The 113,348-nt window shown below is 71.4% G+C and carries 103 protein-coding genes, 5 tRNA genes, 4 pseudogenes and 1 riboswitch (1 of these 113 running past the window's edge); of the genes and pseudogenes, 36 read left to right on the plus strand and 76 right to left on the minus strand.

What is annotated here, in order from left to right; all coding sequences use genetic code 11:
* The 10 genes from ACFWTC_RS08505 to ACFWTC_RS08550 all read left to right on the plus strand — a co-directional run.
* On the plus strand, positions 1–499 hold the 3' portion of the coding sequence (locus ACFWTC_RS08505; RefSeq protein WP_267717555.1) for an Lrp/AsnC family transcriptional regulator. 5 nt of this gene lie to the left of the window's left edge; 499 of the gene's 504 nt are visible here — the last part of the coding sequence; its start codon lies beyond the left edge, outside the window; the stop codon is at positions 497–499.
* A complete protein-coding gene (locus ACFWTC_RS08510) occupies positions 484–1,863 on the plus strand; it encodes an aspartate aminotransferase family protein (RefSeq protein WP_267717557.1) in 1,380 nt (459 codons plus the stop codon). The genes ACFWTC_RS08505 and ACFWTC_RS08510 overlap by 16 nt, the downstream gene beginning before the upstream one ends.
* Before the next feature lie 202 nt (positions 1,864–2,065).
* On the plus strand, positions 2,066–2,857 hold the full coding sequence (locus ACFWTC_RS08515) for an ABC transporter ATP-binding protein (protein WP_384027306.1): 792 nt from the start codon (positions 2,066–2,068) through the stop codon (positions 2,855–2,857).
* Positions 2,839–3,912, plus strand: a complete 1,074-nt coding sequence (locus ACFWTC_RS08520; protein WP_383919298.1) for a hypothetical protein — start codon at positions 2,839–2,841, stop codon at positions 3,910–3,912. Before ACFWTC_RS08515 ends, ACFWTC_RS08520 begins: the two co-directional genes overlap by 19 nt.
* Positions 3,913–3,938: 26 nt before the next feature.
* The gene (locus ACFWTC_RS08525; RefSeq protein ID WP_383919301.1) at positions 3,939–5,030 is read left to right on the plus strand and encodes an LOG family protein; all 1,092 of its coding nucleotides are present in this window, start codon (positions 3,939–3,941) and stop codon (positions 5,028–5,030) included.
* Between the two features lie 81 nt (positions 5,031–5,111).
* Positions 5,112–6,017, plus strand: coding sequence for a hypothetical protein (locus ACFWTC_RS08530; protein WP_383919305.1), 906 nt, complete (start codon positions 5,112–5,114; stop codon positions 6,015–6,017).
* 98 nt (positions 6,018–6,115) lie between these two features.
* Positions 6,116–6,721 carry a hypothetical protein gene (locus tag ACFWTC_RS08535; protein ID WP_384027308.1) on the plus strand — a complete coding sequence of 202 codons (606 nt, stop codon included), beginning with the start codon at positions 6,116–6,118 and terminating at the stop codon, positions 6,719–6,721.
* A 79-nt stretch (positions 6,722–6,800) separates the two neighbouring features.
* Positions 6,801–7,040 carry a ferredoxin gene (locus ACFWTC_RS08540; RefSeq protein ID WP_384027310.1) on the plus strand — a complete coding sequence of 80 codons (240 nt, stop codon included), beginning with the start codon at positions 6,801–6,803 and terminating at the stop codon, positions 7,038–7,040.
* Positions 7,037–8,431 carry an NAD(P)/FAD-dependent oxidoreductase gene (locus ACFWTC_RS08545; protein WP_383919314.1) on the plus strand — a complete coding sequence of 465 codons (1,395 nt, stop codon included), beginning with the start codon at positions 7,037–7,039 and terminating at the stop codon, positions 8,429–8,431. The genes ACFWTC_RS08540 and ACFWTC_RS08545 overlap by 4 nt, the downstream gene beginning before the upstream one ends.
* A gap of 40 nt (positions 8,432–8,471) precedes the next feature.
* On the plus strand, positions 8,472–9,716 hold the full coding sequence (locus tag ACFWTC_RS08550) for a cytochrome P450 (protein WP_383919317.1): 1,245 nt from the start codon (positions 8,472–8,474) through the stop codon (positions 9,714–9,716).
* 39 nt (positions 9,717–9,755) lie between these two features.
* Here the strand turns inward: ACFWTC_RS08550 and ACFWTC_RS08555 are convergent, their stop codons facing one another.
* The 9 genes from ACFWTC_RS08555 to rpsB all read right to left on the minus strand — a co-directional run bounded on the left by ACFWTC_RS08555 (position 9,756) and on the right by rpsB (position 19,594).
* Entirely contained in the window at positions 9,756–10,778 is a 1,023-nt protein-coding gene (locus ACFWTC_RS08555; RefSeq protein WP_383931576.1) for an ABC transporter ATP-binding protein, read from the minus strand.
* Complete coding sequence (locus tag ACFWTC_RS08560) at positions 10,778–12,394, minus strand: ABC transporter permease (RefSeq protein WP_383931579.1); 1,617 nt, start codon at positions 12,392–12,394, stop codon at positions 10,778–10,780. Before ACFWTC_RS08560 ends, ACFWTC_RS08555 begins: the two co-directional genes overlap by 1 nt.
* A gap of 95 nt (positions 12,395–12,489) precedes the next feature.
* Positions 12,490–13,587 (minus strand): thiamine ABC transporter substrate binding subunit, encoded by a 1,098-nt coding sequence (locus tag ACFWTC_RS08565; protein WP_383931582.1) that lies wholly within the window; start codon positions 13,585–13,587, stop codon positions 12,490–12,492.
* Between the two features lie 84 nt (positions 13,588–13,671).
* Positions 13,672–13,780: riboswitch (TPP riboswitch) on the minus strand.
* A 59-nt stretch (positions 13,781–13,839) separates the two neighbouring features.
* A complete protein-coding gene (rlmN, locus tag ACFWTC_RS08570; protein ID WP_384027312.1) occupies positions 13,840–14,952 on the minus strand; it encodes a 23S rRNA (adenine(2503)-C(2))-methyltransferase RlmN in 1,113 nt (370 codons plus the stop codon).
* A gap of 75 nt (positions 14,953–15,027) precedes the next feature.
* The gene (locus ACFWTC_RS08575) at positions 15,028–16,098 is read right to left on the minus strand and encodes a phosphatidate cytidylyltransferase (protein ID WP_383931588.1); all 1,071 of its coding nucleotides are present in this window, start codon (positions 16,096–16,098) and stop codon (positions 15,028–15,030) included.
* Positions 16,098–16,655, minus strand: coding sequence for a ribosome recycling factor (gene frr, locus ACFWTC_RS08580; RefSeq protein ID WP_383800871.1), 558 nt, complete (start codon positions 16,653–16,655; stop codon positions 16,098–16,100). The genes ACFWTC_RS08575 and frr overlap by 1 nt, the downstream gene beginning before the upstream one ends.
* Positions 16,656–16,735: 80 nt before the next feature.
* Positions 16,736–17,515 (minus strand): UMP kinase, encoded by a 780-nt coding sequence (pyrH, locus tag ACFWTC_RS08585; protein WP_383931591.1) that lies wholly within the window; start codon positions 17,513–17,515, stop codon positions 16,736–16,738.
* 162 nt (positions 17,516–17,677) lie between these two features.
* Positions 17,678–18,514 (minus strand): translation elongation factor Ts, encoded by an 837-nt coding sequence (gene tsf, locus ACFWTC_RS08590; RefSeq protein ID WP_384027314.1) that lies wholly within the window; start codon positions 18,512–18,514, stop codon positions 17,678–17,680.
* A 135-nt stretch (positions 18,515–18,649) separates the two neighbouring features.
* Positions 18,650–19,594: a 30S ribosomal protein S2 gene (rpsB, locus tag ACFWTC_RS08595; protein WP_384027316.1), complete on the minus strand. Its 945-nt coding sequence runs from the start codon at positions 19,592–19,594 to the stop codon at positions 18,650–18,652.
* A 250-nt stretch (positions 19,595–19,844) separates the two neighbouring features.
* On the opposite strand from rpsB, the gene ACFWTC_RS08600 reads away from it, so the two are divergent.
* Positions 19,845–20,318: a M23 family metallopeptidase gene (locus ACFWTC_RS08600; protein ID WP_383931599.1), complete on the plus strand. Its 474-nt coding sequence runs from the start codon at positions 19,845–19,847 to the stop codon at positions 20,316–20,318.
* A 16-nt stretch (positions 20,319–20,334) separates the two neighbouring features.
* On the opposite strand, the gene ACFWTC_RS08605 is transcribed toward ACFWTC_RS08600, so the two are convergent.
* The 3 genes and pseudogenes from ACFWTC_RS08605 to ACFWTC_RS08615 all read right to left on the minus strand — a co-directional run.
* Entirely contained in the window at positions 20,335–20,892 is a 558-nt protein-coding gene (locus tag ACFWTC_RS08605; RefSeq protein ID WP_383931629.1) for a TetR/AcrR family transcriptional regulator, read from the minus strand.
* A 52-nt stretch (positions 20,893–20,944) separates the two neighbouring features.
* Positions 20,945–21,781, minus strand: coding sequence for an RNA polymerase sigma factor WhiG (gene whiG, locus ACFWTC_RS08610; protein ID WP_383931601.1), 837 nt, complete (start codon positions 21,779–21,781; stop codon positions 20,945–20,947).
* A 209-nt stretch (positions 21,782–21,990) separates the two neighbouring features.
* Positions 21,991–22,479: pseudogene (locus ACFWTC_RS08615) on the minus strand (DNA-processing protein DprA); the annotation flags it as partial.
* Between the two features lie 123 nt (positions 22,480–22,602).
* Here ACFWTC_RS08615 and ACFWTC_RS08620 point away from each other — a divergent pair.
* The 4 genes from ACFWTC_RS08620 to ACFWTC_RS08635 all read left to right on the plus strand — a co-directional run bounded on the left by ACFWTC_RS08620 (position 22,603) and on the right by ACFWTC_RS08635 (position 27,015).
* Positions 22,603–23,775: a tyrosine-type recombinase/integrase gene (locus ACFWTC_RS08620; RefSeq protein ID WP_384027318.1), complete on the plus strand. Its 1,173-nt coding sequence runs from the start codon at positions 22,603–22,605 to the stop codon at positions 23,773–23,775.
* Positions 23,772–26,249 (plus strand): tyrosine-type recombinase/integrase, encoded by a 2,478-nt coding sequence (locus tag ACFWTC_RS08625; protein ID WP_384027319.1) that lies wholly within the window; start codon positions 23,772–23,774, stop codon positions 26,247–26,249. The genes ACFWTC_RS08620 and ACFWTC_RS08625 overlap by 4 nt, the downstream gene beginning before the upstream one ends.
* Positions 26,246–26,773: a DUF6262 family protein gene (locus ACFWTC_RS08630; protein ID WP_384027321.1), complete on the plus strand. Its 528-nt coding sequence runs from the start codon at positions 26,246–26,248 to the stop codon at positions 26,771–26,773. Before ACFWTC_RS08625 ends, ACFWTC_RS08630 begins: the two co-directional genes overlap by 4 nt.
* Before the next feature lie 62 nt (positions 26,774–26,835).
* Positions 26,836–27,015, plus strand: coding sequence for a hypothetical protein (locus ACFWTC_RS08635; protein ID WP_384027323.1), 180 nt, complete (start codon positions 26,836–26,838; stop codon positions 27,013–27,015).
* Between the two features lie 148 nt (positions 27,016–27,163).
* Here ACFWTC_RS08635 and ACFWTC_RS08640 read toward each other — a convergent pair whose 3' ends face one another.
* The 17 genes and pseudogenes from ACFWTC_RS08640 to proS all read right to left on the minus strand — a co-directional run bounded on the left by ACFWTC_RS08640 (position 27,164) and on the right by proS (position 41,318).
* Complete coding sequence (locus ACFWTC_RS08640; protein ID WP_384074119.1) at positions 27,164–28,468, minus strand: hypothetical protein; 1,305 nt, start codon at positions 28,466–28,468, stop codon at positions 27,164–27,166.
* A 256-nt stretch (positions 28,469–28,724) separates the two neighbouring features.
* A pseudogene (locus ACFWTC_RS08645) lies at positions 28,725–29,387 on the minus strand (DNA-processing protein DprA); the annotation flags it as partial.
* A 368-nt stretch (positions 29,388–29,755) separates the two neighbouring features.
* Positions 29,756–31,391: pseudogene (locus tag ACFWTC_RS08650) on the minus strand (YifB family Mg chelatase-like AAA ATPase).
* Complete coding sequence (locus ACFWTC_RS08655; protein ID WP_383931610.1) at positions 31,391–31,762, minus strand: YraN family protein; 372 nt, start codon at positions 31,760–31,762, stop codon at positions 31,391–31,393. Before ACFWTC_RS08655 ends, ACFWTC_RS08650 begins: the two are co-directional and overlap by 1 nt.
* A gap of 239 nt (positions 31,763–32,001) precedes the next feature.
* Entirely contained in the window at positions 32,002–32,310 is a 309-nt protein-coding gene (locus tag ACFWTC_RS08660; RefSeq protein WP_003993268.1) for a DUF2469 domain-containing protein, read from the minus strand.
* A gap of 55 nt (positions 32,311–32,365) precedes the next feature.
* Positions 32,366–32,872, minus strand: a complete 507-nt coding sequence (locus tag ACFWTC_RS08665; protein WP_383931613.1) for an NUDIX hydrolase — start codon at positions 32,870–32,872, stop codon at positions 32,366–32,368.
* Positions 32,862–33,644, minus strand: a complete 783-nt coding sequence (gene lepB / locus ACFWTC_RS08670) for a signal peptidase I (protein WP_383931617.1) — start codon at positions 33,642–33,644, stop codon at positions 32,862–32,864. The genes ACFWTC_RS08665 and lepB (ACFWTC_RS08670) overlap by 11 nt, the downstream gene beginning before the upstream one ends.
* 43 nt (positions 33,645–33,687) lie before the next feature.
* Positions 33,688–34,584, minus strand: coding sequence for a signal peptidase I (lepB, locus tag ACFWTC_RS08675; protein WP_383931620.1), 897 nt, complete (start codon positions 34,582–34,584; stop codon positions 33,688–33,690).
* A gap of 112 nt (positions 34,585–34,696) precedes the next feature.
* Complete coding sequence (gene lepB, locus ACFWTC_RS08680; protein ID WP_383931623.1) at positions 34,697–35,557, minus strand: signal peptidase I; 861 nt, start codon at positions 35,555–35,557, stop codon at positions 34,697–34,699.
* Positions 35,550–36,272, minus strand: a complete 723-nt coding sequence (gene lepB, locus ACFWTC_RS08685) for a signal peptidase I (RefSeq protein WP_384027428.1) — start codon at positions 36,270–36,272, stop codon at positions 35,550–35,552. Before lepB (ACFWTC_RS08685) ends, lepB (ACFWTC_RS08680) begins: the two co-directional genes overlap by 8 nt.
* Positions 36,273–36,316: 44 nt before the next feature.
* A complete protein-coding gene (rplS, locus tag ACFWTC_RS08690) occupies positions 36,317–36,667 on the minus strand; it encodes a 50S ribosomal protein L19 (RefSeq protein ID WP_383932300.1) in 351 nt (116 codons plus the stop codon).
* Between the two features lie 133 nt (positions 36,668–36,800).
* Positions 36,801–37,622, minus strand: coding sequence for a tRNA (guanosine(37)-N1)-methyltransferase TrmD (gene trmD, locus ACFWTC_RS08695; protein ID WP_384027430.1), 822 nt, complete (start codon positions 37,620–37,622; stop codon positions 36,801–36,803).
* A complete protein-coding gene (gene rimM, locus ACFWTC_RS08700) occupies positions 37,622–38,173 on the minus strand; it encodes a ribosome maturation factor RimM (RefSeq protein WP_383932296.1) in 552 nt (183 codons plus the stop codon). The genes trmD and rimM overlap by 1 nt, the downstream gene beginning before the upstream one ends.
* Before the next feature lie 93 nt (positions 38,174–38,266).
* Positions 38,267–38,506 carry an RNA-binding protein gene (locus ACFWTC_RS08705; protein ID WP_330332869.1) on the minus strand — a complete coding sequence of 80 codons (240 nt, stop codon included), beginning with the start codon at positions 38,504–38,506 and terminating at the stop codon, positions 38,267–38,269.
* Between the two features lie 2 nt (positions 38,507–38,508).
* The gene (gene rpsP, locus ACFWTC_RS08710; RefSeq protein ID WP_267717590.1) at positions 38,509–38,949 is read right to left on the minus strand and encodes a 30S ribosomal protein S16; all 441 of its coding nucleotides are present in this window, start codon (positions 38,947–38,949) and stop codon (positions 38,509–38,511) included.
* A 168-nt stretch (positions 38,950–39,117) separates the two neighbouring features.
* Positions 39,118–39,714: a hypothetical protein gene (locus ACFWTC_RS08715; protein ID WP_383932294.1), complete on the minus strand. Its 597-nt coding sequence runs from the start codon at positions 39,712–39,714 to the stop codon at positions 39,118–39,120.
* Between the two features lie 191 nt (positions 39,715–39,905).
* Positions 39,906–41,318 (minus strand): proline--tRNA ligase, encoded by a 1,413-nt coding sequence (gene proS, locus ACFWTC_RS08720; protein WP_383932292.1) that lies wholly within the window; start codon positions 41,316–41,318, stop codon positions 39,906–39,908.
* A 131-nt stretch (positions 41,319–41,449) separates the two neighbouring features.
* On the opposite strand from proS, the gene ACFWTC_RS08725 reads away from it, so the two are divergent.
* Positions 41,450–42,172, plus strand: coding sequence for a methyltransferase type 11 (locus tag ACFWTC_RS08725; protein WP_383932290.1), 723 nt, complete (start codon positions 41,450–41,452; stop codon positions 42,170–42,172).
* An 88-nt stretch (positions 42,173–42,260) separates the two neighbouring features.
* Here ACFWTC_RS08725 and ffh read toward each other — a convergent pair whose 3' ends face one another.
* The 5 genes from ffh to ACFWTC_RS08750 all read right to left on the minus strand — a co-directional run bounded on the left by ffh (position 42,261) and on the right by ACFWTC_RS08750 (position 49,970).
* The gene (gene ffh / locus ACFWTC_RS08730; RefSeq protein ID WP_383932288.1) at positions 42,261–43,832 is read right to left on the minus strand and encodes a signal recognition particle protein; all 1,572 of its coding nucleotides are present in this window, start codon (positions 43,830–43,832) and stop codon (positions 42,261–42,263) included.
* Between the two features lie 155 nt (positions 43,833–43,987).
* A complete protein-coding gene (locus tag ACFWTC_RS08735; RefSeq protein ID WP_383932286.1) occupies positions 43,988–46,417 on the minus strand; it encodes a [protein-PII] uridylyltransferase in 2,430 nt (809 codons plus the stop codon).
* A 17-nt stretch (positions 46,418–46,434) separates the two neighbouring features.
* Entirely contained in the window at positions 46,435–46,773 is a 339-nt protein-coding gene (locus ACFWTC_RS08740; RefSeq protein WP_383932284.1) for a P-II family nitrogen regulator, read from the minus strand.
* Positions 46,770–48,110, minus strand: a complete 1,341-nt coding sequence (locus tag ACFWTC_RS08745; protein WP_383932282.1) for an ammonium transporter — start codon at positions 48,108–48,110, stop codon at positions 46,770–46,772. The genes ACFWTC_RS08740 and ACFWTC_RS08745 overlap by 4 nt, the downstream gene beginning before the upstream one ends.
* A gap of 369 nt (positions 48,111–48,479) precedes the next feature.
* A complete protein-coding gene (locus ACFWTC_RS08750; protein WP_383932280.1) occupies positions 48,480–49,970 on the minus strand; it encodes a hypothetical protein in 1,491 nt (496 codons plus the stop codon).
* A gap of 410 nt (positions 49,971–50,380) precedes the next feature.
* Here ACFWTC_RS08750 and ACFWTC_RS08755 point away from each other — a divergent pair, with 410 nt between their 5' ends.
* A complete protein-coding gene (locus tag ACFWTC_RS08755) occupies positions 50,381–51,049 on the plus strand; it encodes a bifunctional DNA primase/polymerase (RefSeq protein WP_383932278.1) in 669 nt (222 codons plus the stop codon).
* Between the two features lie 59 nt (positions 51,050–51,108).
* On the opposite strand, the gene ftsY is transcribed toward ACFWTC_RS08755, so the two are convergent.
* Positions 51,109–52,332, minus strand: coding sequence for a signal recognition particle-docking protein FtsY (gene ftsY / locus ACFWTC_RS08760; protein WP_383921192.1), 1,224 nt, complete (start codon positions 52,330–52,332; stop codon positions 51,109–51,111).
* A 143-nt stretch (positions 52,333–52,475) separates the two neighbouring features.
* Here ftsY and ACFWTC_RS08765 point away from each other — a divergent pair, with 143 nt between their 5' ends.
* Positions 52,476–53,936: a cytosine permease gene (locus ACFWTC_RS08765; protein WP_383921190.1), complete on the plus strand. Its 1,461-nt coding sequence runs from the start codon at positions 52,476–52,478 to the stop codon at positions 53,934–53,936.
* 63 nt (positions 53,937–53,999) lie between these two features.
* Positions 54,000–54,986: an LLM class flavin-dependent oxidoreductase gene (locus ACFWTC_RS08770; RefSeq protein WP_383921187.1), complete on the plus strand. Its 987-nt coding sequence runs from the start codon at positions 54,000–54,002 to the stop codon at positions 54,984–54,986.
* A 48-nt stretch (positions 54,987–55,034) separates the two neighbouring features.
* Here ACFWTC_RS08770 and ACFWTC_RS08775 read toward each other — a convergent pair whose 3' ends face one another.
* The 4 genes from ACFWTC_RS08775 to ACFWTC_RS08790 all read right to left on the minus strand — a co-directional run bounded on the left by ACFWTC_RS08775 (position 55,035) and on the right by ACFWTC_RS08790 (position 61,699).
* Positions 55,035–56,462 carry a sugar porter family MFS transporter gene (locus tag ACFWTC_RS08775; protein ID WP_383921184.1) on the minus strand — a complete coding sequence of 476 codons (1,428 nt, stop codon included), beginning with the start codon at positions 56,460–56,462 and terminating at the stop codon, positions 55,035–55,037.
* A 257-nt stretch (positions 56,463–56,719) separates the two neighbouring features.
* Positions 56,720–60,634 carry an AAA family ATPase gene (locus ACFWTC_RS08780; protein ID WP_383921181.1) on the minus strand — a complete coding sequence of 1,305 codons (3,915 nt, stop codon included), beginning with the start codon at positions 60,632–60,634 and terminating at the stop codon, positions 56,720–56,722.
* A gap of 215 nt (positions 60,635–60,849) precedes the next feature.
* Entirely contained in the window at positions 60,850–61,068 is a 219-nt protein-coding gene (locus tag ACFWTC_RS08785) for a hypothetical protein (RefSeq protein WP_030032603.1), read from the minus strand.
* Between the two features lie 349 nt (positions 61,069–61,417).
* Positions 61,418–61,699, minus strand: a complete 282-nt coding sequence (locus ACFWTC_RS08790) for an acylphosphatase (protein ID WP_383921179.1) — start codon at positions 61,697–61,699, stop codon at positions 61,418–61,420.
* 135 nt (positions 61,700–61,834) lie between these two features.
* Between ACFWTC_RS08790 and ACFWTC_RS08795 the strand changes: the two genes are divergently transcribed.
* Complete coding sequence (locus ACFWTC_RS08795; RefSeq protein WP_384027432.1) at positions 61,835–62,806, plus strand: CAP domain-containing protein; 972 nt, start codon at positions 61,835–61,837, stop codon at positions 62,804–62,806.
* Between the two features lie 83 nt (positions 62,807–62,889).
* On the opposite strand, the gene ACFWTC_RS08800 is transcribed toward ACFWTC_RS08795, so the two are convergent.
* Positions 62,890–63,510, minus strand: coding sequence for a flavodoxin family protein (locus ACFWTC_RS08800; protein WP_383921173.1), 621 nt, complete (start codon positions 63,508–63,510; stop codon positions 62,890–62,892).
* Between the two features lie 123 nt (positions 63,511–63,633).
* Here ACFWTC_RS08800 and ACFWTC_RS08805 point away from each other — a divergent pair, with 123 nt between their 5' ends.
* Positions 63,634–64,041, plus strand: coding sequence for a winged helix-turn-helix transcriptional regulator (locus tag ACFWTC_RS08805; RefSeq protein WP_383921171.1), 408 nt, complete (start codon positions 63,634–63,636; stop codon positions 64,039–64,041).
* Here the strand turns inward: ACFWTC_RS08805 and mutM are convergent.
* From mutM to ACFWTC_RS08850, 9 genes are all read right to left on the minus strand, one after another.
* Positions 64,014–64,874 carry a bifunctional DNA-formamidopyrimidine glycosylase/DNA-(apurinic or apyrimidinic site) lyase gene (mutM, locus tag ACFWTC_RS08810; protein WP_383921168.1) on the minus strand — a complete coding sequence of 287 codons (861 nt, stop codon included), beginning with the start codon at positions 64,872–64,874 and terminating at the stop codon, positions 64,014–64,016. The two genes, ACFWTC_RS08805 and mutM, sit on opposite strands and share 28 nt — an antisense overlap.
* A gap of 132 nt (positions 64,875–65,006) precedes the next feature.
* Positions 65,007–65,861, minus strand: coding sequence for a ribonuclease III (gene rnc, locus ACFWTC_RS08815; protein ID WP_383921165.1), 855 nt, complete (start codon positions 65,859–65,861; stop codon positions 65,007–65,009).
* Positions 65,862–65,880: 19 nt separating this feature from the next.
* Positions 65,881–66,054 (minus strand): 50S ribosomal protein L32, encoded by a 174-nt coding sequence (rpmF, locus tag ACFWTC_RS08820; protein ID WP_003965982.1) that lies wholly within the window; start codon positions 66,052–66,054, stop codon positions 65,881–65,883.
* Positions 66,055–66,056: 2 nt separating this feature from the next.
* Positions 66,057–66,764, minus strand: coding sequence for a YceD family protein (locus tag ACFWTC_RS08825; protein WP_383921162.1), 708 nt, complete (start codon positions 66,762–66,764; stop codon positions 66,057–66,059).
* A 69-nt stretch (positions 66,765–66,833) separates the two neighbouring features.
* Complete coding sequence (locus tag ACFWTC_RS08830) at positions 66,834–67,946, minus strand: ATP synthase F0 subunit B (protein ID WP_384027434.1); 1,113 nt, start codon at positions 67,944–67,946, stop codon at positions 66,834–66,836.
* A 104-nt stretch (positions 67,947–68,050) separates the two neighbouring features.
* Positions 68,051–68,530: a pantetheine-phosphate adenylyltransferase gene (gene coaD, locus ACFWTC_RS08835; protein ID WP_267718360.1), complete on the minus strand. Its 480-nt coding sequence runs from the start codon at positions 68,528–68,530 to the stop codon at positions 68,051–68,053.
* 29 nt (positions 68,531–68,559) lie between these two features.
* The gene (gene rsmD, locus ACFWTC_RS08840; protein ID WP_383921156.1) at positions 68,560–69,138 is read right to left on the minus strand and encodes a 16S rRNA (guanine(966)-N(2))-methyltransferase RsmD; all 579 of its coding nucleotides are present in this window, start codon (positions 69,136–69,138) and stop codon (positions 68,560–68,562) included.
* A gap of 61 nt (positions 69,139–69,199) precedes the next feature.
* Positions 69,200–71,401 carry an ATP-dependent DNA helicase RecG gene (recG, locus tag ACFWTC_RS08845; protein ID WP_384027436.1) on the minus strand — a complete coding sequence of 734 codons (2,202 nt, stop codon included), beginning with the start codon at positions 71,399–71,401 and terminating at the stop codon, positions 69,200–69,202.
* A gap of 26 nt (positions 71,402–71,427) precedes the next feature.
* The gene (locus tag ACFWTC_RS08850) at positions 71,428–73,071 is read right to left on the minus strand and encodes a DAK2 domain-containing protein (protein WP_383921150.1); all 1,644 of its coding nucleotides are present in this window, start codon (positions 73,069–73,071) and stop codon (positions 71,428–71,430) included.
* A gap of 241 nt (positions 73,072–73,312) precedes the next feature.
* Between ACFWTC_RS08850 and rpmB the strand changes: the two genes are divergently transcribed.
* On the plus strand, positions 73,313–73,498 hold the full coding sequence (rpmB, locus tag ACFWTC_RS08855) for a 50S ribosomal protein L28 (RefSeq protein WP_073911113.1): 186 nt from the start codon (positions 73,313–73,315) through the stop codon (positions 73,496–73,498).
* Between the two features lie 115 nt (positions 73,499–73,613).
* On the opposite strand, the gene thiD is transcribed toward rpmB, so the two are convergent.
* Positions 73,614–74,414 carry a bifunctional hydroxymethylpyrimidine kinase/phosphomethylpyrimidine kinase gene (gene thiD, locus ACFWTC_RS08860; protein ID WP_383921147.1) on the minus strand — a complete coding sequence of 267 codons (801 nt, stop codon included), beginning with the start codon at positions 74,412–74,414 and terminating at the stop codon, positions 73,614–73,616.
* Positions 74,411–75,394 carry a thiamine-phosphate kinase gene (locus tag ACFWTC_RS08865; protein ID WP_383921144.1) on the minus strand — a complete coding sequence of 328 codons (984 nt, stop codon included), beginning with the start codon at positions 75,392–75,394 and terminating at the stop codon, positions 74,411–74,413. The genes thiD and ACFWTC_RS08865 overlap by 4 nt, the downstream gene beginning before the upstream one ends.
* Positions 75,395–75,639: 245 nt before the next feature.
* Here ACFWTC_RS08865 and ACFWTC_RS08870 point away from each other — a divergent pair, with 245 nt between their 5' ends.
* Positions 75,640–75,873 carry an Lrp/AsnC family transcriptional regulator gene (locus ACFWTC_RS08870; protein ID WP_030011290.1) on the plus strand — a complete coding sequence of 78 codons (234 nt, stop codon included), beginning with the start codon at positions 75,640–75,642 and terminating at the stop codon, positions 75,871–75,873.
* 23 nt (positions 75,874–75,896) lie between these two features.
* Positions 75,897–76,391, plus strand: coding sequence for a DUF3515 domain-containing protein (locus tag ACFWTC_RS08875; protein ID WP_383921141.1), 495 nt, complete (start codon positions 75,897–75,899; stop codon positions 76,389–76,391).
* A 139-nt stretch (positions 76,392–76,530) separates the two neighbouring features.
* Here ACFWTC_RS08875 and ACFWTC_RS08880 read toward each other — a convergent pair whose 3' ends face one another.
* The 3 genes from ACFWTC_RS08880 to ACFWTC_RS08890 are packed head-to-tail and all read right to left on the minus strand — an operon-like array spanning position 76,531 to position 79,487.
* Positions 76,531–77,688: a D-alanine--D-alanine ligase family protein gene (locus tag ACFWTC_RS08880; RefSeq protein ID WP_383921139.1), complete on the minus strand. Its 1,158-nt coding sequence runs from the start codon at positions 77,686–77,688 to the stop codon at positions 76,531–76,533.
* Between the two features lie 39 nt (positions 77,689–77,727).
* Positions 77,728–78,738: an NAD(P)H-dependent glycerol-3-phosphate dehydrogenase gene (locus tag ACFWTC_RS08885; RefSeq protein WP_384027438.1), complete on the minus strand. Its 1,011-nt coding sequence runs from the start codon at positions 78,736–78,738 to the stop codon at positions 77,728–77,730.
* Positions 78,735–79,487, minus strand: a complete 753-nt coding sequence (locus ACFWTC_RS08890; RefSeq protein ID WP_383921133.1) for a lysophospholipid acyltransferase family protein — start codon at positions 79,485–79,487, stop codon at positions 78,735–78,737. Before ACFWTC_RS08890 ends, ACFWTC_RS08885 begins: the two co-directional genes overlap by 4 nt.
* 268 nt (positions 79,488–79,755) lie before the next feature.
* On the opposite strand from ACFWTC_RS08890, the pseudogene cofC reads away from it, so the two are divergent.
* Positions 79,756–80,331, plus strand: a pseudogene (gene cofC / locus ACFWTC_RS08895) (2-phospho-L-lactate guanylyltransferase); the annotation flags it as partial.
* Between the two features lie 320 nt (positions 80,332–80,651).
* Here cofC and ACFWTC_RS08900 read toward each other — a convergent pair.
* The 4 genes from ACFWTC_RS08900 to leuC all read right to left on the minus strand — a co-directional run bounded on the left by ACFWTC_RS08900 (position 80,652) and on the right by leuC (position 83,881).
* Entirely contained in the window at positions 80,652–81,347 is a 696-nt protein-coding gene (locus tag ACFWTC_RS08900) for an HU family DNA-binding protein (protein WP_383921130.1), read from the minus strand.
* A gap of 145 nt (positions 81,348–81,492) precedes the next feature.
* Positions 81,493–81,720, minus strand: coding sequence for a hypothetical protein (locus tag ACFWTC_RS08905; RefSeq protein WP_351269946.1), 228 nt, complete (start codon positions 81,718–81,720; stop codon positions 81,493–81,495).
* Positions 81,721–81,857: 137 nt separating this feature from the next.
* Positions 81,858–82,451 (minus strand): 3-isopropylmalate dehydratase small subunit, encoded by a 594-nt coding sequence (leuD, locus tag ACFWTC_RS08910; RefSeq protein ID WP_383921126.1) that lies wholly within the window; start codon positions 82,449–82,451, stop codon positions 81,858–81,860.
* A gap of 5 nt (positions 82,452–82,456) precedes the next feature.
* Positions 82,457–83,881 carry a 3-isopropylmalate dehydratase large subunit gene (gene leuC, locus ACFWTC_RS08915; RefSeq protein WP_383921123.1) on the minus strand — a complete coding sequence of 475 codons (1,425 nt, stop codon included), beginning with the start codon at positions 83,879–83,881 and terminating at the stop codon, positions 82,457–82,459.
* A gap of 184 nt (positions 83,882–84,065) precedes the next feature.
* Between leuC and ndgR the strand changes: the two genes are divergently transcribed.
* Positions 84,066–84,782, plus strand: a complete 717-nt coding sequence (gene ndgR / locus ACFWTC_RS08920) for an IclR family transcriptional regulator NdgR (RefSeq protein WP_150517662.1) — start codon at positions 84,066–84,068, stop codon at positions 84,780–84,782.
* Positions 84,783–84,948: 166 nt separating this feature from the next.
* On the opposite strand, the gene ACFWTC_RS08925 is transcribed toward ndgR, so the two are convergent.
* From ACFWTC_RS08925 to ACFWTC_RS08965, 9 genes are all read right to left on the minus strand, one after another.
* A tRNA-Glu gene (locus tag ACFWTC_RS08925) sits at positions 84,949–85,021 on the minus strand.
* A 24-nt stretch (positions 85,022–85,045) separates the two neighbouring features.
* Positions 85,046–85,117: transfer RNA gene (locus ACFWTC_RS08930), tRNA-Gln, on the minus strand.
* Between the two features lie 21 nt (positions 85,118–85,138).
* Positions 85,139–85,211, minus strand: a tRNA-Glu gene (locus ACFWTC_RS08935).
* A gap of 61 nt (positions 85,212–85,272) precedes the next feature.
* Positions 85,273–85,345, minus strand: a tRNA-Glu gene (locus ACFWTC_RS08940).
* A 27-nt stretch (positions 85,346–85,372) separates the two neighbouring features.
* Positions 85,373–85,444 (minus strand) — tRNA-Gln (locus tag ACFWTC_RS08945).
* 86 nt (positions 85,445–85,530) lie between these two features.
* A complete protein-coding gene (locus tag ACFWTC_RS08950) occupies positions 85,531–86,259 on the minus strand; it encodes an HAD family hydrolase (RefSeq protein WP_384027440.1) in 729 nt (242 codons plus the stop codon).
* Between the two features lie 143 nt (positions 86,260–86,402).
* Positions 86,403–87,878 carry a glutamate--tRNA ligase gene (gene gltX, locus ACFWTC_RS08955; protein ID WP_384027442.1) on the minus strand — a complete coding sequence of 492 codons (1,476 nt, stop codon included), beginning with the start codon at positions 87,876–87,878 and terminating at the stop codon, positions 86,403–86,405.
* Positions 87,871–88,677 (minus strand): fumarylacetoacetate hydrolase family protein, encoded by an 807-nt coding sequence (locus ACFWTC_RS08960; RefSeq protein ID WP_383921114.1) that lies wholly within the window; start codon positions 88,675–88,677, stop codon positions 87,871–87,873. The genes gltX and ACFWTC_RS08960 overlap by 8 nt, the downstream gene beginning before the upstream one ends.
* 97 nt (positions 88,678–88,774) lie before the next feature.
* Positions 88,775–88,960, minus strand: coding sequence for a hypothetical protein (locus tag ACFWTC_RS08965; protein ID WP_383921111.1), 186 nt, complete (start codon positions 88,958–88,960; stop codon positions 88,775–88,777).
* Between the two features lie 570 nt (positions 88,961–89,530).
* Between ACFWTC_RS08965 and ACFWTC_RS08970 the strand changes: the two genes are divergently transcribed.
* The 8 genes from ACFWTC_RS08970 to ACFWTC_RS09005 all read left to right on the plus strand — a co-directional run bounded on the left by ACFWTC_RS08970 (position 89,531) and on the right by ACFWTC_RS09005 (position 100,002).
* Entirely contained in the window at positions 89,531–93,301 is a 3,771-nt protein-coding gene (locus ACFWTC_RS08970) for a nitrate- and nitrite sensing domain-containing protein (protein ID WP_384027444.1), read from the plus strand.
* 9 nt (positions 93,302–93,310) lie between these two features.
* Complete coding sequence (locus ACFWTC_RS08975) at positions 93,311–93,724, plus strand: roadblock/LC7 domain-containing protein (protein WP_324290143.1); 414 nt, start codon at positions 93,311–93,313, stop codon at positions 93,722–93,724.
* A gap of 151 nt (positions 93,725–93,875) precedes the next feature.
* Positions 93,876–94,268 (plus strand): DUF742 domain-containing protein, encoded by a 393-nt coding sequence (locus ACFWTC_RS08980; RefSeq protein ID WP_007266775.1) that lies wholly within the window; start codon positions 93,876–93,878, stop codon positions 94,266–94,268.
* On the plus strand, positions 94,249–94,833 hold the full coding sequence (locus ACFWTC_RS08985) for an ATP/GTP-binding protein (RefSeq protein WP_383921106.1): 585 nt from the start codon (positions 94,249–94,251) through the stop codon (positions 94,831–94,833). Before ACFWTC_RS08980 ends, ACFWTC_RS08985 begins: the two co-directional genes overlap by 20 nt.
* A gap of 292 nt (positions 94,834–95,125) precedes the next feature.
* On the plus strand, positions 95,126–98,365 hold the full coding sequence (locus ACFWTC_RS08990; protein ID WP_384030139.1) for a nitrate- and nitrite sensing domain-containing protein: 3,240 nt from the start codon (positions 95,126–95,128) through the stop codon (positions 98,363–98,365).
* Between the two features lie 10 nt (positions 98,366–98,375).
* Positions 98,376–98,789: a roadblock/LC7 domain-containing protein gene (locus ACFWTC_RS08995; protein WP_267717653.1), complete on the plus strand. Its 414-nt coding sequence runs from the start codon at positions 98,376–98,378 to the stop codon at positions 98,787–98,789.
* A gap of 93 nt (positions 98,790–98,882) precedes the next feature.
* Entirely contained in the window at positions 98,883–99,437 is a 555-nt protein-coding gene (locus tag ACFWTC_RS09000) for a DUF742 domain-containing protein (RefSeq protein WP_267717654.1), read from the plus strand.
* On the plus strand, positions 99,418–100,002 hold the full coding sequence (locus ACFWTC_RS09005; protein WP_383921100.1) for an ATP/GTP-binding protein: 585 nt from the start codon (positions 99,418–99,420) through the stop codon (positions 100,000–100,002). Before ACFWTC_RS09000 ends, ACFWTC_RS09005 begins: the two co-directional genes overlap by 20 nt.
* A gap of 190 nt (positions 100,003–100,192) precedes the next feature.
* On the opposite strand, the gene ACFWTC_RS09010 is transcribed toward ACFWTC_RS09005, so the two are convergent.
* Positions 100,193–100,390, minus strand: coding sequence for an acyl-CoA carboxylase subunit epsilon (locus tag ACFWTC_RS09010; RefSeq protein ID WP_383921097.1), 198 nt, complete (start codon positions 100,388–100,390; stop codon positions 100,193–100,195).
* 17 nt (positions 100,391–100,407) lie between these two features.
* On the minus strand, positions 100,408–101,991 hold the full coding sequence (locus tag ACFWTC_RS09015) for an acyl-CoA carboxylase subunit beta (protein WP_383921094.1): 1,584 nt from the start codon (positions 101,989–101,991) through the stop codon (positions 100,408–100,410).
* Positions 101,992–102,262: 271 nt separating this feature from the next.
* Between ACFWTC_RS09015 and ACFWTC_RS09020 the strand changes: the two genes are divergently transcribed.
* Positions 102,263–102,874 carry a YceI family protein gene (locus ACFWTC_RS09020; RefSeq protein ID WP_384030137.1) on the plus strand — a complete coding sequence of 204 codons (612 nt, stop codon included), beginning with the start codon at positions 102,263–102,265 and terminating at the stop codon, positions 102,872–102,874.
* 26 nt (positions 102,875–102,900) lie between these two features.
* On the opposite strand, the gene ACFWTC_RS09025 is transcribed toward ACFWTC_RS09020, so the two are convergent.
* From ACFWTC_RS09025 to ureA, 6 genes are all read right to left on the minus strand, one after another.
* The gene (locus ACFWTC_RS09025) at positions 102,901–104,247 is read right to left on the minus strand and encodes a hypothetical protein (protein ID WP_383921089.1); all 1,347 of its coding nucleotides are present in this window, start codon (positions 104,245–104,247) and stop codon (positions 102,901–102,903) included.
* A gap of 74 nt (positions 104,248–104,321) precedes the next feature.
* Positions 104,322–105,935 (minus strand): citramalate synthase, encoded by a 1,614-nt coding sequence (gene cimA, locus ACFWTC_RS09030; protein WP_384030135.1) that lies wholly within the window; start codon positions 105,933–105,935, stop codon positions 104,322–104,324.
* 347 nt (positions 105,936–106,282) lie between these two features.
* On the minus strand, positions 106,283–106,909 hold the full coding sequence (locus ACFWTC_RS09035; protein ID WP_383921084.1) for a TetR/AcrR family transcriptional regulator: 627 nt from the start codon (positions 106,907–106,909) through the stop codon (positions 106,283–106,285).
* Between the two features lie 19 nt (positions 106,910–106,928).
* Positions 106,929–107,987 carry an agmatine/peptidylarginine deiminase gene (locus ACFWTC_RS09040; protein ID WP_383921082.1) on the minus strand — a complete coding sequence of 353 codons (1,059 nt, stop codon included), beginning with the start codon at positions 107,985–107,987 and terminating at the stop codon, positions 106,929–106,931.
* 28 nt (positions 107,988–108,015) lie between these two features.
* A complete protein-coding gene (locus ACFWTC_RS09045) occupies positions 108,016–109,749 on the minus strand; it encodes an urease subunit alpha (RefSeq protein WP_383921079.1) in 1,734 nt (577 codons plus the stop codon).
* Entirely contained in the window at positions 109,746–110,495 is a 750-nt protein-coding gene (gene ureA, locus ACFWTC_RS09050) for an urease subunit gamma (protein WP_383921077.1), read from the minus strand. Before ureA ends, ACFWTC_RS09045 begins: the two co-directional genes overlap by 4 nt.
* 155 nt (positions 110,496–110,650) lie before the next feature.
* On the opposite strand from ureA, the gene ACFWTC_RS09055 reads away from it, so the two are divergent.
* A complete protein-coding gene (locus ACFWTC_RS09055; RefSeq protein ID WP_384030133.1) occupies positions 110,651–112,075 on the plus strand; it encodes a cytosine permease in 1,425 nt (474 codons plus the stop codon).
* 86 nt (positions 112,076–112,161) lie between these two features.
* On the opposite strand, the gene ACFWTC_RS09060 is transcribed toward ACFWTC_RS09055, so the two are convergent.
* Positions 112,162–113,247 carry a branched-chain amino acid aminotransferase gene (locus ACFWTC_RS09060; protein WP_383921072.1) on the minus strand — a complete coding sequence of 362 codons (1,086 nt, stop codon included), beginning with the start codon at positions 113,245–113,247 and terminating at the stop codon, positions 112,162–112,164.
* Positions 113,248–113,348: the final 101 nt, after the last annotated feature.

Consider the following 113,348-nt stretch of genomic DNA (forward strand, 5'->3'; position numbering starts at 1 on the left):
CAGTGAGGTCGTGGTCAGTCGAAGCGCAGATTCCAGGAACAGACAACCGTCCCCTTCGGTCGATGCTGTGTCCCTGGCGATCATCGAGCAACTGCAGGAGGACGGTCGCCGTCCCTACGCAGCGATCGGCAAGGCCGTCGGCCTGTCGGAGGCGGCTGTGCGCCAGCGCGTGCAGAAGCTGCTCGACCAGGGCGTCATGCAGATCGTCGCCGTCACCGACCCGCTCACCGTGGGGCTCCGGCGCCAGGCGATGGTCGGGATCAACGTCGAGGGAGACCTCGACCCCGTGGCCGACGCCCTGGCGGCGATGGCCGAGTGCGAATACGTGGTGATGACCGCGGGATCGTTCGACCTGATGGTGGAGATCGTCTGCGAGGACGACGACCACCTGCTCGAGACGATCAACAAGAAGATCCGCGCGCTCCCCGGCGTGCGATCAACCGAAAGCTTCGTTTACCTGAAGCTGAAGAAGCAGACCTACATGTGGGGAACCCGATAACCGTGAGCCAGGACCTCTCCAAGACCGCGTACGACCACCTGTGGATGCACTTCACCCGCATGTCGTCCTACGAGAACGCACCCGTCCCCACCATCGTCCGCGGTGAGGGCACGTACATCTGGGACGACAAGGGCAAGCGCTACCTCGACGGTCTCGCCGGACTGTTCGTGGTCAACGCCGGTCACGGCCGCAAGGAACTGGCCGAGGTCGCCTACAAGCAGGCCCAGGAACTCGCGTTCTTCCCCATCTGGTCGTACGCGCACCCCAAGGCCGTGGAGCTCGCCGAGCGCCTCGCGCACTACGCCCCGGGCGACCTGAACAAGGTCTTCTTCACCACCGGTGGCGGCGAGGCCGTGGAGACCGCGTGGAAGCTCGCGAAGCAGTACTTCAAGCTTCAGGGCAAGCACACCAAGTACAAGGTCATCTCGCGTGCGGTCGCCTACCACGGCACCCCGCAGGGCGCCCTGTCCATCACGGGCCTGCCGGCCCTGAAGGCCCCCTTCGAGCCGCTGGTCCCCGGCGCGCACAAGGTGGTCAACACCAACATCTACCGCGCCCCGATCTACGGCGACGACCCCGAGGCCTACGGCCGCTGGTGCGCCGACCAGATCGAGCAGGAGATCCTCTTCGAGGGCGCCGACACCGTCGCCGCCGTCTTCCTGGAGCCGGTACAGAACGCCGGCGGCTGCTTCCCGCCGCCGCCCGGGTACTTCCAGCGGGTCCGTGAGATCTGCGACGAGTACGACGTGCTGCTCGTCTCCGACGAGACGATCTGCGCCTTCGGCCGCCTCGGCACCATGTTCGCCTGCGACAAGTTCGACTACGTCCCGGACATGATCACCTGCGCCAAGGGCATGACCTCGGGCTACTCCCCGATCGGCGCCTGCATCATCTCGGACCGCCTCGCGGAGCCGTTCTACAAGGGCGACAACACCTTCCTGCACGGCTACACCTTCGGCGGCCACCCGGTCTCCTCGGCGGTCGCGCTGGCCAACCTCGACATCTTCGACAAGGAAGGCCTCAACCAGCACGTGCTGGACAACGAGGACGCCTTCTTCTCGACGCTGAAGAAGCTGCACGACCTGCCGATCGTCGGCGACGTCCGCGGAAACGGCTACTTCTACGGCATCGAGCTCGTCAAGGACAAGAGCACCAAGGAGTCCTTCACGGACGAGGAGACGGAGCGCGTGCTCTACGGCTTCCTCTCCAAGGCGCTCTTCGAGAACGGCCTGTACTGCCGGGCCGACGACCGCGGCGACCCGGTCATCCAGCTGGCCCCGCCGCTGATCGCGGACCAGGGCACCTTCGACGAGATCGAAGGCATCCTGCGCTCGGTGCTCACCGAGGCCTGGACCAAGCTCTAAAAACGTCCGGCACACGGCCCGGATCCCTCCGTTCGAGTGAGAACGAAGGGGTCCGGGCCGTGTGCTGTCCGCCGACAAGACGTTCATCTCTTTACATCTCTTTACGGCGCCAGTGACCGACCGGCCTCCGACTTCGTTCCCCCGTCCGGGGGAGCCGGGCCGGTCCAGTCCCGATCCGCAGTCGAACGAAGAGGTGTACGCCATGGTGGCCCCACCGGACAACGATGTGCTCTGGGCACGCTCCCTGCACTACTCCCACAGCGGCTCCCCCGGCCTCATCGGCGTCTCCATCGGAGTCGGCCAGGGCGAGATCCTGGCCGTGACCGGCCCCCGCGGCAGCGGGAAGACCACGCTGCTGCGCTGCCTCTCCGGGCAGCTTCCGCCCGAGCAGGGCGAGGTCTGGTTCAACAGCGTCCCCGTGCACACCCTGGGCGACGCGGCCCGCGAGCGGCTGCGCCGCGACCGGTTCGGCTGGATCGGGCCGGAGCCCGAACTGCTGCCCGAGCTGAAGGTCTGGGAGAACGCGGCCCTGCCGCTGCTGCTCGCCGGAGCCTCCCACCGCACCGCCAAGCACGCCGCCTGCGCCTGGCTGGAGCGCCTCGACATCGGGGCCTTCGCCCGCAAGCGGCCCTGCGCCCTCACCCGGGCCGAGTGTCAGCGCGTCGCCCTGGCCCGGGCCCTGGTCAACCAGCCCGCGGTGCTGTTCGCCGACGAGCCGACCGCCCCGCTGCACCGTGCCGAGCGGACCCTGCTGCTCCGTACGCTGACCACCGCCGCCCGGTCCCACGAGATCACCGTGCTGCTGGCCACCCACGACGAGGAGACCGCGGCCGCCGCCGACCGCCGCGTGGCCCTCCTCGACGGCCGGTCCGCCGCGGCCGCCGAGGCGGCCGACGCCGCCGCCCGGGCCACCGCGGCGGCCGCTCCCGACTCCCCCGGCTCCCCCGCCGCCGACACCACGGAGGACCAGGCCGCGTGCTCGCTCTCCGCCTAGCCCGTGGCTCCCGGCCGCTCGTCCAGCTGCGCCGGCTGCTCGTCGCCGCCGCCGCGGCCTGCACCGGGTTCCTGCTGCTGTACGTGCTCGCCGAGGCCCTGGTACGGCCCGCCGGATCGTTCCCCCGGCTGCTGTGGGCCCTGATCCCGCTGGCCGCCACCGCCCAGTTCGCCGTCGCCGTGGCCCGTACCGACCCGGCGACCCGGCCCCGGCAGGGGCTGGACGCCGCCGGGCTGGGGCCCGTACGGCTCACCCTGGTCGCGACCATCTCCACCGCCGTCTCGTGCACCCTGGGCAGCGCCCTCGCCCTGGCCGTCTTCCTCCACCTGCGCGGGGACCTGGCCGGGCTGCCCTTCGACGGCGCCGGGGCCCGGCTGCTCCACGCGGGCCAGCCGCTGCCCGTCGCCGCCGCCCTGACCCTGCTGGCCCTGGTGCCGCTGGCCGCCTCGGCCGCGACCGCCGTCCTGCTGCGCCCGCACACCCCGCTCGCCCCGCAGACCGGGCTGCCCTGGGGCATCACCCTCACCGCGTGCGGGCTCGCCACCCAGGCGTACGCGGGCCGCGGCGGCCCCGGGATGCTGGCGGGCTGGTCGCTGACCGCGGTGGGGCTCGCCCTCGCGGGGCCCGGTCTGGCCTACGCCTGCGGAACGCTGGTGCAGGCCGTGCGCCCGGGCGCGCTGCGGCTGCTGGCCGGACGGGCGCTCCAGCAGGAGGCCCCCCGGCTCGGGCCGCCCCTGGGCGTGCTGTGCGCGGTCGGGGCGGGCGCCCTCACGGCGCTGGCCCTGCGCGACCGCGGCGGGCTGCTGGTCCCGCTCGGCCCGCTGACCGGACCGGCCGCGGCCCTGGTCGCCCTGTGCGCCACCGCGACCCTTCTCACATCGGCGGTGGAGGCCCGCCAGTCCCGCAGCGCCGGCCGCGAGGCGCTGCTCGGCCTCGGCGCTCCGGCCAAGGTCCTGCGTACGGCGGCGAGTTTGCGGGCCACGGCCCTGGTCGCCGTCTGCCTCCCGCTCAGCTGGGGTGTGGCGCAGCTGACGTCGATGGCCTTGACCCGCTGACGTGGGCAGCCCTTAGTGTGGGCCGAATGGTCAACGCAGACATCGAGATCGAGACGCTCGACGAATTCGACCGGGTCGCCGCCCGGGGCTCGCTGAGCGGCTACCGGATCCAGTCCGTCAACCTGCTGGAGCGGACGTTCGTCCTGCTGGCCGCCGACACCTCGGCGGCCGTGTTCCTGGGCTGCGCGATGGAGCCCGACGCGTCGGCGAAGGTCCGCGCGGACGGGGCCCTGGTCTACCCGCCCGTCCCGGACCTGCCGTTCAACCCCTACCGGGGCCTGCTCTACACGCCGGACGAGCTGTTCGCCGGTCTGCCCTCCGGCTACGAGGCCACCCCGGACGCCCTGGCGTACGAGTGGTTCCAGGAGACCAAGGCGGACTGCGACGTCTTCTCCTCGGTGCTGCGCTCGATCCACGACGACGCGGTCTCCGACGCCCTCGACGAGCACCTCGCAGGTGCCCGGGTCGTGGGCGTCATGGGCGGCCACGCCATGTCCCGCGGCGGTACGGACTACCGCGGCGCCGCGGAGCTCGGCCGGACGCTGGCCCGGTCCGGCCTCACGGTGGCCACCGGCGGCGGCCCCGGCGCCATGGAGGCCGCGAACCTGGGCGCGTACCTGGCACCGGCGCCGGACGAGGCGCTCCCGGAGGCCCTGGAGATGCTGTCGAAGGCCCCGTCCTTCACCCCGTCGGTGTCCGACTGGGCCGGGGCGGCCTTCGCCGTACGGGACCGCTGGCCCGGCGGCGGCGACTCGGTGGGCATCCCCACCTGGTTCTACGGGCACGAGCCGCCGAACCCGTTCGCCGGGCACATCGCGAAGTACTTCGCGAACGCCACCCGCGAGGACGGGCTGCTGGCCCGGTGCACCGCCGGCGTGGTCTTCCTGCCGGGCGCCGCGGGCACCGTCCAGGAGGTCTTCGACAACGCGACGCCCAACTACTACGCGTCGCGGGGCGAGCCGACCCCGATGGTCCTGGTCGACCGTGCGCACTGGACGGAGCACCTCCCGGTGTGGCCGCTGCTGCGGGCGCTCGCGCGCGGCCGCTCGATGGAGTCCCGGATCGCGCTGGTCGACTCGGTCGACGAGGTCCCGGCGGCGCTCGCGTCAATGCGCTGACGCCCGGAGGCAACTTTCCGGCCCGTTCCGACGTCTGGCAGTGGTACCGCAAAACCTGCCAGACGTGAACGGAGCCTTCGGGTGCTCATAGGCCTGCTGACCGCTGTCGCGGCGTCCATCTGCTACGGCACGGGATCCGTCCTGCAAGCCGTCGGATCGCGCCGCGCCGCCCGGATGTCCCCGGCCTCGGCCGGGGTGACCGCGCACGGCGGACCGAATCTGTCGTCCACCGCGAAGGCCGCGATGACCTGGGAGTTCATCGTCGGCACCATCCTGGACTTCGTGGGCTTCGGGCTGGGCGCGCTGGCGGCCCGGATGCTCCCGCTGTTCCTCTCCCAGACGGTGATCAGCGCCAACCTGGTCGTGACCGCCGTGCTGAGCGTGAAGATGCTCGGTATCCGGCTGACCCGCAAGGAGTGGACCTCGATCGGCGTCGTCTGCGCGGCGCTGGTGCTGCTGGCGACGGCGGCCGGCCACGAGGGCGGCCACCACGCGCCGATGTCCACGCACTGGTGGCTGCTGGGGATCACCCTGGTGCTGATGGTGGGCGGCACCGTCGCCGTGCGCCTCCTCGGCGGCGGGGCCGCGATCCTGGCCGGTCTGCTGTCGGGCCTCGGCTTCGGCGCGCTCGGCGTCGGCGTCCGCATCCTGGACGGTATCGACCCCTTCGACCTGGGCACCCTGCTCTCCGACCCGGCCCTCTACGCCATCCTGGCGGCGGGCTTCGGCGGGATGTACCTGCACACGATCGCCCTGCAGATCGGCTCGGTGAACGGCGCGACCGCCGCCCTGGTCGTCGGCGAGACCGTCCTGCCGGGTGCGATCGGAGTGCTCTGGCTCGGCGACGCGTCCCGGCCCGGCCTGGGCTGGCTGGCCGTCCTCGGCTTCGTCCTGGCGGTGACGGGCGCGGTGGCGGTCGCCTGGTACGGCAAGCACGAGGGTGCCGAGGAGGAGGTCGAGCCCCCGGTCCCGGCGGCGGTCGCGTAGCCGCGGGCCGCCGATCGCTCCCTCACCCGTGCGGCCTCCCCTGGTGGCGGCCGCACAGCCGCTGCCGCTTGCTGGACTGGGGAGAGAGCGAGAGGTGCATGGAGACCACCAGCGCGCGGCTGCGCACGCCCGGCGCCGCCGGGGCGGCCGGCATCGCCTTCGCGGTGCTGCTCGGAGCGGCGATCGTCCTGATGCGGATCGCGATCCCGTCGGCCGACGGCGCCGACGCGGCCGTTGATCCCGGCGACCGCTGGGCGGTACGGACCGCCCTGGAGATCGTTCCGTTCGCCGGGATCTTCTTCCTGTGGTTCATGGGCGCCCTGCGCGCGCACGCCGGCGAGGCCGAGGACCGGTTCGTCTCCACCGTCTTCCTCGGCAGCGGCATCGTCTTCGTCGCCACGCTGTTCGTCGCGGCCGCAGCGGCGGGCACCGTGCTCCAGGAGGGCACGGACACCGTGTTCGGCCGCCACTACGCGTACGTGGTCCTGACGACGTACGCGATGCGGATGGCGGCCGTCTTCGTCTTCGCGACCTCGACGATCGGCCGCCGCCTCGGGATCTTCCCGCGTCCGCTGGCGCTGCTGGGCTACGTCACGGGCCTGGTGCTGCTCGTCGTGGGCTCCGGGGTCCCCTGGTCCGAGCTGATCCTTCCGGCATGGGCCCTGGTCGTGGGCCTGTACATCGTGCGGGTCGGCATCCGGTAGCGCGCTCCTTCACCCTCGCGCATGCTGAGGAGGGGAAGAGATCACTCGTGGAATCGGGCCACGGAAGGGCTGATGACTCATGAGGCTCGTCGTCGACCTCAACCGCTGCCAGGGATACGCCCAGTGCGCGTTCCTCGCTCCCGACGTGTTCGCCATGCACGGCGACGAGTCGCTGCTGTACGACCCCGAGGCGCTGGACGAGCACCGCGAGGACGTCGCGCGCGCCGTCGCCGCTTGTCCGGTCGGGGCGATCCTCGTCGAGGCGGACCCCTCGGATGCCCGCGATGCCCGCGTGCCGGTCTCCGGAGGCACACGGTGAGCGGTGACGGAACCCTGGAACACCTCAGGCGCGACGGCCGCATCGTGGTCGTCGGCGCCTCCCTCGCCGGCCTGCGGGCCGCCGAGACCATGCGGGAGAAGGGCTTCACCGGCTCGTTGACGATGATCGGCGACGAGCCGTACGAGCCGTACGACCGGCCCCCGTTGTCCAAGCAGGTCCTCTTGGGCATGGCGACCGCGGAGCACACCGCCCTCCCCCGCCGCCGGGAGATCGACGCCGAGTGGCGGCTCGGGGTCCCGGCCACCGGCCTGGACATGGCCGCGCGCCGGGTCAGGCTCGGCGACGGCGACGAGGTGGAGTACGACCGGCTGCTGATCGCCACCGGTGTGCGGGCGCGACCCTGGCCGAACGAGGAGGAGGGTGCGCTCGACGGCGTGTTCGTCCTGCGCACCCGTGACGACGGGGCCGCCCTGGAACGCGCCCTGTCGGCCGGTCCCCGCCGGGTCCTGGTCATCGGTGCCGGCTTCACCGGGTCCGAGATCGCGTCCGCCTGCCGGGAGCGCGGCCTGCCCGTCACCGTCGCCGAGCGGGGCGCCGCGCCCCTGGTCGGCGCGCTCGGCGGGGTCATCGGTGAGGTCGCGGCCGAGATGCACCGGGAGAACGGCGTCGACCTGCGCACCGGGGTCATGGTGACCGGTCTGGAGGGCGACCCCTCCGGACGGGTCCGCGCCGCCCACCTCTCGGACGGCGAGACGATCGAGGCCGACGTGGTGGTGGTCTCGCTCGGCGCCCAGCGCAACACCGAATGGCTGTCCGGGTCGGGGCTGGGCGCCGGTCCCCGGGGCATCGCCTGCGACGCGGGCTGCCGCGCCTTCGACGTCCGAGGCATCGTCACCGACGACATCTTCGTGGCGGGTGACGTGGCACGCTCCCCGCACGCGCTCTTCGGGTACCAGTTCCTTTCCCTGGAGCACTGGGGCAACGCCGTCGCCCAGGCCGAGACGGCCGCGCACAACATGCTCAGTGAGAGCGCCGACCGCCTCCCGCACCTGTGGGTGCCGGGGTTCTGGTCCTCGCAGTTCGGCGTGAACATCAAGTCCGTCGGGGTGCCGCCGATGGGCACCGAGATCATGATCACGCAGGGTTCCCGCGAGGAGCGCCGGTTCGCCGCCGTGTACGGCTACCAGGGCCGCGTGATCGCCGCGGTGACCTTCGACAACTGCCGCTGGCTGCCGTTCTACCAGCAGCAGATCGAGACGGGGGCGCCGTTCCCGGTGCCGTTCGAGACCGTGGACCGCAGGCCGGAGGGGCACAAGCCGGTGTCCGCGGACTTCCCCGACCCCTCGGTGCCCACCCACGGGCCGACCATCACCCTCAGCGGCTACTCGCCGGCCGACCGGAAGATGACGTTCATCCCCGCGCACCACTGACCCCGGCGCGCCCTCCTCCGAGGACTCACGAGGACCTGTCATGAGCCAAGCCATCCTGCGGGAGATCATCGACTACGCGCACCGCGCCGATCCGTACCCGCTGTACGAGGAGCTCCGCAAGACTCCCGTGTCCCACGAGGGCGACGGCCCCTACGTCATCAGCACGTACTACGAGATCCAGAGCCTCCTGCACGACCCCCGCATCAGCTCCGACTCCCGCAACCTGAAGCAGACGGGCGACGACCCCCTGGGCCAGGGGGCGCAGGAGGAGACGGCGTTGCCCCCGTCCTTCCTCAAGCTCGACCCGCCGGACCACGACCGGCTGCGGCGCATGACGAACCGGCCGTTCGGCCCGCCGCACTCCCCGCACAAGGTCCACGACATGCGCGGGGAGCTCGACGGGCTCGTCACCGGCCTGATCGACCGCATCGCCGCCACCGGCTCGTTCGACCACGTGGACCTGGTCGACCAGTTCGCCTACCCGTTCCCGGTGTCGGTCATCTGCCGGCTGCTCGGGGTGCCGCCCGAGGACGAGCCGCGGTTCCACGTCTGGGCGGAGGCCATCGCCGCGAGCCTGGACCCCGACCCGGACGCGGACCCCTCCGAGCGCGGCAAGAGCTCGACGGACGCCCGGATGGAGCTCGGCATGTACCTGGCCGGGCTGATCGAGGAACGCCGCAAGAACCCGGGCGACGACATGCTGTCCCAGCTGGCGATCGCGGACGGCCCGGACGGGTCCATGACAACGATGGAGGCGCTCAGCACCTCGGCGCTCCTGCTGATCGCGGGCCACGAGACCACGGTCAACCTCATCACCAACGGCATGCTGACCCTGCTGCGCCACCCGGACGTGCTGGCCCGGCTGCGCGAGGACCCGGCCCTGTCCGTCCCCATCGTCGAGGAGCTGCTGCGCTTCGAGCCCCCGGTGCAGCTGATCCCGCACCGCACCACCCTCGCGGACATCGAGGTGGCCGGCGTCTCCATCCCCAAGGGCGCGTCCCTGTGGCTGATTCTGGCCTCCGGCAACCGCGACCCGAAGCGGTTCCCGGACCCGGACCGCTTCGACCCGGACCGAAAGGACATCCAGCACCTCGGCCTCGGCAGCGGCATCCACAGCTGCTTCGGGGCCCCGCTGGCCCGGCAGGAGGCCCAGCTGGCCCTGAGCGAGCTGGCCCGCCGGCTGGAGAACCCGCGCCTGCTGGAGGACCCGCCCCCGTACCGGCAGAACGCGGTTTTGCGCGGACCCCGGCACCTGCCGATCGCCTGCGACGGCGTCCGCCCCTGAGGCAGGCCTGACCGAGCGCCGCCGGCCGGCGGCGCTCGGTCAGGCCGCCGGCAGGACGACCACCTCGTCCGGGGCGAAGGTGACCGTGACGCGGTCGCCCACCGCCGGGGCCCCGGCGAGGCCGCACTCCGCCTCCAGCGCCGGCCCCGCCTCCGGACGCAGCAGCAGCGCGACGTGCGTGCCCCGGAAGGTACGGGACTCCACCGCGCACCGCAGGCCGTCGTCCGTCAGCAGGACCCCGGCCGGGCGGATCAGGACCTGCCGCTCCCCCTCCGGCGTGCCGTCCGGGACCGGCACCTTGCCCCAGGGGGTGGCGGCGACACCCGCGGACACCGTCGCCGCCGCCACGTTCTCGAACCCGAGGAAGCGCGCCACGAACTCCGAGGCCGGCCGCTGCCACACCTCCAGCGGAGTCCCCGCCTGCGCGATCCGCCCGTCCCGCATCACCACGACGCGGTCGGCCAGCGCGAACGCCTCCCCCTGGTCGTGCGTGACGGCGAGCACCGTCGTCCCCAGCCGGGAGAACAGCCCCTGGAGCTCCACCACGAGCCGCTCCCGCAGCCCTCGGTCCAGCTGCCCCAGCGGCTCGTCGAGCATCAGCAGCCTGGGCGACGGCGCCAGCGCCCGGGCCAGCGCGACCCGCTGCTGCTCGCCGCCGGACAGGGAGGCGACCGCGCGGCCCTGCGCCCCGGGCAGCCCGACGAGCTGCAGCAGCTCCGCGACCCGGCCCGTGCACGCGTCGCGCCCGGAGCCCCGCATCCGCAGGCCGAAGGCGACGTTCCCGCCGACGTCCCGGTGCGGGAAGAGCTGGTGGTCCTGGAACATCAGGCCCACTCCCCGCCGGTGTACGGGCACGCCCGCCTGGTCGGCGCCGTCCAGCAGCACCCGGCCGGCCGAGACCCGCTGGAGCCCCGCGACGACCCGCAGCAGGGTGGACTTCCCGCTCCCGCTCGGTCCCAGGACGCACACGGTCTCGTGCTCGGCGACCGCGAGGTCCACACAGTCCACTACCGCGCGCTCGCCGAAGCGGACCGACACCCCGTCCAGCTGAAGCAGTGTCATCAGAACTCTCCGGAGGTCTTGTCGGTTCGCAGTCGCTCCAGCGCCAGCAGGGACACCGCGCACACCAGCATCAGAATCGTGCTCAGGGCCATCGCCTGCCCGTAGTTGAGCTCGCCGGCCCGCCCCAGCAGCCGCGCCACGGCCACCGGAAGCGTCGGCTGGTCCGGCCGCGCGATGAACACGGTCGCCCCGAACTCCCCCAGCGAGACCGCGAAGGCGAAGCCCGCCGCGATCAGCAGCGCCCGCCGCACCAGCGGCAGGTCCACCTCCCGCCAGGCCCGCAGCGGGGACGCCCCGAGCACGGCGGCGGCCTCCCGCAGCCGCGCGTCCACGGCCCGCAGCACCGGCAGCATGGTCCGTACGACGAACGGCACACCGACCAGCGCCTGCGCCAGCGGCACCAGGATCCACGAGGTCCTCAGGTCCAGCGGCGGCTCGTCCAGGGTGATCAGGAAGCCGAAGCCCACCGTCACGGCGGACACCCCGAGCGGCAGCATCAGCAGCGCGTCGAAGCCCCGCACGAAGCGGCCCGCGCGGCGGGTCAGCGCCGCGGCCGCGAGCCCCCCGATGACCAGGGCGATGGCGGTGGCGGCCAGCGCGTACTCCAGGGAGTTCCCGATCGCCTCCAGCGGCGGCACCAGGAAGGTCCCGCCCCCGGCCCCCTCGTCCTGGAGCGCCCGGTAGAAGGCGAGGCCGTACCCGCCGGGGGCGTCGAAGGACCGCTCGACCAGCACCCCGAGCGGCAGGACGATCAGCAGGGCCACCGTCAGCAGCACCCCGCCCAGCAGGGAGCGCTGCGCCCAGCCGCGCGGCGGGTGCGCGGTCCGCCCGGGATCGACGAGCCGCAGGGCGGTCTCCCGCTTGCGCACGGTCCGGGCGTGGACGCCGAGGATCAGGCCGACCGCCGCGAACTGCACCATCGTCAGCACGGCGGCGGTGGGCAGGTCCAGCAGCTGCGCGGTCTGCCGGTAGACCTCCACCTCCAGGGTGGAGTACGCGGGCCCGCCCAGGATCTGCACGACGCCGAAGGAAGTGAAGGTGAACAGGAACACGATCAGCGACGCGGCGGCCACCGCCGGGGCCAGCGCGGGCAGCGTCACCCGCCGCCAGGCGGCGAACCGTCCGGCGCCCAGCACCCGGGCGGCCTCCTCCTGGCGGGGGTCGAGCTGCGCCCAGAGCCCGCCCACGGTCCGTACGACCACGGCGTAGTTGAAGAAGACGTGGGCCAGCAGGATGGCCCACACGGTGGTGTCGAGCCGGACGCCCCACAGCTCGTCCAGCAGCCCGCCCCGGCCGACCAGCGCCAGGAACGCGGTCCCGACGACCACGGTCGGCAGGACGAACGGCACGGTGACCACGGCCCGCAGCAGCTGCTTGCCGGGGAAGTCGAAGCGCGCGAAGACGTACGCGCCGGGGAACGCGATCAGCAGCGTGAGCGCCGTGGAGGCGAGCGCCTGCCAGGTGGTGAACCACAGCACGCCGGCGATGTCGGGCCGGGCCAGCACCTCGCCGATCCGGCCGAACTGCCAGCCCTCGTCAGTCTTCAGCCCGCGCCCGGCGATCGCGCCGACGGGGTAGGCGAAGAACAGCCCGAAGAAGGCGAGGGGCACGGCCATCAGGCCGAGACGCGCGGCCGTGGCCCGCCCGCCCTCGCGGGGACCGGGACCCGGCGCGGCGCCCCCCGACGCCGCCCCCGGGCCCGTCGGCGTTCCTACTTCACGACGAGCGAGGACCATGTCTTGACCCACTGCTCACGGTTCTCGGCGATGGTCTGCGGAGCCACGACCTCGGGCTTCTCGACCACCACACCGTGCTTCGTGAACAGCTCCGGCAGGGCCGCGTCCTTCGTCACAGGGTTCACGAACATCTGCAGCGGCATGTCCTCCTGGAACTTCTTGCTGATCAGGAAGTCCAGGAGCGCTTTGCCGCCCGCCTCGTTCTTCGCGCCCTTCAGCAGGCCCGCGAACTCGATCTGGCGGAAGCACGTGCCGGTGGAGACGCCCGTGGGGGCCTCGGCCGGCTGCGGCTCCGCGTACAGCACCTCGACCGGCGGGCTGGAGGCGTAGGAGACGACCAGCGGGCGGTCGCCCTTCGCCTTCTTGCCGCCCGCCGAGCCGGAGAACCGCTCGTTGTAGGCCTGCTCCCAGCCGTCGACGACCTCGACGCCGTTGGCCTTGAGCTTGCTCCAGTAGTCCTTCCAGCCCTCTTCGCCGTACTTGCCGACGGAGGCGAGGAGGAAGCCGAGGCCGGGCGAGGAGGTCGCGGCGTTCTCGGTGACCAGCAGGTCCTTGTACTCCGGCTTGATCAGGTCGTCCAGCGTCTGCGGCGGGGCGATCTTCTTGTCGGCGAAGTACTGCTTGTCGTAGTTGACGCAGATGTCACCCGAGTCGACCGGCGTGACCCGGTGCTCCTTGTCGAGCTGGTACTCCGGCTTCACCTCGCCCAGGTCCTTGGCCTCGTACGGGGTGAAGATGCCGTTGTCGAGGGCGCGCGAGAGCAGGGTGTTGTCGACGCCGAAGAAGACGTCGCCGCGCGGGGAGCCCTTGGTGAGGATCTCCTGGTTCAGCGCCGCGCCCGCGTCTCCGGACTTCAGCTTCTTGACGGTGTAGCCGCTCTCCTGCTCGAACTCCTTGAGGACCGCGTCGGTCACGTTGAAGGAGTCGTGCGAGACGAGGGTGACGGTCTTGGACGTGGGGGCGTCGCTCGCGCCCGCGGACGTGTCCTTGGCGTCGCCGCCGCAGGCGCTGAGCGTGGTGACGCCCAGCGCGGCCGCGAGCGCGGCGCCCGCGATCTTCTTGGTGGTGCTCACTGGTCAATTCCTCCTGGGATGTCCAGGAGAAGACGCGGCCCTGCCCGGCGCTCTGCGGAGCGGACGCCGGGCAAGGCGCAACAGCTTGAGTGGTGACCGAACTTCCTACCCCGAATGACCGGGGCGAGGTTCAGAGGGTCTGCGGTGACGGTTACCGCACTCTCAGCGCTGTGGCGCTCCCCTGTCGGAAATATTAAGTTGGTTCGGCCACAGGGTACCCCGTGGCCGAATACGATCGAACAGAAGAGGAGGCTAGCGCTCCGAGGCGGCCAGCTGGCCGCACGCGCCGTCGATCTCCTGGCCGCGGGTGTCCCGTACGGTCACGGGGACGCCGTGCCGGGCAATGGCCTCCACGAAGGCCTTCTCGTCCTCGGGCCGGGAGGCGGTCCACTTCGAGCCCGGCGTCGGGTTCAGCGGGATCAGGTTGACGTGGACGCGCTTGCCCTTGAGCAGCTTGCCCAGTAGGTCACCGCGCCAGGCCTGGTCGTTGATGTCGCGGATCAGGGCGTACTCGATGGAGATCCGCCGGCCGGACTTCTCCGCGTACTCCCAGGCCGCGCCGAGCACCTCGCGGACGTTCCAGCGGGTGTTCACGGGGACCAGGGTGTCGCGCAGCTCGTCGTCCGGGGCGTGCAGCGAGACCGCGAGGCGGCACTTGAAGCCCTCGTCGGCGAAGCGCAGCATGGCCGGAACCAGTCCCACGGTGGAGACGGTGATGCCGCGCTGCGACAGGCCCAGGCCGTCGGGCTCCGGGTCGGTGAGCCGGCGGATGGCGCCGACGACGCGGTTGTAGTTGGCCAGCGGCTCGCCCATCCCCATGAAGACGATGTTCGAGAGCCGGGCCGGTCCGCCCGGGACCTCGCCGTCGCGCAGGGCGCGCATGCCGTCGACGATCTGGTGCACGATCTCGGCGGTGGACAGGTTGCGGTCGAGCCCGGCCTGGCCGGTGGCGCAGAACGGGCAGTTCATGCCGCAGCCGGCCTGCGAGGAGATGCACATGGTGACCCGGTCCGGGTAGCGCATCAGCACGGACTCGACGAGCGTGCCGTCGTGCAGCTTCCACAGGGTCTTGCGGGTGGTGTCGTCGTCGCACGAGATGTGCCGCAGGACGTTCATCAGGTCCGGCAGCAGCTCCTTCTGCAGCTTCTCCCGGGAGCCCGCGGGGATGTCCGTCCACTCGGCCGGGTCGTGCGCGTAGCGCGCGAAGTAGTGCTGGGAGAGCTGCTTGGCCCGGAACGGCTTCTCACCGATCGCGGCGACCGCCTCGCGGCGCTCGGCCGGGGTCATGTCGGCAAGGTGCCGGGGCGGCTTCTTGGCTCCCCGAGGGGTGACGAAGGTGAGCTCTCCCGGAACAGGGCGGGCCATGGCAGGTACTCCTCGTAAGACGAAAGGCGCGCCGCAGAAGCAGCGCGCCCTTCAAGAGTAACCGCCCGGACGGTATCAGCCCGTGCCGACGAAGGCCGCCAGCAGCAGCCAGACCACCGGGGCGGTCGGCAGCAGGGAGTCCAGCCGGTCCATGATGCCGCCGTGGCCCGGCAGCAGCGTGCCCATGTCCTTGATGCCCAGGTCCCGCTTGATCATCGACTCGCCCAGGTCGCCGAGGGTGGCGCTGACGGCCACGGCGAGACCCAGCAGCAGGCCCTGCCACCAGGCGCCACCGTCGATGAGGAACTCCATGCACAGCGCGCCGGCGGCCATCGCGAAGGCCACCGCGCCGAGCAGTCCCTCGCGGGTCTTCCCGGGGCTGATGCGCGGGGCGAGCTTGGTCTTGCCGAAGCGCCAGCCGACCGCGTACGCCCCGGTGTCGCTGACCACGGTCAGCAGCAGGAAGGTGATCACCCGCTGCGGTCCGTCGTCGGCGGTGAGCAGCATCGTCACGAACGTCGCCAGGAAGGGCACGTAGAACGCGGCGAAGACGCCCGCCGTGACGTCCTTGAGGTAGTCCTCGGGCGGTTCGGTCATGCGCCAGACCAGGATCGCCAGCGCGGTCAGGGCCATGGCGACCCAGGCGCCCTCGGCCCCCCGGACGTACCCGGCGATGATCATGGCGGCGCCGCCGACCGCGAGCGGTACGAGGGGCGCCTTGATGCCCTTCTTCTCCTGGAGCCGGGAGGTGAGCTCCCACAGGCCCACGACGACCGCGACGACGACGACGCCGACGAACACGGCCTTGACGATCAGCAGCGAGGCGAAGACGACCGCGCCGAGGCCGACACCGACCCCTATGGCGGCACGCAGATCCCGCCCCGCGCGCTTCTTGGGCGGCGGGGACGAGGCGGCCTGCGGGGCCTGCGGAGGCGGGGGGCTGGGCATGGGCTCCTGCGGCGGCGTCTCGGCGCGGAACGGGGGGCCGCCGAAAGCGGCGGCCCCCCGATCGCGTGCTTCCCGGTCGTCGAAGTCACGGCCGGCGGCATCGGGCACGATGGGCATGGGCCGAGTGTGCGGGCCCACCATCGCATCGTATGCGGGACCCGCCGGAACCGGCTCCGTGGCCCAGGGAGAGTCGTTCATCAGACTTCGAGGAGCTCGGCTTCCTTGTGCTTGAGCAGCTCGTCCACCTGCGCGACGTACTTCGCGGTGGTGTCGTCGAGCTCCTTCTCGGCGCGACGCACCTCGTCCTCGCCGGCCTCCTTGTCCTTGACCAGCTTGTCAAGGGCGTCCTTCGCCTTGCGGCGGACGGCACGCAGGGAGATCTTGGAGTCCTCGGCCTTGGTCCGCGCGACCTTGATGTACTCCTTGCGGCGGTCCTGCGTCAGCTCGGGGAAGGTCACCCGGATGATGCTGCCGTCGTTGCTCGGGTTGACACCGAGGTCGGAGTCGCGGATGGCCTGCTCGATGTTGCGCAGGGCGCTCTTGTCGAACGGCGTCACGATCGCCATGCGCGGCTCGGGCACGGAGAACGACGCGAGCTGGTTGATGGGCGTGATGGCGCCGTAGTAGTCGGCCACGATCTTGTTGAACATCGCCGGGTGCGCACGACCGGTGCGAATCGCGGCGAAGTCCTCCTTGGCGACGACGACGGCCTTTTCCATCTTCTCCTCGGCCTCGAGGAGGATCTCTTCGGTCACCACGTGCTCCTGCATGTCAGATATGGATGGTTCAGGCGGGCGGGGCGAACGGGGCGGGGCTGAAGGCGGCAGCGGACCGCTCAGGCCCGGGTTCCCTGGTCGCTGACGAGCGTGCCGATCTTCTCACCCCTGACGGCGCGGGCGATGTTGCCCTCGGCGAGCAGTTCGAAGACCAGGATCGGCAGCTTGTTGTCGCGGCACAGCGTGATGGCGGTGGCGTCGGCGACCTTGAGGTCGCGCGAGAGCACCTCGCTGTACTCGAGCGCGTCGAACTTCACCGCGTCCGGGTTCTTCTTCGGGTCCGAGTCGTACACGCCGTCGACACCGTTCTTGCCCATGAGCAGGGCTTCGGCGTCGATCTCCAGCGCACGCTGGGCGGCCGTGGTGTCGGTGGAGAAGTAGGGCATGCCCATGCCCGCGCCGAAGATGACGACGCGGCCCTTCTCCAGGTGGCGCACCGCGCGCAGCGGGATGTACGGCTCGGCGACCTGGCCCATGGTGATGGCGGTCTGCACGCGGGAGTCGATGCCCTCCTTCTCCAGGAAGTCCTGGAGGGCGAGGCAGTTCATGACCGTGCCCAGCATGCCCATGTAGTCGGACCGCGCCCGGTCCATGCCGCGCTGCTGGAGCTCGGCACCGCGGAAGAAGTTGCCACCGCCGATCACGATGGCGATCTCCGCGCCGTCGCGGACGACCGCGGCGATCTCGCGCGCGATGGCGTGGACCACGTCGGGATCGACGCCCAGTCCTCCGCCACCGGAGAAGGCCTCGCCCGACAGCTTCAGCATGAAGCGGCGGCCCTTCTTGTGCTGGTCGCTCTTGTCGTCGGATGCGGTGTGGGGGTCCACGCCCTGATTCATGGAGATCTCCTCGTGCACATACGAAGAAGGCCATTGCCGGTGGGTCCTCGCGGTTCCCTCTACGGCAATGGCCTCCTCGTCAGATCTGCGGTCGCCCTGCGCGAGCGCGGACGACTGCTTCAGACCCTACCGGGGTCCGGTGTCCGTCGCGTACGGACGGACTCAGATGCCTACCTTGATGCGGCTGAAGCGCTTCAGGGTGACACCGGCCTCGTCCAGAACCTTCTGGACGGACTTCTTGTTGTCCAGCGCGTACGGCTGACCGAGCAGCGTGGCGTCCTTGAAGAAGCCGTTGATGCGACCCTCGACGATCTTCGGGAGGGCGGCCTCGGGCTTGCCCTCCGCGCGGGTGACCTCTTCGGCGATGCGACGCTCGGACTCGACCTTCTCGGCCGGAACGTCGTCCTTGGAGAGCCACTGCGGGGCGAACGCGGCGATGTGCTGCGCGATGCCGCGGGCGACCTCGGCGTTCTCCTTGTCGAGCTCGACCAGGACGCCGATCTGGAACGGCAGGTCGGGCATCGTGCGGTGCATGTACGACGCGACGTAACCGCCGGTGAACTGCGCGAAGCGGTCCAGGACGATCTTCTCGCCGAGGTTGGCGTTGGCCTCGTCCACGAACGCCTGGACGGTCTTGCCGGCCTCGATCTCGGACGCGAGCAGCGCCTCGATGTCGGCGGGGGAGGTCGCGGCGACGTGGGCGGCCAGCTGGTTGGCGACGGCCAGGAACTTCTCGCCCTTGGCGACGAAGTCCGTCTCGCACTTCAGCTCGACGAGGACACCGGAGGTGTTGTCGTCGGCGATGAGGGAGACGACGGCACCGTTCTCGGCAGAGCGGCCCTCGCGCTTGGCGACGCCCTTCTGGCCCTTGATACGGAGCGCTTCCATGGCCTTGTCGACGTCACCGTCGGAGTCCACGAGCGCGTTCTTGCAGTCCATCATGCCGGCGCCGGTGAGCTCGCGGAGCTTCTTGACGTCAGCGGCGGTGTAGTTCGCCATGAGTCTGTGATTCTCTCTCGAAGTCGTAGATCTACGGGTGAACGGCGGAGGCGCCGCGCTCGTGGCGCGGCTCCCCCGCCGTCATCGTCCGTACCGGGAGTGCCCGGCGGGTGAACGCCGGGCTACCCCAGTGGGTCAGGCCTGCTCGGCGTCGGCGGCCGGAGCCTCGACAGCCTCGGCGTCGGCAGCAGCGTCGGCGTCGGCGGCCGGAGCCTCGACGGCCTCGGCGTCGGCGGTGGCCTCGGCGGCGGGGGCCTCGGCAGCGGCCTCGGCCGGAGCGGCCTCGGCGTCGTCAGCCTTCTTGTCGCCCTCGAGCAGGTCGCGCTCCCACTCGGCGAGCGGCTCGGCAGCGGCCTTCTCGCCCGGCTTGGAGTCGCCGGTCGCAGCGCCGGAGCGGGCGATGAGGCCCTCGGCGACGGCGTCGGCGATCACGCGGGTGAGCAGGGTGACGGAGCGGATCGCGTCGTCGTTGCCCGGGATCTTGTAGTCGACCTCGTCGGGGTCGCAGTTGGTGTCGAGGATCGCGACGACCGGGATGTGGAGCTTGCGCGCCTCACCGACGGCGATGTGCTCCTTCTTGGTGTCGACGATCCAGACGGCGCTGGGGACCTTCGACATCTCGCGGATACCACCGAGGGTCTTCTCCAGCTTGATCTTCTCGCGGGAGAGGACCAGGAGCTCCTTCTTGGTGAGACCCGAGGCGGCGACGTCCTCGAAGTCGATCGCCTCAAGCTCCTTCAGACGCTGGAGGCGCTTGTAGACGGTGGAGAAGTTGGTGAGCATGCCACCCAGCCACCGCTGGTTGACGTACGGCATGCCGACGCGCGTCGCCTGCTCGGCGATGGCCTCCTGGGCCTGCTTCTTGGTACCGATGAACATGATGGAGCCGCCGTGCGCGACGGTCTCCTTCACGAACTCGTAGGCGCGGTCGATGTACGACAGCGACTGGAGCAGGTCGATGATGTAGATGCCGTTGCGCTCGGTGAAGATGAAGCGCTTCATCTTCGGGTTCCAGCGACGGGTCTGGTGACCGAAGTGGACGCCGCTTTCCAGCAGCTCCCGCATCGTTACGACGGCCATGGCCATCTCCTTGTTTTCTCGGTTTGGTTCCTGACGCCCCGCCGCGTCCTGCCCCGATGAGGGACCGAGAGACGCTGTCACCAGGCCGTTTCGGGCTGATGCTGGGGCGTGCGAAGTCGACCCGGTGACCCGGATCGCCACAAGAAGTGTACGGGACCCTGCGGTGTGCCGGGTGACGCCGTCGTCCACAACCCGGGCCTTGTCCACAGGCCCCGGCGCGGCGGCACGGGCGCGCGGGACGCTGGGTCCCATGACGCTCTTGACGACCCTGCTGTTCGCCCTGTTCCTGGCCCTGACCGGGGCCGCCGCCCCCGTGGTCCGGCCGCTGCCCCCGCCCCTGACGGTGGCCCGCTGGTGGGACCCGCCCCCGACCCCGTACGCGGCCGGCCACCGCGGGGTGGACCTGTCCGCGCCGGTGGGATCCGAGCTCCGCGCGGTGGCCGACGGCCGGGTGCACTATGCGGGGCAGGTGGCCGGCCGGGGAGTCCTCTCCCTCGCGCTGGCGAACGGACTGCGAACGACCTACGAACCGGTGCGGCCCCTGGTCGCGGAGGGCGGGCTGGTCACGGTTGGCCAGGTGGTGGCGGTCCTCACGGAAGGCTCCCACTGCCCGGCACCCTGCCTGCACTGGGGCCTGCTCGCGGGCGAGACCTACCTGAACCCGCTGTCGCTGCTCCCACGCCCGACCGCGCGCCTGCTGCCCTACGCGCCCGGCGGCACCTGAGGGGAGGCGCCGGGTCTCAGCCCCGGACGCCGCGCAGGGCCATGGCGACGGCCGCTTCGGCCACGACGCCGGGGTCCTCGGCCACACCGAGCTCGATCCGGCGTACCGCCGCGTCCACGACGCCCTGGAGCAGCATCGCGGCCAGCCGGGGCTCCGCCTGCCCCAGGGCGGCCAGTGCCTCGACGATCATCGCCACCAGCCCGCCGTGCGCGGCACGGATCTTCTCCCGGGCCCCGGCGTCCAGCTCGCTGGCCGAGATCGCCACCACGGCCCGGTGCCGGCGGTCGCCCACCAGCGCCAACTGGCTGCGCACGTAGGCCTCGATCTTCGCCTCGGGCGACTCGGCCCGCTCCATGGCGGCCTCGATCTCGGCGGCCCACACGGGGAAGTCCACCGCGCACAGCTCTTCGACCACGGCGGCTCGGGAGCGGAAGTACTCGTACACGGAGGACCGGGCGAGGCCGGTCCGCTCCGCGAGGGCGGGAAAGGTCAGCGCTTCCGTCCCGCCTTCGGACAGCAGGGAACGCGCGGCGTCCAACAGGGCGCCGCGCTGCATCGACCGGTGCTCGGCCACGGAGGCCGCTCGAATCCTGGGCACGCGTCCACTCTACGGAGGTCCCGCAAGCTCACCGGCCCACATCGGCCAGCTTCGCGCGCAGTTGCAGCACCGACTTGGTGTGGATCTGGCTGACGCGGCTCTCGGTGACGCCCAGCACGTTGCCGATCTCGGCCAGCGTGAGGCCCTCGTAGTAGTAGAGGGTGACCACCGTCTTCTCCCGTTCGGGCAGCGTGTTGATGGCCCGGGCCAGCAGGCGCCGCAGCTCGCGGTCCTCCGCGACCTCCACCGGGTCGTCGGCGGCCCGGTCCTCCAGGGTGTCCATCAGCGAGAGGCGGTCGCCGCCCTCCCCGCCGACGTGCAGGAGCTCTTCCAGGGCGACGACGTTCGCCAGGGACAGCTGACTGAAAACGGTGTGGAGGTCCTCTACGCCGATCCCCATCTCGCCCGCGACCTCGCTCTCGGTCGGGGTGCGCCGCAGCTGGGCCTCCAGCGTGGTGTAAGCGCGTTCCACGGCCCGGGCCTTCTGGCGGACCGAGCGGGGGATCCAGTCGAGCGCCCGCAGCTCGTCGATCATCGCGCCGCGGATCCGGGTGATCGCGTACGTCTCGAACTTGATCGAGCGCTCGATGTCGAACTTCTCGATGGCGTCGATCAGTCCGAAAACTCCGGAGGAGACGAAGTCGGCCTGCTCCACGTTGGGCGGGAGGCCCACGCTGACGCGGCCCGCGACGTACTTCACCAGGGGCGAGTAGTGCAGGATCAGCTGCTCCCGCAGCCGCTCGTCACCCGACTCCTTGTACGAGCGCCACAGCACCTCCAGGGACGAGGGTGCGGTGGACCGCACGCCGCCGCGGGCTGCGGGGGGCACCGCAGCGCGGTCAGACCCTGAGGTGTGCTGGGGCATGCTTCGCCTTTGCCGGAGCCGGATTCCTTGGGAGCGTAGCGTGACGGAAGTGTCGCGGTGCGCGAAGAGTACGGGATCGCGCAGGGCCTCGATGGCGTCCGGACTCGCGCGGCGGGCACGGGACCGGCGCAGGGCGCACGGTCCCGGCTGCTGCCGCCGGGAGCACCGCGTCTCTCATCGGTTTCACTCTTTCACCGGAACGCCCCAGGTCAACGACCGCCTCGCCGGGCGGCGCCGGTTTGCGTGCGCGTTCCAGGCGTTTGTCTGCTCAACTGCCAGACGTCGCCCTGCCGTTCGACGAACCCCAGAGAGTGAAGTTCGTACAGTCTGCCGATGACTTCGTCGGTGCCGGTGCCGGAGGCAAGTGCCAACTCCGCCGCGTCCGCGGGCCGGCCCGCCGGGAACGCTTCGAGCACCCGGGCGGTGTCGCGGTCCAACAGGTCCCGGGCGAGCACCGGTCCGCGCCGCTCGGGGGCCAGTTCCCCGATCGAGCCGACCAGCTCGACGACCTCCGCCGCGTCGGAGACGAGCACGGCCTCGCCCCTCAGCAACTCGTGCACTCCCGCGGAGAGTCCGCTCGTCGCGGGCCCCGGTACCCCCATGGTGAACCGCCCGAGCTGCTGGGCCCGCCGGGCGGTGACCAGGGAGCCGCTGCGGTGCGCGGCCTCCACCACCACGGTGCCCCGGGTGAGGGCGGCGTTCTCTGGGGGTTTGGACCTCGTGGTGTGACATTGCTTTAACCCTCTCGTTGGGTTCTCTGCAACGGTTCTCGGGGGGTGTGGCTCTGCGGCAGATCGTTGCGATCGGCTCGTGGAGTGGGAGTGGAAGTGAAGGCGTTTCGTGTGGTGCTGCCATCAGGCACCCAGTACTGGACTGTGATCGATGAGGACTACAGGGTGTTTGAGGAGGCCGATCGGTTTCTGAGGGAGACCCGGTTGGCGAGGGGGCGGGCAGAGACAACGACGAAGGCGTACGCCGAGGGCGTGTCCTTGTTTCTGCGGTGGTGCGAGGTCACGGGGCGGGACTGGAGGACTGCCGCCCGGGAGATGGGCCTGTTCATGCTCTGGTTGAAGTGGGCGCCTGGCCGCGGGGGCAAGAAGACCTCGGTCGTGGTGCCGGGGCCCGGATCGAAGCCAGTCCGGCAGGAGGCCCGGCGCAACAAGGTCCTCACGGCAGTGCGGATGTTCCTGTTGCACGCCTTGACGGAGAAGACGGTCCCGGGCTGGGTGTTGGAGCAGATCTACGAGGTCGGTGACAGCAGCGATCTGCCGGCTGCGGCCCAGACCGAAAGCGGTGGGCTGCGGATGCGGCTGCGGGCCCGCCACCGGCTCCAGGAGCCTGAGACGGACATCGACCGGGCCAGCGACGAGGAAGTAGTGGCCATGTTCATGGCCTGCCGCTCGGCCCGCGACCGGCTGACGCTCCTACTGCTTTCTCGCGTTGGCCTCCGGCCGGGGCAGGTCGCGGGCCTGCACCGCAGTGACCCGCATCTGATGATGGGCTCCAGGTCGCTGGGCTGCGACCTGGAGGGCGCCCATGTTCATGTGGTCCGGCGGCAGAACGAGAACGACGCTTGGTCGAAGTCGAAGAAGCATTGGGCGATGCCGGTGGACTTCCTCGTAGTCCAGGCCTTCGATCAGTACGCGCTGGAGCGGCACGAGCGGCTGCCGGCGGGTGGGAGCGACTTCTTGCTGGTCAACCTGTTCCGGCCGCCCTACGGGGAGCCGATCACCACGGAGGCCATCGGCGAGCTATGCGAGGCGTTGTCCCGTCGGGCCGGCCTGGGCCGGGCGGTCACGCCGCGGATGTGTCGGCACGCGATGGCCAGCAACGTAGTGGACGCGGGCGGATCACTCGACGAGGTCCAAGCCCTGCTCGGACAGAAAGACCCGAATTCGCCGCGGCCTTATCTGCATCCCAGCCGCGCCCGGCTTCGGAACGCTATCGAGCGGGTCCCCTCGCCCCGTCTGCAGTTCGGGGGAGAAGAGCGGTGACCGTCGTTCACACCAGCGCCGTCTCTGAGACGGACGAGAGGACCGAGGACGGCCTGCAGGAGGCCATCAGCTCGGAGTTCCTGCAGCTCATGGGCTGGGATCCGCAGGTCCGCCTCCTCTTCATCCCGCGCGATCACCCGCAGTTCAGCGCACCAGAGTGCCTGGTCGAGGGCTGCGACAAGATGGTCTTCCACAAGTTTCAGCAGGGCCTTTGCGTCGGCTGCATGAGGCGGTGGAAAGGAGGAGGTCAGAGCCTCGAGGAGTTCACCAGGGACACGAAACGTCGGTGGCGGGCCATCGGCGAAGTCGCCTGCCAGGTCCCACACTGTGCTCGGCCTGGACAGGGCAGGGCCACTCCGCTTTGCAGCGCTCACCTGCATCAACAGACAAAGATCTACAAGATCCCGATCGAAGAGTTCGTACAGCACCCCCTGGTCCTCCCGCTCGAGGCATCCGGGCCATGCCGCGTTGCGGCCTGTTACCGGCAGCGACAGGTCCTCTCCGGCTACTGCACCGCTCATGCACAGCGGCTTCGCGCTCAGCTCCGCGCCGGAAAGGCGAGTGACGAGGAGCTCTGGAGGCGAACCACACCTGCCATCGCCCAAGCTGGGGTGATCAGTCTGCGCGGACTGCCCGAGCGGGTGGTGGGCGAGCTCCTCTATGGCCTGCACGAACGCGTCCGCGAGGGGCTCCTGCAGAAGGAATACATCTGGCGGCCGTTCTGCGACTGGGCCCGCACTCAGCAGGTCGCCACACTCACCGAACTCGACGTGAGTCACTGCCACCGGCAGATTCGAGACCTCGCCAAGGGCATCCTCAAGCACCTCGGGCGATTCGGCCTGACCCCTGAGACCGAACGGCACAAGGACATCTGGTCCGGCTACGCGTTCGGCCTGGAAGGCAGCCTCTACTTCGACAAGATCAAGCAGCCCTGGCTCCGTGCTGCTACACAAGCCTGGGCCCTGGACGACATTCCCCAAAGGCGAGGAGCCGACGTTCGGCCGCATGTTCAGTCCCAGATCAACGCCATTGCCCAGCTCTCGGACAGCCTGCGAATCAACCGATCCGACAGCGGAAACACCGTTAGCGCCGTCTCGCGCGACGACATCGTCGTCTTTCTGAATCGGCTGCGCTTCCTGAACGAGCAAGGCGAGGTCAGCGGACACACACACGTCCGTCTGGTCCGATCGGTCCGTCGGTTGCTGAGCCGGATGCGGACCCTGGGCCTGACCAAACCCGACCAGCCGTTGCACCGGCTCTGCGAGTCATTCAGTCTTCGGCCCGAGGACGTGCCTGACGACCCCGAGGACCGTGAGGCCGGCCGGGACCTTCCTGCCGAGGTGATGACCCAGCTCTGCCAGAACCTCGACAGTCTCGAAGCCGGGGGCGCCCCCGAGATCCGCGTCGCGGTGGAGCTCATCATCGACACCGGCCGCCGTCCTGATGAGATCGGCAGGCTTCGCTACGACTGCCTCGAGCGGGACGGCGACGGCAAATCGGTACTGATCTACGACAACCACAAGTCCGCCCGTCGAGCACGCCGGCTTCCGATCAGCGGCGCGACCGCCGCCCTGATCACTACCCAGCAGGAACGAACCCGCGCTCGTTTTCCGCACACGCCCGTCGGCGAGCTCAAACTCCTGCCCACCACCCTGGCCAACACGATGGGCACCAAGCCGATCAAGGCTGACTGGCTCGCCACCCGGCACAGGGCCTGGGTGGAGTCGCTGCCGGAGTTCCTCGTTCCCGCCGTGGTCGAGGTCGATGGCCGCGCGGTCACCAAAATGCTGCCGTTCGACAAGACGAAGATCTATCCCTACGCCTACCGGCACACCTATGCCCAGCGGCACGCGGACGCCGGAGTCGCCCCCGATGCGCTGCAGGCCCTCTTGGACCATCGCCAACTGACGACCACGCAGCAGTACTACCGGGTCGGTGAGAAGCGGAAGCGTGAGGCTGTCGAACGGGTCACGACCATGCAGTTCGACCGGAACGGCAACCGCGTCTGGCGCCAGGCCCAGCTCGTTCTCGACTCCGAGCACGCCCGGCGGGCCATCGGGGAAGTCCAGGTGCCCTACGGGCTCTGCACCGAACCGACCAACGTCGCGGCCGGCGGGCACGACTGCCCCGTCCGGTTCCGCTGCGTCGGATGCTCCCACTTCCGCACCGACGTCTCCTACCTCCCCGATCTCGAGGCCTACCTCGCCGACCTCATGCGCGGCCGGGAACGGCTCGCCGCGTTCGCCGCGGACACCTGGGCAAAGGCCGAAGCCATGCCCTCCGACGAGGAGATCACCCGCGTCCGCCGACTGGTCAAACGCGTCCGCGACGACCTCGAAGACCTCACCGACGAAGACAAACTCCAGATCAAGGAGGCCGTCACCGTCGTCCGCCGCACCCGCCGCGTCGTCTCCCTCGGCCTGCCCCGGATCGGGCCCCCCGAAGATCTCCGTCCCGAAAGGCCCACCGGATGACCAACCCCATGATCGACGGGAAGCGGGCCGACTCCGCCCGCCGCCGCGAACGCGTCCTGAAAGCCATCGACACCGCGGTGAAGGCCGGCGGGGACATCACCGTCTCCGGGCTCGCCCGCACGGCCCGAGTCGACCGGACATTCCTCTACCGCCACCCCGACCTGCTCGAACGCGCCCACGTTGCTGCCAGCACCCCAGTCAAGGACGGGCGGATGGCGGCGGTCAGCCGCACCTCCCTCCAGACCGACCTCGCGAACGCGCTGGAAGCTAACAAACGCCTCACCGCACGAGCTCGGCAGCTGGAGAAACGCCTATCGGCCCAGCTCGGCGACAACATCTGGGCCGAGTCCGGACTCGGAGCACCCGTCGACATCGATCAACTGCAACGCCGCATCATCCTGCTCGAGCAAGAACTCGCCGACGCACGGGGACAGCTGGAAGAACGGACCGAGGAGCTCGACGCGGCACGAGCAGCCAACCGGGAGCTGACGCGCGCGCTGAACCAGCCGGTTCCCCCCAGATGAACAAACTCGATCACAGTGGGAAAATTGACGTGTATCCATCCAATTACTGGAAGGAGCAACCAATGTCTGAAGAACACATCATCTTCGAACGCCAGGCGGAAGCAGAACGCCAGGCTGAGGAACAACGCAAGGCCCAGATCGAAGAAGAGCAGCGAAGGGCCGCCGAGATCAAGGCAAGGGCTGACGCAGAGGAAGCCCAAAAGATGCAAGAACTGCAGAACAGGAGCCGCTACGGACGCTGAGCGACCGTTCGATTAGTTCCGCACAGTCAGCTGTCGGCAGTCACGTTACGACCGGCAGCTGACCTGTTCGGTGATTGAGCACGGCGCTCATCCGAAGTGGCTCTACACCCAGGGTGAACGCCCGCCCACTGCATCGGAAGGACGCCGACTACTCCGGCAGCAAGTATCCGCACCTTGCATAACGGACGAGCCATCCCCGCGGCGTTACCGTAATGGTCTTCCTCCGTCGATCCTCATCGGACGTCGAACTCTGAACCAAGTTGGCATCTTCCAGGGTCTTGATGTGAGGGACCATGGCCTGCGGGGAGTTGAACCCGAACTCTTCAAAGTCACCGGGGGAACAGTTTCCCCCCTTCGCTACGAGGGCATCGAAAACCTCCCAGGCGCGAGTGCCGGACAGATCCGTCTGTTCGGCACTCTTCTCTGCCTTCTGCTTGATCCACTGTTCAAGCATGGGACCGAAGGCACCTTCTCCCCTGTCGGCATGCCCCTCGTCATACAGCCAGAACGAGAAATCCTCACTATATTTGAGCGCGTTCCTGAGATTCTTATTCAAGATGTCGTAGATGAGCTTGAAGCTTTCAGGCCCCACGGGAGCTGCCGCCGAGTCATTGAGTCGGTAGTACTCCAACCGCCGCGCGATTACTTGAGAGATCTCATCGTCAGCGATGGGGTTCAGTTCGAGGGGCTCGGCGAGCCTGCCTTCGAGCCTCGGAGACGAAGCGCTGGTTCGGACGATGCCGCGCGCGCCGCAGAGGACCCACTTGAGGCCGCGCAGGGACAGCATTCCGTCCCGCATCGATTCGAGAAGAGCCCTGGCATCTTTCGACGTCTCAAGAAGTTCCAAATTGTCGAGCACGCAGACAAAGGCACCAGATTGCGAGGTGGGGAAACACTGGCTGAGCCATCCCGAGATGGTTGACCTAAGCCCTTCCTCGTTGAAGCCGGCTCCAGTATTCGCCGAGACAGTGCGAGTGACGGTCCCGCCGAAACCGAGGGCGGTTGCACCCCCACCCCCTCCAGTGAGAAGAGGTGAGTTGAGCCAACGCTCTACATCGGAAACGTCAGGAACATCATGCCCACCTCTTTTCAGGAGGTCATGATGATTGATCATGGCGGCTGCAACCGCCAAGAGAACTTTCCGCTCCAGAGCGGTGGCGGTGTCCTTCGACGTCAGCTGGAATGCCTCAGTGAGCGGGATGATTGCCTGACTCGTCTCGCCGTCCTCATAGTCGCGCCGAAGCCGGTATCCAACAACGGAGACAAGACTCGTCTTCCCTACCCCGTTTTCGCCCTCAATCGTCGGGTGGAGATCAGATGAAGTGAGACGGTTCGCCAGCTTCTTGGCGACTGCGTCACGCCCCACAAACAGGGCTTCGCCCTCTGCAGTCGCAGGCACGGGGCGAGTCGCATATGGGCTTTCCTGAAAACCCATTTCGGGCCACATTGCCACTGCAGTTCCTTCTCAGACGAACATCTCTCGAAAGACGGGACAGGCCATCCCGTGACGATCTTAGTCGCAGCGACGTCCCGGGCGCGGCGACTTCGCACAACTGACCCTCGGGGACACAGGCAACGTCAAGCAGCCCCCGAGGAGCTCACCCGGGGAGGCGATAGCACCACACCTGTTGCGCAGGCTAGGGTCAGCAGTAGTGCCGTTGAGCTGCACAAACGCGGTTGCGCATCACGCCATCCCCCAGAGAACGAGGAATGACCCGGTTGCGCAGGACGAACCGGCTGGGGGTGGGGTGGCTGCCGGGCGGCAGCTCCCCGAGGACCAGTCCCTGGCCGGCGATCCGGCCGAGGAGCCCGGCGTGGCCGCGCGGGTAGGAGACGTCCACGCCGCAGGCCAGCACCGCCGCGGTGGCGCCGCCCGAGGCGAGGGCCCCCCGGTGGGCGGCGCCGTCGATCCCGTACGCCGCGCCGGAGACGACGACCCAGCCCCGCTCGGCCAGGCCGGCCGCCAGGGTCTGCGCCATGTGGGCGCCGTACGGGGTGCAGGCCCGGGCCCCCACGACGGCCACCGAACGCAGCGCCCATGTACGCAGGTCCGGCCGGCCCCGCAGCCACAGCCCGACGGGCCGGGCGTCGGCGAGGTCGTCGAGCTGGGTCGGCCACTCCGCCGATCCGGGGCACACGAACCGGCCCCCCGCCGCGGCGGCCAGCTCCAGGTCCCGCCGCGGGTCGGCCAGCGCGGCCCGTCTGCGGTACCCGGTGAGCCGGTCCGGCCGCACCCCGGTGAGCACGCCCGCCTCCTGCTCGGGGCCGGTCAGCAGCCGCATCAGCCCCACGGCGCCGTGCTCCCGCAGCCAGCGGCCGCCGCGCTCCTCCCCGGGCTCCAGCACCCGGGTCAAGGCGGCCCGCGCCAGCAACTCCCCCTCCCGCCCCGGCTCCGTCCCCGGCCGCCGCTCCGACGGACGGCCCGGGCCAGTCTCGGAGCCCGGCCGCCGCTCCGGAGGACGGCCCGGGTCCGACTCCGACTGCGGCCCCGGCGCGCGGCGCACCTCCCGCTCCCGCACAGGCTCCGGCACCGGCCACCACCCCGGCTCCGGCGGAAGGCCCGGGCCGGAATCGGGCTGCGGCTGCGGCTCCGGCTCCGTCCCCGGCCGCCGCTCCGGCGGAGGGCCCGGGCGACACTCCGGCTGCGGCTGCGGTCCCGGCAGGTACTCCTGGCCCGGCGGATGCCCCGGCTCCCGGTCCTGCCTCCGCCCCCGTGGCCGCTCCGCGTCCTCCGGCCCGGTCATGCCGCGGCCCCCCGCTCCAGCGTCGCCCCGCGGGCGATCCCGGTCCGCAGTTCCAGCGCGACGGCCACGTCCGGCGCCTCCGGCCGGTCCCGCCCCCGCAGGTCTGCCACGGTCCAGGCGACCCGCAGCACCCGGTCGAGCCCGCGGGCGCTGAGCAGCCCGCGCTCCAGGTCCCGCTCGGCCTGGGCCAGCGCGCCGGGGTCCACCGGCCAGCGGGTGCGCAGCTCCTGCCCGGGCACCTCGGAGTTGAGCCGCCAGGGGGTTTCGGCGAGCCGGAGGGCCGCGCGCTCCCGGGCCTCGCGGACCCGGTCGGCGACGACCGCGGTGGACTCCCCGCGGCCGCCCTGCCGGAGCAGGTCGGAACGGGTGACCGGCTCCACCACCACCCGCAGGTCCACCCGGTCGAGCAGGGGCCCCGACAGCCGGGCCTGGTAGCGCCGGATCACCGAGGCCGGGCATTCGCACCCCTGCCCCTGGAGGGTGTGCCGCCCGCACGGGCAGGGGTTGGCGGCGAGCACCATCAGGAACCGCGCGGGCAGCCGCACCACCCCGGCGGCGCGCGCGATGACCACGTAACCCGATTCGAGGGGCTGGCGCAGCGCGTCCAGCGCCCGGCCGTGGAACTCGGCGGCCTCGTCCAGGAACAGCACGCCCCGGTGGGCCAGGGACACGGCGCCCGGCCGGGGGATCCCGTTCCCGCCGCCCACCAGGGACTGCATGGTGGCGGAGTGGTGGGGCGCGCAGTACGGCGGCCGGGCGACCAGCGGCTCGCCGGGCGGGAGGATCCCCGCGACCGAGTGGACGGCCGTGACCTCCACCGACTCCCGGCGTCCGAGCGGCGGGAGGATCCAGGGCAGCCGCTCGGCCAGCATCGTCTTGCCGGCCCCGGGCGGCCCGCTGAGGAAGAGGTGGTGGCCCCCCCGCGGCCGCCACCTCCAGGGCCCGGCGCGCGCCGAGCTGCCCGGCCACGTCGGCGAGGTCGGGGACCTCGGCGCAGTCGCCCCGGCCCGTGCGGCCCGGGGTGATGCCCGTACCGAGCCCCGCGCCGGGGAGCACCAGCCCGGCCAGCATCGGGTCCGGCCTCCCCGGCGGGCCGAGATGCTCCTCCTCGGGGACCACGCCGCCCGTCAGTACCGCGATCAGCTGCCGCAGGCTGCGTACGCCGAGCACGGACACGTCGGGGACGAGCGCGGCCTCGGCGGCGCACTGCTGCGGGACGACCACCTGCCGGTAGCCGGCCTCCGACGCGGCGAGGACGGCGGGCAGGATCCCCCGGACCGGTCGGACACGGCCGTCCAGTCCGAGCTCGCCGATCAGCACCAGATCGGCGATCGCCGCCGGGTCGACCACCTCGGCGGCCCCCAGCACGGCCGCGGCCACGGCGAGGTCGAAGCCGGCGCCGGACTTCGGCACGGAGGCGGGGCTCAGCCCGACCGTGAGCTTCTTCTGCGGCCAGGCCGCCCCCGAGTTCACGACGGCGGCCCGCACCCGGTCCCGGCTCTCGACCAGGGTCTTGTCGGGAAGCCCCACGAGGGTGAAGGCTGCCACTCCCGGTTCCAGATCGGCCTGGACCTCCACCACCACGCCGTCGACGCCCACCAGGGCCACGGAACAGGCTCGGGCGAACCCCATCACGCCACCCCCCGGACGTGCTCCACCACGGGGGCCCCGCGCCGCGGCAGCACGACCCCGACGAGGTCGATCCGCACCCCGCCCGGGGGCGGTCCGCCGTGGTCGACGAGCCAGCGCCCGGCGAGTCCGCGCAACCGCTCCGCCTTGCCGGGCCGCACCGCGGCCATGGGGTGTTCGAAGACGCCCACCCGGCGGGTCTTGACCTCGCAGACGACGAGTGCGTCCCCGTCCCGCGCCACGATGTCGATCTCCCCGCCGCGACACCGCCAGTTCCGCGCGATCACGGTCATCCCGGCCTCGGTCAGCCGGCGCGCCGCCAGCTCCTCGCCGTACCGCCCCAGCGCCTGCCGTGCCACGTCCTTCGTGTCCATTCGGCACCACCTCCGGCACCGACGATCCCGCGCCCCCGCCCACCGCGTGGATCTTGGTGGACAACCGCGGCGTTGTGGATATCCCGGTCACCCTCAGGAGGGAGGACGGCGGCGCGGGGCCGAGGCCCGCCGGACTGTGGTCAGCAGGGCGAGGCCGGCCGCTCGGCGCCCCTAGGAAGTCAGCCCCTCGGAAGTCAGCCGTCCAGAGGTCAGCCGCTCAGAAGTCAGCCGCTCGGAGGTCAGCCGCTCGGAAGTTCGAGGTCGCTCTTGTTGAGCTCCTCGATGTTCACGTCCTTGAAGGTCAGCACCCGCACCTGCTTCACGAAACGGGCCGGCCGGTACATGTCCCAGACCCACGCGTCGGCCATCGAGACCTCGAAGAAGACCTCCCCCTGGACCGAGTGCACCTGCATCTCGTAGTCGTTGGTGAGATAGAAACGGCGTTCGGTCTCGATCACGTACTTGAACAGCCCGACGACGTCGCGGTACTCCCGATAGAGCTTCAGCTCCATCTCGGTCTCGTACTTTTCGAGGTCCTCGGCACTCATGGCATGTTCCCCTTCAGCCGTGCGTCCCCCTATTGTGCGCCAGGCCCCCGCGCCCCTAAACGATTTCCGGGGCCAGGACCACCGGCGCACCCGGAGGACCGTCGTCGAGCAGCGTACGGAGCAGCTCGGCGAGTCTGGTCGGGTACACCGTCTCACGGGCCGACAGCAGTTCCCCGGAGGTCCACCACCTCGCTCCGGTGACGCTGCGCCGCTCGAGTTCGGTGAGGCCGCCCAGCTCGGTCGCGGTCTGGGCGGTACGGGCCAGGAAGTACCACTCGTCCTGCTCCCAGCGGCGCCCGTCGAACGGGAAGGAGCAGTACCGGCGCCACAGCACCGGGCCCAGCTCCACCTGTGTGATCCCCGTCTCCTCCGCCAGCTCCCGCAGCGCGGCCTCCTCGCGGCTCTCCGCACCCTCCAGGCCACCGCCCGGGGTGAACCACCAGGTCTCGGCCGGATCGGCCGGTTCGAAGCCGTGCAGCAGGAGGATCCGGTCCGCGGGGTCCAGCAGGACCACGCGCGCGACCTTGCGCACCCCGGGGCCGGTCGCCGGGTCAGCCGGCATCGACCCGCTCCCTGCGCCGCCCGCGCCCCAGGACCCGTACGAGCGGCCCGTACGCGGCCCCCAGCGCCACCAGCACTGCTCCGGCGGCCACCGCCGCCACCTGGAGCAGCAGCGGCCCGGGCCGGGACACGCCGCCGGGCAGCGCCTCGTACGTCTTCGGCCGCTCCAGCATGCCCGCGGAGGGCCAGGCGAGCGCGTCCACCCGGGCGTTGACCGCCGACCGCGGCACGGTGCCCTGCCCGGCCTCCTGGAGGTGGGACCGGGAGTCCAGCGAGGCGCCCCGCCGGTCGCCCAGCAGGAAGAGGTTCCCCTCGGGCACCGTGACCTCGAAAGGGGTGCCGGGGGGCGCGGCCTGCCCGGGCGGCACGGCCAGACCGGGGTCCGGCCGGGTGTCGTCGATGTAGGGCTCGTCCAGCGGTGTTCCGTTCACGGTCAGCTCGCCGGCCGCGCCGCAGCACTTCACGGTGTCGCCGCCGATGCCGACGACCCGCTTGACCATGGGCAGGTCGCTCCACTGGGTGTCGGTGAAGACGACCACGTCCCCGCGGCGCACCTCACCGCCCCCGATGCGCTGCGCCAGCACCCGGTCGCCGGGCTGCACCGTGGGCATCATCGAGTCGGTCGGCACGGTGTAGGGGCGGTAGACGACCGCCCCCCACACGAAACAGCCGAGGAAGAGCGCGAAGCCGACGGCCACGGCGATCCCCGACAGTACGTTGCCGAGACCACCGTGGCCGTTCCTGCCACCGCGTATTGCTTGTGTTCCGCCCATTGCAGCGCCCCCACACTCGGAGATCGTCGACCTGGGCGGCACCCTACCGGTCGGTACGACCGCTGGTCAGCCTCCGGCGCCGCCACATCACGAGCGGCACCGCGCCGGTGAGCCCCAGCGCGGCCGGGCCCAGCCCGACCGGCGCCAGCCCGGACGCCCCGAGGCCGAGCGCGCCGGCAGCGGCCTGGTTGCCGATGCCGGGCTGGTCGAAGGTGTCCGGGATCGGCAGGGTGGACCAACGAGTGATCGGCCACGCGACCACCACCGCCCGCCCGACGACCTTGTCGACCGGCACGAAGCCCTGGGTGGAGTCCTGCATGTGGTAGCGGGAGTCCTGGGAGTTCTGCCGGTGGTCGCCCATCACCCAGATCTTGCCCTGGGGCACGGTGATCGGGCCGAACGGCATGTCGTCGCACGCGGTGTTGCCGGGGTAGATGTACGGCTCGTCCAGCTCCTTGCCGTTGACGACGACCGGTCCCCCCTTCTTGCACTCGACCGTGTCCCCGCCGATGGCGATGGTCCGCTTGATCAGGTCCTTCTCCTCCGCGGAGGGCATCAGACCGATCCAGCTCAGCGCCTTCTGGGCGATGTTGGGCTCCGGGGTGGGCTCTCCGGACAGCCAGGCCGCCGGGTCGTGGAAGACCACGACCTCACCGCGCTCGGGCTCGGAGCCGAACCACGGGGTCAGCTTGTCCACCAGCACCCGGTCGCCCCGCTGCAGGGTGTCCTGCATGGAGTCGGACGGGATGGAGAAGGCCTGCACCAGGAACGTCTTGATCAGGAGGGCCAGCAGCAGGGCGATGCCGATGAGGAGCGGCAGCTCCTTCCAGAACGAGCGGTGCGGATGCGCCGCGGTACCGCCGTCCTCGGCCTCGCGGTCGACGGCATCGTCCGGCCGCTCCTCGCCCTCGTCGCGTCCGGATCGTGCGCCTACCGCCACATCCCCCACATCCACTCCTCACTCGGAAATCACCGCCCGCCGGAATCAGACGCGGGCCCTCCCCTCCCCTAACGAGCGGGAGTTCCCTAAGGCGCGGGAGACCGAGGACACACTATGCGAACGGCGTGCCCCGTCCGCGCCCACGGCGGCCGCGACCCCCGCGGCGTGCCTGATCGGGCACCGTGCGGAAGGTCGCGGGCTGTTCCAGCCGGCGCCAGTGGCCGAACGGCCAGGCGATCACGACGGCCTCGCCGACGACGCCGTTCTCGTCGATGGTGCCCTCGAAGGCCTCGTCGAGGTGGAAGCGCGAGTCCGCCGACCTGGCCCGGTGGTCGCCCATCACGAACAGCCGCCCCGCCGGCACCCGCACCTCGAAGCGGATCTCGGAGGGCGCGTTGCCCGGGTTCACGTACGGCTCATCGAGCGGCGCGCCGTTGACGGTGACCCGGCCCCGGCCGTCGCAGCACGCGACGGTGTCCCCGCCGACGCCGATGACGCGCTTGATCAGGTCCTGCTCGTCGGCCGAGGGCAGCAGGCCGATGAAGGTAAGGGTCTGCTTGACCTGCTTGACCCCGACCGGGTCCCGGGCGGGCCGGGCCGCCTCGCCCTGGAGCCATCCGCCCGGGTCCTTGAACACGACGACGTCCCCGCGCTGGACGGCGGAGCCGAACCACGGGGTGAGCTTGTCCACCAGCACCCGGTCACCGATCCGGATGGTCTGTTCCATCGAGCCGGACGGGATGAAGAACGCCTGCACCAGGAAGGTCTTGAGCACCAGGGCGATGCACAGCGCCACGACCACGAGCAGCGGCAGCTCGCCGGCCCGGCGGGTGCGGCGCCGCCGTCGTACGCGGCGTGCCAGCCTGCGCCGCTGGGCGCGGCCGCCCTCCGCCGCGACGGGCTCCGGCTCCGGCTCCGGCTCGGGGGGCGGCTCGGGCTCCCGGTCGCGTCTCGACCGCCCCCGGCTACCCATGGCCACCGCCCGCGGGACCCCAGCGCGGCACCGGCCAGCCGATCCAGTCGGCCCGCCCGATCACGTTCTCCACCGGCACCATCCCCCCGCCCGGTTGCCCCAGGTGGTCCCGGGAGTCCCGGGACTGGGAACGATGATCCCCCATCACCCACAGGGTCCCCAGGGGGACCACGATCCGGAAGGGCACCTGTGACGGCACGTCACCCGGGTACAGGTACGGCTCGTCGAGCGCGGCCCCGTTGACCCGCACCCGGCCGCCCGCGTCGCAGCACACCACGTCGTCGCCGCCGACCCCGACGACCCGCTTCACGAAGTCGGTGTCCGAGGGCTCGGCGAGTCCGAGCGCGGACGCCGCGCCGTGCAGGGCCCCGCCGATCGGATTGCCCTCGGGACGCTCCGGCACGAAGGAGCCCGTGCCGTCGAAGACCACGAGGTCCCCGCGGCGCGGCCCGTCGCCGAAACGGTACGCCAGCTTGTTCACCAGGACCCGGTCCCCGACCTCGAACGTCGGCTCCATCGAGCGGCTCGGGATCAGGAAGGGCTGCACCACGAAATTGCTGAACAGCAGCAGCAGGACGGTGCAGACCACACCTAGCGCGGCGGCCCGCCGCCAGGTGAACGGATGCCGGCCCCGGGACAACGCACAGCGCGGCCGCTCCTCCCCCGGCGAGGGGGAGGAGCGGCCGCGCTGCGTGTGAGGTGCTTCGGTGTCCATCGGGAACGAGCCTATCCGGCCGCCCCCGGACCCCGGAGGGGACCTCAGAAGTCGCGCTTCTCCTTGATCTTCGCGGCCTTGCCGCGGAGCTCACGGAGGAAGTACAGCTTGGCGCGGCGGACGTCACCGCGGGTGACGAGCTCGATCTTCTCGAAGATCGGGGAGTGCACCGGGAAGGTACGCTCCACGCCGACGCTGAAGGAGACCTTGCGGACCGTGAAGGTCTCGGAGACACCGGCGCCCTGGCGGCGGATGACTACGCCCTTGAACTGCTGGATACGGGAGCGGTTGCCCTCGATCACGCGGACGTGAACGTTGACGGTGTCACCCGGGCGGAAGGCCGGGACGTCCGAGCGGAGCGCGGCGGCGTTGACGCCATCGAGCAGGTGAGACATGTTCTTCGTCTGCTTTCTTCGCACGACGCCACAGGTCGCCGGTGCGGGTTTCCGGAGAGAATTCGGGAGCCGTGTCACCCGGCGGACGACGGTCCCCCTGTGGCAGGGGCGTCCGCGAGCACACAGCAGCCGCCTATTCTTCCACGGCCTGCGGCCTGAGCCAAAATCGTCCGTCGGCGGACGGTTTCCAGCCCAGGACGGAGAGGATCTCGCGGTCCTTCTTGTCGAACGCGGCGGCCTCGCAGCGCTCGATCAGGTCCGGACGGTTGCGGGCGGTCCGCCGGAAGGCCTCGTCCCGCCGCCAGCGGGCGATCTTGCCGTGGTGCCCGCTGACCAGCACGTCCGGGATCTCCCGGCCGCGCCACTCGGGGGGCTTGGTGTAGACAGGCCCCTCCAGCAGGTTCGACATCTCGCCGGGCGCGAAGGAGTCGTCCCGGTGCGACTCGGCGTTGCCGAGCACGCCGGGCAGCAGCCGCGCCACGGCCTCGGTGATCACGAGGACGGCGGCCTCGCCGCCCGCCAGCACGTAGTCGCCGATGGAGACCTCGTACACCGGCATCCGCGTCGCGTACTCGTCCATCACCCGGCGGTCGATGCCCTCGTAGCGGGCCGGCGTGAAGACCAGCCAGGGCCGCTCGGAGAGTTCGACGGCCAGCTCCTGGGTGAAGGGGCGGCCGCTGGGCGTGGGCACGACCATGACCGGCCCGCGCGCCCCCGACTCGTAGCCGTCGGCGAGCGCCGCGTCCAGGGCCTCGCCCCACGGGCCGGTCTTCATGACCATGCCGGGGCCGCCGCCGTACGGGGTGTCGTCGACCGTGTTGTGCCGGTCGTACGTCCAGTCGCGCAGGTCGTGGACGTGCACGTCGAGCTGACCGCGGGCGCGGGCCTTGCCGACGAGGGAGACGTTCAGCGGCTCCAGGTACTCGGGGAAGATCGTGACGACGTCCAGACGCATCAGGCCTCGTCCCCGGCGTCGCGCGCCGAGGCGACCTCCGCCCGGTCGTCGATCAGCCCGGGCGGCGGCGTGATGACGCAGCGCTGCTCCTCCAGGTCGATCTCGGCGACGATCTCCTCGACGAAGGGGATCATCACCTCGGTGCCGTCCGGCCGTTCGACGATGAAGAGGTCCTGCGAGGGCAGGTGGGAGATCTCGGTGATCCGGCCGACCTCCGTGCCGTCGGCGAGGACCACGTCGAGGTCCATCAGCTGGTGGTCGTAGTACTCGTCGGGTTCCTCCGGCAGCTCCGCCGGGTCCACCTCGGCGATCAGCAGGATGTTGCGCAGCGCCTCGGCGCCGGTGCGGTCCTTGACGCCGGCGAAGCGCAGCAGCAGCCGCCCGCTGTGCACCCGGCCCGTCTCGATGGTCAGCGGTCCCGCCGACGCCGGGTCGGTGCGCAGGACGGCGCCCGGGCCGAGCCGCAGCTCGGGCTCGTCGGTGCGCACCTCGACGGTGACCTCACCCTTGATGCCGTGGGCGCGGCCGATCCGCGCGACTACCAGCTCCACTGTGCTCTCCTGTTCAGACGACGACGGGCCGGGGCGGGCACGTATGCCCTCCCCGGCCCGTGCCGGTGATTCAATCTTGCGATGGACGCGGTCTCAGCGGACCTGGTCCACGTCGACGAGGTCGACACGGATGCCACGGCCGCCGATGGCGCCCACGACGGTACGCAGAGCACGTGCGGTGCGGCCGTTGCGGCCGATCACCTTCCCGAGGTCATCCGGGTGGACCCGGACCTCGAGAACCTGTCCGCGGCGCAGGGTGCGCGAGGCGACCTGCACTTCGTCGGGATTGTCCACAATGCCCTTCACGAGGTGCTCAAGAGCCTCCTCGAGCATGCTCAGGCCTCGGTCGACTCGGCGGTGGCCTCAGCCTCGTCCGCCTTCTTGTCGGCCTTCTTCGCCTTCTGCGTGATGGCGTCGCCCTTGCCCTCGCCGATGCCCTCGAGGGCCTTGGCGAACTCGTCGAAGGTACGGCGCTTGCTCTCCTTGGTCTCCGGCTGCAGCAGCGGCGCGGGGGCCGGGAGGCCCTTGTGCGCCTGCCAGTCACCGGTCAGCTTCAGGATGGCGAGCACAGCCTCGGTGGGCTGGGCGCCGACGGACAGCCAGTACTGCGCACGCTCGGCGTTGACCTCGATGCGCGACGGGTTGTACGTCGGGTGGTAGATACCGATTTCTTCGATCGCGCGACCGTCACGGCGGGTGCGGGCGTCGGCGACGACGATGCGGTAGTGCGGCTGGCGAATCTTGCCGAGGCGCTTGAGCTTGATCTTGACTGCCACTGGAGTGGTGTCTCCTGAACTTGACGTGGTTGGGCACATGAGATGCCACGTGGGGTTGCGGTACTCGGGTGCCCGATGGACGCGTCAGCCGGAGGAGAGAGGGGTCCTATGCGACTGTCGAGTACAGCTGTCCATTGTGCCATACGCCCGCGGGGGTGCCGCGCGGGGTCAGGAGGCGGCCGCGATCGCGACCTCGGGGATGCGGAAGGGCTTCATGCAGCCCCCGCAGACGATCGGCGCCTGGGCCAGTACGGAGGGGACGACGCGTACGTTGCGCCCGCAGTCGCAGACGGCTTTGACGCGCACGCCGCCGCCGGAGGAGCCGTGCCGGGCGGCCGGTCCGCGGAAGCTGCGCTTGGTGTCGGCGGCGGTCGCCGCCGTGTGGGCCTTCAGGGCCCGCTGGAGCCGCTCCATCGTGGGCCGGTAGCGCTTCTTGGCCTCGGGGTTGAGCGTGACCAGGGAGAAGCCGCTGCTGGCATGCGGCTCGTCGGAGTGGTCCAGCCCCATCTCCTCGGCGATCGCGAGGAATCTGCGGTTGTGGTACCGACCGGCGCGCGAGGTGTCACGGACTCCGCGGGCGGCGGCGATGCCGTGGACTGCCTCGTGCAGCAGTCGCTCGAAGGAGAGGGCGGCGCCACAGGCGGACGACGACTCTCCGATCAGGGACTCGGGCGCGGCAAGGTCAGGCAGCTCGGAGTGGTACCGCTGAATATCGGCCCACGCCTGCGCCAGCTCTGCGGCGAGAACAGGTGGTGTCGTGCTCACGTCGTAACAACGAGCCGGGGTGCCCCGGTGTTCCGATTCCGGGCCATTCCAAATTTTTTGCACGTACCAGTCAGTTCAGTCTCATGCGGCATGACGAGGACGGGTGCGCAGATCCCCGGAGGAGTCGGTACGTAACGACGACTACGCCCCGGCGCACGGCCTGAGCCGTGCGCCGGGGCGCAGCCTGCCGGTCAGTACGAGCGCGCGACGATCGCGAGGGTGCCGGGGGCGTCGTCCGTCTCCGGGACCGACCCGTCGGCGGCGATCAGGCAGCGTACGGAGACGGCCTGCTCGGCCAGCTTCGCCTCGCCCTCGGGACCGAGGTCCGCCCACGGGATGCGCGCCCAGCCGCCGGCGATGGCGGCCTCGGCGGCCTCCTCGATGGTCGCCACGTCCGACGTACGGGACTCGCGGCGCTCGCGGGACTCGCGCAGCAGCTGCGCCTGGTCCTCCTCCAGCACCTTGGGCAGCAGGTCGGCGAGCGCGTCGATCTGCACCGGGGTCTTGCCGCCCGGGATGCGGCGGGCCAGCATCGCGGTACCGGCCTCCAGGTCGCGGGGGCCGATCTCTACGCGGACCGGTACGCCCTTGAGCTCCCAGTCCACGGCGCGGCGGCCGAAGGGGGTGTCGACGCGGTCGTCGACGTGCACCCGAAGGCCCGCGGCCTTCAGCTGAGCGCCCAGCTCGCGGACCTTCGCCACGGCTTCGTCGCCCTTGATCGCCATGACGACGACCTGGACGTGCGCGAGGCGCGGCGGCACCCGCAGGCCGTTGTCGTCGCCGTGCGACATGATCAGGCCGCCGACCATGCGGGTCGAGACGCCCCACGAGGTCTGCCAGACGAGCTCCTGCTTGCCTTCCTTCGACAGGTACTGCGTGTTGAAGGCCTTGGCGAAGTTGGTGCCGAGCTCGTGGCTCGTGCCCAGCTGCAGGGCCTTGCCGTCGCCCATCATGCCCTCGAGGGTGAGGGTGTTGATGGCGCCGGCGAAGCGCTCCTTGGCGGTCTTGCGGCCGAGCACGACGTCGATGCCGAGCACGTTCGTCATGAAGTCGCCGTAGACGTCGCGGTGGATCCGGGCCGCGTAGTCGCGGGCCTCCTCGTACGTGACGTGGGCGGTGTGGCCCTCCTGCCAGAGGAACTCGCTCGTACGGAGGAACACGCGCGGGCGCATCTCCCAGCGGACCACGTTGGCCCACTGGTTGATGAGCAGCGGCAGGTCGCGGTAGCTCTGGACCCACTTGGAGAAGTAGTCGTTGATGATCGTCTCGGAGGTGGGCCGGACCACGACCGGCTCTTCCAGCTCCTTGCCGCCGCCGTGCGTGACGACCGCGAGCTCGGGGGCGAAGCCCTCGACGTGCTCCGCTTCCCTCGTCAGGTACGACTGCGGGATGAACAGCGGGAAGTACGCGTTCTGGGCGCCCGCGTCCTTGATGCGCGCGTCCATCTCCTGCTGCATCCGCTCCCACAGGCCGTAGCCGTACGGCCGGATGACCATGGTGCCGCGGACAGGACCGTTGTCGGCCAGCTCGGCCTTGTTGATCAGATCCTGGTACCAGCGGGGGAAATCCTCCGCCTGCGGGGTGAGAACGGGTGCCTTTGCCATGGCGCGAATGGTACGGCGCCGGGCGCACCGAGCGTGAATCGGGTGGCTCCCTCCTCTGGACGCGGGGGCAAATGGGGAGTTCCCTGTCAACGGGGGCACGGGGGCGACACGGAATCAGGAGCGCTCTTTCGATGACATCGACGCCGACGGCGACGCTCGTCGCCCGGGACTGGGCGGAGATCCAGGAACGGATGCTGGTACCGCTGTACGAGGCGGTCTACGACCGGCTGGAGGTCGGGCCGGGACACCGGCTGCTGGACCTCGACTGCGGGGCCGGTCTGCCCCTGCTGCTGGCGGCCGGGCGGGGAGCCGCGGCCACGGGCGTGGAGGCGGATCCGGCCCGGCGGGCGCTGGCCCGCGAACGGCTGCTGGAGGTGCTGGAGGACCCGCCGGCGCCCGCCCGCCCGTACGACGCCCTGCTCGCCTTCTCCCCTGACCCGGAGGCCCTGGCCGCGGCCCTGCCGGCCGTCCGGCGGGGCGGGGCGGTGGTGCTGGCTGACTGGGGCCCGGCGGAACGCTGCACGGTGCCGTCGGTGCTGGGCGGCGGTCCGGCGCCCCGGGACCTGGACGCGCTGGTGGAGCGGGCCGGGCTGCGGCCGGACGGCTCGGGGCGGGTGTTCTGCCCGTTCGGGTACGCGGACGTGGACAGCGCGGTGCGGGGGCTGCTGTCGACGGGGCTGTACCCCGTCGGGGACGAGGGGGCGGCCGGGGCGGCCGGCGCCGCGCCCTGCGGGACGGCCGACTCCTCGCTCGCGGAGAAGGAGCTGACGGAGGCCCTTCACCCGTACGAGCGGACCGACGGCGCCGTCTGGCTGCCGAACATCTTCCGGTACGTGATCGCCCGGGTGGCGTAACGGGCCGCCGCGGAAACGGGAGGGCCCCGTCCGGGTGCGTTCCCGGGCGGGGCCCTCCTGCGCGGCGGCCGGGCGACCGCCGCGGCCGTTACTTCATGAACTTCTTGAACTCGTCGGGAAGGTCGAAGTCCCCGCCGTCCTGGCCGCCCGCGGGAAGCCCGAAGGGGTTGCCGGCGGGCGCGGGCTCGATCGCCTGCGGTCCCTGCTCGCGGCGGGCCGCGGCGGCGGCCTCCTCTTCCCTGCGCTTCATCGGGTTGCCGCTCTTGCGCTTGCCCTTGGCCTGCTTGATCTGCTTCTTCTGCCGGCCGGGGCCGCCGCCCATCCCGGGGATGCCCGGCATCCCCGGCATGCCGCCGCCCTGCGCCATGCGGGACATCATCTTGCGGGCCTCGAAGAAGCGCTCGACGAGCGACTTGACGGCGCTGACCTCGGTGCCGGAGCCCTTGGCGATGCGGGCGCGGCGCGAGCCGTTGATGATCGTCGGGTCCTGGCGCTCGGCCGGGGTCATCGACTTGATGATCGCGGCGGTGCGGTCCACGTCGCGCTCGTCGATGTTGGCGATCTGGTCCTTGATCTGGCCCATGCCCGGGAGCATGCCGAGCAGCTTGGAGATGGAGCCCATCTTCCGGACCTGCTCCATCTGGGCCAGGAAGTCGTCGAGCGTGAACTCCTTGGGGCCCTTGGCGAGCTTGGCCGCCATCTTCTCGGCCTCGGCCTGCGAGAAGGTCTTCTCGGCCTGCTCGATGAGGGTGAGCATGTCACCCATGTCGAGGATGCGGCCCGCCATGCGGTCCGGGTGGAACGCGTCGAACTCGTCGAGCTTCTCGCCGTTCGAGGCGAACATGATCTGCTTGCCGGTGACGTGCGCGATGGAGAGCGCGGCGCCGCCCCGGGCGTCGCCGTCGAGCTTGGACAGCACGACGCCGTCGAAGCCGACGCCGTCGCGGAAGGCCTCCGCGGTGTTGACCGCGTCCTGGCCGATCATCGCGTCGACGACGAAGAGGATCTCGTCGGGGCTGACCGCGTCACGGATGTCGGCGGCCTGGCGCATCAGCTCGGCGTCGATGCCGAGACGGCCGGCGGTGTCGACGATGACGATGTCGAACTGCTTCGTGCGCGCGTACTCGATGGAGTCCTTGGCGACCGTGACCGGGTCTCCGACGCCGTTGCCCGGCTCGGGCGCGTAGACCGCGACGCCCGCGCGCTCGGCGACGACGGAAAGCTGGTTGACGGCGTTGGGGCGCTGGAGGTCGCACGCCACGAGGAGCGGGGAGTGGCCCTGCCCCTTCAGCCACAGGCCGAGCTTTCCGGCGAGGGTGGTCTTACCGGCGCCCTGGAGGCCGGCCAGCATGATCACGGTGGGGGCGGTCTTGGCGAACCGGAGCCGCCGGGTCTCGCCGCCGAGGATCGTGACGAGCTCGTCATTGACGATCTTGAGGACCTGCTGGCCCGGGTTCAGGGCCTTGCTGACCTCTTCGCCGCGCGCGCGTTCCTTGACGTTCGCGATGAAGGAGCGGACGACGGGGAGGGCGACGTCGGCCTCGAGGAGCGCGATACGGATTTCCCGGGCCGCTGCGTCGATGTCAGCCTCGGACAGCCGGCCTTTGCCGCGCAGGCCCTTGAAGGTATTCGCCAAGCGGTCGGAGAGCGTATCGAACACGGTGGTCGCGATTCCTCGGGTCGGGGGCGGTGTGGTCGTCCACCAGGGTATCGGGCCGCGCCGCCGGCCCGGCCCTTCGGGCCGCATTCCCCTCTCCGCCCGCGCGTTCCCCGGGGGCGGACCCCCGGGGAACGCGCCGGAGCGGCGCGTGGCGCTCAGGCCAGCGCGGCCTGCACCGAACGGGCCAGGGCCGCCGCTCCCGCGGCCGGCAGGGGTTTGCCGTCGCCGTCGACCACGTACACGGTGTCCACCGCGTCGGCGCCCGGCGTCGAGACGTGGGCGCTGCGCACCCGGACGCCCGCCGCCTCCAGGGCGCGGCCGATGCGGTGCAGCAGCCCGACCGCGTCGGGGGCGCGCACCTCCAGGACCGTGGCCAGGGAGGACACGTCCGGGACCACGGTGACCCGGGGCGGCGGAGGCACGACCCCGCGCCGCCGCGGGTATGCCGCCTCGCGGTCCGCCAGCTTCGCCGGGACGTCCAGCGAGCCGTCCAGGGCCCGGATCAGGTCGGTGCGCAGCCGGGCCGACTCCGGCAGCGAGCCGTACTCCGCCGCGACCCGCCAGCGGAACACCAGCACCTCCCCCAGCTGGTCGGGCAGCTCCAGGGAGCGCAGTTCGGCCGCCCGTACGGTGAGCCGGTGCAGGGCCAGCACCCCGGCCACCGCGGGGAGGACCCCCGGCTGGTCCGGGACCGCGACGACCAGTTCCACACCCACCGCGTCGTCCTCCTCGCGGCGGGCGTGGAGGGCGAGCACGGGCTCCCGGGTGCGCAGGGCCTCGATCGCGAGGCGTTCCTGCTCGGTCGTGGGGATCTCCAGCTCCCGTACCGCCGGGGTCGCGCCCCGCAGTACGGCGGCGACCCGGGCCACGAGGTCGGCGACCAGCGATCCCCGCCAGGTGCTCCACGCGGCGGGCCCGGTGGCCAGGGCGTCCGCCTCGGTGAGGGCGTGCAAAATCTCCAGCGTGGACGGGGACCCCACGGCCTCGGCGACCGCGCGGACCGTCGCCGGGTCGTCCAGGTCGCGGCGGGTCGCGGTGTCGATCAGCAGCAGGTGGTGGCGTACGAGCGTGCCCAGCACGGCCACGTCCTCGGCGCCGAAGCCGACGCGGGCGGCGACGTCGCGCGCGATGGTCTCGCCGGCCACCGAGTGGTCGCCGGGCCAGCCCTTGCCGATGTCGTGGAGCAGGGCGGCCGTCAGCAGCAGGTCGGGGCGGCCGACCCGGCGGGTGAGCGCCGAGGCCCGCACGGCCGTCTCGATGAGGTGCCGGTCGACGGTCCAGGTGTGGACGGGGTTGCGCTGCGGGCGGCAGCGGACCCGCTCCCAGTCGGGCAGCAGGCGGGTGATCAGCCCCTCCGCCTCCATGGCCTCCCAGACGCCGACCATCGGCTCCCCCGCGCCCAGCAGCGTCAGCAGCTGCTCCCGTGCCTCGGCGGGCCACGGCACGGGCAGCGCCTTGGCCTGCGCCGCGAGCCGGCGTACGGAGTGCAGGGAGACGGGCAGGCCCGCCTGCGCGGCGGCCGCGGCGAACCGCAGCGGCAGCACCGGGTCCCGGTCGGGCCGGGCGGCCAGGGCCAGTACGGCCTCGCCGTCGGCCTCCACCACGCCCTCCGCGAGCGGCGCCCGCTCGGTGGCGGCCTGGCCCCGGGTGCCGAGCAGGCCGCGCAGCCGGGGTCTGGCCGCGCGGGCGCGCAGGACCCGTCCGACCTCGCGCCAGGTCACGTCGCCGGCGTACGAGACCACGCGCGCGGCCTCGTAGACCTGGCGGAGCAAGGCGTCCGCGTCGAGCAGTCCGAGCTGTCCCGCGACCTGGTCCTGTTCCTGGAGGGAGAGCCGGTCGGTGGCCCGGCCGGTCACCAGGTGCAGGGCGTCGCGCGCGTCCAGCAGGCGCCGCCGGGCCTCGCCGAGGCCCTCGCGGGGGGCGTCGGCCAGCCAGGAGGCGGCGACCGCCCGCAGCGCGGTGACGTCCCGGAGGCCGCCGCGGGCCTCCTTGAGGTCGGGTTCGAGCAGGAAGCGGAGCTCCCCGGCCCGCTCGGCCCGCTCGCGGCACAGCGCGTGCAGCTGCGGGAGCCGCTTGGCGGCCTGGTTGCGCCAGTCGGCGAGGACCGAGGTCCGCAGACCGGCCAGCAGCCCGGCGTCACCGGCGACGGGCCGGGCGTCGAGCAGTCCGAGGTGCACCTTCAGGTCCTCGGCGGCGGTCTTGCGAGCCTCCGCCGGGGTCCGTACCGAGTGGTCGAGGGCGAGGCCCAGGTCCCACACGGGGTACCAGATCCGGTCGGCGAGCGCGCTCAGCGCCTGCGCGCCGGCCTTGCCGTCGTGCAGCAGCACCAGGTCGAGGTCGCTGCGCGGGGAGAGCTCCCCGCGTCCGTAGCCGCCGACGGCCACCAGGGCGGCGCCCCGGACGCCCGTCTCCCGTGCGGCGGTCTTGAACAGGCCGTTCAGCCAGTCGTCGGTCAGCCCGGCCAGGGCGGAACGCCGTGACGGCCCGGACCGCGACTCCTCCTGGAGGAGTCGCAGCCGGGCCGCGGCGTATCCGCTGGGTCCCGAGTCGGCCGTGTGGTCCGTGGTCTCTTCGACGCTCGTCACCCAGGAGCTCCCGTCACCTAGAGCGCGTCAGCGCCGCGCTCGCCGGTGCGGACCCGTACGACCGAGTCCACGGGGACGCTCCACACCTTGCCGTCACCGATCTTGCCGGTCTGGGCGGCGCTCACGATGACCTGGATCAGATCCTCGGCCTCCGCGTCGTCGACCAGCACCTCGATGCGGATCTTGGGTACGAGGTCGACCTGGTACTCGGCGCCGCGGTAGACCTCGGTGTGGCCGCGCTGGCGGCCGTAGCCGCTGGCCTCGGTGACCGTGAGGCCCTGGACTCCGAAGGCCTGGAGGGCCTCCTTGATCTCGTCCAGCTTGTGCGGCTTGACGATCGCGGTGATCAGCTTCATGCGTCAACCTTCTTGCTCGCGGCGGGGGCGGGGGCGGCGGTGTTCCGCGAGGCGGCGCCGCCACCGGCTCCGCTGAAGTCGTAGGCGGTCTCGGCGTGCTCGACCTGGTCGATGCCGGCGACCTCGACGTCCTCGGTGACCCGCATCCCGATCGTCTTGTCGAGGAGGAAGGCGAGGACCGCGGACACCACGAGAGAGTAGGCGAGGACGGCGAAGACGCCGATGGCCTGCTTGCCGAGCTGTTCCAGGCCGCCGCCGTAGAAGAGGCCGGCCACGTCGGACTGGACGCCGCCGGTGGCGAAGAGGCCCACCAGCAGGGAGCCGGCGACACCGCCGACGAGGTGGACGCCGACCACGTCGAGGGAGTCGTCATAGCCGAACTTGTACTTGAGGCCGACCGCCATGGCGCACAGCACACCGGCGATGGCGCCGACGGCGATCGCGCCGAGCGGGCTGACCGCACCGCCGGAGGGGGTGATGGCGACGAGTCCGGCGACCGCGCCGGAGGCGGCGCCGAGTGTGGTGAAGGAGCCGTGGCGCAGCTTCTCGTAGGCGAGCCAGGCGAGCATGGCGGCGGCGGTGGCGACCTGGGTGTTGACGAACATGACCGCGCCGACGCCGTCGTCGTTGCCGAGCCAGGAGCCCGCGTTGAAGCCGAACCAGCCGAACCACAGGAGGCCGGCGCCGAGCATCACGAGCGGGAGGCTGTGCGGGCGCATCGGGTCCTTCTTGAAGCCGACGCGCTTGCCGATGACCAGGATCACGCCGAGGGCGGCGGCGCCGGCGTTGATGTGGACGGCGGTGCCGCCGGCGAAGTCGATGACGCCGAGCTCGAAGAGCCAGCCGCCGGCGCCCCACACCCAGTGGGCGACGGGGAAGTAGACGACCGTGACCCACAGGGCGGTGAACAGGGCCCACGCGCTGAACTTGACGCGGTCGGCGAGGGCGCCGCTGATCAGGGCGGGGGTGATGACGGCGAACATCAGCTGGAAGACGGCGAAGACGTAGACCGGGATGGTGTAGCCGTCCCACAGCTCGGTGATGCCGATGCCGCTGAGGCCCACGTAGTCGGAGTTCCAGCCGATCAGGGAGCCTGAGTCGGTGCCGAAGGCGAGGCTGAAGCCGTAGAGGACCCAGAGGATCGTGACGATCCCGAGGCTGATGAAGCTCATCATCAGCATGTTGAGGCTGCTCTTGACGCGGACCATGCCTCCGTAGAAGAAGGCGAGTCCCGGGGTCATCAGCATGACCAGGGCGGAGCAGATGAGCATGAACCCGGTGTTCGCGGCAGACAGCGTCGGGGCGTCTGCCGCGAGGGTCGTGATGGCTGATGCCATCGGCGTCTCCTCGTCGTCGGTACGTTCGCGTGCGGGCGATCGTGAAAACCTGAGCGGCGTTAAGGGCTCCGGCCTGGTGGGGGCTGGCCGGTTATTGCCCTGAGATTCACGCAGGCCGGTTTCCGGCGGCACCGCTCAGTGTTTCGCCGCGATGACGAAGAGGTCGGGGCTGTTACGGGACGATGAACGCCGTATCCGCCGATCGGGTGACCGCGGCGGCGGCCCGCCGCCCGCGCGGGAGCGGCCGTGGTCCGGCGGCGAAGAGCAGCCGGCCGCGGCAGTACCCGGACGTCCTGGCTGGGGGAGCCTGATCGGGCTTCACGGGGTGAACTGCCGCGGCCGGGGCCTCGGGGACGGCCGCTGGGGCCGTCAGACGGCCTCCGCGGCTTCGGGGAGCCGGGAGGCGAGGTGGTCGGTGAGCCGGACCACGTCGGCGACGTCGCCGTATTCACGGGCGGCGGCGTCGACGGTCTTGCGCAGGCGGGTGTTCACCCGTTCGGACCGCACCTTTCCCGCCACGTCGAGGGCCTGGCCGACGAGGACGGCGGCCTGTTCCGGCTCGCGCTGGAGCAGGTGGACGGTGGCCATGCCGACGAGGTTGAGGGCGTAGGAGCGCTGGTGCACCTCGTCCTTCTCGAAGAGCTCGACGGCCTTCGCCATGACGGGCTCGGCGAGGGAGGCGTACGCGGGGCTGCGCCCGGCCACGTAGGCCAGATCACGGTACGAGTGGGAGTTCTCGCCGTTCAGCTCGGCCTCGGAGAAGAAGCCGATCCAGTCGGGCTCGGGCTCGTCGGTGAAGCCGGTTTCGGAGAACGTGTCCTCGGCCATCCGCACGGCCCGCTTACAGCGGCTGGGCTGTCCCATGTTGGCGTAGGCGCGGGCCTCCATCGCATACAGCATGGCCTGGGTGCGCGGGCCGGCGCAGTCGCGGCTGCCGTACTGGGCGAGGTGGATGAGTTCCAGGGCGTCCTCGGGACGGCCGAGGTGGATCATCTGGCGGCTCATGCCGGAGAGGATGTAGGAGCCCAGCGGCTTGTCCCCGCCCTCCTTCGCGGCGTGCAGCGCGAGGACGAAGTACTTCTGCGCGGTGGGGTGCAGGCCGATGTCGTAGCTCATCCAGCCGGCGAGTTCGGCGAGCTCGGCGGCGACCTTGAAGAGCCGCTTCATGACCGGGGCCGGGTGGTTCTCCTGGAGCAGGTCGGTGACCTCGTGGAGCTGGCCGACGACGGCCTTGCGGCGTAAGCCGCCGCCGCACTGGGCGTCCCACTTGCGGAACATCACGGTGGTCGCGTCGAGCAGGTCGAGTTCGGGCTCGGACAGGCGGGGCGCCCGGGAGCCGCCCGCGGAGCCGGACGGGCCCGCCTCGCGCCGGCCGGGCTCGGCGGGCGGTACGGGGACGAGCCAGCGCTGCATGGGCTCGATGAGGGCGGGGCCGGCGGAGAGGGCGAGGGAGGGCCCGAGGAAGCCGCGGCGGGCCAGCATCAGGTCGCTGCGGGAGAACTCCCCGAGCAGTTCGACGGTCTGCGGGCCGGCCCACGGCAGGTCGACGCCGGAGACGGAGGGGGTCTGGTGGGCCGTGCGCAGCCCGAGCTGCTCGATGGCGACGACGGAGCCGAAGCGCTCGGAGAACAGCTCGGAGAGGATCCGCGGGACGGGCTCGCGGGGCTGTTCGCCGTCGAGCCAGCGGCGCACGCGGGAGGTGTCGGTGCTGATGTGGTGGGCGCCCATCTGGCGGGCCCGGCGGTTGACCTGGCGGGCGAGCTCGCCCTTGGACCAACCGCTGCGGACGAACCAGGAGCTGAGCTGTTCGTTGCGCGCAGCAGACTCCTCGTTCGTTCCGCTTGCGCCGTTGCCGCTCACTGGAACGCCCCCATCCACTCACGCCTCTTCCACACGAAACCCTGGCTGGGGCGGCACCTGCCGCCAGGGACCTTCACAAGTCCTTCACACATTGCCTCCGGCATACCCACGTACGGGTCCACCTTGGGGCTTCGTACACCGAAAGTAATCCTACGATCACGCCTTACGCGAGGTCGACCGCGGAAACGCCACCATTCGCCACCCCTTTGAATGAACTCCCCACCCGCCAGGCGCGATTCACTTGACACCGAGGTGAAACGGATCGGTTGGACTGGAGTGCGCCAGGGGCGCGCGCGGCGAGGAGTGCGCCGGGCGGCCCCCCCGAGGGCACCCCGCGGCGGAGCTCCGCCGGCAGGTCCGGCGGACGTCGTAACCACCGGCGCGTCCGACCCGTTGGAGGGGGCATGGGCATGGGCTTCACGATCGGCGGCAGCCGAAGCACCAGGGAATTCCGTTCCGGCGCCCGGCGCCGCGGCCGGACCGCGGAGTGCACCGCGGTGGCGGAGTACACCGGGCTGTGGGGCTGGGACGCCGTCCCCGGGGCCCGCGCCGCCGCCCCCGGACGCGACTGCTCCTGCGGCGACGCGCGGTGTACGGCTCCCGGGGCGCACCCCCTGGCGCTGGCCCCCGCGGTCCCGGCCGGGGCCACCCTCCACGAGGTCGCCGAGGCCTGGGGCGACTACCCGGGGGCGGCGGTGCTCCTCCCGGTGGGCCGCTCCTTCGACGTCATCGAGGTCTCCGAGGAGACCGGCCGGCGGGCGCTGGTCCGGCTGGAGCGGATGGGCCTGCCGCTCGGCCCGGTCACCGCGACCCCCGACGGCCGGGCGCAGTTCTTCGTGGCCCCGGGCGCGGCGGCGGGGCTGCCGCAGCTGCTGTACCGGATGGGCTGGGACGACGCCGACCTCGACCTGCGGGCGCTGGGCCAGGGCGCCTTCGTGACGGCCCCGCCCTCCGACCGGGGCGGGCTCGGGCCGGTCGGCTGGCTGCGCCCGCCGGCGCTCGACTCCGCCGGAAACCCGCCGCAGGCCCGGCTGCTGCTCGGCACCCTCGCCTACATCTGCCACCGCCTGCGCGACTAGTCCGCACGGGAGCGGCACGCGGGGCGCACGGGCGCGCCAGGGACCCCCGGACGTGGCGGTCAGTCGCCGATCAGGGCGTCGACGAACGCCTCCGGCTCGAAGGGGGCCAGGTCGTCCGGGCCCTCGCCGAGGCCGACCAGCTTGACGGGGACGCCCAGCTCGCGCTGGACGGCGACGACGATGCCGCCCTTGGCAGTGCCGTCGAGCTTGGTCAGCACGATGCCGGTGACGTCCACGACCTCGGCGAAGACGCGGGCCTGGGTCAGGCCGTTCTGCCCGGTGGTGGCGTCCAGGACCAGCAGGATCTCGTCCAGCGGGCCGTGCTTCTCCACGACGCGCTTGACCTTGCCGAGCTCGTCCATGAGGCCGGTCTTGGTGTGGAGGCGGCCGGCGGTGTCGATGAGCACCACGTCGGCACCCTCGGCGATGCCCTCCTTGACCGCGTCGAAGGCGATCGAGGCCGGGTCGCCGCCCTCGGGGCCGCGCACGGTGCGCGCCCCGACCCGGTCGCCCCACGTCTGGAGCTGGTCGGCGGCGGCGGCGCGGAAGGTGTCGGCGGCGCCGAGCACCACGCTGCGGCCGTCGGCCACCAGGACGCGGGCGAGCTTGCCGGTGGTGGTGGTCTTGCCGGTGCCGTTCACGCCGACGACCATCACGACGGCGGGGGTGTCCACGCCGCTCTCGGTCTTCACGGCGCGGTCGAAGTCGGTGCCGACCAGGGTCAGCAGCTCCTCCTTCAGCAGGGCGCGCAGGTCCGCGGGGGTGCGGGTGCCGAGCACCCTGACCCGCGCGCGGAGCCGGTCGACCAGTTCCTGCGTGGGTACGACACCCACGTCGGCGATGAGGAGGGTCTCCTCGATCTCCTCCCAGGTGTCCTCGTCGAGGTGCTCGCGGGAGAGCAGCGTGAGCAGCCCCTTGCCCAGCGAGTTCTGCGACCGGGCGAGGCGGGCGCGCAGCCGGATCAGGCGGCCGGCCGTGGGCTCGGGCACCTCGATCTCGGGTGCGGCCGGCGCCTCGACGACGGGGTCCTCGACGGCGACCGGGGAATCGGTGGCGGCCGCGGTGTCGGGGAGGGTGACCTCCTCGATCGTGCGGCGCGGCTCTTCCGCCGTCGGTGCGGCGTCCTCCCCCACCTGCGGTTCGGCGGGCGGGGCAGTGATGGTCGGCGTGCTCGACGGTGCCGAGGGCGGCAGCTGCTTCTTCTTGCGGCTGCTGACCACGAGCCCGCTGATCATGCCGACCGCGACCAGGGCGATGACTACAGCAAGGATGAGGATTTCCATAACGTCCCCAGTATCGGCCACGGGCGCTCCGGACCCGGGAACCGGGAGCGCCGCACCAGGACCGAATCCTCTATTTGTGGTCTTAGTGGCAGATCTACGATGATGGGCGACTTCCCGCCCCATCTCCCCCACCGGAGTACCGCATGCCTGCCGAGCCCGCCGAGGGTGCGATAGAGACCGCGATCGAGACCCGCGGACTGGAGCCCGTCCCGGACGGCGAGCGCACCGGCCGGGTGCGCGAGCTCGTACCGACGTGGGTCGCCGCCAACATCAGCGTGCTGCTGCTCACCATGGGCGCCGGCCTGGTGATCTTCAACAAGCTCAACATCTGGCAGGTGCTCGTCGTCGCGGTGGCCGCCCCGGTCGTCTCGTACGGGATCGTCGGCGTGATCTCCATCGCCGGCAAGCGCGGCGGCTCTCCGGGCATGGCCCTGTCGAGGGCGGTGTTCGGACAGCGCGGCAACCTGTTCCCGGGGGCGCTGATCTGGGTGGCGCGCTGGGGGTGGGAGACCATCAACGCGGTCAGCGGCGCCTACGCCGTGCTGACCGTGCTCGACCTGCTCTTCGGCGTCAAGAGCAGCACCGCCCTGATCGTGGTCACCCTGCTGTTCTTCGTGGGCTGCACCTTCGTGGTCTCCGGCCTGGGCATCAACGCGCTGCGCGTCTGCTCCACCTGGTCCACGTACCTCTTCGGCACCTTCAGCGTGCTGGTCCTCGGCTACCTGGTCGTCACGACCGACTGGTCCGCCGTCTTCGGGAAGCCGGCCGGCTCCACCGCGATGATGATCGCGGGCATCGGCACCATCGCGGCCGGCGGCATCAGCTGGGTTCCGTCCGGTCCGGACTTCACCCGCTACCTGCCCCGCACGGCCTCGTCCAGGGGCATGGTCGGCGCCACGATCGGCGGCGCCGGCGTGGTCGTCCTGCCGATGGTGCTGATGGGCGCGGTCATGGCCGTGGGCACGCCGGACCTGGCCACCGCGCAGGATCCGGTCTCCTTCATCGGCGACCTGCTGCCGACCTGGATCGCGGTCCCGTACCTGCTGATCGCGCTCGTCGGCATGCTGCTGATCAACTCGATGTCGATGTACTCGGCCGGGTTCACCGCGCAGACCCTCGGCATCAAGGTCCCGCGCGCCTGGGCCGTCAGTGTGAACGCCGTCATCAGCCTGGTCTTCGGCTTCCTGCTGATGGTGGTCGCGACCAGCTTCTTCGGCTCGTTCATCTCCTTCCTGACCCTGCTCGCCGTGGCGTTCTCCGCCTGGATCGGCGTCTTCGGCGTGGACATGCTGCGCCGCGAGACCTACGACGGCCCCGCGCTGCTGGACACCACGCGGACCAGCGCCTACTGGTACAAGGGCGGTTTCGCCTGGCAGGCGATGACCGCGTGGGCGCTCGCCCTGGTGGCCGGCCTGCTCTTCACGTCGGTGGACTGGTTCAGCGGGCCGCTGTCCTCCACCTGGATCGGGGAGAACGGCCTCGGCTGGGTGGCCGGCATCGTGACCTCCGCGGTGCTGTACGCGGTGCTGCCGCGTACGCCCGCCCCGGCCGCCGCCGGGGCGCCGGGCGAGGACCGCGAGCCCGCCGGAACCCTGCCCAACTGACGCTGCGTCAGTTAGTGTCCCCCTTCGCCCGCCCACCCACATCCGGCGAAGGGGGACTCCTCCATGCCCATCACCGTGGCCCGGTTCAATCTCGTCGACCCGAACGGCACCCCCGAGTCGCTCTCCGCCCGCTACCGGACGGCTCTGGAGATGGCCCGGTACGCGGACGACCGCGGGATCGACACCGTCCAGACCGAGGAGCACCACGGCACCGCCAACAACTGGCTGCCCTCCCCCTTCGTCTTCGCGGGCGCCGTCTTCGGCGCCACCCGCCGCATCGCGGTGACCGTCTCGGCGATCATCGGCCCGCTGTACGACCCGCTGAAGGTGGCCGAGGACATCGCCGTGCTCGACCTGCTCAGCGGCGGCCGGCTGGTGACCGTCGCGGGCATCGGCTACCGGCCCGAGGAGTACGAGCAGCACGGCGTGGACTGGGGCCGGCGCGGCCGGCTACAGGACGAGCTGCTGGAAACCCTACTGAAGGCGTGGACGGGTGAGCCGTTCGAGTTCCGCGGCAGGACCGTACGGGTCACCCCGCGGCCCTTCACGCAGCCGCACCCGCTGCTGCTCGTCGGCGGCAGCTCCGAGGCGGCGGCGCGGCGCGCGGCCCGGCTGGGGCTTCCGTTCTTCCCGAGCGCGCACCTGCCGGAGCTGGAGGCGTACTACCGGGCGAAGCTCGCGGAGTACGGGACGGAGGGCTTCTGCATGATGCCGGCCGCCGAGACCCCGCTGCTGCACATCGCGGAGGACCCGGACCGGGTCTGGGCCGAGCACGGCGGGCGCTTCCTGCACGAGGCGGGCATGTACGCGTCCTGGCAGTCCAAGGACATCCGAAGCGCCGTGCGGTCGGGCGCGCGCACGGTGGAGGAACTGCGCGCGGAGGGCGTGTACCGCGTCCTCACCCCGGACGAGGCGGTCGCGTACGCGAAGGGCGCCGGCGAGGCGGGGAACCTGGTGCTGCACCCCCTGTGCGGCGGGATGCCGCCGGACGAGGGCTGGCGCAGCCTGCACCTGCTGTGCGAACGGGTACTGCCCCGGCTCAAGGACTGAGCCGGGGCAGTACCCGTACGAGAGGAGAGGGGTGGTGGCGGGGGTGCTTTACCCCATCTCCTCCAACGCCTTGCCCTTGGTCTCCGGCACCCATTTGAGGATGAAGGGGATCGAGAGCACGGCGAAGAACGCGTAGATGACGTACGCGCCGGACAGGTTCCAGTCCGACAGCGTCGGGAACGTGACGGTGATGACCCAGTTGGCGATCCACTGGGCGGCCGCGGCCACGCCGAGGGCGGCGGCGCGGATGCGGCCCGGGAACATCTCGCCGAGCAGGACCCAGACCACCACGCCCCAGGACAGGGCGAAGAAGAGGACGAAGAAGTTGGCCGCGATGATCGCGACGAGTCCCTGGGTGTGCGGCAGGGTGATGTCGTCGCCGACGCCGGACCGGAAGGAGAAGGCCCAGGCGGCGATGCCGAGGGAGATCGCCATGCCGACGGAGCCGATGAGGGCGAGCGGCTTGCGGCCGATCCGGTCGACGAACAGCATCGCGATCACCGTACCGATGATGTTCACGACCGAGGTTTCGAAGGAGTACAGGAACGAGGAGCTCGCGTCGACGCCGACGGACTGCCACAGCGAGGAGCTGTAGTAGAAGATCACGTTGATGCCGACGAGCTGCTGGAAGACGGAGAGGCCGATGCCGATCCAGACGATCGGCAGGAAGCCCATGCGACCGCCGAGCAGGTCCTTGAAGGTCGACTTCTGCTCCGAGTGGATGGCGGCGTCGATCTCGCGGACCCGGGCGTCGGCGTCGATGTGCTCGCCCTCGACCTCGCGCAGGACGGTCTTGGCCTGGTCCATCTTGCCGACCGAGACGAGGAAGCGCGGGGACTCCGGGATGGCGAAGGACAGCAGGCCGTAGAGCACGGCCGGGACGACCATGACGCCCAGCATCCACTGCCAGGCTTCCAGGCCGCCGATCTCGCCGCGCTGGTCGCCGTCGGCGAGGTTGAGGATGCCCCAGTTGACCAGCTGCGAGACGGCGATGCCGATGACGATGGCGGCCTGCTGGAAGGAGGCGAGCCGGCCGCGGTAGGCGGGCGGCGAGACCTCGGCGATGTAGGCGGGGCCGATCACCGAGGCCATGCCGATGCCGAAGCCGCCGATGATGCGCCACATGGCTAGGTCCCACAGGGCGAACGGCGTCGCGGATCCGATGGCGCTCAGGGTGAAGAGGACGGCGGCGATCTGCATGCAGCGGATGCGGCCGATCCGGTCGGCGATGCGGCCGGCGGTCGCAGCGCCGAAGGCGCAGCCGATGAGGGCGGCCGCGATCACCTGGGCGAGGGCGGCGGAGCCGACGTCGAACCGGTCACGGATGGCCTCGACGGCGCCGTTGATGACGGAGCTGTCGTAGCCGAAGAGGAAACCGCCCATGGCCGCGGCCGCGGTGATGAAGATGACGTGCCCGAGGTGCTCGGGCTGGGCGCTTCCACCGCCCGCCGCGGGTGCGTTCGCTGTGCTGGTCAAGGTGCGCTCCTGGGCCCGGCGCCGACGGCGGGCAGCGTGGGGGGTGTTGGTACTCGTGTCGTCGCCTGATCGTGTTCCTCACAGTGGCGCACATCAAACAGTGCGCCACCACCTGAACATGCCGGGCGACAGAAGAGAGCCTATGGCTTCACTTCTTGAAGTCAAGAGGATATGAAGAACCGATTGCACGCCCATGAAACTCGACAGTCAAGGCCTTAGCACCTGCTCATTGTTCAAAGCTTGAACGATGAGCGTCTCTAGCGGAGCCTCTGGCTGATCACTTTCGACACTCCATCTCCCTGCATGGAGACGCCGTACAGGGCATCGGCGACCTCCATCGTGCGCTTCTGATGGGTGATGACGATCAGCTGCGAGCTCTCCTGGAGCTCCTCCATGATCCGGATCAGCCGCTGCAGGTTGGTGTCGTCGAGCGCGGCCTCGACCTCGTCCATCACGTAGAACGGGCTGGGCCGCGCCTTGAAGATCGAGACCAGCAGCGCCACGGCCGTCAGGGAGCGTTCGCCGCCGGAGAGCAGCGAGAGCCGTTTGACCTTCTTGCCGGGGGGCCGGGCCTCGACGTCGACGCCGGTGGTGAGCATGTTGTCGGGGTCGGTGAGGACCAGCCGTCCCTCGCCGCCGGGGAACAGCCGGGAGAACACCCCCTCGAACTGCCGGGCCGTGTCGTGGTAGGCCTCGGTGAAGACCTGCTCGACGCGCTGGTCGACCTCTTTCACTACCTGAAGGAGGTCGGACCGCGTCTTGCGCAGGTCCTCCAGCTGCTCGCTGAGGAACCGGTGGCGCTCCTCCAGCGCCGCGAACTCCTCCAGTGCGAGCGGGTTGACGTTGCCGAGCTGCTGGTAGGCGCGCTCGGCCGCCTTGAGCCGCTTCTCCTGCACCACGCGTACGAACGGGCCCGGCCGGTTGCGGGGGTGCTCCGGATCGTCGGGGAGCTCCTCGCCGTCCGCGGCCGGCGACGGGGGCACGGGCTGGTCGGGCCCGTACTCGGCCACGAGCCCGGCGGCGTCCATGCCGAACTCCTCCAGCGCCCTGGCCTCCACCTGTTCGATGCGCAGCCGCTTCTCCGCCCCGAGCACCTCGCCACGGTGGACGGAGTCGGTGAGTTTGTCGAGCTCGGCCTTCAGGTCACGGCCGCCGGTCCTGGCCCCGGCGAGCTCCCGCTCGCGCAGGCCCTTGGCGTGCTCGGCGCCGGCGCGCTCCTCCTCGGCGCGGGCCAGCGACACCTCCACGTGCGCGAGCAGCTGCCGGGCGCCGTCGGCCACCGCCCGGGCCACCTCGGCCTCGTACCGCAGCCGGGCGCGGCGGCGCTCGGCGCGGGCCCGGGCCTCCCGTTCCGCGCGGGCCCCCCGGTCGAGTGAATCGGCCCTCCCGGCCAGTGCCTTGACCCGTTCCTCGTGGGTACGGAGCTGGAGGCGGGCCTCCATCTCGGTCTGCCGGGCGTTCGCGCCGTCGGCGGCCAGCCGGTCCCGTCGCGAGGCGTCCGGCTCGTCCTCCACCGGCAGTTCCTCGGCCGCCGCCAGGCGCTGCGCGCACTCCTCCACGTCGAACAGTGCCTGCTCCAGCGCGTCCTGGGCCTTGGCCGCGGCGGTGGCGGTGCGCTCGGCCTCCCCCTCGGCGCCCTTCGCCTGCCCCGCGAGCCGGCCGAGCTGCTGCGCGACCCCGGCCCGGGCCCGCTCCCCCGCCCGGCGCCGCTCGGCGAGCTCGTCGGCCAGGGCCGCCGCGTCCCGGTGCCGGATCCGGGCGGCCTCCTGGGCCGCGCCGAGCTCCGCGCACCGCAGGTCCAGGTCGGCCAGTTCCGCCGCCGCCTCGTCGACGGCGGCCTGGACCTCGATCAGGCTGGGCGCCCCGGCGGAGCCCCCGTGCGCGAGGTGCGCCCCGAGGACGTCGCCCTCGACGGTCACGGCCACCGCGTCGGGGCGCTCCGCGACGAGGGCCTCGGCCACGTCGAGTCCGCCGACCACGAAGCAGTCCCGCAGGACCCAGGCCACCGCCCGCAGCACGGCGCCGTCCCCGCCGACCAGCCCGGCGGCGGCGACGGGGGGCGCGGTCGCGGCGCCGTCGGCCGTACCGGGGCGGGGCCGCGTACCGAGGGCGGCGGCGGGCGCCGGTCCCCCGGGCAGGCCGGGTGCCGGGCCGGGCAGGCCGGATGCCGGGCCGGGCGCGACGGGGACCCGGCCGGTGCCCGCGGTGGGGCCGTGGGCGGCGGGTCCCGCCGGCTCCGCCGGCCCGAAGTCCCCCCGCCCGCCGCCGGTGCCGGGGTCGTACGGCTCGGGATCGGCGTCCGGCGAGGGGGCCGGACGGGGGAACGCTCCCCCGGCGGCGTCCGCCCCCCGCTGCGGAAGCCCGGCGCCGGTGCCTGCCCCGGCCCCGACCCCGGCATCGGCCCCGGCACCGCCCCCGGACGCGGCCGGCTCGGCGGCCGGTCCCGGGACGGTCGTCCCCGGCGCGGCGATCAGGAGCGTGGCCCGGCCCCCGTCGCCGTCCCGGAGGTGCCGGATGGCCGCGGAGGCCGCCCGCGGCGAAGCCACCGCCACCGCGTCCGCCGCCGCGCCCAGCGCCGCCGCCACCGCGACCTCGTACCCCGGGGCCACCGTCAGCCGCTCGGCCGCCGGTCCCAGCAGCCCCGCCAGCCGCTCCCGCGCCGCGAGGAGCGCGCCCGTACCGTCCTTGCGGCGCAGCCCGAGCGCGAGCGCGTCCCGGCGGGCCGTCACCGCCGCGCGCGAGCGCTCCGCCGCCGTCACCGCCTCCCGCGCCTCGGTCAGTCCGGCCTCCGCGGTCGCCAGCCCGGCCCGCGCCGCCTCGTACTCCCCCTCCACCGCGGGGTCGTCGAGGCCGCCGACCTCCTCGGCCAGCGCCTCGTACTCCTCCCGCGCCAGGGCCGCCCGGGTCTGCGCCTCGTCCCGCGCGGCGACCAGCCGGTCGATCTCGGACTGCGCCGCCCCCGCCCGGGAACGGGCCGCGCCGAGCCGGCCGGTCAGCCGGGCCAGCCCCTCGCGCCGGTCGGCGATGGCCCGGGCCGCGTCCCGCAGCCGCCGTTCCTCCTCGGCCAGCTCCCGCTCCAGCTCCGCCCGGTGCCCGGCGGTGTCCTCCAGGGCGCGCGAGGCCGCCTCCAGAGCGGCCGTCAGCTCGGCCTCCTGCTCGCGGACGCGCGCGGCCTCCTTCTCCATGTCCTCCGGGTCGCGGCCTCGGCGCTCCTCCTCCACCGGCGCCGTCGCGCTCTTGACCCTCGCCTGCGCCAGGGACGCGGTCCCCCGTACCCGCTCGGCCAGCTGCGACAGCTCGTACCAGGTCTGACGGGCCCGCGTGAGCCGCGGCGCCAGCTCCCGTACGGCCTCCTCCAGCTCCGCCTCACGGCGCAGGGCGTCCGCGAGGCGCGCCTCCGCGGCCTCCTTGCGCTCCTTCAGGGCGGCCTCGTCCGCGATCTCGGCGTCGAGCGCCCGTCGCAGCGCCGTCAGGTCGTCGGCGAGCAGCCGCAGCCGCGCGTCCCGCAGGTCCGCCTGGATGACGGCCGCCCGCCGGGCCACCGCCGCCTGCCGCCCCAGCGGCTTCAGCTGCCGCCGCAGCTCGTCGCCCAGGTCCTGGACGCGCGCGAGGTTGGCCTGCATCGCGTCCAGCTTCCGCAGCGCCTTCTCCTTGCGCTTGCGGTGCTTCAGTACGCCGGCGGCCTCCTCGATGAAGGCCCGGCGGCCCATGGGGTCGGCGTGCAGGACCGAGTCCAGCTGACCCTGGCCGACAATGACGTGCATCTCGCGGCCGATGCCGGAGTCGGAGAGCAACTCCTGGATGTCGAGCAGGCGGCAGGTGTCACCGTTGATCTGGTACTCACTGCTGCCGCCGCGGAACATGATCCGGGTGATGGTGACTTCGGCGTACTCGATGGGCAGCACGCCGTCGGAGTTGTCGATCGTCAGCGACACCTCGGCGCGCCCGAGCGGCGGGCGCCCGGTGGTGCCGGCGAAGATGACGTCTTCCATCTTCCCGCCGCGCAGGGATTTGGCGCCCTGTTCGCCCATGACCCAGGAGAGCGCGTCCACCACGTTGGACTTGCCGGAGCCGTTCGGACCCACGACGCAGGTGATGCCGGGTTCGAAACGCAGGGTCGTGGCGGAGGCGAAGGATTTGAAGCCACGCAGGGTCAGGGACTTGAGGTGCACGCCGCCGGACTCTACCTTTTGCGTGCGGTTTCACCCGTGAAGGTGCGGGGCACCACCGGCGTCGAAGGAATCAGCCCCGCCTGGCTCCACGCCGTGCGGCGCGGCGTGCAGGTGTGCGGACGTACGGACGTACGGACGTCCAAGAAAGAAGGGACGCCGAAGCGTCCCTTGCAGATCAAGCGGGGCTGGGAATCCAGCGAACCAGGGAGCGCGAATCAGGTGAGCGCAGGCTCCGCCTGCGGTACGTCGATATCGATGCTGTCCAGCAGCGAGTCTCCGTCGTGCTGAGCGGCGGCCGCGTTCAGCGCGTCATTTTCAGACTGAATCCGTACGAGCTCGGACTCGAGGTCCTGGACGCGCTGCTGAAGCCGTCGCATCTCGGCGAGGAGTCGCGGATCGGAACCGCCGACGTAACCGAGAAGCGCCTTTGCCATGATGGATGGTCCTCCACACTGAGTGACCGACCGAAGCGGTGTGGGTCGTGAGGGAATCGCACCCGCGGATGTCCGGCAGCGACTGACAGTCACTGCGCTTACTAATGCCAACACTGCCAAACAGCTCAGGTGCGCGGGGCTTCCAGCGTCTCACCAAAAAGTTTGACGGTCAACACGATCACGCCCCGTATCGGCGGGCGACCCGGCCCCCGCAAGGGGCGTGGAGATCATCCTCATCTCCGAGCCTTCCACGGATCGCGTCCGTTGGCAACGCGTCGGCGACGAATGCGCAGTTCCGACCGGGTGTGGCCACCGGATGCATGTGATCAGTACATGATCAGTCGATCGATCACCGGATCGCGAATCCGTCGTAGCCGCCTCGTGGCGTGCCCCAGATCTCCGTCACACCGTCCACCCGGCCGGGCGTGTCGGCGGACCGCAGCCACTCCAGCAGCCGGTGGCAATTCTCACGTTGACCTTCGGCCACCACCTGTACCCGCCCGTCGTCGAGGTTGAGCGCGAAGCCGACCACCCCTCCGAGCTCCAGGGCATTGGCCCTGGTGAACCAGCGGAAGCCCACTCCCTGTACACGGCCGCGCACCCAGGCGGTCAGGCGGACATCGTCATTCATGCGTGAACGCTAACCGGGCGGGCCCTTTCCGGGCACATCGCCCCTTGGACCCATGGCGTACAGTCGCGCAGCAATGAACTCACCCATTTGGGTGAGTAACGGATGATCTTGAGCTCCGAGGAAGGCACGACGCCGATGGGACGCCACCGACTCAACGCCGCCCCGCGCCGCGAAGGCAGGCGCCGAACCGCCCTGCGCACCGGCCTGCTGGGCGCCTCGGTCGCCGTGGCCCTCGCCGCCGCGGCCGTCACCACGGGCATGGTGCCGGTCGGCGGCTCCTTCCCCTATGTAGGGGTCAGCGGTACGGACGCCCCCGGCGCGGCGGAGGCCGGCGCGGCGTCCGAGCCGACCCGGGACAGCGCGCTCGACCAGCAGGGCGGCCTCGCCAACCTGTCCGGCCGGACCCCTTCGGGAGCCGCCGCCCCGAGCCCGTCCGACAGCCCCTCGGCCTCCCCGACGCCGACGGCGTCGGCGTCGGCGTCGCCCAGCCCGTCCGCTTCCGCTTTTTCCTCCGCTTCCTCCTCCGCGTCCGCTCCCGCACCGGCGTCACCCTCGGCCCCCGGGGAGCCGCCGGCCCCCTCGGCCACGCCGGCCCCCTCCACCAAGGCTCCGCAGAAGAGCGCCGCCCCGGCGCCCGCGAAGCCGGCGCCCCCGAAGCCGGCGCCCGCAAAGCCGGTCCCCCCGAAGCCGTCCGCCCCGGCGCCGACCGCACCCGCCCCCGGGGACGGGCACTCCGCCGAGGAGGCGGCCGTGGTGACCCTGGTGAACCAGGCCCGCGCGCAAGCCGGATGCGGCCCGGTCCGGGCCAACCCACCGCTCGCCGCGCTGGCCGGGGCCTTCAGCAAGGACATGGCGGTCCGCGGCTTCTTCGACCACACCGACCCCGACGGGGACACCCCGTGGGACCGCGCGTCCCAGGCGGGCCTCTCCGGCCTCGGCGGCGAGAACATCGCCCGCGGCCAGGGTGACGCCGCGTCCGTGATGAACTCCTGGATGAACAGCCCGGGCCACAAGGCGAACATCCTCAACTGCGAGTTCCGCACCCTCGGCGTCGGCGCACACGTCGCCGCCGGCGGCCCCTGGTGGACGCAGGACTTCGGCTTCTGAGGCGAGCGCGTACCGTCAGGCCCCGCCGGCCCCCTCGGGCCGTCGGGGCCTGACCGCGTTCGGGGCGTCCGCCGGACGATCCCTCAGACGGAGACGAGCACCGCGTCCGCCAGGGCCGCACGGCCCGCGACGACGACGCGCGCGTGCTCGGCGACGCGGCGGCCCAGGTGCTCGGCCGTGGCGATGTCGGCGCGGTGGACGCCTTCCGGACCCTCGTCGGAGTTGGTCTGGGCGGCCGCGCCGGAGAAGAAGCCGAGGCGGTTGAGGTCGTCCTCGGATCCGGCGGTGGAGTTCCAGCCCGGCTTCAGGCCCAGGTTGACCCAGCTCATGCCGTGCTGGGCGGCCAGCGTCTGGAAGAACTGCAGGGTGTGGAGCTTGTCGCCGCTCTTGGACCCGGAGTTCGTGAAGCCCGCCGCGACCTTGTCCCGCCAGACGTCGCCGAACCAGCGCTTCGAGGTGGCCTCCGCGAAGACGTGGAAGGCGCCGGACGCCGTGCCCATGTAGGTCGGCGATCCGAAGACGATCGCGTCGGACGCGTCGAGCAGCTCCCACTGGGCGTCGTCGATCGCGTCCACCGCGATCAGGTGCACGGTCGCGCCGGCCTCGGCGGCTCCGCTGCGGACGGCCTCGGCGACGACGGCGGTGTGGCCGTATCCGGAGTGGTAGGCGATAGAGACGACGGGGGCGTGCGTGATGGCGGACAAAGCGGTCTCCCTCGGACAAGTCTGCGCCGTCCCACGGGGTGCGGTCCGACGAGAGAAAGAAAAGCACTAACTTTCAGAAAGCGCAACCTGATAGTTAGCGCTGCATGGAGGTACGCTTGGGCCATGGAGACACCAGCCGCCTGTACCGAAGCCGCCGGATCAGAACTTCCGTTCGACGTTTTCGCGCGCGCGTGCCCGTCCCGGGAGACCCTGGAGCACGTCACCGGACGCTGGGGCAGTCTCACGGTGGGAGCACTGCGCGAGGGCCCGTGCCGCTTCAACGAGCTGCGCCGACGCGTGGAGGGCGTGAGCGAGAAGATGCTCTCGCAGACCCTGCACGCGCTGGAGCGCGACGGCATCGTCAACCGTGAGGCACAGCCGACGAACCCGCCTCGCGTCGACTACGAACTGACCCCGCTCGGCACGGAGGTCGCGGACCGGCTGCTCGCCCTCATCCACTTCCTGGAGGGGAGCATGGCAGACGTGCTGACCTCCCGGCAGACCTACGACGCGGCGCGCGCCGGCCTCTGACAGCGCGGGCAGAAGTAGCTCGACCGGTTCATCCATGGCCTGCGCCGCATCGGGGTGCCGCAGCGGCGGCAGGGCTCGTCCTCGCGGCCGTAGGCGTCGAGCGAACGGTCGAAGTAGCCCGACTCCCCGTTCACGTTGACGTACAGGCTGTCGAAGCTGGTCCCGCCGACGTCGAGGGCCGCGTTCATGACGTCCCGGACGTGGCCGAGGAGTTCCGCGCTCCGGGGGCGCGCGAGGGTGGCGGTAGGGCGCTCGTAGTGCAGCTTGGCGCGCCAGAGCGCCTCGTCGGCGTAGATGTTGCCGACCCCGCTGATCAGCGACTGGTCCAGCAGCGCCCGCTTGAGCGTGGTCCGCTTGGCGCGCAGGGCCAGGTGGTAGAGGCCCTCGTCGAACAGCGGGTCCAGCGGGTCCCGGGCGATGTGCGCGATGACGTCGGGCAGCCCGTCGGGCGTGTTCTCGTGCAGGGAGAGCCCGCCGAAGGTGCGCTGGTCGACGAAGCGCAGCTCGGTGCCGAGGTCGTCCGCGAACCGCACGCGGATGCGCAGGTGCTTCTCGTCGGGGGACTCCTGCGGCTGGACGAGCAGCTGCCCGCTCATCCCGAGGTGCCCGAGCACGGACAGGTCCCGCCCCTCCAGCGGCAGCCACAGGTACTTCCCGCGCCGCTGCGGGACCCCGACGGTCTGCCCGCCGAGCCGCGCGGCGAAGTCCGCCCCGCCTCCGGGGTGGCGGCGTACCGCGCGCGGGTGGAGGACCTCGACGGACTCCACGGTCCGCCCCGCGACCCAGCGCGCCAGTCCCCGCCGCACGACTTCGACTTCGGGCAGCTCGGGCACGGCTTCTCCTCGGGGCGGCGCGCCGGTCCGGGCGCGGGATCCGAGCCTACCGGCCCCCTCCCGGGCCCCGGAAACGGGTCCGCCCCGCCACCTGCGGACAGGTGGCGGGGCGGGGAGCTCCCGAAGGAAGGGTCAGGCGTCGGGCTCCGGGTCGGCGGGCGTCGGCGCCCCGCCTTCCCCGGCCCCGGCGTCGGCCGGAGCCTTCGCCGCTGCCGCAGGAGCCGGTGCGGTCGCGGTCGGTGCCGCGTTCCGCTCGTCCGCCTTGGCGCGAATGCCGCGCCAGGCCGACTCGGCGGCCTGCTGTTCCGCTTCCTTCTTGCTGCGGCCGGTGCCGGTGCCGTACGAGACACCACCGACGCGAGCAGCAGCGGTGAAGGTCTTCTCGTGGTCCGGGCCGGTCTCCGAGACCAGGTATTCCGGTACGCCAAGACCTTCGGACGCCGTGAGTTCCTGGAGACTGGTCTTCCAGTCCAGGCCGGCGCCGAGGTTCGAGGACCTGTCGATGAGCGGATCGAAGAGCCGGTGAACCAGCTCCGAGGCCGCGTCGAGGCCCTGGTCGAGGTAGACCGCGCCGATCACCGCTTCAAGGGTGTCGGCGAGGATGGATGCCTTGTCCCGGCCACCCGTGCCCTCTTCGCCGCGGCCGAGCCGGACGAAGGAACCGAGTTCGAGGCCGCGCCCGACCTCCGCCAGTGCGCGCGAGTTGACCACCGCGGCCCGAAGCTTGGCCAGCTGGCCTTCGGGGAGATCCGGGTGGGTCGTGTACAGCGTGTCCGTGACCACCAGGCCGAGCACGGAGTCCCCGAGGAACTCCAGCCGCTCGTTGGTGGGCAGACCGCCGTTCTCGTACGCGTACGAGCGGTGCGTCAGCGCGCGCACCAGAAGGGCGGTCTCGAGTTTGTACCCGAGCCGCCCTTCCAGAAGCGTGTGGGACGAGGCCGCTTTGTTACTGTCTGCCTGCTTCTCAGCGTTGGACAGCTCAGACATTGCGCCTCTCACCAGCCGCTCAGACCTCGAGGACCTGGCGCTTGTTGTAGGTGCCGCAGCTCGGGCACGCAATGTGCTGGAGCTTCGGCTCCTGGCAACGCTCACACGAAACCAGGGTGGGGACCGCAGCCTTCCACTGCGACCGGCGGTGGCGCGTGTTGCTGCGCGACATCTTCCGCTTCGGAACAGCCATGGCTACTTCTCCTGCTTCTCGGCGGCGCCCTGAACTCCGTCGGAGGCAGTGCCGCTCATGTTGTCCTTCTCATCGCCCTGATCGGTGACGAGTCCCTGCAGTGCCGCCCAACGGATGTCGACGGCGTCATGGTGGTGGTCCGGGTCGTCGTTCAGGCTGAGCCCGCAATCGGGGCACAGTCCGAGGCAGTCCTCCCGGCACACCGGCTGCAGCGGCAGTGCGAGCACCACCACGTCGCGCAGCACGGGTTCGAGGTCGAACAAGCCGTCCTCGAGAAAGAGCGTGTCCTCGTCGTCCTCGGCGTCGTCGGCCGGCTCCGCCTTGGAGCGGGTCCGGTCGTCGGCGTCAGGGTACGAGAACATCTCCTGGAAGTCCGCCTTGAGCTCGCGCTCGACGGACTCCAGACACCTTACGCACTCCCCTACGGCCGATGCACGGGCGGTGCCTGTGACAAGCACCCCTTCCATGACCGCCTCGAGGCGGAGCTTGAGCTTGAGCGGGGTGCCTTCCGGCACTCCGATGACCCCGGCGAGACCCAGGTCCGCCGGTGCCGCGATCTCACGGAACAGCTTCTGCATGGCACCAGGACGCCGACCCAGCTCGTGCGTGTCGAACACGAGGGGGTTGCGGTGGTCGAGGCGGGTATTCAGGGCTGTTCCTGCTTTCACGGATTGCTCAAGATCGAAGATTCCGCCACACGTGGGCAGCATGGATCGCGGTGCATACGCGCGACCGAAGAGCCAGGATACCCGCCGGGGAGCTGTCCGCCCAATCCGGTGCTAGCGCCCCTGTTCGTACTGGCGCAGCTGGTCCAGGTTGATCATGCTCGTGTCGAAGAGGCTGGTCTCGTCGAGCGCGGGCTGCTGGGCCTGGTGCGCCTGCTGGGGCGGCTGCGGCTGCTGCGGCTGCTGCGGCTGCTGGTAGGACGCGTAGGGGTCGTGCTGCTGCGCGTCGTAGTGGCCGGCGTAGGACGCTCCCGCCGGGTCGGCACCGGAGTACGGGTCGGGCTGCTGCTGGTAGCCCCCGTACGGGTCCTGGTAGCCGTACGCGTCCTGGTGCTGCGCGGCCGGCTGACCGGAGTACTGCGCGGCGTAGGCGTCGTAGACGGGCTCCGGCTGCGCCTGGGCGGGGATCGGCAGGTGCGCCGGCGCCGCGGCCCGCTCCGGTTCCGCGAGGCCCGCCAGGAAGTCCGCGTCGCTCGACGAGCGGGACTGCTGGGAGCCGGCCGCGTCCTGGGCGGCCATGTGCGCGCCGAGGTCGTCGGTGGGCATCCGGCCCAGCAGCTTCTGGCGGCCCTTGCCCACCGCATCCAGGGTCTTGGAGAGCACCGCCTCGAAGGTGGCCAGCTTGGTGTCCACGTACGCGTCGGCCTGCAGGCGCTGCGTCTCGGGGTCGTGGCTGCGCTCGGGCGCCTCGGCGTCCGGGTAGCCGTGCTCGTCCAGGCCCGGTCCGCGGCCCAGGAGCTTCTCGCGGCCGCGGTCCACCGAGCCGATGGTCTTGGTGAGGACGACCTCGAAGTTCGCGAGCTTGCTGTCCACGTAGTCGTCGGCCTCGGCCCGGATCTCCTCCGCCTCTCGGCGGGCGTCCTCCAGGATCCGGTCGGCCTCGGCCTGGGAGCGCCGCGCGACCTCGGTGTCGGAGATCAGCGAACCGCGCTGGCTGTGCGCGGACTCGATGATCCGGTCCGCTTCGCGGCGGGCCTCCTCGACCATCTGCTCCCGGTCGCCGATGAGCTCGCGGGCCTGGGCGAGGGAGCCCGGGAGAGCCGCGCGGACCTCTTCGAGCTGGGCGAGCAGTTCGGCACGGTTGATCACGCAGGAGGCCGACATGGGCATGGAGCGGGCGCCGCCGACGGCCGCGACGATCTCGTCGAGCTTCTTCTGCACGTCCATGGGGGCTCGCACTCTCTCGGCCTCGGGCGGTTCCCGAGTCGGACGGGACGACTGTAAGGCCGACGGGCGGGACCCCGACACCGGCCGACGGCCCCGCCTGGCGGTCAGCGGTCGCGCAGCCGTTCCAGCAGGGCGGCGTGCACGTGCGCGGGCAGCAGGTGGGCCACGTCGCCGCCCCAGGTCGCGACTTCCTTGACCAGCGAGGACGACAGGAAGCTGTAGGTCGGGTTCGTCGGTACGAAGAGCGTCTCGACGCCGGACAGCCCCATGTTCATCTGGGCCATCTGGAGTTCGTAGTCGAAGTCGCTGACGGCGCGCAGGCCCTTGACGATGGCCGGGATGTCCCGCTGCTTGCAGAAGTCGACGAGCAGGCCGTGGAAGGACTCGACCTCGATGTTCCCGTAGTCGGCGGTCGCCTCGCGGATCAGCTCGATCCGCTCCTCGACGGTGAACAGGCCCTGCTTCGACTGGTTGATCATCACGGCGACGTGGACCACGTCGTAGAGCCGGGAGGCCCGTCCGATGATGTCGAGGTGTCCGTTGGTGATGGGGTCGAACGACCCCGGACAGACGGCGCGGCGCAACTGAAGTCCCTCGCTCTCCGGTGCCAACATCATGAATCTTCGCTGGTGAAGGCGGCGCGACCGTACCAGAGGGTGCCCTCGCCGTACTTTCGCGACCGCAGCGGTTCGAAGCCCTCGGGCCACGGGAAGGCACCGCTCCTGGTGCTCCTCTCCACGGTGACGAGCGCATCGCCGGTGAGCCAGCCCTGGGACCGGAGTGTGAGGAGGATCTCCCGAAGATCGTCGTGCCCGACGGCGTACGGCGGGTCCAGGAAGACCAGGTCGTACGGGTCCCCGGCGGCGACGGCCGCGGCGATCTGCTCGGCCCTGCCCGCCCGGAACTCCGCCCCGGGCAGGCCCAGCGTCCTGATGTTGTCCCGGATGGCCTTGGCGGCCTTGGCGTCGGGCTCGACCAGCAGGGCGTGGCCGGCGCCGCGGGAGAGCGCCTCCAGGCCCACGGCGCCGGAGCCCGCGTAGAGGTCGAGCACCCGGGACCCCTCGATGCCGTGCAGCGACTCCCAGGTGGAGAAGAGGCCTTCCCGCATCCGGTCCGAGGTCGGGCGGGTGCCGGTGCCCGGGGGCACGGCCAGCCGTCGCCCGCCGGCGCTGCCGGCGATCACGCGGGTCATCTGGGGTCCTTCGTACGGCGGTCGGAGGAAAGTGCAGGGCTCCCACGATAGGTCGTACCGGTCAGCCCTTCTCCAGGTACTGCTCCCGCTCGGTGTCCAGCAGTGCCTCCAGGGCGGTGCGCAGGCCCGGCAGGCCCTCCAGCTCGGGGTCCTCGGCGACGACGCGGGTGGCCTCCTCCCTGGCCTCGGCGATGACCACCTCGTCCTCGATGACGGCGAGCATCCGCAGCGAGGAGCGCACCCCGGACTGGGCCTGGCCGAGGACGTCGCCCTCGCGGCGCTGTTCCAGGTCGATCCGGGAGAGCTCGAAGCCGTCGAGGGTGGCGGCTACGGCGGCGAGCCGGGCGCGGGCGGGGCTGGCCTCGTGCATCTCGCTGACCAGCAGGCACAGGCCCGGGGCGGAGCCGCGGCCGACGCGGCCGCGGAGCTGGTGGAGCTGGGAGACGCCGAACCGGTCGGCGTCCATGATCACCATGACGGTGGAGTTCGGGACGTTCACCCCGACCTCGATGACGGTGGTGGCGACCAGCACCTTGACCTCGCCGGCGGCGAAGCGCCGCATGACGCCGTCCTTGTCGGCCGGGTCCATCCGCCCGTGGAGCACCTCGACGGAGATCCCGGCGAGCGGGCCGCGGGTGAGCTGCTCGGCGATCTCCAGGACCGCGAGCGGGGGCCGCTTGTCCCCGTCGGCCTCGGCGGCGGCCTTCTTCTTGCCGGGGGCGGCCTCGTCGCCGTCCCCGATGCGCGGACAGACGACGTACGCCTGGTGGCCGTTCTCCACCTCTTCGCGGACCCGTTCCCAGGCGCGGGCCAGGAAGTGCGGCTTGTCCTGGGCGGGCACCACGTGGGTGGCGATGGGCGAGCGCCCGGCGGGCAGCTGGTCCAGGACGGAGGTCTCCAGGTCGCCGAAGACGGTCATGGCGACCGTGCGCGGGATCGGCGTCGCGGTCATCACCAGCAGGTGCGGGGGCTGTTTGCCCTTGGAGCGCAGCGCGTCGCGCTGCTCCACGCCGAAGCGGTGCTGTTCGTCGACGACGACCAGGCCTAGGTCGTGGAACTGCACCTTGTCCTCGATCAGGGCGTGCGTGCCGATGACGATCCCCGCCTCCCCGGTGACCAGGTCGAGCAGGGCCCGCCGGCGGGCCGGCACCCCCATCGACCCGGTGAGCAGCACCACCTTCGTGCCCCGGTCGGAGCCGCCGAGCATGCCGCCCTCGGCGAGCTCGCCCATCATCTCGGTGATCGACCGGTGGTGCTGCTGGGCGAGCACCTCGGTGGGCGCGAGCATCGCGGCCTGTCCGCCGGAGTCGACGACCGCGAGCATCGCGCGCAGGGCCACCATCGTCTTGCCCGAGCCCACTTCGCCCTGGAGGAGGCGGTGCATGGGGTGGCTGGTGGCCAGGTCGTCGAAGATCTCCGCGGAGACCTTCAGCTGGCCGTCGGTGAGGGTGAAGGGGAGCTTGGCGTCGAAGGAGTCCAGCAGGCCGCCGGGCGTGGGCCGGCGGGGGACGGCCGGGAGCTGGGAGTCCGCGTGGCGGCGGCGGGCGAGGGCGACCTGGAGGACGAAGGCCTCGTCCCACTTCAGGCGCTGGCGGGCGTCCTCGATGTCGGCCTTGGTCGCCGGGCGGTGGATCTTCAGCAGGGCCTCGGTGAGCGGGACCAGTCCGCGGCCCTCGCGCAGCGCGGGCGGCAGCGGGTCCACGGTCTCCTGGACGCCGGGCAGCACCGCGTCCACGCACTTGGTGATCTTCCAGGACTCCAGCTTGGCGCAGGCCGGGTAGATCGGGATGAGCCGGCTCGCGAACGCGGTCGCGGCGTCCTCGTCGGTGGCGTCGGCGCCCAGCAGCTCGTAGGCGGGGTGGGAGAGCTGGAGCTTGCGGTTGAACATGCCGACCTTGCCCGCGAACATGGCGCGGGTGCCGGGCAGCAGGTCCTTGTGCGGCTTGTGGACCCCCGCGCCGAAGAAGACGAGCTGGAGCCGGCCGCTGCCGTCGGTGATGGTCACCTCCAGGCGTCTGCCGCGGCCGCCGTTGAAGGTCAGGATCCGGGCGTCGGCGACCTGGGCGACGACGGTCACGTGGTCGTCGAGCTGGTCGGCGAGCTCGGCCAGCGGGGTCAGCTCGCCCCGCTCCGCGTACCGCCGCGGGTAGTGGTGGAGCAGGTCCAGGGCCGTGTGCAGGCCGAGCTGTTCGGCCAGCACCTTCGCGGTGGCGGGGCCGAGCGTCTTCTTGAGGTCTTCGTCGAGCGCGGGCACGTGTTCCATTGCACACCATGCCGCTGACAAGGCGGCTATTCGACCCCGATGAGGAGCGGCGCCGAGTGCCGCCCGCCCCGGTAGGTGACGGTGTCCACGGCCAGGTGCCCGTGCTGGACGTACGCCTCCAGGCGCTCGGCGAGCGCGTCCGGCACGTCGGGGCCCAGGACCAGGGTGACCAGTTCGCCGCCGGAGCCGAGCATCCGCTCCAGGACCGCCTCGGCGGTCTCGGTCAGGCTCGCGCCGATGACCGCGACGTCCCCGTCGATGAGGCCGAGCACGTCGCCGGCCTGGCAGATGCCGGCGGAGGTGAAGGACTGCCGTTCGGCGACGGCCAGTTCCGCGTAGCGGGTGGCGCCGGCCGCCGCCGTCATGGCGACCACGTCCTCGTCGAAGCTGCCGTCCGGGTCGTGCACGGCGAGCGCGGCCAGCCCCTGGACGGCGGAGCGGGTGGGGATCACGGCCACCCGTACGCCGTCGGCCCGGGCCTGCTCGGCCGCCGCGGCGGCGACGGCCCGCAGTTCGGCGCCGCCCGGCAGCAGCACCACCTCGCGGGCGTGCGCGCGGCGGATGGCGTCCAGCAGCTCGGCCACCGCCGGGACCTCCCCGGGGCGGGCGAGCACGGCGGTCGCGCCGGCCTCCCCGCACAGTCCCGCGAGCCCCTCCCCCGGGACCACGGCGACCACGGCCCGCTGGGCGCGCTCGCCGCGGGCCCGGCGCCGCTCGTCGCCGAAGTGGGTGATCCGTATCCGGTACGGCCGTCCGGCGACGACCCCGGCCTCGACGGCCGCGCCGGGGTCGTCGACGTGCACGTGGACGTTCCACAGGCCGTCGCCGCCGACCACGACGAGGGAGTCGCCGAGCCCGTCGAGCCGGGCGCGCAGGTCGGCGACCGCCGCGTCGGAGGCCTCCAGCAGGTAGATCACCTCGTACGCCGGCCCGTCCTGCCCGTTCGCGCAGGGCTCCGTTCGCCGCGGTACGGGCACGGCCCGGCCGCGCACCGGTTCTGCGGCCGGCTCCTGCCCGGACAGCGCCTGCCACAGCGCCCCGAGCACGGCGACCACGCCGCAGCCCCCGGCGTCTACCACCCCGGCCCGGCCGAGCACGGCCAGCTGCCCCGGCGTCTGGGCCAGGGCGTCGCGGGCCCCGTCGTAGGCGGCGCGGGCCACCTCGGCGGCGGTTCCGGCGGCGGCGCCGGCCGCCTCGCCGGCCCGGGCCGCGGCGGTGGCCACGGTGAGCATGGTGCCCTCGACCGGGTGCGCGACGGCCGCGTACGCCGATTCCGCGGCGCGGGTCAGCGCCTGCGCCAGCAGCCGCCCCGGACCCCGGGCGCCGGGTTCGTCCCCGAGCACGTCGGCGACCCCGCGCAGCAGCTGCGCCAGGATGGTCCCGGAGTTCCCCCGGGCGCCGACGAGCGCTCCGTGCGCGTAGGCCCGTACGGCGTGGGACAGGGAGGTCTGCGGTGTGCCCTCGGTCACCTTGCCGAAGACCTCGTCGAGGGCGCGGTCGGCCGATTCGGCGGTGAGGTAGAGGTTGGTGCCGGTGTCCGCGTCGGCGACGGGGTAGACGTTGATCGCGTCGATGTCCTCGCGGGCCCGGCCCAGTGCGGCCACGGCCAGCGAGCTCCAGGTGCGCACCGCTTCGGCGTCGAGGGCGTGCGGCTGAGGCTCGTGCGGCACCGGGCGTTCCTCCTTGTGCGGGCCAGGGTTCACCGCAGGGTAACGAAGGACCGCCGGGGCGTCCGGACCTCGGGGCGGGGGCGACGGCGGCCGTGGTAGTTTTCTTGGACCGGTGCAGGCGTTGTATGCTGCTCCGGTTGCCCGATGAGAGTCGGGCCAATCCCCCGGCACACCACTTCAGATCTCTGGATCCGGTGCGCCGGTTTCACTGTAAGTGCACCTGAAGTCTTTGGAGTGACCTGTGGCTGCCAACTGCGACGTTTGCGCCAAGGGGCCGAGCTTCGGCAACAGCATCTCCCACTCGCACCGCCGTACCTCGCGTCGCTGGAACCCGAACATCCAGCGCGTGCGTGCCGTGGTCAATGGGACGCCGAAGCGCCTCAACGCCTGCACCTCGTGCATCAAGGCCGGCAAGGTCTCGCGCTGACGCCTCCCGTCGTAGCGCAGCCCTTTCCGGTTGCCAAGAAGGCCGGTTCACCTCTGGTGAACCGGCCTTTTGCCTTTCCCGCACCCGGTGGACGCCGCGGCGGGCCCGGCGGGACTCAGCGCCACCGCCAGGCGTGATCCACCGGGCCGATGCCCGCGCCGAGCGCGAAGCCCGCGGCGATGGCCCCGGTCACGTACGCCTTGGCCTCGGTGACCGCCTCCGGGACGGCCAGGCCCTTGGCCAGGCCCGCCGCGATGGCGCTGGCGAGGGTGCAGCCGGTGCCGTGGGTGTGCCGGTTGTCGTGGCGCGGGGCCCGCAGCCAGCGCTCCTCGGTGCCGTCGCTGAGCAGGTCCACCGCCTCGTCCCCGTTCGCCGCGAGGTGGCCGCCCTTGATGAGCGCCCAGCGCGGCCCGTAGCCCAGCACCGCGTCGGCGGCCCGGCGCATGTCGTCCTCGGTCTCCACGAGCAGGCCCGTGAGCTGCGCCACCTCGTCCAGGTTGGGCGTGGCCACGGTGGCCCGCGGCAGCAGTTCCCCGCGTACGGCGTCCAGCGCCGAGGCGGCGAGCAGCGCGTCCCCGTGCTTGGAGACGCCGACCGGGTCGACGACGGCGGGCGCCGGGGTGTCGGCCAGCAGCGCGGCCACGGTCTCCACCAGCACGGCCGAGGAGAGCATGCCGGTCTTGACGGCCCGTACGCCGATGTCGTCCACGACGGCCCGGTACTGGGCCGTCACGGCCTCGGCGGGGAGCTCCCAGGCTCCGCGCACCCCGAGGGAGTTCTGCGCGGTCACGGCGGTCACCACGCTCATGCCGTGGACGCCGAGCGCGAGCATGGTCTTGAGGTCGGCCTGGATGCCCGCGCCGCCGCCGGAGTCGGACCCGGCGACGGTCAGGCACAGGGGCGGCGCCGTGCTCACAGGGCGCCGTCCTCGGCGGCCGGGTCGGCGCCGAAGTGGTCCCAGCCGCCGGTGCTGGTCCAGGGGGCGCCGTCGACGGTCACCTGGGGCAGCGCGGAGCGGTTGAGCACGCCGCCGATGACCTTCCAGCGGGCCGGCAGCTTCACGTCGGGCGGGAAGGTCGCGACGATGGCGTGGTCCTCCCCGCCGGTGAGGACCCACTGGAGCGGGTCCACGCCGACGGCCTGACCGATGTCGTGCATCTGACTGGGGATGTCCACGGCCGAGGAGCGCAGGTCGATGCGCACCTTGCTGGCCTCGGCGATGTGCCCGAGGTCGGCGATCAGGCCGTCGCTGACGTCGGTCATGGCGGTGGCGCCGAGGCCGGCGGCCGCGGGGCCCGCGTGGTACGGCGGTTCCGGGCGGCGGTGCGCCTCGACGAAGGCCCGGGGCGAGCGGAAGCCGCGCGAGAGGACCGCGAACCCGGCCGCGGACCAGCCCAGCCAGCCGGTGACGGCGACGACGTCGCCGGGCTGGGCGCCGGAGCGCAGGACGGGCTCGTGGTTGCGGAGGTCGCCGAGGGCGGTGATCGCGACGGTGATGGTGTCGCCGCGGACCACGTCGCCGCCGACCACGGCGGCGCCGGCGACCTGGCACTCGTCGCGGATGCCGTCCATCAGCTCGGTGGGCCAGGTGACCGGCAGCTCGGCCGGGACGACCAGGCCGAGGAGCAGCGCGGTCGGCACCGCGCCCATGGCGGCGATGTCGGCGAGGTTCTGCGCTGCGGCCTTGCGGCCGACGTCGTAGGCCGTGGACCAGTCGCGCCGGAAGTGCCTGCCCTCCAGCAGGATGTCGGTGCTCGCCACGACCCGCCGGTCGGGGGCCGACACCACCGCGGCGTCGTCGCCCGGCCCGAGCCGGACCGCCGGGGTGGTGGTGAGCCGTGAGGTGAGTTCCCTGATGAGCCCGAACTCCCCCAGCTCGCCCACAGTGCCCTTCATCGCTGTGCCCCTTCTTGCCCAGTCCGCTTGCGGTCGCGAGCCGTCACAGCTCTGGGTACCGTCAACAGATACGTCAACTTCTGCTCTCCGTACGCCCCGCCGTGCGCGGCGCCCGGCTCGCGGGTCTCCCCGCGGCCCTCGGCGACGCGGTACCGTGGCGTCCCTTCTTCCCCCAGCCCCTTCGATCGTGTGGGGCCCACCCGAAGGTTAGGGGAAATGATCCTCGTGGCCGCCCTGGAGGTTCCGTGGTACAGGCGTACATCCTCATCCAGACCGAAGTGGGCAAGGCGTCGTTCGTCGCCGAGTCCATCGGCCAGATCCCGGGGGTGATCCAGGCCGAGGACGTGACGGGTCCGTACGACGTGATCGTGCGCGCCCAGGCCGACACCGTCGACGACCTCGGCCGCATGGTCGTCGCCAAGGTCCAGCAGGTGGAGGGGATCACCCGCACCTTGACCTGCCCGGTGGTCCATCTGTAGCCCCCGTCTACTCTTGGCCGGTGATGTCCCTCCACCACCGGCCCCTCCGTGTCCTGGCCCTGCCCGCCGCGCTGTCCGTACTGGCCCTCGCGGCGTGTTCACCGGGCGGTTCCCGGGCCCGGGTGGATCCGCCCGCCACGCCGCCCGCCGATGTCGCGGGGTTCTGTGCAGCGCTGCACGAGGAACTCCCCGACACGGTGGCCGGCCTGGCGCGGACCACCACCGAACCGGCATCAGATCTGACGGCCTCGTGGGGCGGCTCGGCGATCGTACTGCGGTGCGGGATCCCCAAGCCCCCCGAGATGGCCGATCCGGCACAGGAGGGCGTCCACGTGAACGACGTGGCCTGGCTGCTGGAGAAGCTCCCCGACGACGGCGGCTTCCGTTTCACCACCGGGGGCCGGCTCGCGTACACGCAGGTGCGGGTCGACCGGGAGCATGCCGAGGACGCCGGGATGCTGGTCGGCCTGTCCGACGTGATCGCCAGGACCGTGCCCGAGGGCATCTCCTCCTACTGACGGGCCCGGAACGGCGAAGGGCCCGCACCCCCCGGACGGCGTCCCGCGCGGCGCCGCGCCCGCCCGGGCACACCGCCGCCCGCCGGCCCGCGCCCTTCAGGGCGGGGCCGGCGGGCGGTCTGCTGCTGCGGGGCGCGTCCTAGCGCAGGCCGGTGGAGCGGCGCAGGGCCGCCTGGATCAGGCGGTCCACCAGCTCCTGGTACTCGATGCCCGACTCCTGCCACATCCGCGGGTACATGGAGATCGGGGTGAAGCCCGGCATCGTGTTGATCTCGTTGATGACGAACTCCCCGTCCTCGGTCAGGAAGAAGTCGGCGCGCACGAGGCCCTCGCACGACGCGGCCTCGAAGGCCTCGATCGCGAGCCGCTGCACCTCGGCGGTCTGCTCCGGGGTCAGCGGGGCGGGCACGATCCCGGAGGCGGAGTCGATGTACTTCGCCTCGAAGTCGTAGAAGTCGTGGCTGGAGACCGGCGGGATCTCGGCGGGCGCGCTCGCGCGCGGGCCGTCCTCGAACTCCAGGACGCCGCACTCGATCTCGCGGCCGCGCAGCAGCGCCTCCACGATGACCTTCGGGTCGTGGCGGCGGGCCTCCTGGATCGCGGCGTCCAGGGCTCCGGCGTCGTCGACCTTGGTGATGCCGATGGAGGAGCCGGCCCGGGCGGGCTTCACGAACAGCGGCCAGCCGTGCTCGCCGGCGAAGTCCAGGACCTTGGCGCGCGCCGCGTCCCGGTCGGCTTCCCACTCGCGGGGGCGGATCGTCACGTACGGGCCGACGTTCAGCCCGAAGGACGTGAACACCCGCTTCATGTAGTCCTTGTCCTGGCCGACGGCCGAGGCGAGGACGCCGGAGCCGACGTACGGGATGCCGGAGAGCTCCAGCAGGCCCTGGAGGGTGCCGTCCTCGCCGTACGGTCCGTGCAGCACGGGGAAGACGACGTCGACCTCGCCCAGTGCCTTGGGGACGGCGCCCGGCTCGGTGTAGACGACCTCGCGGTTGGCCGGGTCGACCGAGAGCACGACGGCGCCGTCCTCGGAGTCGGCCAGTTCGGCGACGTTCGGGAGCCGGCGGTCGGCGATGGCCATCCGCTCGGGCTCGTCGGCGGTCAGCGCCCACCGGCCGTCCGTGGTGATGCCGATGGGCAGCACCTCGTACTTGGACCGGTCGATGGAGCGCAGGACCGCGCCCGCCGTGACGACCGAGATGGCGTGTTCCGAGCTGCGGCCGCCGAACACGACGGCCACGCGGGGCTTGCGGCCCTGCTGCTCAGGGGTCTGGGGGAGGTTCTCGCTGCTCATATCGCCACGAGGGTACCCGCTCAGACGTCCGGAACGGAGTCAGCGCCGTTCCGGTTTGGCACTGCGCCCCATCAGCTCCTTGAGCGCGACCAGGGTCGGCTTGCCGTGGTGGACGATGTCGACGACGGTGTCCGTGATCGGCATGTCGACCCCGTGGCGCCGGGCCAGATCGGCCACCGACTCGCAGGACTTGACTCCCTCGGCGGTCTGCCGGGTGACCGCGATGGTCTCCTCCAGGGTCATGCCGCGGCCGAGGTTGGTGCCGAAGGTGTGGTTCCGGGAGAGCGGCGAGGAGCAGGTGGCGACGAGGTCGCCGAGGCCGGCGAGGCCGGAGAAGGTGAGCGGGTCCGCGCCCATCGCCACGCCGAGCCGGGTCGCCTCGGCGAGGCCGCGGGTGATGAGGGAGCCCTTGGTGTTGTCGCCGAGGCCCATGCCGTCCGCGATGCCGACGGCGAGGCCGATGACGTTCTTGACGGCGCCGCCGAGTTCACAGCCGATGACGTCGGTGCTGGTGTACGGGCGGAAGTACGGGGTGTGGCAGGCGGCCTGGAGGCGCCGGGCCACGGCCTCGTCCACGCAGGCGACGACGGAGGCGGCGGGCTGCCGGGCGGCGATCTCGCGGGCGAGGTTGGGGCCGGTGACGACGGCGATCCGGTCGGCGGGGACCTTGGCCACCTCCTCGACGACCTCGCTCATCCGCTTTGCGGTGCCGAGTTCGACGCCCTTCATGAGGGAGACGAGGACGGTGTCGGGAGCGAGGAGTGGGGCCCAGGAGGCGAGGTTGCCGCGCAGGGTCTGGGAGGGGACGGCGAGGACGGTGAAGTCGGCGTCCGCCGCGGCCTCGGCCGGGTCGGTGGTGGCCCGGAGGTTGTCCGGGAGCACGACGTCCGGCAGGTAGTCCGGGTTGGTCCGGCCGCTGTTGACGGCGTCGACCAGTTCCCGGCGGCGGCCCCACAGGGTCACCTCGCAGCCGGCGTCGGCGAGCACGATGCCGAAGGCCGTGCCCCAGGAACCGGTTCCGTAGACGGCTGCCTTCACGGGACGTGTCACTTGATGCCCTCCCCTGCGGCCTTGCGCCGCTGCTGTGCCCTGGCCTTGCGGTGGTCGTACGGCTGCGCGGGCGCGCTCTCGCCCCGCACCTCCTCCAGAAGGGCCGTGACGGCCGCCATGACGACCTCGGTGGCCTCCTGGAGGACCTCCGGGGTCGGTTCCCTGTCGTAGAACGCGGAGAGGTCCACGGGGGGCCCCGCGAGCACCTGGAGGGTCTTGCGCGGGAAGAGGCGGATCTTGTCCTGCGTCGCGTACGGCGGCATCGCGAGGTTCGCGCCCCACTGGGCCACCGGAATGACGGGGGCCCGGGTGATCAGCGCCACGCGCGCGGCGCCGGTCTTGCCGGCCATCGGCCACATGTCCGGGTCGCGGGTGAGGGTGCCCTCCGGGTAAAAGGCCACGCATTCGCCGCGCTCGATCGCGTCCACCGCGGCCCGGAATGCGTCCAGGGCGTTGCTGCTCTCCCGGTAGACCGGGATCTGCCCGGAACCGCGCAGGATCGCGCCGACAATAGGGACTCTGAAGAGGGCGGCCTTCGCGAGCAATCGGGGCACGCGCCCGGTGTTGTACTGGAAGTGCGCGTAGGAGAGCGGGTCCAGATACGAGTTGTGATTGACGGCGGTGATAAATCCGCCCTCGGCCGGAATGTGCTCCATTCCCCGCCAGTCCCGCTTGAAGAGCACTACCAGCGGCGGTTTCGCGATGACCGCCGCCAGGCGGTACCAGAAGCCGATTCTGCGGCGGGACACTCGGACACCTTCCTCTAGGACCGGTGCGCGGCTCGGGCCACCTCGTCGGCCGGACAAGTGTCGCCCCGGGCCCGGTCTCTGTCGAGAACACCGTACGCCCCGCTCGCGCCACCGGTCCCCCGCGTCGCCCGGGGAGGGCGACAATGAGCCGAGACGTGACCCGGCCATGACCTGACCATGGCATAAGCCCGTGCCGGAGCGCACCGGAGGGAAGGGATCGGCCACGAACGCCGTCTGGAGTCTGGTGGTCCCGCTGAAGCCCCTGGAGATGGCGAAGAGCCGTCTCGCGGCGGCTGTCGGCGCGTCCCGTCCGGGGCTGGCCCTGGCCTTCGCCCAGGACACCGTCGCCGGGGCGCTGGCCTGCGCCGCGGTGGTGGATGTGGTGGTCGTCACGGACGACCGCACGGCCGGCGGGGAACTGTCGCGACTGGGGGCCCGGATCATTCCGGACGCGCCCGCCTCCGGGCTCAACGCGGCGCTGGCCCACGGGGCGCGGGCGGCCCGGGCGGCCCGGCCGGGGGCGGCGGTGGCCGCGATGAACGCCGATCTCCCGGCCCTTCGGCCGTCCGAATTGCTACGCGTGCTCGATATCGCTTCGGTATTTCCCCGGGCATTTCTGGCGGATGCCGCCGGAATCGGGACGACCTTGCTTTCCGCTGCGCCGTACGTGGAATTGGCGCCCTCGTTCGGCGGTCTGTCCAGGGCCCGGCATTCGGAGTCGGGGGCCGTGGAAATCACGCTGGCGGGGGTCGACAGCATGCGCCGGGACGTGGACACCGCGGCGGACCTGCGAGCGGCCCTCGTGCTCGGCGTGGGGCGGCACACCGCCCGATACAGTGCCGGTATGCAGGCGACCGCGTACACGTACGACTCCCAGACCCGCAGCGGCAGCGTGCTGCTGGACGACGGCACCCCGGTGCCCTTCGACTCCCCGGCGTTCGACGCGGGCGGCCTACGGCTGCTGCGGCCCGGGCAGCGGGTCCGGATCGAGACGGACGGCGAGGGCGCGGGCCTGCGGATCACCCTGGTCACACTGCAGACCTTCTGACCTTCTGACCTGCGCTTTCGCCCCGACACCGCCGCTCCGGCGCACCGCGTCCGGACAGCACCGCGGGCCGGCCTCCCCCGAGGGGGAAGCCGGCCCGGCGTGTGTGACTCGTGCCCCTACTTCTTGCGGGCGGTGGTCTTCTTCGCGGTGGCCTTGCGCGTCGCCGTCTTCTTGGCGGGCGCCTTCGTCGCTGCGGTGGCCTTCTTGGCGGCCGGAGCGGTCTTCTTCGCGGTGGCGGTGGTCTTCTTCGCCGCCGGGGTGGCCTTCTTGGCGGTGGCGGTGGCGGTGGTCTTCTTCGCCGTGGCCGTCGCCTTCTTCGCGGTGGCCGTGCTCTTCACCGCCGCCTTCTTGGCGGTCGCGGTGGAGGCCCTCTTGGCGGTGGCCGTGGTCTTCTTCGCGACCGCGGTCTTCGCCGTCGCCTTCTTGGCGGTGGTGGCCTTCTTCGCGGCGGCCTTCTTGACCGTCGCGGAGGCGGCACCGGTCAGGCTGCCCTTGGGCGCCTTCTTCACGGACACCTCGCCGCCCTTGGGCAGCTTCTTGGTGCCGCTGACCAGGTCCTTGAAGCCCTGGCCCGCACGGAAGCGGGGCACCGAGGTCTTCTTGACCCGGACGCGCTCTCCGGTCTGCGGGTTGCGGGCGTAACGGGCCGGGCGGTCGACCTTCTCGAACGAGCCGAAGCCCGTGACCGAGACCCGGTCGCCTCCGACGGTAGCGCGGACGATCGCGTCCAGTACCGCGTCGACGGCGTCCGCGGCCTGCTGACGGCCGCCCAGCTTGTCGGCAATCGCTTCTACGAGCTGCGCCTTGTTCAACGTCTTCCCCTTCGGAGACTTCGCCAGAACGAATGTGTTCAAGCTTATTTCGCACGTTAGGCGGATATATACCGCAAATCAAACACGAAACGGGCTAATCACCCTAGTGCCGCAACGCTGTAGGCCGTTACGGAGTTCCTTCGCATCAGTCGCCTTCAGGGAATCGACCCTCGTCGAGGTCCTTCATCAACCTGTCCAGGCGCCTTGCCGCATCGGCGAGATCGTGCTTCGCCGAAGCCGTGGCGACCAACAGCTTCCGGGACAGCGCCATCCTTACGCCCTCCGGGACTTGCAGTGAGCGCACCCTTGTGTGTGCTTCTTTCAGTCGGTCCGCGACGAGTTCGTAGAGCTCAAGTTGACTGTCGCGTTCCATGCACAGATTGTGCCATCTGGGGCGAGTTGTCGCCTCACGGGGCCTCAACACACAGCTGTGCCCCCCACCGGACGGTGGGGGGCACAGTGTTGTCGATGTGGTCGCCAAAAGGCGAATAAGCGCTGATCAGGCTGGAATCAGAGCCGAATCGTGCGGGGCTTGAAGGCCGGCCGGGTGCTTTCGTACGTGGCGATGTCCGCTTCGTTCTGAAGGGTGAGCGAGATGTCGTCCAGCCCCTCCAGCAGCCTCCAGCGGGCGTTGTCGTCGAGCTCGAACTCCGCGACAACGCCCTCCGCCCGCACCTGGCGGTCGACCAGGTCGACGGTGATCTCGGCCAGCGGGTCGGCCTCGGTCAGCTTCCAGAGCCGCTCGACCGTCTCCTGCGGGAGCACGACGGTCAGCAGACCGTTCTTCAGCGAGTTGCCGCGGAAGATGTCGGCGAAGCGGGAGGAGATGACCGTCTTGAAGCCGAAGTTCTGCAGGGCCCAGACGGCGTGCTCGCGCGAGGAGCCGGTGCCGAAGTCGGGGCCGGCGACCAGCACCGTGGCGCCCGCGCGCTCCGGACGGTTGGTGACGAACTCCGGGTCCTTGCGCCAGGCCTCGAAGAGCCCGTCCTCGAACCCGTCGCGGGTGATCTTCTTCAGCCAGTGGGCGGGGATGATCTGGTCGGTGTCGACGTTGCTCCGGCGCAGCGGGACGGCCCGGCCGGTGTGGGTGGTGAAGGCTTCCATGGTGCTCAGACTCCGGCGGTCGCGTGGGCGTCGGACAGGTCGGCGGGCGAGGCCAGATGGCCCAGTACCGCGGTGGCGGCGGCCACCTGCGGGGAGACCAGGTGGGTCCGCCCGCCCTTGCCCTGCCGGCCCTCGAAGTTGCGGTTGGAGGTGGACGCGGAGCGCTCGCCCGGCGCCAGTTGGTCGGGGTTCATGCCCAGGCACATCGAACAGCCCGCGTGCCGCCATTCGGCCCCGGCCTCCTTGAAGACCTTGTCCAGGCCCTCTTCCACGGCCTGCAGCGCGACCCGGACCGAGCCGGGGACGACCAGCATCCGTACGCCGTCGGCCACTTTGCGGCCCTCGATGATCCCGGCCACGGCGCGCAGGTCCTCGATGCGGCCGTTGGTGCAGGAACCTACGAAGACGGTGTCCACCGTGATGTCCCGCAGCGGCTGTCCGGCGGTCAACCCCATGTACTCCAGGGCCTTTTCGGCGGCGTTGCGCTCCGAAGCGTCCTCGTACGAAGCAGGGTCGGGGACGTTCGCCGACAGCGGGGCGCCCTGGGCCGGGTTGGTCCCCCAGGTGACGAACGGGGCCAGCGCGGTGCCGTCGATGACGACCTCGGCGTCGAAGACCGCGTCGTCATCGGTGCGCAGCGTCTTCCAGTACGCGACCGCCGCGTCCCAGTCCTCGCCCGCGGGGGCGTGGTCGCGGCCGCGGAGGTACTCGAAGGTGGTCTCGTCGGGGGCGATCATGCCCGCGCGGGCGCCGGCCTCGATCGACATGTTGCAGATGGTCATGCGGGCTTCCATCGACAGCTGCTCGACGGCCTCGCCGCGGTACTCCAGGATGTAGCCCTGGCCGCCGCCGGTGCCGATCCGGGCGATGATCGCCAGGATCAGGTCCTTCGCGGTGACGCCCTCGGCCAGCGCGCCGGTGACGGTGATCGCCATCGTCTTGGGGCGGGCCAGCGGGAGCGTCTGGGTGGCCAGCACGTGCTCGACCTGGCTGGTGCCGATGCCGAAGGCCAGCGCGCCGAAGGCGCCGTGAGTGGAGGTGTGGGAGTCGCCGCAGACCACGGTGGTGCCGGGCTGGGTCAGGCCCAGCTGCGGTCCCACCACGTGGACGACGCCCTGCTCGACGTCGCCCAGCGAGTGCAGGCGCACGCCGAACTCGGCGCAGTTCTTGCGCAGCGTCTCCAGCTGGGCCCGGGAGACCGGGTCCGCGATGGGCTTGTCGATGTCGATGGTGGGGGTGTTGTGGTCCTCGGTCGCGATGGTGAGGTCGAGGCGTCGGACGGGCCGGCCGGCCTGGCGCAGACCCTCGAAGGCCTGCGGGCTGGTCACCTCGTGCAGCAGGTGCAGATCGATGAAGAGGAGGTCGGGCTCGCCCTCGGCGCGCCGGACGACATGGTCGTCCCAGACCTTCTCCGCGAGTGTCCTACCCATCGCTTTCCCTCCGGCCGGCCGGTCCGGCCGGCGCTTCATAGAGATCTGTTGCGCCTGGTCGCCCGTACCCCACGCACCGGACGACGGCTCGGACCCAGTGGTTCGTGGACCCGCACATACAGACTCGCTGGTTCTTGGAAAAATTGAACTTGCGTTTCACAGTGTGAGACGCGAATATCGTTTCATGGACAACTCTAGCGGCGTCGGCGTTCTCGACAAGGCAGCTCTGGTACTGAGCGCACTGGAGTCCGGTCCGGCCACCCTCGCCGGGCTGGTCGCGGCGACAGGGCTCGCACGACCCACGGCACATCGCCTTGCCGTGGCTTTGGAACACCACCGGATGGTGGCGAGGGACATGCAGGGCCGGTTCATCCTCGGCCCGCGGCTGGCGGAGCTCGCCGCCGCGGCCGGCGAGGACCGTCTGCTGGCCACGGCGGGACCGGTACTCACCCATCTCCGGGACGTGACGGGGGAGAGCGCGCAGCTCTACCGCCGTCAAGGGGACATGCGCATCTGCGTGGCGGCCGCCGAGCGGCTGTCGGGCCTGCGGGACACCGTCCCGGTCGGCTCCACCCTGCCGATGAAGGCCGGCTCGGCCGCGCAGATCCTGATGGCCTGGGAGGAGCCCGAGCGGCTCCACCGCGGTCTGCAGGGCGCACGCTTCACGGCGACGGCGCTCTCGGGCGTACGCCGCCGGGGCTGGGCCCAGTCGATCGGCGAGCGGGAGCCCGGCGTGGCATCCGTCTCGGCGCCGGTGCGCGGCCCCTCGAACCGCGTGGTGGCCTCGGTGTCGGTCTCCGGGCCGATCGAGCGGCTGACCCGCCACCCGGGCCGGATGCACGCCCAGGCCGTCATCGACGCGGCCGCACGCCTCACGGAGGCCCTGCGGCGCACCGGCTGACCCTCCCGTTCCCCCACATCCCCGCCACTCCCCCGGGCCCGGGGGCGCGCAGACGCCGCACACGTCCGAACGCGCGCCTCCGGGCCCGTACTTGCAGCTGCGCCGGACCTGTGCCGAAACGGCGAAGAGGCCCTCCGCGATGATCGCGGAGGGCCTCTTCGGTGCGTACCCCCGACCGGATTCGAACCGGCGCTACCGCCTTGAGAGGGCGGCGTGCTAGGCCGCTACACAACGGGGGCCAGCTGGTATTGCCTTGTACTGCGCTGGGCTACCAGGACTCGAACCTAGAATAAGGGAACCAGAAACCCTCGTGTTGCCAATTACACTATAGCCCAAAATGGTCTAGACCAGACCAGTACCCCCGACCGGATTCGAACCGGCGCTACCGCCTTGAGAGGGCGGCGTGCTAGGCCGCTACACAACGGGGGCCCTAGCGATCCTGCATCAAGACGTCCGGGTGCGACCCTGGAGATCTCGCGGGAAGGATCTGTACCCCCGACCGGATTCGAACCGGCGCTACCGCCTTGAGAGGGCGGCGTGCTAGGCCGCTACACAACGGGGGCAAGCACTGCGTCACTACATGCACTGCGCTGGGGTACCAGGACTCGAACCTAGAATAAGGGAACCAGAAACCCTCGTGTTGCCAATTACACTATACCCCACCATAAGTCAACCCCTTGCCGGGGTTTTTCTTTGGGTGGCGCCTCCGTCCGGCCTTTCGGCCCGCTCCGGCGGCGCAGAAAGAACATTACCGGATGCCTGACCGTGCTCCAAAACGGGTATCCCCTGCCAGCAGCTCCGGGAGCCGGTCAAGCCCCTCGATGCGGTGGATGCCCCCGGGCCCCGGTCCCCGGCCTCCGTCGCGGTCCAGCCAGACCGCCAGCAGGCCGGCGTCGCGGGCCCCGCGGGCGTCGATCTCCGGCTGGTCCCCCACGTACGCCACCTCCCCGGGCCGCAGCCCGAGCGCCTCGCACGCGGCGAGGAAGGCGGCGGCCTCGGGCTTGCTCACCCCGAGCTCGGCGGCGCAGAGCAGCACCTCGAAGCGGTCGCGCAGTCCGAGGTGGCGCAGCTTGGGGTCCTGGTTGGCGACGGAGGAGTTGCTGAGCACCCCGTGCCGGTAGCCGGCGGCGAGACGGTCCAGTACGGGCACCACGTCGGGGAAGACGACCCAGGCGGACTTGTAGTGCGTGACGTACCGGTCGAACCAGGAGTCCGTCTCGGTGCCGGTCATGGCCGGGGCGCCCAGGAAGTCCCGGACGCGGTCGCGGCGCTGCTCCCGGAAGTCCACCTGCCCGGCGGCGAAGCGGGCCCAGTGCCGTTCGGTGATCTCCCGCCACAGCGCCAGCGCTTGCGCCGGGGACCCGTACCGGTCCTCCAGGCCCTCGTCGGCGAGCTGCCGCGCCAGCCCGGCCCGGTCGGCCCCGGTGTAGTCGAACAGGGTGTCGTCGATGTCCCACAACACGGCGCGGATCGGCATGCGACCGAGCCTACGCGGCGGGCACCGCCCCGGTGGGCGCGACGGGGAAGTCCCCGCGGCGGGGTGCGGGCCGGAGCCCGTACGCCGCAGGGGGCGGCGGCCGGGAGAACCGGCCGCCGCCCCCTGCGGGACGTGCGGGACGCCTAGGCGGCGAGCTTCGCCAGGGCCGCGTCGATGCGGGACAGCGAGCGCTCCTTGCCCAGGATCTGCAGGGACTCGAAGAGCGGCAGGCCCACCGTGCGGCCGGTGACGGCCACGCGGACCGGCGCCTGTGCCTTGCCGAGCTTGAGGCCGTGGGCCTCGCCGGCGGTCAGGACGGCCTGCTTGAGGGACTCCGGGTCGTTCCAGTCGGCGGCGGCGAGGTTCTCGCGCGCCGTAGTCAGCAGGGCCGCGGGCTCGCCCTTCATCGCCTTGTCCCAGGACGCCTGGTCCTCGACCGGCTGCTTCAGGAACAGGAAGTCGACGTTCGCGGTGATGTCCGACAGGACGGTCACGCGGGTCTGCGCGTACGGCGCGATGGCCGCCCAGGCCTCGGCGTCGAAGTCCTCCGGGGCCCAGTTCGCGTGCGGGGCCAGCAGCCACGGGCCGCAGGCGTCCGCGAAGGCCTTCGGGTCCAGCAGGCGGATGTGGTCGGCGTTGATGGCCTCGGCCTTCTTGAGGTCGAAGCGCGCCGGGTTGGCGTTGACGTCCGGAATGTCGAACTTCGCCACCATCTCCTCGATCGAGAAGATGTCCTGGTCCTTGGAGAAGGACCAGCCGAGGAGCGAGAGGTAGTTCAGCAGGCCCTCGGGGAGGAAGCCGCGCTCGCGGTACAGGTTGAGCGAGGACTCCGGGTCGCGCTTGGAGAGCTTCTTGTTGCCCTCGCCCATGACGTACGGGAGGTGGCCGAAGTCCGGGACGCCCTTGGCGATGCCCAGCTCGGTCAGCGCCTTGTACAGGGCGATCTGCCGGGGGGTGGAGGACAGCAGGTCCTCGCCGCGCAGGACGTGCGTGATCTCCATCAGCGCGTCGTCGACGGGGTTGACCAGCGTGTACAGCGGGGCGCCGTTGGCCCGGACGATGCCGAAGTCCGGCACGTTCTCCGGGGTGAAGGAGAGCTCGCCGCGGACCAGGTCGGTGAAGGTGATCGTTTCGTCGGGCATCCGGAAGCGGACGATCGAGGTGCGGCCCTCGGCCTCGTACGCGGCCTGCCGGTCGGCGCTCAGGTCGCGGCAGTGACCGTCGTAGCCGGAGGGGCGGCCGGCGGCGCGGGCGGCGTCGCGGCGCTGGTCGAGCTCCTCGGTGGTGCAGTAGCAGCGGTAGGCGTAGCCGCCGTCCTGGAGCTTCTTCGCCACGTCCGCGTAGATGTCCATGCGCTGGGACTGGCGGTACGGGGCGTGCGGGCCGCCCACCTCGGGGCCCTCGTCCCAGGTGAAGCCGAGCCAGCGCAGCGAGTCGAGCAGCTGGTCGTACGACTCCTCGGAGTCGCGCGCCGCGTCGGTGTCCTCGATGCGGAAGACGAACGTGCCGCCGTGGTGCCGGGCGAACGCCCAGTTGAAGAGGGCGGTCCGGACCAGGCCCACGTGGGGGTTGCCGGTCGGGGAGGGACAGAAACGTACGCGGAAGTTCGCGTTAGCCACGCTTGATCACCTTGTTGGTGAGAGTGCCGATGCCTTCGATGGTGACGGCGACCTCGTCGCCGACGTTCAGGGGGCCGACTCCGGCCGGGGTCCCCGTGAGGATGACGTCGCCGGGGAGCAGCGTCATGGCCTCGGAGATGTGGACGACCAGGTCCTCGATGGACCGGACCATGTCGCTGGTGCGGCCGAGCTGGCGCTGTTCGCCGTTGACGGTGCACTGGATGGTCAGGTCGGCCGGGTCGAGGTCGGTCTCGATCCAGGGGCCGAGGGGGCAGGAGCTGTCGAAGCCCTTGGCCCGGGCCCACTGCTTCTCGCGCTGCTGGACGTCGCGCGCGGTGACGTCGTTGGCGCAGGTGTAGCCGAGGATCACGTCCTTGACGCGCTCCTTCGGGACCTCGCGGCACATCCGGCCGATGACCACGGCGAGCTCCGCCTCGTGGTGGAGGTCCTGCGAGAAGGAGGGGTACGTGATCGGGTCGCCCGAGCCCACCACCGAGGTGGAGGGCTTGAAGAAGGTGATCGGCGGTTCGAGGCGGCCCTGGTCGTCGACGACCGAGTGGCCGAGCTCCGCCGCGTGCTCCGCGTAGTTGCGGCCTACGGCCACGACCTTGTTCGGGAGCACGGGCGGCAGCAGCCGGACCTTGCCGAGCGGGACCTTCACCCCGGAGAGCTCGAAGTCCGCGAACGGAATCCCCTTGATGATGTCGAGGACGAGCTCACCCTCGGCGCCGGGGGCAGTGCTGCCCTCGACCGCGCCGAACGCGACATTGCCGTCGATGGAGAACCTGGCGATGCGCACGTGTTGCGTCTGCCCCTCTGTATGTCCGCTGGCTGGAGTCTGCGGGCTCCAGGCTAACGCGGCGGACAGGGGCGGTTCGCGTTCGTTTGCGCGGCGCCTACTGCGCGGCGGCGACCGGCGCGTCCATCAGGATGGTGCGGCGCGGGTTCGCGGTCTGCGTCGGCAGCTCGACGGCGTGCTCCGGGACGGCCGGGGCCGCCTGCAGCTCCTCTGCGTCCTTCAGGTGCGCGAGGGTGGTGCGGCGGGGGTTGGCTATGTTGCGGAACATCGTCGTCGTCTTCATCGGAGTTCGGGGTCCTCGGTTCGGTCTCGTGGATGGACGGTTGTCGCGTGCGCCAACCCTTTACGGGGCAAGGCTAAACATCTAAATCCCCCGCGGAACCGGGAAGTAATGGCCACGGCTGTGTGAGTTTGCTCACCCGTGACCCGACATAATAGGCATAACGGACAGTCAATTCCAGCTAACAAAGCGGACATTGCGCCACTGAATGCGCCATTCCGCTCCTGATCATCGCGACTGGGACACCTTGCCAGCCTTGGTGTTTGGTTGGCGTAAGTCCGGTTTCTCCCGAAAGCAGTCCCACATCGCGTAGCCCGTCTGTCACGTGCCGTCACCGACTCTCCGGGCCGACACGCGCACCTTGTTGGAGATCCTCCACTGTGCTGGAATTCGCGGGACCGCCGCGGGAAACAGTCGGCGCGCAGGTGGCGCGACCCAGCGCCGAGCGCGGTGGCAAGGAGAGGGAAACGCGCCGGTCACCGACGACCACACATGGGGCCGTTTGTGCCCCACGACTCGACACCGTCCCGCCGGTCACCCGGTAGGACGCCTGGTCCAGAGGTTGCGACGCTAGTGCAGGGACGATTCAAGAGGGATGGCAAGGGGTCTCCCCAGGCCCGCCAGGGCCGTGGGGAAGCTGCGGCGGAGCAGGAACCGCGCGGCGGGACCGACCGTGGCTCCTCGCCCCAGCACGCCCAGAACCGCGGGCCGGCTGTGGAAGGGGCGAGCCCCAACGCCTCCGCCGCGGTGAAGGCGAAGGGCCGCGGGAAGCCCGGCAAGGGCAATGCGGCCGTCAAGGCGACGCCGGCGACGCAGGACGTGGCGATACCGAAGGCCCCCAGCGGGCCCGGCTCTCGCCTCGCCATGCAGAACTGGCGCATCAGCACGCGACTCGTGTCGCTGCTGACCCTGCCCGTCGTCGCGGCCACCACGCTCGGCGGCTTCCGCATCAACGACTCGATGAACGACATCGCCCAGCTGGAGCACATGCAGCTGCTGACGACCATGACCCGGCAGGCCACCAACCTGGCCGCCATGCTCCAGGAGGAGCGGGACATGTCGGCGGGTCCGATGTCGATCACCAAGAACGGCAAGAGCAACACCATCGTCGACGGTGTCCGCGAGAACACCGACACCGCCGCCCAGGCCTTCGCCTCCGCGACCGACAAGGTCGACAGCGCGGAGGACAAGGACGAGACGCTCAAGTCGATCCGCAACAACATCCTGCAGATCGGCCGCCAGCTCACCGGCATCGAGGACATCCGCAAGAAGGCGTACGCCAACGGCGCCCAGCAGACCATCACCGAGTACAACGCGCTGATCGTCTCGCTGCTGTCCCTCTCCCAGGACATGGCGCAGGCCACGTCGAACCCCGAGATGATCAAGCGCACGCGCGCCCTGGCGGCGTTCTCCTCCGCCAAGGAGTACGCCTCCATCCAGCGCGCGGTCATCGCCGCCTCGCTCCCCGACAGCGGTGACAAGCAGGGCAGCCTCGGCGAGAACGACCGTCTGTACGCCCTGTCCGCCCTCCGCGGCGAGAGCCAGGCGAAGAAGACCTTCGAGCTCGTCTACCAGGGCAAGCCCGAGGAGCTCCTCGCCGCGCTAGGCGACGGCAACCAGGAGATCGGCAAGGCCGACCACTTCACCCGCCGCGTCCTGAGCACCGAGGGGCAGTTCGCCAAGGAGCAGCAGTACCGCTCCTGGATGGACTGGTACGACGCCGACGGCACCAAGCTCCAGGCCATGAAGGTCATCGAGCTCACCCTGCTCGAGGACATGGAGCAGAAGGCCCGCGAGCTCAAGAACGAGTCGCAGCAGGACGCGATCCTCAACGGTGCGCTGATTCTCCTCGTCCTCGGTGTCTCCCTCGTCGGCGCCTTCGTCATGGCCCGGTCGATGATCCGCTCGCTGCGCCGCCTGCAGGACACCGCGACGCGCGTCGCCCAGGACCGCCTCCCCGAGCTCGTCAAGCAGCTCTCCGAGTCCGACCCGCAGGACGTCGACACGTCCGTGGAGTCGGTCGGCCTGCACACCCGCGACGAGATCGGCCAGGTCGCTGCGGCCTTCGACGACGTGCACCGCGAGGCCGTCCGCCTCGCCGCCGAGCAGGCCCTCCTCCGGGGCAACGTCAACGCGATGTTCACCAACCTCTCGCGCCGCTCCCAGGGCCTCATCCAGCGTCAGCTCTCGCTCATCTCCGAGCTGGAGTCGCGCGAGGCCGACCCGGACCAGCTGTCCTCGCTCTTCAAGCTCGACCACCTCGCGACCCGCATGCGCCGTAACGGCGAGAACCTCCTCGTCCTCGCGGGCGAGGAGCCGGGCCGCCGGTGGACCCGCCCCGTCCCGCTCGTCGACGTGCTCCGCGCCGCCGCGTCCGAGGTGGAGCAGTACGAGCGCATCGAGCTCACGTCGGTGCCGGGCACCGACGTCGCCGGCCGCGTCGTCAACGACCTCGTGCACCTGCTCGCCGAGCTGTTGGAGAACGCCACCTCGTTCTCCTCCCCGCAGACCAAGGTCAAGGTCACCGGCCACGCGCTGCCGGACGGCCGCGTGCTCGTCGAGATCCACGACACCGGCATCGGCCTGTCCCCCGAGGACCTCGCCGCGATCAACGAGCGGCTCGCCGCTCCGCCGATCGTGGACGTCTCCGTCTCCCGCCGCATGGGCCTGTTCGTGGTCGGCCGCCTGTCCCTGCGACACGGCATCCGCATCCAGCTGCGCCCCTCCGACTCGGGCGGTACGACGGCCCTCGTCATGCTGCCGGTGGACGTCGCCCAGGGCGGCAAGAAGCCGGCTCCGATGCCGAACCAGGGCGGCCCCGGCGGCGCGCCGGGCGGATCCGGCGCGCAGGCTTCCGTGCCCGGCGGCGCCCGACCCCCCGTGGGTACGGCGCCCCAGCGCGGCCAGGTCTCCGGGGGCGGCCAGCGTGCCGCCCTGCCGGGCCGCGACGGTGCGGGCCAGCAGCGGCCGCAGGGCCAGCAGTCCCCGCAGGGCGGTCTCCCGCAGCAGGGCGGTCCCGGTGCGCCGGGCGGCCGTCCGCAGGCCGGGCCGACCACCTCCGCCCAGGGTCAGGGCGCCTTCGGCTCCGGTGCCCCGCTGCCGGGCCGCGGTCCGGCCGGCGGCGGCGCGGGCGGTTTCGCGGGCAGTGGCCTCTCGGGCGGCCCGCAGGCCCGTCCGGCGTCCCCGCCCCCGGGGTCCGGCGGTCCCGCCGGGTTCCCCCAGGGCAACGGCTTCCAGCGGCCCCAGCCGCAGCAGCCGGCGGCCCAGCCCCCGCAGCAGCAGCCCCAGCAGCCCGCAGGCCCGGCTTCGCGCGGTCCCCGGCCGCAGCTGCCGCCGCGCGGCGGCGCCCCGCGTCCCGAGCTCCCCGGCCCGCAGACCCCCAGCTGGGGCGCCGACCAGGCGCGCGGCCACGACGAGCTGTCGGGCCCCGGCTCGACCTCCGAGTTCGCCCGCCCGGACTTCAACGCGCCGATGCCCCAGGGCGACGGCCTGAACAGCACCACGGGACAGTTCGAGCGCCCGGACGTACGCGGTCCCCTGGACCCGTCCTCCACCGGCCAGTTCGAGCGCCCGGAGCTGCGCGGTCCCGCGGACCCGTCCTCCACCGGCGAGTTCGCCCGCCCGGGGTACCAGCCCCAGCGGCCGGGCGGCCCCGGTGTCGGCGGCTACGCCCCGCAGCAGCCCCAGGCCCCGCAGCAGCCCCAGCCGCAGCAGTACCAGCCGCCGCAGCCGCAGCCCGGCGCGGACTACGCGCCCGTACCGCCCCGGCGTCCGGAGGCCCCCGGTCTGCCGCCGGCCTCCCGGCCCGAGGCGCTGCCGCCGGCGCCGGGTGCCGGAGAGGCGCGCAGCCCGATCTTCGACACGCTGGAGTCGAACTGGTTCCGCGAGGAGGGGCAGCAGCCCCCCGCGCAGGGGCCGGGCGTACCCCAGCAGCCGCAGCAGTCCGCCCCTGCGCCCGCTCCGCAGCAGCAGCTGCCGCAGCGCGGCCAGGAGCAGGCGGCCGAGCCCGCCGCGGCGGCCACCGGCGCCATGCCGACGGTCAGCTGGCGCTCCTCGCCGAACGACGAGCTGATGCGGCAGGCCGAGCGCGTGCGCCAGCCCGCCGCCGGCGGCATCACGACCTCGGGCCTGCCCCGCCGGGTCCCGCGGGCGAACCTCGTGGCCGGCACCGCGCAGCAGCAGTCCGAGGAGCAGGCCGGCCCTCAGGTCTCCCGGTCCCCGGACGACGTCCGCGGCCGTCTGACCAACCTCCGACGCGGTATCCAGCAGGGCCGCCAAGCCGGCACCAGCGGTCCGGCGACCGGCAGTTACCACATCGACCCCACTTATCAGCAGGAGCGTTAGTTGAGTTCGATGAGCCAGGCGGCACAGAACCTGAACTGGTTGATCACCAACTTCGTGGACAACACCCCCGGGGTGTCCCACACCGTGGTGGTCTCCGCCGACGGACTCCTTCTGGCCATGTCCGAAGGATTCCCGCGCGACCGCGCCGATCAGCTGTCGGCCGTGGCATCCGGTCTGACCTCCCTCACCGCCGGCGCCTCCCGCATCTTCGAGGGCGGCGCCGTCAACCAGACCGTGGTCGAGATGGACCGGGGATTCCTCTTCCTCATGTCCGTCTCGGACGGATCCTCACTGGCCGTGCTCGCGCACCCCGAGTGCGACATCGGCCTCGTGGGCTACGAAATGGCCCTCCTCGTGGACCGCGCGGGCAGTGTCCTCACCCCGGACCTGCGCGCCGAGCTCCAGGGAAGCCTGCTCATCTGACCTCTCCCCTCCCGGCCGGACGGTACTTCCGGCCGGGAGACCGGGGCACGTGCCCCGGAACCCAGTACCCCCGACAGGCCGTCATACCGTCCCCCCACCGGCCGCCCCGTCAGACGGCACGCTGACCACTGCTGTCCAGCCCGGAGGATCAATGACCCCGCCCCCCGCCTACCCCGATGCGTACGGAGATTCGTACTCGGAAGGCGACCAGCCGCTGGTGCGTCCGTACGCGATGACCGGCGGCCGGACCCGGCCCCGCTACCAGCTCGCCATAGAGGCGCTGGTCAGCACCACCGCCGATCCGATGCACCTCTCCGGCCTGCTCCCCGAGCACCAGCGCATCTGCACCCTGTGCCGAGAGGTCAAGTCGGTCGCGGAGGTCTCTGCACTGCTGTCGATGCCGCTCGGTGTCGCCCGGATCCTCGTCGCCGACCTGGCGGAGGCCGGAATGGTGGCCATCCACCAGCCGGGCAACGGAGAGGCCGGCGGCACGCCGGACGTGACTTTGCTCGAAAGGGTGCTCAGTGGACTTCGCAAGCTCTAGCGGCGGAGCGGCTCCTCGCTCCACCACCTCCGCGAAGATCGTGGTGGCGGGCGGCTTCGGCGTGGGCAAGACCACGTTCGTCGGCGCGGTCTCCGAGATCAACCCGCTGCGCACCGAGGCGGTGATGACCTCCGCGAGCGCCGGGATCGACGACCTCACCCACACCGGGGACAAGACGACCACCACGGTCGCGATGGACTTCGGCCGCATCACCCTGGACCAGGACCTGATCCTGTACCTCTTCGGTACGCCGGGCCAGGACCGCTTCTGGTTCATGTGGGACGACCTCGTCCGCGGCGCCATCGGCGCGATCGTGCTCGTCGACACCCGCCGCCTCGCCGACTGCTTCCCCGCCGTCGACTACTTCGAGAACAGCGGCCTGCCGTTCGTGATCGCCCTGAACGGTTTCGAGGGGCACCAGCCCTACACGCCGGACGAAGTCCGCGAGGCCCTCCAGATCGGCCCGGACGCCCCGATCATCACCACCGACGCCCGCCACCGCGCGGACGCCAAGAGCGCCCTCATCACGCTCGTCGAGCACGCCCTCATGGCGCGGCTCAAATAGCACGGTTCAGGTGTCGCGCGGGAGGGGCGGGTTGTGTCGTGCGACACGGCCCGCCCCTCCCGTTCATAACGTTTCGAAAGAGAATTGCCGCCGGTCGGGCACAGGGCGCGTTCAGTTGGTGCCGCTACGCTCACAACTTCCCCCATTTTTGCCGCCGGAAGCTCTTTATGTCCGATTTATGTGGGGCATAAGGCTCTAGGAATGGCCGATTTCAACTGTTTGGAACACGGCCGTTAACCGTGCTGGAATTCAACGAACCAGCTAGTAGCACCGCGGAGAGGTTGTTGGTCGAGTGAGGCGAAGCAACGCAAGCCCCGCGGATGAACCCGCGCGCGGCAACTTCACCCCGCCGCCGAGAGCGGCCGTGTCGCCCCTCGACGCGCCCGTGGAGCCACCGGTCAGCAGCGGAAGCACCAGCCGGTTCGCACCCCGCAACTGGCGCGTGCCGACCCGCCTGAACGCCATCCTGCTCGTACCCGCCCTCGTCGGGCTGGTCATGGGCGGCTTCCAGGTGAAGGGCTCCGTGGACACCTGGAACGAAGCCCAGGACGCCGAGAAGATAGCCAGGGTCGTCCAGGCCTCCTCCGAGTACAGCCAGGCGCTGCTGAACGAGCGCGACCTCACGGCCGAGCCGCTCCTGAGCGGCGACGCCAAGAGCGAGACGGTCACCAAGGCCTACTCGGCGACCACCGCGGCCAAGGCCAAGTTCGACAAGGCCGTCCAGGACATGCCGAAGCAGCAGGGCCTGGAGCGCCGTCTGGAGCTCTTCCGCGGGGACGAGCCCAAGCTGGAACTGGTCCGGAAGTCCGCCTACCAGGCGGCGATCGAGACCCCGAAGAAGAACCTCCCCAGCGCGGCGGGCCCCATCCCCACCGAAGAGGGCTACGTCCTGGTCCAGCACTACCTCATGCAGTTCGCCAACGAGCTCGGCCTCGGCACCGGCAACGTGACCTCGTACGGCCGCATGGTCTACGCGATCCAGCTGGCCAAGGCGGCGAACTCGCTGCAGCGCGCGGTGGGCACCCACCTGCTGGTCCGCCCGAGCACCAACGAGGACGTCCGCAAGGCCCAGCTCGTCGCCTTCACCTCCTACGCCTACCTCGAAGAGATCGCCATCGGCGAGTTCGTCGCGGCCGGCACCGAGGCGGACACCAACCGCCTCAAGGAGGTCATGGGGCAGAAGTCCGAGGAAGGCGCCCAGAAGCTCGCCGAGGCCAAGTCGGCCGCCGAGCAGGCCGGCACCGTCTTCAGGCCGCCGCCGGTGGTCAACGGCTCCGCGCTCACCGGCATGACCGAGGCCATCGCCGGCGGCGACAGCAAGGCCAAGCTGGCCCTGGGCGGCACCACGCCCGCCGCCTGGCAGTTCGCCGCCACCGCGAAGTTCGACGGCTACGACCAGATCGAGAAGGAATTCCTCGACAAGGCCGTCAAGGACGCCGTCGCGGTCTCCGACGAGGCCCGCAACGACGCCATCACCAACGGCGCCATCGTGGTCCTGGCCCTGCTCGCCGCCTTCATCCTGGCGGGCCTCATGGCCCGGCAGATGGGCCGCGCGATGCGCGGTCTGCGCAGCGCCGCCTTCGACATCGCCGAGCAGCGCCTGCCGATGCTCGTCGACCAGCTCTCGCGCACCGACCCGGGCAAGGTCGACACCCGTGTCCGGCCGATCCCCATCGACTCCCGGGACGAGATCGGCGAGGTCGCCCGCGCCTTCGACCAGGTCCACCGGGAAGCGGTACGGCTCGCGGCCGAGCAGGCGCTCCTGCGAGGGAACGTCAACGCGATCTTCACGAACCTCTCCATACGCAACCAGTCCCTGATCGAGGGCCAGCTGACCCTCATCACCGACCTGGAGAACAACGAGGCCGACCCGGACCAGCTGGAGAACCTCTTCCGCCTGGACCACCTGGCCACCCGCATGCGCCGCAACGGCGAGAACCTCCTCATCCTCGCGGGTGAGGAGCCGGGCCGCCGCTGGGACCAGCCGGTCCCCCTCGTCGACGTCCTGCGCGCCGCCTCCTCCGAGGTGGAGCAGTACGAGCGCGTCGAGCTCTCCGGCGTCTCCGACGCCGAGATCCACGGCCAGGCCGTGACCGACCTCGTGCACCTGCTCGCCGAGCTGCTGGAGAACGCCACCACGTTCTCCTCCCCGCAGACCAAGGTCCGGGTCAACGCGACGCGTCTGCCCGACGGCCGCGTGATGATCGAGATCCACGACAAGGGCATCGGCCTCACCGCCGAGGACTTCGCCGACATCAACCACAAGCTGGCCAACCCGCCGACCGTGGACGCCGCGATCTCGCAGCGCATGGGCCTGTTCGTGGTCGGCCGGCTGGCGGACCGCCACAGCATCCGCGTCCAGCTGCGCCCCTCGGGCGAGGCGGCCGGCACCACGTCGCTGGTCATGCTCCCCGACGCGATCACCCACGGTGGCGGCGGCGAGAGCGTACCGGACGGCGACTTCACGGTCTCGCAGATCATCCCGGAGCAGCAGACCCGGCAGCCGCAGCAGGCCCTCCAGGCGCCCGCGCTGCGCACCGCGGCCGAACTCGGCTTCGACGACTCCCGGTACGACCAGCAGGGCGCGGACGGCCGCGACCTCGACCCGGTCGGCCGCTCCCTGGGGCGCGAGGAGCGCCGGGCCGCACTGGAGGCCCAGGCCGGATACGGCCAGCAGGAGCAGCAGGACCTGCAGGGCCAGCAGCCGCAGCAGGCCCAGCCGGCCTATCCCGGACCGCAGTATCCGGAACCCCAGCCTGAACACGGGTACCAGCCGTACCAGGGCTACGAGCAGCAGCCCGAACAGGGCTATGAAGCCCCGTACGAGCAGCAGGGCGCGCAGTCCGGCTTCGACGCCTACCCGCAGCAGGGATACGGCTATCCGGAAGCCGGGTTCCAGGACCAGCAGCAGGCCGCCCCGGCGTACGACGGCGGCTACGATGCCCAGTCCGGAGCGGCCGAGTGGCCCGAGCAGAACTCGTATCCGGCTGCTTACCAGCAGGATTCCGGGACCGAATCGGAATCACCGTCCGGTGCCGAACAGGCCCCGGAACGCGTAGGCTTCGACCGTCCGGACACCGCTGCCGACACCGGTCACAAGATGACCGGAGCGGGTCTGCCGCGACGCGGCAGTCAACAGCAGTGGCAGCCGGCACAGAAGGAAGCGGAGTCCACCGGATCCCTCTTCGAACAGCGGCCGCCGCGTCAGCAGCAGCCCGCCGAACCGGAGAAGGCCCCGGAGGAAACTGAAGGCACCGCGGCCTGGCGTTCGCGCAACGACGATCGCTGGCAGCAGGCCGGCAAGCTCCGTGAGCCGAAGGCGGGCGGGATCACCCCGTCCGGTCTCCCTCGGCGGGTACCCAAGGCCAACCTGGTCGAGGGTGTGGCGGAGACGACCCCGCAGGGCGGCCCACAGGTCTCCCGCGCCCCGGAGGACGTCCGCGGCAGGTTGAGCAACCTGCGGCGCGGTGTCCAGCAGGGACGCAGCGCGGGTTCCGAGCAGTCAGGTAACAGCTATGACCAGGAGCGTTAGTGTGAGCCCGATGAGCCAGGCGGCACAGAACCTGAACTGGTTGATCACCAATTTCGTGGACAACACCCCCGGGGTGTCCCACACGGTGGTGGTCTCCGCCGACGGACTGCTTCTGGCGATGTCCGACGGGTTCCCGCGCGACCGCGCCGACCAGCTGTCGGCCGTGGCATCCGGTCTGACCTCGCTGACCGCCGGGGCTTCCCGGATCTTCGAGGGCGGCGCCGTCAACCAGACCGTGGTCGAGATGGACCGGGGATTCCTCTTCCTCATGTCCGTCTCGGACGGATCCTCACTGGCCGTCCTGGCGCACCCCGAGTGCGACATCGGCCTCGTGGGCTACGAGATGGCTCTTTTGGTGGATCGTGCGGGCAGTGTCCTCACCCCGGACCTGCGCGCCGAGCTCCAGGGAAGCCTTCTCAACTAGCAGACAGGCAGTGCGTTTCGCGCCATCGCACCATAGGGTGCGGTGGCGCGGTCCCACAGGGAGCACCGCGTACTTGGAGTCGGAGGAGGAAACGTGACAACACCCGGAGGACATCCCTATGGCGGCGCGCAGCAGCCGCAGGGTGGGCACGACCAGAACCGCTTCAACTTCCCGTCTGCTCCCAGCCGGCCCGTGTCGGAGCACAATCCGTACCAGCAGCCGTACGGGCAGCCCCCGCAGTACCAGCAGCCCCAGGTGCCCCCGCAGCAGCCGCCGCGCGCCGCGCGCCAGCCCGCTCCGAAGGCCCACAATCCGCTGGTGCGCCCGTACGCGATGACCGGCGGCCGTACCCGGCCGCGCTACCAGCTCGCCATCGAGGCGCTGGTCAGTACCACGGCCGATCCCGCGCGGTTGCAAGGGCAGCTGCCCGAGCACCAGCGCATCTGCCGTCTGTGCCAGGAGATCAAATCCGTCGCGGAGATCTCGGCACTCCTCTCCATTCCTCTTGGTGTCGCCCGCATCCTCGTCGCCGACCTGGCAGAGGCGGGCCTTGTCGCCATTCATCAGCCCGGCGGCGACGAGTCTGCCGGCGGCCAGCCAGATGTGACACTGCTCGAAAGGGTGCTCAGTGGACTTCGCAAGCTCTAGCGGCGGAGCGGCTCCTCGCTCCACCACCTCCGCGAAGATCGTGGTGGCGGGCGGCTTCGGCGTGGGCAAGACCACGTTCGTCGGCGCGGTCTCCGAGATCAACCCGCTGCGCACCGAAGCCGTCATGACCAGCGCCTCCGCCGGGATCGACGACCTCACCCACACCGGGGACAAGACGACCACCACGGTCGCGATGGACTTCGGCCGCATCACCCTGGACCAGGACCTGATCCTGTACCTCTTCGGTACGCCGGGCCAGGACCGCTTCTGGTTCATGTGGGACGACCTCGTCCGCGGCGCCATCGGCGCGATCGTGCTCGTCGACACCCGCCGCCTCGCCGACTGCTTCCCCGCCGTCGACTACTTCGAGAACAGCGGCCTGCCGTTCGTGATCGCCCTGAACGGTTTCGAGGGGCACCAGCCGTACACACCGGACGAAGTCCGCGAGGCCCTCCAGATCGGCCCGGACGCCCCGATCATCACCACCGACGCCCGCCACCGCGCGGACGCCAAGAGCGCCCTCATCACGCTCGTCGAGCACGCCCTCATGGCGCGGCTGCGCTAGCGGCCCCCGGCAGCACACGAAGGCCCCCGCGTCCGGGACGCGGGGGCCTTCGCCGTTCCCCGGCCCGGCAGCGCCCCCGCAGGCCCACGGGGCGCCCAGGGGGCGTTGCGGGGGCACGCGGGAGCACGCGAGAGGCCCCGCGCCCCTCGGAGGGGTGCGGGGCCTATCGGCGTACGGAGCCTCGCGGGGCTCAACCCTGCCAGCTGTGCGGGGCGCGGAAGCCCGGCGTGCGCTCCAGGCGGCGCCAGCCGGCCTGGGAACGGGGGGTGCGTGCGGGGGCGGTCTCCGGGGTGGCGGCGGCGCGGGCCATCAGGATCGCGGTGATCGCGGCCAGTTCCTCGGGGGCGGCGTGGCCCTTTTCGACGCGGAGCAGGGTGTCGGTGCTCATCGGTGGCGGGTCTCCTCTTACTGCGGCGGGTTGCCGTGCTTGCGGGACGGCAGGTCGGCGTGCTTGTTGCGGAGCATCGCGAGGGCGCTGATGAGGGTCCCGCGGGTCTCGGCGGGGTCGATCACGTCGTCGACGAGACCGCGCTCGGCCGCGTAGTACGGGTGCATCAGCTCGGCCTTGTACTCCTTGACCATGCGGGTGCGCATGGCCTCCGGGTCCTCGGCGTCCGCGATCTGCTTGCGGAAGATGACGTTGGCCGCGCCCTCGGCGCCCATGACGGCGATCTCGTTGGTGGGCCAGGCGTAGGTGATGTCGGCGCCGATGGACTGGGAGTCCATGACGATGTACGCGCCGCCGTAGGCCTTGCGCAGGATCAGCGAGATCCGCGGGACGGTGGCGTTGCAGTACGCGTACAGCAGCTTGGCGCCGTGGCGGATGATGCCGCCGTGCTCCTGGTCGACGCCCGGCAGGAAGCCGGGCACGTCCAGCAGGGTGATGATCGGGATGTTGAAGGCGTCGCAGAGCTGGACGAAGCGGGCCGCCTTCTCGGAGGCGTGGATGTCGAGCACGCCCGCGAGGTGGCCGGGCTGGTTCGCCACGATGCCGACGACCTGGCCGTCGAGCCGGGCCAGGGCGCAGATGATGTTGCGCGCCCAGCGCTCGTGGATCTCCAGGACGTCGCCCTCGTCGACGAGTTCCTCGATGACCTTGAGCATGTCGTACGGGCGGTTTCCGTCCGCGGGCACCAGGTCCAGCAGGACCTCCGAGCGCCGGCCGGGCGGGTCGGACGTCTCGTGGACCGGGGGGTTCTCGCGGTTGTTGGAGGGCAGCATCGAGATCAGGTAGCGGACCTCGGAGATGCAGGTCTCCTCGTCGTCGTACGCGAAGTGCGCGACGCCCGAGGTCTCGGCGTGGACGTCCGCGCCGCCGAGGCCGTTCTGGGTGATCTCCTCGCCCGTCACCGCGCGGACCACGTCGGGTCCGGTGATGAACATCTGCGAGGTGTCCCGGACCATGAAGACGAAGTCGGTCAGGGCCGGCGAGTAGGCCGCGCCGCCCGCGCAGGGGCCCAGCATGACCGAGATCTGCGGGATGACGCCGGAGGCGCGGGTGTTGCGCTGGAAGATGCCGCCGTAGCCCGCGAGGGCGGAGACGCCCTCCTGGATGCGGGCGCCGGCCCCGTCGTTGAGGGAGACCAGCGGGGCACCGGCCGCGATGGCCATGTCCATGATCTTGTGGATCTTCGTGGCGTGGGCCTCGCCCAGCGCGCCGCCGAAGATGCGGAAGTCGTGCGCGTAGACGAAGACCGTGCGGCCCTCGACCGTGCCCCATCCGGTGATCACACCGTCGGTGTACGGCTTCTTGTTCTCCAGGCCGAAGCCGGTCGCCCGGTGGCGGCGCAGCTGCTCGACCTCGCGGAAGGAACCCTCGTCGAGGAGCAGGGCGATCCGCTCACGGGCGGTCAGCTTGCCCTTGGCGTGCTGGGTCTCGGTCGCCCGGTCACTGGGGCCGCGCCGCGCCTGCTCGCGCAGCGAGTGCAGCTCGGCCACGCGCCCGCGGGCGTCCGTGGGCTCGCTCGGGGTCTGGTCCACAACGGTCATGTACCGACCTTACGAAGCGAGGGGTGAAAAACCTCCGTTGATTCCGCACAGTCTCGGGTGTCTTCCGCTGTCCGGCCCGCACAGAAGGGCTCGGCGATGCGCGGACTCCGCCATACGGGGGACGGCTCCTTTGTCGATCCCCGACAAAGAGACGCTACACCCGTCCAGGAAGTTGAAATTTGAACGGAATGGGTCTAGCGTCGTCCCCGTTGAAGTCGTTGAAGATTCAACAGATATGCAGGACGTGCAGGACACTACCGAGGAGCAAGCCATGGGTCTCTTCACCCGCCGCAGCCAGGACACCCAAACCGCCGCCGTCGCCACGCTCGACGTGGACCCGGCCCTCGCCGCGCTCACCGGCGACTACGTCATCGACGCCTCCCACAGCGGCATCGGCTTCACCGTGCGCCACGCCATGGTGACCAACGTCCGCGGCAGCTTCGGCGAGCACGAGGGCACCCTGCACCTGGACGGCGCGGACCCGTCGCGCTCCACCGCCTCCCTCGACGTCACCATCGCCTCGGTCGGCACCGGCATCGCAGACCGCGACGGCCACCTGCTGAGCGGCGACTTCTTCGACGCCGAGCGCTTCCCCCTGATGACCTTCCGCTCCACCTCGGCGGCCCAGCTCGGCGGCGACGCGTACCGCATCACCGGCGAGCTCACGATCAAGGACGTCACCCGCCCGCTCGCCATCGACCTGGAGTTCGCCGGATCCGCCACGGACGTCTACGGCAACGAGCGCGTCGGCTTCGAGGGCTCGGCCGAGATCCTGCGCTCCGACTGGGGCCTGACGTGGAACGCGGCGCTGGAGGCCGGCGGCGTGATGGTCAGCGACAAGGTGAAGCTGACCTTCGACATCTCCGCCATCAAGCAGGCCTGACCCGCCTGACCGGCCCCCGGGAGCGGCTACCAGCCGCCCCCGCCGTCGAACCCGCCGCCCCCGCCGAAGCCGCCACCTCCGCCGAAGTCCCCGCCGCCGAAGTCGGACGGGTTGAAGTCGGCCCCGGAGGCGTCGCCGCCCTCGAAACCGCTGCCCTCGCCGCCGTAGTCCGAGGCGTAGGCGGGAGTGGCCATCATCGAGCCGAGCATCGTGCCCATCAGCAGACCCGGCAGCATGCCGCCGCCGAAGTAGCCGCCGGCCCAGGGACCGTACGCCGGGCCGGCGTCGTAGTAGGGCCGCGGCCCCAGCTCGGTGTCGACGGTGCGGACCGCCGGGTCGAGGCCGTCGCTCAGCCGTACGGCGTCCGCCGCGCAGACCGGGACGGTACGGGCGGCCCCGGCGGGCGGGGCCCACGGCGCGTCCTCGGTGCTGGGCCCGTGCCGGGGGTCGAAGAAGCAGGGCGAGCGGCGCTCGGGCACCGGCTTGCCCTGACGGCGCGCGTCGAGGCTGGCCAGGGCGTAACGGCCGTCCTCCAGCGCCTGGGTGACCCCCTTGACCTCTTCCGGCCGCTGGACGGAGGTCATGATCTGCTTGGCCTTCTCGTAGGAGTCGAGCCCCTGCTCGTAGTCCTTGCGCATGGCGTCGTCCGCGCCGGGCTCGCCGGGGTGGAAGTCGAGCCGCTCCAGCTCCTCGCCGAAGGCCGTGATGTCCTCGTCCACGACGACGCCGAGGCGGGCGACCGCCTCGCGACGGGCCTCTTCCTTCTTCTTCCGGTTCCGCCTGACCAGCGCGTACGCACCGCCGCCGCCGACCACCGCCACCGCGCCGAGCGCGATCAGCCCGCCGACCGGGGCGCCCTCGTCGGCTCCGGTCGTGCCCCAGGAGGCGGGCGCGGAGCCCTTGGTCTGGCCGAGGGCCTGGTCCACGAAGTTGTTGAGCTGGGTGGTCGCGTCGACCGGGCCGCCGGTCTTCACCGCCTCGGAGAGGTTCTGGACGGCGTAGCCCGGCATGACGGTCCGGTCGGCGGCGGCCCGGAAGCCGTCGCCGAGGCGGATCGCGTACAGCCCGGTGATGCCGGTCTCCGCGCGGACCGCCGCCAGGACCTTGTCCTGCGGGAACTCGGCCGCGGCCGGCAGCACGGCGACGAACACCGGCTTACCGGCGTCCTCGATCTTCTTCGCGAGCGCGTCCGCCGCGGCCGGGGGCAGCTGCGCCCCGGCCCGCGGATCGACGTAGACCGGGCCCTTCTTGAGGGCCTCCGCGACGGCGGCGGTCCCGGTGGCGGCCGACGCCTGCGGGGCGGCCACCACGAGGGCGGTCGCCGACAGGGCCAGCAGCAGACCGGAGAATGCGGATATCAGCCTGGTCCTCATACTCACGACGCTACCCGAACCGGCACTTTCCCGTGTGAGCAGGACATAAGGCTCTTCGGCGGCCGCCGGAGCGGCTACTCGGCCGGTTCCACGCCCGCGTGGAGGAGGCCGTAGGTGAAGGCGTCCTCAAGGGCCTGCCAGGACGCCGCGATCACGTTCTCGGCGACGCCGACCGTCGACCACTCGCGGACGCCGTCCGTCGTCGCGATCAGGACGCGGGTCGTGGACTCCGTGCCGTGCGTGCCCTCCAGGATGCGGACCTTGTAGTCCACCAGCTCGAACTTGGCCAGCTGGGGGTAGAACCGCTCCAGCGCCACCCGCAGGGCCCTGTCCAGGGCGTTGACCGGGCCGTTGCCCTCCGCCGTGGCGACGATCCGCTCGCCCTTGGCGCGCAGCTTGACCGTGGCCTCGTTGGCGTGGGTGCCGTCCGGGCGGTCCTCGACGATCGCGCGCCAGGACTCGGTACGGAAGTACCGCCGGGCGCGGCCCTCGACCTCGGCACGGAGCAGCAGCTCGAAGGAGGCGTCGGCGGCCTCGTACGTGTAACCGCGCAGCTCCCGCTCCTTGACCCGCTCGACGACCCGGGAGATCAGCGCGCGGTCCCCGCCGAGGTCGACGCCGAGCTCCGTGCCCTTGAGCTCGATGGAGGCCCGGCCGGCCATGTCGGAGACCAGCATCCGCATGGTGTTGCCGACCCGCGCGGGGTCGATGTGCTGGTAGAGGTCCGGGTCGACCTTGATGGCGGAGGCGTGCAGGCCGGCTTTGTGCGCGAAGGCGGACACGCCGACGTACGGCTGGTGCGTGGAGGGGGTGAGGTTCACGACCTCCGCGATCGCGTGCGAGATGCGGGTCATCTCGGCGAGGGCGCCCTCGGGGAGCACCGTGCGGCCGTACTTGATCTCCAGGGCGGCGACGACGGGGAAGAGGTTGGCGTTGCCGACGCGCTCGCCGTAGCCGTTCGCCGTGCACTGGACGTGGGTGGCGCCCGCGTCGACGGCGGCCAGGGTGTTGGCGACGGCGCAGCCGGTGTCGTCCTGGGCGTGGATGCCCAGGCGGGCGCCGGTGTCCGCGAGGACGGTGGCGACGGTGGCCGTCACCTGCGCGGGCAGCATGCCGCCGTTGGTGTCGCAGAGGATGACGACGTCGGCGCCGGCCTCGTGGGCGGTGCGGACGACGGACTTCGCGTACTCGGGGTTGGCGCGGTAGCCGTCGAAGAAGTGTTCGCAGTCGACGAAGACGCGGCGGCCCTCGGCGACCAGGTGGGAGACGGTGTCGCGGACCATCTCCAGGTTCTCTTCGAGGGTGGTGCGCAGCGCCAGCTCGACGTGGCGGTCGTGGGACTTGGCGACGAGCGTGATCACCGGGGCGCCGGATGCCAGCAGGGCCCGCACCTGCGGGTCCTCGGCCGCCGAGCCGCCCGCCCGGCGGGTGGCGCCGAAGGCGACGAGCCGGGCGTTCTTGAAGTCGATCTCGGCCTGGGCGCGGGCGAAGAACTCGGTGTCGCGGGGGTTGGCGCCGGGCCAGCCGCCCTCGATGAAGCCCACTCCGAAGTCGTCCAGGTGCCGGGCGATCGTCAGCTTGTCGGCGACCGTGAGGTTGATGCCTTCGCGCTGGGCGCCGTCGCGCAGCGTGGTGTCGAAGACATGGAAGCTGTCGTCGAGGACCTCTGCGACCTCTGTCGTCGTCATGCTGATCTGACTCCTGTCGGATGAGTGGGTCCGGATGTCCGGGATCCACTGCCCCCATCATCGCGCGCGGCCCGGTCCCGGCAGGGATGGAGCCGGGAAACGAAAAAACCCCTCGCGGGTAGCGAGAGGTCTGCGCGCGGGTCTGGGGCACGGTGGCCGCTTCCCGCGAAGTTCTTCCGCGGTTCAGCGGCCACTGGGGACCGGCGCGCTGCTGGCGATAATCATGAGCTGAGCAGGCACGCCCGCAGTGTGCCACACCGGCGCCGGTCCGCGGACACGGATCTCAGCATCCGGGCATCCGGGGGCACCCGGGCACCCGGCGCCCGCCGTCCCGGCGGCGGGTCCGGTCATTCCGGTGCGTGCGGGGTCAGGGTGTCGTCCAGGAACTCGCGCACGTGGGTGAGGATCGCCGCGCGGTCCAGCGTCGGGAGTCCCACCGCCAGCTGGATGCTGAAGCCGTCGAGGAGGGCCCGGATGCGGGCCGCCACGCGGTCGGGGTCCACGGGCCGGAACTCGCCGCGCGAGATGCCCTCGGCGAGCAGTGCCACCAGGTCGCGGTGCCACGCGCCCTCGATGGCCGCCTGGCGGTCGCGCTCCTGGGGGCCCGCGTTCTGCGAGCGGTTCCAGACCTCCAGCCAGAGCGTCCAGTGCGGGTCGCGGGCCTGGGTGGGGACGTACAGGTCGACGTACGCGCGCAGGCGCTCGGCCACCGGCCCGCGGCGGGACAGCAGCCCCCGCCGCTCGGTGCCGAGCGCCGCCTCGCTCCACTCCAGGGTCTGCAGCAGGAGCTCGTCCTTGCTGCCGAAGTAGTAGAGGAGGTGGCCGCTGCTCATGCCGACCTCGCGACCGAGGCCGGCCATGGTCAGGCCTTCGAGGCCGCGCTCGGCGATCGTGGCCATGGCGGCGACGAGTACGTCCTCGCGCGGGGGCGCGTTCTTGCGCGCCGCCCGTACCGGTACTCCACCCGCCACCATGGACCCCACTCCTCGTCGGTCAGACCTTCGGCTGCTGCTGGGTGATGCAGTGGATACCGCCACCCCCGGCGAAAATCGTACGTGCGTCAACCAGTGTCACGGTCCGCTCGGGGAACAGTCCGCGGAAGATCTCGGCGGCCTCCTCGTCGCGCGGGTCGTCGAAGGAGCACAGGACCACGCCGCCGTTGCACAGGTAATGGTTGATGTACGAGTAGTCCACCCACTCCCCGTCCTCCTCCAGCACGGTCGGCGCGGGCACCTCCACGACCTCCAGCCGGCGGCCCCGTGCGTCCGTCGACGCCCGCAGGAGCGCGGCGATGGCCTTGCAGCGCTCGTGGTCCGGGTGGGCCGGGTCGGGCTGGGTGTGCACCATCACCACGCCGGGGCGGGCGAAGGCGGCGACGATGTCGACGTGGCCCTGGGTGCCGTAGGTGCCGTAGTCGCCGGCCAGGCCGTACGGCAGCCAGATCGCCTTGGTCGTGCCCAGGTGGGCGTGGATCTCGGCCTCGACCTGGCGGCGGGTCCAGCCGGGGTTGCGGCCCTCGCCCAGCTGCACGGTGTCGGTGAGCAGGACGGTGCCCTCGCCGTCGACGTGGATGGCGCCGCCCTCGTTGACGAGCGCGGTGCTGTAGGTGCGGCTGCCGACGACGTCCGAGACGTGCCGGGCGACCTTCTCGTCGTGGTCCCAGCGGGCCCACTCCTGGGCGCCCCAGCCGTTGAAGGTCCAGTCGACGGCGGCCAGTTCGCCGGCGTCGTTGGTGACGAAGGTCGGGCCGATGTCCCGCATCCAGGCGTCGTCGAGCTCGCGCTCGACCAGCTGGACCCCGTCGCCGACGACCGTGCGGGCGGACGCGGCGTCGCCCGGGGAGACCACGAGGGTCACGGGCTCGTACGCGGCGACCGCGCGGGCGACGGCCCCCCAGGCCTCGCGGGCCGCGGCCAGCTCCTGCTCGGTGGTGAAGGTCGGGTTCGGGGAGGGCCAGGCCATCCAGGTGCGCTCGTGGGGGGTCCACTCGGCGGGCATCCGGAATCCGGCGGCGGCGGGCTTGCCGGTGGGGGCGGGCTGTGCAGCGGTCATGGCGGGGGTCCTTAGGGGCAGGGCCGGTTTACAGGAAGTACAGGCGGTTGAGGGAGACCGAATCGGCGGCTTCGGAGCGCAGCGGCTCACCGTCCAGGGAGACGAGCCCGCTGGTCGCGTCCACGTCGACCGCGCCCAGCCGCGAGTTGAGGAGCAGGTCCCCCGGGCCGATGCCGCGGGTCCCGCGGACGGCGACCCGGCGGCGGCGGGTCGGCATCTCGTCGCCGCCGAGCGCGGCGGCGGCGGCCGAGACGAAGGCGACGGAGATGTCGGCCGCGGTGGCCCCGTACGAGCCGAACTGCGGTCCGAGCACGAGCGGTTCGCAGGTGTCGGTGGCGGCGTTGGGGTCGCCGGTGACGCCGTAGGCGGGGAAGCCGGACTTGAGGACGAGCTGCGGCTTGGCGCCGAAGAACGGCGGGCGCCACAGGACGATGTCGGCGAGCTTGCCGACCTCGATCGAGCCGATCTCGTGGGCCAGGCCGTGGGCGATGGCCGGGTTGATGGTCAGCTTCGCCATGTAGCGCAGGACCCGGGCGTTGTCGTCGCCATCGCCGTCACCGGCCAGCGGGCCCAGCTCGCCCTTCATCTTCGCCGCCATCGCGAAGGTCCGCCGGATCGTCTCCCCCGCCCGCCCCATGCCCTGCGCGTCGGAGGAGGTGATGCCGATCGCCCCGAGGTCGTGCAGGACGTCCTCGGCCCCCATCGTCCCGGCCCGGATCCGGTCCCGGGCCATCGCCGCGTCACCCGGCAGATCGGGCTTCAGGTCGTGGACCGAGACGATCATCCCGTAGTGCTCGGCGACCGCGTCCCGCCCGAAGGGCAGCGTCGGATTGGTCGAGGAGCCGATCACGTTCGGCACCCCCGCCATCTTCAGCACGTTCGGCACGTGCCCGCCGCCGCAGCCCTCGATGTGGAAGGCGTGGATCGTCCGCCCGTCCAGGACGCGCAGGGTGTCCTCCACCGACAGGCACTCGTTGAGGCCGTCGCTGTGCAGGGCCACCTGCACGTCGTACTCCTCGGCCACGCGCAGGGCGGTGTCCAGGGCACGCGTGTGCGCGCCCATGTCCTCGTGGACCTTGAACCCGGACGCGCCTCCCTCGGCGAGCGCCTCGACCAGCGGGGCCGGGTCCGAGGAGGAACCGCGGGCGAGGAAACCGATGTTCACCGGCCAGGCGTCGAAGGCGTTGAAGGCGTGCTTGAGGGCCCACGGGGAGTTGACGCCGACGCCCCAGACCGGGCCGAACTCCTGGCCGATGATCGTGGTGACGCCCGCGGCGAGCGAGGCCTCCATGATCCGGGGGGAGAGCAGGTGGACGTGGGTGTCCACCGCGCCCGCGGTGGCGATCAGGCCCTCGCCGGAGACGATCGAGGTACCGGTGCCGACGACGACGTCGACCCCGTCGAGGGTGTCGGGGTTGCCGGCCCGGCCGATCGCGTGGATCCGGCCCTCACGGATGCCGATGGACACTTTGCGGATGCCGAGCACGGCATCGATGACCAGCACGTTGCTGATGACCACGTCACAGGTGTCACGGACCGCCGCCGCCTTCAGGTGCAGCCCGTCCCGCGCGGTCTTCCCGAAACCCGCCAGGAACTCCTCCCCCGGCCGCTGCGAGTCCGACTCCACCCGGACGGTCAGCCCCGAATCACCGAGCCGGACCCGGTCCCCGGCCCGCGGACCGAAGACGGAGGCGTACTCGTGCGGGTCGATGTGCCGACTGCCGGGGGCACAGTGGTCGCTGTGGGGGGTCTGACGGCTCATGCGGGGTTTCCTTCCGGGCAGGCCGTGGGGTCGGCGGGGGCCGCCGGGTCCGTCGGGTCCGTCGGGTCCGTGCCGAGGTAGCCGCAGGCCGCGGCCCGGCGCAGGGCCTCCCGCTTCGCGCCCGGGGCGTCCAGCGGGCCGTCGACCAGACCCGCGAAGCCGATCGCGATCCGGTCACCGCCGATCGGGACCAGCCCGACCTCGCCCTCCCCGTGCGGGTCGAACCGCACGGACGAACCGGCGGGCACGCACAGCCGCATGCCGTAGGCGGCGGCCCGGTCGAAGTCCAGGCGCGGGTTGGCCTCGAAGAAGTGGAAGTGCGAGGTCACGCTCACCGGGACCGCCGCGGTGTTGCGCACCCTCAGCTGGAGGACGGGCTCCGGCTGCGGCACGCCCGGGCCGGGAACCACGGCGCCCGGGGCGTCGTCGCCGAGCGGGACGGCGCCCCGGATGGGGGCCGAGACGACCGCGAGGCGCGATCCGTCGTCGAAGACGGCTTCCACGTGCACCTCGGTGACCACGTCGGAGACCCCGGGCAGGACGTCGTCCGGGCCGAGCACCGAACGGGCCTCCTCGATCGCCTCCGCCAGCCGCTTCCCGTCGCGCGCCGCCTCGCAGACCGTGTCCGCGATCAGCGCGGTGGCCTCCGGGACGTTGAGTTTCAGGCCACGGGCCCGTCGGGCCCTCGCCAGTTCCGCAGCGCTGCGGAGCAGCAGCCGGTCGCGCTCCGTAGGGGTCAGCCGCACGCCGATCCACCACCTCTTGAGTCAATGGGTTAGAGCATCACTCTAACTCTTCATCTCGTGAGAGGGAATCATTGACCTGACCCAAGCGTGTGCGTCACATTGAGTGTCGCTCAAACACTGTGCGACCACCCCCCGCCCTGCCAAGGGAGTCCCCCATGCCCATCGAACAGCGCGGAGTCGACACCATCCCCGAGGAGGAGCGGACGAGCGGTCCCCGTGACCTGATGTCGATCCTGCTCGGCTCCAACCTCTGCCTCGGTGTGATCGTCTTCGGCTGGCTGCCCCCGTCCTTCGGACTGGGCCTGTGGCCCTCGGTCACCGCCATCGTGACCGGCACCCTCGTCGGCATCGCCTTCACCGCGCCGCTCGCGCTCGTCTCCCTGCGCACCGGCACCAACCTCTCCACCTCCAGCGGCGCCCAGTTCGGCGTCCGCGGCCGCCTCGTCGGCTCGGTGGTCGGCCTGCTGCTCTCGCTCGGCTACACCGCCCTGACCCTGTGGATCGGCGGCGACGTGATGGCCGGCGTGCTCTCCCGGCTCACAGGGCTCCCGGACACCGGGGTCACGCGGGCCGCGATGTACGGCGTACTGGCCGTGTGCACCGTCGTCGGTGCCGTCTTCGGCTACCGGCTGCTCCTGCGCATGAGCAAGGTACTGTCCGTCGGCATGCTGGTGCTGCTCGCGGTCGGCGTGCTCGCCTACTCCGGCGACTTCACCGCCGCCGCCCCGCCGGACACCCCGTACCTCCTCGGCTCGTTCTGGCCGACCTGGCTGCTCGCCACCGTCGCCGCCGGCCTCAGCGGCCCCGTCGCGTTCATCACGCTGCTCGGCGACTACACCCGCTACGTCTCCCCCCGCCGGCACGGCTCCCGCACGGTGCTCGGGGCCACCGCCCTCGGCCTCCTCGTCGGCCTGCTGGTCCCCCAGCTGTTCGGCACCTTCACCGCCCTCGCCGCCCGGGCGGGCGCCGAGTACGCCGGTCCCCTCGTGGCCGCCGCACCCTCCTGGTACCTGCTCCCGCTGCTCGCCGCGGCCGCGGGCGGTTCGGTGGGCAACGCCGGGCTGATGCTCTACTCCATGGGCCTCGACCTCGACGCGATCGTCCCCCGGGTCACGCGCACCACGGCCACCCTGGCCGCCGCGGCCGTCGCCACCGCCTTCGTCTTCGCCGGCTCCTTCGGGTGGAACGCGCAGGCCGCGATGACCTCCTTCGTCCTGCTGCTGACCGCGATCGGCACCCCCTGGGCCGTGATCACCCTGATCGGTTACGCGCGCTGCCGCGGCCAGTACGACGCCGAGGCCCTCCAGGTCTTCAACCGCCGCTCGGTCGGCGGGGTCTACTGGTACCGCGGTGGCTGGAACCCGCGCGCCACCGCCTCCTGGGCGATCGGCGCCGGGGTCGGCCTGCTCTCCGTGACCACCCCCTTCTACGAGGGCCCGCTGCTGGCCCTGACCGGCGGGGTGGACTGCTCCTTCGTCCTGTCCGGCCTGGCCGGCGGCATCGCGTACGCCGCCCTGACCGCCGGCGCCTCCCCGGCCCCGGCCCCCGCCGGGGACCCGGCGGTGCGGACGGCGGCCTGAGTCCCGCCCGTACGACGAAGGCCCGCGCCACCGGAGCTTCTCCGGGGGCGCGGGCCTTCGTACGCGGGCCTTCGTACGCGGACGGTCTAGCCGAGCGGGTGCATCCAGCCGTGCGCGTCGGCGGCGTGGCCGGTCTGGAGTTCCAGCAGCGCCTTGCGCAGGCGCATGGTGACCCGGCCGGGCTCGCCGTCGCCCTGGGTCCAGTCGGCGCGCTCGGACTTGACCGAGCCGACCGGGGTGATGACGGCGGCGGTGCCGCAGGCGAACACCTCGGTGAGGGTGCCGTTCTCGTTGTCGCGCTTCCAGTCCTCGGTGGTGATCCGGCCCTCTTCGGCGGTGTAGCCGAGGTCGCGGGCGATGGTGAGGAGGGAGTCACGGGTGATGCCCGGGAGGAGCGAGCCGGTGAGCTCGGGGGTGACGATGCGGTCGCCGTACACGAAGTACAGGTTCATCCCGCCCATCTCCTCGATCCAGCGGTGCTCGACGGCGTCGAGCCAGACCACCTGGTCGCAGCCGTGCGAGGCGGCCTGGGCCTGGGCGACGAGGGACGCCGCGTAGTTGCCGCCGGTCTTTGCGGCGCCGGTGCCGCCCTTGACGGCGCGCACGTAGTCCTCGGAGAGCCACACGGAGACGGGCTTGACGCCGCCCGGGAAGTAGGCGCCGGCGGGAGAGGCGATGACGATGAAGAGGAACTCGTTGGCCGGGCGGACGCCCAGGCCGACCTCGGACGCGAACATGAAGGGCCGCAGGTACAGCGAGGCCTCGCCGGAGTCCGGAACCCACGCGCGGTCCTGCTTGATCAGGGCGTCGCACGCCGAGATGAACAGGTCGACGGGCAGTTCCGGCATGGCCATGCGGCGGGCGGAGGCCTGAAAGCGCTCGGCGTTGGCCTCGGGGCGGAAGGTGGCCACGGTGCCGTCGGGCTGGCGGTAGGCCTTCAGGCCCTCGAAGATCGTCTGCGCGTAGTGCAGGGTCATGTTCGCCGGGTCGATCGACAGCGGAGCGTACGGGACCAGCTCGGCGTCGTGCCAGCCGCGGCCCTCGGTCCACTTGATCGTCACCATGTTGTCGGTGAAGTGGCGGCCGAATCCGGGGCTGGCCAGGATCGCCTCGCGCTCCGCGTCGGACAGCGGGTTCGAGGAGGGCTTGAGCTCGATCGTGGGCGTCGTCATGAGTGCTTGTCCTTCACCGTTGTGTATGGCGGACCGCGCTCATGCGTACTAGGACGTCCGAGCTTCCCCGTATTCAGCGGCCTCGCGTTCGATTATCGCGC

Origin of the sequence: Streptomyces sp. NPDC058619 (assembly GCF_042717785.1) — a bacterium.
In the GTDB taxonomy this organism is placed as follows: Bacteria; Actinomycetota; Actinomycetes; order Streptomycetales; family Streptomycetaceae; genus Streptomyces.

Coding starts and splice junctions, on each gene's coding strand:
- ACFWTC_RS08515 (WP_384027306.1), top strand. CDS start 2,066: ATGGTGGCCCCACCGGACAACGATGTGCTCTGGGCACGCTCCCTGCAC.
- ACFWTC_RS08525 (WP_383919301.1), top strand. CDS start 3,939: ATGGTCAACGCAGACATCGAGATCGAGACGCTCGACGAATTCGACCGG.
- ACFWTC_RS08535 (WP_384027308.1), top strand. CDS start 6,116: ATGGAGACCACCAGCGCGCGGCTGCGCACGCCCGGCGCCGCCGGGGCG.
- ACFWTC_RS08540 (WP_384027310.1), top strand. CDS start 6,801: ATGAGGCTCGTCGTCGACCTCAACCGCTGCCAGGGATACGCCCAGTGC.
- ACFWTC_RS08550 (WP_383919317.1), top strand. CDS start 8,472: ATGAGCCAAGCCATCCTGCGGGAGATCATCGACTACGCGCACCGCGCC.
- ACFWTC_RS08555 (WP_383931576.1), bottom strand. CDS start 10,778: ATGACACTGCTTCAGCTGGACGGGGTGTCGGTCCGCTTCGGCGAGCGC.
- ACFWTC_RS08560 (WP_383931579.1), bottom strand. CDS start 12,394: ATGGCCGTGCCCCTCGCCTTCTTCGGGCTGTTCTTCGCCTACCCCGTC.
- rlmN (WP_384027312.1), bottom strand. CDS start 14,952: ATGGCCCGCCCTGTTCCGGGAGAGCTCACCTTCGTCACCCCTCGGGGA.
- ACFWTC_RS08575 (WP_383931588.1), bottom strand. CDS start 16,098: ATGAACGACTCTCCCTGGGCCACGGAGCCGGTTCCGGCGGGTCCCGCA.
- pyrH (WP_383931591.1), bottom strand. CDS start 17,515: ATGAATCAGGGCGTGGACCCCCACACCGCATCCGACGACAAGAGCGAC.
- tsf (WP_384027314.1), bottom strand. CDS start 18,514: ATGGCGAACTACACCGCCGCTGACGTCAAGAAGCTCCGCGAGCTCACC.
- rpsB (WP_384027316.1), bottom strand. CDS start 19,594: ATGGCCGTCGTAACGATGCGGGAGCTGCTGGAAAGCGGCGTCCACTTC.
- ACFWTC_RS08600 (WP_383931599.1), top strand. CDS start 19,845: ATGACGCTCTTGACGACCCTGCTGTTCGCCCTGTTCCTGGCCCTGACC.
- whiG (WP_383931601.1), bottom strand. CDS start 21,781: ATGCCCCAGCACACCTCAGGGTCTGACCGCGCTGCGGTGCCCCCCGCA.
- ACFWTC_RS08630 (WP_384027321.1), top strand. CDS start 26,246: ATGACCAACCCCATGATCGACGGGAAGCGGGCCGACTCCGCCCGCCGC.
- ACFWTC_RS08635 (WP_384027323.1), top strand. CDS start 26,836: ATGTCTGAAGAACACATCATCTTCGAACGCCAGGCGGAAGCAGAACGC.
- ACFWTC_RS08655 (WP_383931610.1), bottom strand. CDS start 31,762: ATGGACACGAAGGACGTGGCACGGCAGGCGCTGGGGCGGTACGGCGAG.
- ACFWTC_RS08660 (WP_003993268.1), bottom strand. CDS start 32,310: ATGAGTGCCGAGGACCTCGAAAAGTACGAGACCGAGATGGAGCTGAAG.
- ACFWTC_RS08665 (WP_383931613.1), bottom strand. CDS start 32,872: ATGCCGGCTGACCCGGCGACCGGCCCCGGGGTGCGCAAGGTCGCGCGC.
- lepB (WP_383931617.1), bottom strand. CDS start 33,644: ATGGGCGGAACACAAGCAATACGCGGTGGCAGGAACGGCCACGGTGGT.
- lepB (WP_383931623.1), bottom strand. CDS start 35,557: ATGGGTAGCCGGGGGCGGTCGAGACGCGACCGGGAGCCCGAGCCGCCC.
- lepB (WP_384027428.1), bottom strand. CDS start 36,272: ATGGACACCGAAGCACCTCACACGCAGCGCGGCCGCTCCTCCCCCTCG.
- rplS (WP_383932300.1), bottom strand. CDS start 36,667: ATGTCTCACCTGCTCGATGGCGTCAACGCCGCCGCGCTCCGCTCGGAC.
- trmD (WP_384027430.1), bottom strand. CDS start 37,622: ATGCGTCTGGACGTCGTCACGATCTTCCCCGAGTACCTGGAGCCGCTG.
- ACFWTC_RS08705 (WP_330332869.1), bottom strand. CDS start 38,506: ATGCTCGAGGAGGCTCTTGAGCACCTCGTGAAGGGCATTGTGGACAAT.
- proS (WP_383932292.1), bottom strand. CDS start 41,318: ATGGCAAAGGCACCCGTTCTCACCCCGCAGGCGGAGGATTTCCCCCGC.
- ACFWTC_RS08725 (WP_383932290.1), top strand. CDS start 41,450: ATGACATCGACGCCGACGGCGACGCTCGTCGCCCGGGACTGGGCGGAG.
- ACFWTC_RS08740 (WP_383932284.1), bottom strand. CDS start 46,773: ATGAAGCTGATCACCGCGATCGTCAAGCCGCACAAGCTGGACGAGATC.
- ACFWTC_RS08745 (WP_383932282.1), bottom strand. CDS start 48,110: ATGGCATCAGCCATCACGACCCTCGCGGCAGACGCCCCGACGCTGTCT.
- ACFWTC_RS08755 (WP_383932278.1), top strand. CDS start 50,381: ATGGGCTTCACGATCGGCGGCAGCCGAAGCACCAGGGAATTCCGTTCC.
- ftsY (WP_383921192.1), bottom strand. CDS start 52,332: ATGGAAATCCTCATCCTTGCTGTAGTCATCGCCCTGGTCGCGGTCGGC.
- ACFWTC_RS08765 (WP_383921190.1), top strand. CDS start 52,476: ATGCCTGCCGAGCCCGCCGAGGGTGCGATAGAGACCGCGATCGAGACC.
- ACFWTC_RS08770 (WP_383921187.1), top strand. CDS start 54,000: ATGCCCATCACCGTGGCCCGGTTCAATCTCGTCGACCCGAACGGCACC.
- ACFWTC_RS08785 (WP_030032603.1), bottom strand. CDS start 61,068: ATGGCAAAGGCGCTTCTCGGTTACGTCGGCGGTTCCGATCCGCGACTC.
- ACFWTC_RS08790 (WP_383921179.1), bottom strand. CDS start 61,699: ATGAATGACGATGTCCGCCTGACCGCCTGGGTGCGCGGCCGTGTACAG.
- ACFWTC_RS08795 (WP_384027432.1), top strand. CDS start 61,835: ATGGGACGCCACCGACTCAACGCCGCCCCGCGCCGCGAAGGCAGGCGC.
- ACFWTC_RS08805 (WP_383921171.1), top strand. CDS start 63,634: ATGGAGACACCAGCCGCCTGTACCGAAGCCGCCGGATCAGAACTTCCG.
- rnc (WP_383921165.1), bottom strand. CDS start 65,861: ATGTCTGAGCTGTCCAACGCTGAGAAGCAGGCAGACAGTAACAAAGCG.
- rpmF (WP_003965982.1), bottom strand. CDS start 66,054: ATGGCTGTTCCGAAGCGGAAGATGTCGCGCAGCAACACGCGCCACCGC.
- ACFWTC_RS08825 (WP_383921162.1), bottom strand. CDS start 66,764: ATGCTGCCCACGTGTGGCGGAATCTTCGATCTTGAGCAATCCGTGAAA.
- ACFWTC_RS08830 (WP_384027434.1), bottom strand. CDS start 67,946: ATGGACGTGCAGAAGAAGCTCGACGAGATCGTCGCGGCCGTCGGCGGC.
- rsmD (WP_383921156.1), bottom strand. CDS start 69,138: ATGACCCGCGTGATCGCCGGCAGCGCCGGCGGGCGACGGCTGGCCGTG.
- recG (WP_384027436.1), bottom strand. CDS start 71,401: ATGGAACACGTGCCCGCGCTCGACGAAGACCTCAAGAAGACGCTCGGC.
- ACFWTC_RS08865 (WP_383921144.1), bottom strand. CDS start 75,394: ATGAAGGGCACTGTGGGCGAGCTGGGGGAGTTCGGGCTCATCAGGGAA.
- ACFWTC_RS08875 (WP_383921141.1), top strand. CDS start 75,897: ATGTCCCTCCACCACCGGCCCCTCCGTGTCCTGGCCCTGCCCGCCGCG.
- ACFWTC_RS08880 (WP_383921139.1), bottom strand. CDS start 77,688: ATGAGCAGCGAGAACCTCCCCCAGACCCCTGAGCAGCAGGGCCGCAAG.
- ACFWTC_RS08905 (WP_351269946.1), bottom strand. CDS start 81,720: ATGGAACGCGACAGTCAACTTGAGCTCTACGAACTCGTCGCGGACCGA.
- leuD (WP_383921126.1), bottom strand. CDS start 82,451: ATGGAAGCCTTCACCACCCACACCGGCCGGGCCGTCCCGCTGCGCCGG.
- leuC (WP_383921123.1), bottom strand. CDS start 83,881: ATGGGTAGGACACTCGCGGAGAAGGTCTGGGACGACCATGTCGTCCGG.
- ndgR (WP_150517662.1), top strand. CDS start 84,066: ATGGACAACTCTAGCGGCGTCGGCGTTCTCGACAAGGCAGCTCTGGTA.
- ACFWTC_RS08950 (WP_384027440.1), bottom strand. CDS start 86,259: ATGCCGATCCGCGCCGTGTTGTGGGACATCGACGACACCCTGTTCGAC.
- ACFWTC_RS08965 (WP_383921111.1), bottom strand. CDS start 88,960: ATGAAGACGACGACGATGTTCCGCAACATAGCCAACCCCCGCCGCACC.
- ACFWTC_RS08975 (WP_324290143.1), top strand. CDS start 93,311: ATGAGCCAGGCGGCACAGAACCTGAACTGGTTGATCACCAACTTCGTG.
- ACFWTC_RS08980 (WP_007266775.1), top strand. CDS start 93,876: ATGACCCCGCCCCCCGCCTACCCCGATGCGTACGGAGATTCGTACTCG.
- ACFWTC_RS08995 (WP_267717653.1), top strand. CDS start 98,376: ATGAGCCAGGCGGCACAGAACCTGAACTGGTTGATCACCAATTTCGTG.
- ACFWTC_RS09010 (WP_383921097.1), bottom strand. CDS start 100,390: ATGAGCACCGACACCCTGCTCCGCGTCGAAAAGGGCCACGCCGCCCCC.
- ACFWTC_RS09015 (WP_383921094.1), bottom strand. CDS start 101,991: ATGACCGTTGTGGACCAGACCCCGAGCGAGCCCACGGACGCCCGCGGG.
- ACFWTC_RS09020 (WP_384030137.1), top strand. CDS start 102,263: ATGGGTCTCTTCACCCGCCGCAGCCAGGACACCCAAACCGCCGCCGTC.
- ACFWTC_RS09025 (WP_383921089.1), bottom strand. CDS start 104,247: ATGAGGACCAGGCTGATATCCGCATTCTCCGGTCTGCTGCTGGCCCTG.
- cimA (WP_384030135.1), bottom strand. CDS start 105,935: ATGACGACGACAGAGGTCGCAGAGGTCCTCGACGACAGCTTCCATGTC.
- ACFWTC_RS09035 (WP_383921084.1), bottom strand. CDS start 106,909: ATGGTGGCGGGTGGAGTACCGGTACGGGCGGCGCGCAAGAACGCGCCC.
- ACFWTC_RS09040 (WP_383921082.1), bottom strand. CDS start 107,987: ATGACCGCTGCACAGCCCGCCCCCACCGGCAAGCCCGCCGCCGCCGGA.
- ACFWTC_RS09045 (WP_383921079.1), bottom strand. CDS start 109,749: ATGAGCCGTCAGACCCCCCACAGCGACCACTGTGCCCCCGGCAGTCGG.
- ACFWTC_RS09055 (WP_384030133.1), top strand. CDS start 110,651: ATGCCCATCGAACAGCGCGGAGTCGACACCATCCCCGAGGAGGAGCGG.
- ACFWTC_RS09060 (WP_383921072.1), bottom strand. CDS start 113,247: ATGACGACGCCCACGATCGAGCTCAAGCCCTCCTCGAACCCGCTGTCC.